This window comes from Kordiimonas pumila, from assembly GCF_015240255.1.
Taxonomy (GTDB): domain Bacteria; phylum Pseudomonadota; class Alphaproteobacteria; order Sphingomonadales; family Kordiimonadaceae; genus Kordiimonas; species Kordiimonas pumila.
This window is the reverse complement of record NZ_CP061205.1, coordinates 807,089-922,431: the sequence shown is the minus strand read 5'-3', so window position 1 is coordinate 922,431 and position 115,343 is coordinate 807,089. Positions and strand designations below refer to the sequence as shown.

At 49.6% G+C, this 115,343-nt stretch carries 116 protein-coding genes and 1 other RNA gene (2 of these 117 running past the window's edge); 57 read left to right on the top strand and 60 right to left on the bottom strand.

The annotated features are described in order from the left end of the window. A protein-coding gene (locus ICL80_RS18235; protein ID WP_316242969.1) for a flagellin crosses the window boundary here: on the top strand, window positions 1-565 show its 3' end. Its footprint begins 623 nt before the window's first position; only the last 565 of its 1,188 coding nucleotides appear in the window; its start codon lies off the left edge, out of view; its stop codon occupies window positions 563-565. An 89-nt stretch (window positions 566-654) separates the two neighbouring features. Here ICL80_RS18235 and rraA read toward each other — a convergent pair whose 3' ends face one another. The 9 genes from rraA to ICL80_RS03985 form a co-directional block, all read right to left on the bottom strand. Continuing rightward, a complete protein-coding gene (rraA, locus tag ICL80_RS04025) occupies window positions 655-1,167 on the bottom strand; it encodes a ribonuclease E activity regulator RraA (protein ID WP_194214832.1) in 513 nt (170 codons plus the stop codon). Window positions 1,168-1,183: 16 nt separating this feature from the next. Next, complete coding sequence (locus ICL80_RS04020) at window positions 1,184-1,393, bottom strand: SMc00767 family acetate metabolism repressor (protein ID WP_228073804.1); 210 nt, start codon at window positions 1,391-1,393, stop codon at window positions 1,184-1,186. Window positions 1,394-1,614: 221 nt separating this feature from the next. Further along, on the bottom strand, window positions 1,615-2,289 hold the full coding sequence (locus ICL80_RS04015) for a hypothetical protein (RefSeq protein ID WP_194214831.1): 675 nt from the start codon (window positions 2,287-2,289) through the stop codon (window positions 1,615-1,617). Window positions 2,290-2,374: 85 nt separating this feature from the next. After that, entirely contained in the window at window positions 2,375-3,757 is a 1,383-nt protein-coding gene (locus ICL80_RS04010) for a DEAD/DEAH box helicase (protein WP_194214830.1), read from the bottom strand. Window positions 3,758-4,022: 265 nt separating this feature from the next. After that, window positions 4,023-4,775, bottom strand: a complete 753-nt coding sequence (locus ICL80_RS04005; RefSeq protein WP_194214829.1) for a class I SAM-dependent methyltransferase — start codon at window positions 4,773-4,775, stop codon at window positions 4,023-4,025. 52 nt (window positions 4,776-4,827) lie between these two features. Beyond that, complete coding sequence (locus tag ICL80_RS04000; RefSeq protein ID WP_194214828.1) at window positions 4,828-5,472, bottom strand: ABC-type transport auxiliary lipoprotein family protein; 645 nt, start codon at window positions 5,470-5,472, stop codon at window positions 4,828-4,830. Continuing rightward, a complete protein-coding gene (locus tag ICL80_RS03995) occupies window positions 5,469-6,440 on the bottom strand; it encodes an MlaD family protein (RefSeq protein WP_194214827.1) in 972 nt (323 codons plus the stop codon). Before ICL80_RS03995 ends, ICL80_RS04000 begins: the two co-directional genes overlap by 4 nt. Before the next feature lie 25 nt (window positions 6,441-6,465). Further along, a complete protein-coding gene (locus ICL80_RS03990) occupies window positions 6,466-7,242 on the bottom strand; it encodes an ABC transporter ATP-binding protein (RefSeq protein ID WP_194214826.1) in 777 nt (258 codons plus the stop codon). 4 nt (window positions 7,243-7,246) lie between these two features. Continuing rightward, window positions 7,247-8,389 (bottom strand): ABC transporter permease, encoded by a 1,143-nt coding sequence (locus ICL80_RS03985; RefSeq protein WP_194214825.1) that lies wholly within the window; start codon window positions 8,387-8,389, stop codon window positions 7,247-7,249. A gap of 169 nt (window positions 8,390-8,558) precedes the next feature. Here ICL80_RS03985 and ICL80_RS03980 point away from each other — a divergent pair, with 169 nt between their 5' ends. Then, complete coding sequence (locus tag ICL80_RS03980) at window positions 8,559-9,956, top strand: MmgE/PrpD family protein (RefSeq protein ID WP_194214824.1); 1,398 nt, start codon at window positions 8,559-8,561, stop codon at window positions 9,954-9,956. A 1-nt stretch (window position 9,957) separates the two neighbouring features. Here ICL80_RS03980 and ICL80_RS03975 read toward each other — a convergent pair whose 3' ends face one another. Further along, window positions 9,958-11,016, bottom strand: coding sequence for an ATP-grasp domain-containing protein (locus ICL80_RS03975; RefSeq protein ID WP_194214823.1), 1,059 nt, complete (start codon window positions 11,014-11,016; stop codon window positions 9,958-9,960). Window positions 11,017-11,166: 150 nt separating this feature from the next. Here ICL80_RS03975 and ICL80_RS03970 point away from each other — a divergent pair, with 150 nt between their 5' ends. The 3 genes from ICL80_RS03970 (at window position 11,167) to ICL80_RS03960 (ending at window position 13,577) form a co-directional block, all read left to right on the top strand. After that, window positions 11,167-11,982, top strand: coding sequence for an NTP transferase domain-containing protein (locus ICL80_RS03970; RefSeq protein ID WP_194214822.1), 816 nt, complete (start codon window positions 11,167-11,169; stop codon window positions 11,980-11,982). Window positions 11,983-12,039: 57 nt separating this feature from the next. Further along, window positions 12,040-13,035: a prolyl aminopeptidase gene (gene pip / locus ICL80_RS03965; RefSeq protein WP_228073803.1), complete on the top strand. Its 996-nt coding sequence runs from the start codon at window positions 12,040-12,042 to the stop codon at window positions 13,033-13,035. Between the two features lie 92 nt (window positions 13,036-13,127). Continuing rightward, complete coding sequence (locus ICL80_RS03960; protein ID WP_194214821.1) at window positions 13,128-13,577, top strand: copper chaperone PCu(A)C; 450 nt, start codon at window positions 13,128-13,130, stop codon at window positions 13,575-13,577. A 10-nt stretch (window positions 13,578-13,587) separates the two neighbouring features. Here ICL80_RS03960 and hemH read toward each other — a convergent pair whose 3' ends face one another. Next, window positions 13,588-14,622 carry a ferrochelatase gene (gene hemH, locus ICL80_RS03955; RefSeq protein WP_194214820.1) on the bottom strand — a complete coding sequence of 345 codons (1,035 nt, stop codon included), beginning with the start codon at window positions 14,620-14,622 and terminating at the stop codon, window positions 13,588-13,590. 134 nt (window positions 14,623-14,756) lie between these two features. On the opposite strand from hemH, the gene ICL80_RS03950 reads away from it, so the two are divergent. After that, window positions 14,757-15,047: a hypothetical protein gene (locus ICL80_RS03950; protein ID WP_194214819.1), complete on the top strand. Its 291-nt coding sequence runs from the start codon at window positions 14,757-14,759 to the stop codon at window positions 15,045-15,047. A 23-nt stretch (window positions 15,048-15,070) separates the two neighbouring features. Here ICL80_RS03950 and ICL80_RS03945 read toward each other — a convergent pair whose 3' ends face one another. Then, window positions 15,071-16,174 (bottom strand): succinylglutamate desuccinylase/aspartoacylase family protein, encoded by a 1,104-nt coding sequence (locus ICL80_RS03945; protein ID WP_194214818.1) that lies wholly within the window; start codon window positions 16,172-16,174, stop codon window positions 15,071-15,073. Window positions 16,175-16,284: 110 nt separating this feature from the next. On the opposite strand from ICL80_RS03945, the gene ICL80_RS03940 reads away from it, so the two are divergent. Both ICL80_RS03940 and ICL80_RS03935 read left to right on the top strand, forming a co-directional pair. Next, the gene (locus ICL80_RS03940; protein WP_194214817.1) at window positions 16,285-16,911 is read left to right on the top strand and encodes a cation transporter; all 627 of its coding nucleotides are present in this window, start codon (window positions 16,285-16,287) and stop codon (window positions 16,909-16,911) included. 21 nt (window positions 16,912-16,932) lie between these two features. Continuing rightward, window positions 16,933-18,231, top strand: coding sequence for an MFS transporter (locus ICL80_RS03935; RefSeq protein WP_194214816.1), 1,299 nt, complete (start codon window positions 16,933-16,935; stop codon window positions 18,229-18,231). A 9-nt stretch (window positions 18,232-18,240) separates the two neighbouring features. Here ICL80_RS03935 and ICL80_RS03930 read toward each other — a convergent pair whose 3' ends face one another. Beyond that, window positions 18,241-18,534, bottom strand: a complete 294-nt coding sequence (locus ICL80_RS03930) for a putative quinol monooxygenase (protein WP_194214815.1) — start codon at window positions 18,532-18,534, stop codon at window positions 18,241-18,243. 245 nt (window positions 18,535-18,779) lie between these two features. Between ICL80_RS03930 and ICL80_RS03925 the strand changes: the two genes are divergently transcribed. Continuing rightward, window positions 18,780-19,502: a lysoplasmalogenase gene (locus tag ICL80_RS03925; protein ID WP_194214814.1), complete on the top strand. Its 723-nt coding sequence runs from the start codon at window positions 18,780-18,782 to the stop codon at window positions 19,500-19,502. Between the two features lie 62 nt (window positions 19,503-19,564). Beyond that, window positions 19,565-20,458 carry an acetylglutamate kinase gene (gene argB / locus ICL80_RS03920; RefSeq protein ID WP_194215756.1) on the top strand — a complete coding sequence of 298 codons (894 nt, stop codon included), beginning with the start codon at window positions 19,565-19,567 and terminating at the stop codon, window positions 20,456-20,458. 130 nt (window positions 20,459-20,588) lie between these two features. On the opposite strand, the gene ICL80_RS03915 is transcribed toward argB, so the two are convergent. Together ICL80_RS03915 and ICL80_RS03910 are read right to left on the bottom strand one after the other, a co-directional pair. Beyond that, on the bottom strand, window positions 20,589-21,854 hold the full coding sequence (locus ICL80_RS03915) for a DUF2336 domain-containing protein (RefSeq protein ID WP_194214813.1): 1,266 nt from the start codon (window positions 21,852-21,854) through the stop codon (window positions 20,589-20,591). A 6-nt stretch (window positions 21,855-21,860) separates the two neighbouring features. Further along, a complete protein-coding gene (locus ICL80_RS03910) occupies window positions 21,861-23,507 on the bottom strand; it encodes a sensor domain-containing diguanylate cyclase (RefSeq protein ID WP_194214812.1) in 1,647 nt (548 codons plus the stop codon). Between the two features lie 98 nt (window positions 23,508-23,605). Between ICL80_RS03910 and ICL80_RS03905 the strand changes: the two genes are divergently transcribed. The 8 genes from ICL80_RS03905 (at window position 23,606) to ICL80_RS03870 (ending at window position 30,097) form a co-directional block, all read left to right on the top strand. After that, complete coding sequence (locus ICL80_RS03905) at window positions 23,606-24,298, top strand: pyrimidine 5'-nucleotidase (RefSeq protein ID WP_194214811.1); 693 nt, start codon at window positions 23,606-23,608, stop codon at window positions 24,296-24,298. Between the two features lie 10 nt (window positions 24,299-24,308). Then, complete coding sequence (locus tag ICL80_RS03900; RefSeq protein ID WP_194214810.1) at window positions 24,309-24,680, top strand: winged helix-turn-helix domain-containing protein; 372 nt, start codon at window positions 24,309-24,311, stop codon at window positions 24,678-24,680. A gap of 132 nt (window positions 24,681-24,812) precedes the next feature. Then, window positions 24,813-25,520, top strand: a complete 708-nt coding sequence (modA, locus tag ICL80_RS03895; protein WP_228073801.1) for a molybdate ABC transporter substrate-binding protein — start codon at window positions 24,813-24,815, stop codon at window positions 25,518-25,520. A 12-nt stretch (window positions 25,521-25,532) separates the two neighbouring features. Beyond that, window positions 25,533-26,219, top strand: coding sequence for a molybdate ABC transporter permease subunit (gene modB / locus ICL80_RS03890; protein WP_194215754.1), 687 nt, complete (start codon window positions 25,533-25,535; stop codon window positions 26,217-26,219). Then, a complete protein-coding gene (gene modC / locus ICL80_RS03885; protein WP_194214809.1) occupies window positions 26,209-27,318 on the top strand; it encodes a molybdenum ABC transporter ATP-binding protein in 1,110 nt (369 codons plus the stop codon). Before modB ends, modC begins: the two co-directional genes overlap by 11 nt. A 237-nt stretch (window positions 27,319-27,555) precedes the next feature. Further along, window positions 27,556-28,401 carry a 2,3,4,5-tetrahydropyridine-2,6-dicarboxylate N-succinyltransferase gene (gene dapD, locus ICL80_RS03880; protein WP_194214808.1) on the top strand — a complete coding sequence of 282 codons (846 nt, stop codon included), beginning with the start codon at window positions 27,556-27,558 and terminating at the stop codon, window positions 28,399-28,401. Window positions 28,402-28,403: 2 nt separating this feature from the next. After that, the gene (dapE, locus tag ICL80_RS03875) at window positions 28,404-29,552 is read left to right on the top strand and encodes a succinyl-diaminopimelate desuccinylase (RefSeq protein WP_194214807.1); all 1,149 of its coding nucleotides are present in this window, start codon (window positions 28,404-28,406) and stop codon (window positions 29,550-29,552) included. A 158-nt stretch (window positions 29,553-29,710) separates the two neighbouring features. Next, window positions 29,711-30,097: a hypothetical protein gene (locus ICL80_RS03870; RefSeq protein WP_194214806.1), complete on the top strand. Its 387-nt coding sequence runs from the start codon at window positions 29,711-29,713 to the stop codon at window positions 30,095-30,097. Here ICL80_RS03870 and ICL80_RS03865 read toward each other — a convergent pair. From ICL80_RS03865 to ffs, 8 genes are all read right to left on the bottom strand, one after another. Then, window positions 30,090-30,479 (bottom strand): GFA family protein, encoded by a 390-nt coding sequence (locus ICL80_RS03865; RefSeq protein WP_194214805.1) that lies wholly within the window; start codon window positions 30,477-30,479, stop codon window positions 30,090-30,092. The genes ICL80_RS03870 and ICL80_RS03865 overlap by 8 nt on opposite strands. Window positions 30,480-30,505: 26 nt before the next feature. Then, the gene (locus tag ICL80_RS03860; RefSeq protein ID WP_194214804.1) at window positions 30,506-30,862 is read right to left on the bottom strand and encodes a DMT family protein; all 357 of its coding nucleotides are present in this window, start codon (window positions 30,860-30,862) and stop codon (window positions 30,506-30,508) included. 56 nt (window positions 30,863-30,918) lie between these two features. After that, window positions 30,919-31,524: a recombination mediator RecR gene (recR, locus tag ICL80_RS03855; RefSeq protein ID WP_194214803.1), complete on the bottom strand. Its 606-nt coding sequence runs from the start codon at window positions 31,522-31,524 to the stop codon at window positions 30,919-30,921. A 67-nt stretch (window positions 31,525-31,591) separates the two neighbouring features. Beyond that, window positions 31,592-31,894 (bottom strand): GIY-YIG nuclease family protein, encoded by a 303-nt coding sequence (locus tag ICL80_RS03850; RefSeq protein ID WP_194215753.1) that lies wholly within the window; start codon window positions 31,892-31,894, stop codon window positions 31,592-31,594. Then, window positions 31,875-32,372: an ABZJ_00895 family protein gene (locus ICL80_RS03845; protein ID WP_194214802.1), complete on the bottom strand. Its 498-nt coding sequence runs from the start codon at window positions 32,370-32,372 to the stop codon at window positions 31,875-31,877. Before ICL80_RS03845 ends, ICL80_RS03850 begins: the two co-directional genes overlap by 20 nt. Before the next feature lie 26 nt (window positions 32,373-32,398). After that, complete coding sequence (locus ICL80_RS03840) at window positions 32,399-32,722, bottom strand: YbaB/EbfC family nucleoid-associated protein (protein ID WP_194214801.1); 324 nt, start codon at window positions 32,720-32,722, stop codon at window positions 32,399-32,401. 26 nt (window positions 32,723-32,748) lie between these two features. After that, on the bottom strand, window positions 32,749-34,557 hold the full coding sequence (locus ICL80_RS03835) for a DNA polymerase III subunit gamma/tau (protein WP_194214800.1): 1,809 nt from the start codon (window positions 34,555-34,557) through the stop codon (window positions 32,749-32,751). 132 nt (window positions 34,558-34,689) lie between these two features. Further along, window positions 34,690-34,786: signal recognition particle sRNA small type (gene ffs, locus ICL80_RS03830), an RNA gene on the bottom strand. Between the two features lie 84 nt (window positions 34,787-34,870). Here ffs and nudC point away from each other — a divergent pair. Together nudC and ICL80_RS03820 are read left to right on the top strand one after the other, a co-directional pair. After that, entirely contained in the window at window positions 34,871-35,785 is a 915-nt protein-coding gene (nudC, locus tag ICL80_RS03825) for an NAD(+) diphosphatase (protein ID WP_194214799.1), read from the top strand. 164 nt (window positions 35,786-35,949) lie between these two features. Then, on the top strand, window positions 35,950-36,159 hold the full coding sequence (locus ICL80_RS03820) for a cold-shock protein (RefSeq protein WP_194214798.1): 210 nt from the start codon (window positions 35,950-35,952) through the stop codon (window positions 36,157-36,159). A gap of 49 nt (window positions 36,160-36,208) precedes the next feature. On the opposite strand, the gene ICL80_RS03815 is transcribed toward ICL80_RS03820, so the two are convergent. Together ICL80_RS03815 and ICL80_RS03810 are read right to left on the bottom strand one after the other, a co-directional pair. After that, entirely contained in the window at window positions 36,209-36,508 is a 300-nt protein-coding gene (locus tag ICL80_RS03815; RefSeq protein WP_228073799.1) for a 4a-hydroxytetrahydrobiopterin dehydratase, read from the bottom strand. Further along, window positions 36,508-37,263: an NAD-dependent deacylase gene (locus ICL80_RS03810; protein WP_228073798.1), complete on the bottom strand. Its 756-nt coding sequence runs from the start codon at window positions 37,261-37,263 to the stop codon at window positions 36,508-36,510. Before ICL80_RS03810 ends, ICL80_RS03815 begins: the two co-directional genes overlap by 1 nt. 45 nt (window positions 37,264-37,308) lie before the next feature. On the opposite strand from ICL80_RS03810, the gene ICL80_RS03805 reads away from it, so the two are divergent. Beyond that, entirely contained in the window at window positions 37,309-37,779 is a 471-nt protein-coding gene (locus ICL80_RS03805) for a low molecular weight protein-tyrosine-phosphatase (RefSeq protein WP_194214797.1), read from the top strand. A gap of 5 nt (window positions 37,780-37,784) precedes the next feature. Next, window positions 37,785-38,660, top strand: a complete 876-nt coding sequence (locus ICL80_RS03800) for a fructosamine kinase family protein (protein ID WP_194214796.1) — start codon at window positions 37,785-37,787, stop codon at window positions 38,658-38,660. Window positions 38,661-38,666: 6 nt separating this feature from the next. Here the strand turns inward: ICL80_RS03800 and thpR are convergent, their stop codons facing one another. Together thpR and ICL80_RS03790 are read right to left on the bottom strand one after the other, a co-directional pair. Continuing rightward, window positions 38,667-39,257: an RNA 2',3'-cyclic phosphodiesterase gene (gene thpR / locus ICL80_RS03795; RefSeq protein WP_194214795.1), complete on the bottom strand. Its 591-nt coding sequence runs from the start codon at window positions 39,255-39,257 to the stop codon at window positions 38,667-38,669. Window positions 39,258-39,302: 45 nt separating this feature from the next. Beyond that, complete coding sequence (locus tag ICL80_RS03790) at window positions 39,303-39,974, bottom strand: arylesterase (protein WP_194214794.1); 672 nt, start codon at window positions 39,972-39,974, stop codon at window positions 39,303-39,305. A 63-nt stretch (window positions 39,975-40,037) separates the two neighbouring features. On the opposite strand from ICL80_RS03790, the gene ICL80_RS03785 reads away from it, so the two are divergent. The 4 genes from ICL80_RS03785 to ICL80_RS03770 all read left to right on the top strand — a co-directional run bounded on the left by ICL80_RS03785 (window position 40,038) and on the right by ICL80_RS03770 (window position 45,540). Further along, window positions 40,038-40,778, top strand: a complete 741-nt coding sequence (locus ICL80_RS03785) for an ABC transporter ATP-binding protein (protein WP_194214793.1) — start codon at window positions 40,038-40,040, stop codon at window positions 40,776-40,778. Beyond that, window positions 40,775-43,309 carry an ABC transporter permease gene (locus tag ICL80_RS03780; RefSeq protein ID WP_194214792.1) on the top strand — a complete coding sequence of 845 codons (2,535 nt, stop codon included), beginning with the start codon at window positions 40,775-40,777 and terminating at the stop codon, window positions 43,307-43,309. Before ICL80_RS03785 ends, ICL80_RS03780 begins: the two co-directional genes overlap by 4 nt. A 107-nt stretch (window positions 43,310-43,416) precedes the next feature. Next, the gene (locus tag ICL80_RS03775) at window positions 43,417-44,130 is read left to right on the top strand and encodes a Bax inhibitor-1/YccA family protein (protein ID WP_194214791.1); all 714 of its coding nucleotides are present in this window, start codon (window positions 43,417-43,419) and stop codon (window positions 44,128-44,130) included. 252 nt (window positions 44,131-44,382) lie between these two features. Further along, window positions 44,383-45,540, top strand: a complete 1,158-nt coding sequence (locus ICL80_RS03770) for a DUF547 domain-containing protein (RefSeq protein WP_194214790.1) — start codon at window positions 44,383-44,385, stop codon at window positions 45,538-45,540. A gap of 76 nt (window positions 45,541-45,616) precedes the next feature. Here the strand turns inward: ICL80_RS03770 and ICL80_RS03765 are convergent, their stop codons facing one another. From ICL80_RS03765 to bioB, 3 genes are read right to left on the bottom strand one after another with little or no spacing between them, the layout of a single operon-like run. Continuing rightward, a complete protein-coding gene (locus ICL80_RS03765; RefSeq protein WP_228073797.1) occupies window positions 45,617-46,987 on the bottom strand; it encodes a M28 family metallopeptidase in 1,371 nt (456 codons plus the stop codon). Window positions 46,988-47,044: 57 nt separating this feature from the next. Then, window positions 47,045-48,307, bottom strand: a complete 1,263-nt coding sequence (locus ICL80_RS03760) for an adenosylmethionine--8-amino-7-oxononanoate transaminase (RefSeq protein WP_194214789.1) — start codon at window positions 48,305-48,307, stop codon at window positions 47,045-47,047. A 1-nt stretch (window position 48,308) separates the two neighbouring features. Next, on the bottom strand, window positions 48,309-49,328 hold the full coding sequence (gene bioB / locus ICL80_RS03755; RefSeq protein WP_194214788.1) for a biotin synthase BioB: 1,020 nt from the start codon (window positions 49,326-49,328) through the stop codon (window positions 48,309-48,311). Between the two features lie 126 nt (window positions 49,329-49,454). Between bioB and ICL80_RS03750 the strand changes: the two genes are divergently transcribed. From ICL80_RS03750 to ICL80_RS03735, 4 genes are all read left to right on the top strand, one after another. After that, complete coding sequence (locus ICL80_RS03750) at window positions 49,455-50,630, top strand: aminotransferase class I/II-fold pyridoxal phosphate-dependent enzyme (protein WP_194214787.1); 1,176 nt, start codon at window positions 49,455-49,457, stop codon at window positions 50,628-50,630. Beyond that, window positions 50,627-51,307 carry a dethiobiotin synthase gene (bioD, locus tag ICL80_RS03745; RefSeq protein WP_194214786.1) on the top strand — a complete coding sequence of 227 codons (681 nt, stop codon included), beginning with the start codon at window positions 50,627-50,629 and terminating at the stop codon, window positions 51,305-51,307. Before ICL80_RS03750 ends, bioD begins: the two co-directional genes overlap by 4 nt. A 184-nt stretch (window positions 51,308-51,491) precedes the next feature. Next, entirely contained in the window at window positions 51,492-51,716 is a 225-nt protein-coding gene (locus ICL80_RS03740; RefSeq protein ID WP_194214785.1) for a hypothetical protein, read from the top strand. A gap of 239 nt (window positions 51,717-51,955) precedes the next feature. Then, on the top strand, window positions 51,956-52,264 hold the full coding sequence (locus tag ICL80_RS03735; protein WP_194214784.1) for a sulfurtransferase TusA family protein: 309 nt from the start codon (window positions 51,956-51,958) through the stop codon (window positions 52,262-52,264). Between the two features lie 5 nt (window positions 52,265-52,269). Here the strand turns inward: ICL80_RS03735 and ICL80_RS03730 are convergent, their stop codons facing one another. From ICL80_RS03730 to ICL80_RS03720, 3 genes are all read right to left on the bottom strand, one after another. After that, on the bottom strand, window positions 52,270-53,022 hold the full coding sequence (locus ICL80_RS03730) for a TIGR02186 family protein (protein WP_194214783.1): 753 nt from the start codon (window positions 53,020-53,022) through the stop codon (window positions 52,270-52,272). Beyond that, complete coding sequence (locus ICL80_RS03725) at window positions 53,022-53,963, bottom strand: sulfite exporter TauE/SafE family protein (protein ID WP_194214782.1); 942 nt, start codon at window positions 53,961-53,963, stop codon at window positions 53,022-53,024. Before ICL80_RS03725 ends, ICL80_RS03730 begins: the two co-directional genes overlap by 1 nt. Window positions 53,964-54,076: 113 nt before the next feature. Further along, window positions 54,077-54,445, bottom strand: a complete 369-nt coding sequence (locus ICL80_RS03720; RefSeq protein ID WP_194214781.1) for a DUF962 domain-containing protein — start codon at window positions 54,443-54,445, stop codon at window positions 54,077-54,079. 190 nt (window positions 54,446-54,635) lie between these two features. Between ICL80_RS03720 and ICL80_RS03715 the strand changes: the two genes are divergently transcribed. The 13 genes from ICL80_RS03715 to ICL80_RS03655 all read left to right on the top strand — a co-directional run bounded on the left by ICL80_RS03715 (window position 54,636) and on the right by ICL80_RS03655 (window position 69,858). Then, window positions 54,636-55,079 (top strand): MerR family transcriptional regulator, encoded by a 444-nt coding sequence (locus tag ICL80_RS03715; protein ID WP_194214780.1) that lies wholly within the window; start codon window positions 54,636-54,638, stop codon window positions 55,077-55,079. Between the two features lie 53 nt (window positions 55,080-55,132). After that, complete coding sequence (locus tag ICL80_RS03710) at window positions 55,133-56,926, top strand: acyl-CoA dehydrogenase C-terminal domain-containing protein (RefSeq protein ID WP_194214779.1); 1,794 nt, start codon at window positions 55,133-55,135, stop codon at window positions 56,924-56,926. A 19-nt stretch (window positions 56,927-56,945) separates the two neighbouring features. Next, on the top strand, window positions 56,946-58,151 hold the full coding sequence (locus tag ICL80_RS03705; RefSeq protein WP_194214778.1) for an acetyl-CoA C-acetyltransferase: 1,206 nt from the start codon (window positions 56,946-56,948) through the stop codon (window positions 58,149-58,151). Window positions 58,152-58,164: 13 nt separating this feature from the next. Further along, window positions 58,165-60,381, top strand: a complete 2,217-nt coding sequence (locus ICL80_RS03700) for a 3-hydroxyacyl-CoA dehydrogenase NAD-binding domain-containing protein (protein ID WP_194214777.1) — start codon at window positions 58,165-58,167, stop codon at window positions 60,379-60,381. Between the two features lie 120 nt (window positions 60,382-60,501). After that, window positions 60,502-61,785 carry an O-acetylhomoserine aminocarboxypropyltransferase gene (locus tag ICL80_RS03695; RefSeq protein WP_194214776.1) on the top strand — a complete coding sequence of 428 codons (1,284 nt, stop codon included), beginning with the start codon at window positions 60,502-60,504 and terminating at the stop codon, window positions 61,783-61,785. A gap of 14 nt (window positions 61,786-61,799) precedes the next feature. After that, the gene (locus tag ICL80_RS03690) at window positions 61,800-62,438 is read left to right on the top strand and encodes a B3/B4 domain-containing protein (protein ID WP_194214775.1); all 639 of its coding nucleotides are present in this window, start codon (window positions 61,800-61,802) and stop codon (window positions 62,436-62,438) included. A gap of 99 nt (window positions 62,439-62,537) precedes the next feature. After that, complete coding sequence (locus tag ICL80_RS03685) at window positions 62,538-63,386, top strand: crotonase/enoyl-CoA hydratase family protein (protein WP_194214774.1); 849 nt, start codon at window positions 62,538-62,540, stop codon at window positions 63,384-63,386. 100 nt (window positions 63,387-63,486) lie between these two features. Further along, complete coding sequence (locus ICL80_RS03680; RefSeq protein ID WP_194214773.1) at window positions 63,487-64,884, top strand: hypothetical protein; 1,398 nt, start codon at window positions 63,487-63,489, stop codon at window positions 64,882-64,884. Next, entirely contained in the window at window positions 64,865-65,572 is a 708-nt protein-coding gene (locus tag ICL80_RS03675; RefSeq protein ID WP_194214772.1) for a phosphoribosylanthranilate isomerase, read from the top strand. Before ICL80_RS03680 ends, ICL80_RS03675 begins: the two co-directional genes overlap by 20 nt. Next, window positions 65,569-66,777, top strand: a complete 1,209-nt coding sequence (gene trpB, locus ICL80_RS03670) for a tryptophan synthase subunit beta (protein ID WP_194214771.1) — start codon at window positions 65,569-65,571, stop codon at window positions 66,775-66,777. Before ICL80_RS03675 ends, trpB begins: the two co-directional genes overlap by 4 nt. A 1-nt stretch (window position 66,778) precedes the next feature. Next, window positions 66,779-67,603, top strand: a complete 825-nt coding sequence (trpA, locus tag ICL80_RS03665; protein ID WP_194214770.1) for a tryptophan synthase subunit alpha — start codon at window positions 66,779-66,781, stop codon at window positions 67,601-67,603. A 16-nt stretch (window positions 67,604-67,619) separates the two neighbouring features. Beyond that, window positions 67,620-68,492 carry an acetyl-CoA carboxylase, carboxyltransferase subunit beta gene (gene accD, locus ICL80_RS03660; RefSeq protein ID WP_194214769.1) on the top strand — a complete coding sequence of 291 codons (873 nt, stop codon included), beginning with the start codon at window positions 67,620-67,622 and terminating at the stop codon, window positions 68,490-68,492. A gap of 19 nt (window positions 68,493-68,511) precedes the next feature. Continuing rightward, the gene (locus ICL80_RS03655) at window positions 68,512-69,858 is read left to right on the top strand and encodes a bifunctional folylpolyglutamate synthase/dihydrofolate synthase (RefSeq protein ID WP_228073796.1); all 1,347 of its coding nucleotides are present in this window, start codon (window positions 68,512-68,514) and stop codon (window positions 69,856-69,858) included. 79 nt (window positions 69,859-69,937) lie between these two features. Here ICL80_RS03655 and trxA read toward each other — a convergent pair whose 3' ends face one another. The 14 genes from trxA to ICL80_RS03585 form a co-directional block, all read right to left on the bottom strand. Next, window positions 69,938-70,255 (bottom strand): thioredoxin, encoded by a 318-nt coding sequence (trxA, locus tag ICL80_RS03650; protein WP_194215748.1) that lies wholly within the window; start codon window positions 70,253-70,255, stop codon window positions 69,938-69,940. Window positions 70,256-70,424: 169 nt separating this feature from the next. Then, window positions 70,425-73,862 carry a double-strand break repair helicase AddA gene (addA, locus tag ICL80_RS03645; RefSeq protein ID WP_194214768.1) on the bottom strand — a complete coding sequence of 1,146 codons (3,438 nt, stop codon included), beginning with the start codon at window positions 73,860-73,862 and terminating at the stop codon, window positions 70,425-70,427. Beyond that, entirely contained in the window at window positions 73,862-76,846 is a 2,985-nt protein-coding gene (addB, locus tag ICL80_RS03640) for a double-strand break repair protein AddB (protein ID WP_194214767.1), read from the bottom strand. Before addB ends, addA begins: the two co-directional genes overlap by 1 nt. A 2-nt stretch (window positions 76,847-76,848) precedes the next feature. Then, the gene (locus ICL80_RS03635) at window positions 76,849-77,580 is read right to left on the bottom strand and encodes a nucleotidyltransferase family protein (protein ID WP_194214766.1); all 732 of its coding nucleotides are present in this window, start codon (window positions 77,578-77,580) and stop codon (window positions 76,849-76,851) included. Then, complete coding sequence (tsaE, locus tag ICL80_RS03630; RefSeq protein ID WP_194214765.1) at window positions 77,577-78,053, bottom strand: tRNA (adenosine(37)-N6)-threonylcarbamoyltransferase complex ATPase subunit type 1 TsaE; 477 nt, start codon at window positions 78,051-78,053, stop codon at window positions 77,577-77,579. The genes ICL80_RS03635 and tsaE overlap by 4 nt, the downstream gene beginning before the upstream one ends. A 20-nt stretch (window positions 78,054-78,073) precedes the next feature. Further along, a complete protein-coding gene (locus ICL80_RS03625) occupies window positions 78,074-80,428 on the bottom strand; it encodes a PAS-domain containing protein (protein WP_194214764.1) in 2,355 nt (784 codons plus the stop codon). A gap of 93 nt (window positions 80,429-80,521) precedes the next feature. Beyond that, complete coding sequence (gene metK / locus ICL80_RS03620) at window positions 80,522-81,691, bottom strand: methionine adenosyltransferase (RefSeq protein ID WP_194214763.1); 1,170 nt, start codon at window positions 81,689-81,691, stop codon at window positions 80,522-80,524. Between the two features lie 43 nt (window positions 81,692-81,734). Continuing rightward, window positions 81,735-83,021, bottom strand: a complete 1,287-nt coding sequence (ahcY, locus tag ICL80_RS03615; RefSeq protein WP_194214762.1) for an adenosylhomocysteinase — start codon at window positions 83,019-83,021, stop codon at window positions 81,735-81,737. Window positions 83,022-83,139: 118 nt separating this feature from the next. Continuing rightward, on the bottom strand, window positions 83,140-83,409 hold the full coding sequence (locus tag ICL80_RS03610) for an HPr family phosphocarrier protein (RefSeq protein ID WP_194214761.1): 270 nt from the start codon (window positions 83,407-83,409) through the stop codon (window positions 83,140-83,142). Between the two features lie 22 nt (window positions 83,410-83,431). Further along, window positions 83,432-83,830, bottom strand: a complete 399-nt coding sequence (locus ICL80_RS03605) for a PTS sugar transporter subunit IIA (RefSeq protein WP_194215747.1) — start codon at window positions 83,828-83,830, stop codon at window positions 83,432-83,434. A 30-nt stretch (window positions 83,831-83,860) separates the two neighbouring features. Further along, a complete protein-coding gene (gene rapZ, locus ICL80_RS03600) occupies window positions 83,861-84,766 on the bottom strand; it encodes an RNase adapter RapZ (RefSeq protein WP_194214760.1) in 906 nt (301 codons plus the stop codon). A 1-nt stretch (window position 84,767) separates the two neighbouring features. Next, window positions 84,768-85,208, bottom strand: coding sequence for an HPr kinase/phosphorylase (locus tag ICL80_RS03595; RefSeq protein WP_194214759.1), 441 nt, complete (start codon window positions 85,206-85,208; stop codon window positions 84,768-84,770). A gap of 6 nt (window positions 85,209-85,214) precedes the next feature. Next, window positions 85,215-86,777 (bottom strand): stimulus-sensing domain-containing protein, encoded by a 1,563-nt coding sequence (locus ICL80_RS03590; protein ID WP_194214758.1) that lies wholly within the window; start codon window positions 86,775-86,777, stop codon window positions 85,215-85,217. A 116-nt stretch (window positions 86,778-86,893) separates the two neighbouring features. Next, window positions 86,894-87,601, bottom strand: a complete 708-nt coding sequence (locus ICL80_RS03585) for a response regulator transcription factor (RefSeq protein WP_194214757.1) — start codon at window positions 87,599-87,601, stop codon at window positions 86,894-86,896. A gap of 333 nt (window positions 87,602-87,934) precedes the next feature. Between ICL80_RS03585 and ICL80_RS03580 the strand changes: the two genes are divergently transcribed. Next, the gene (locus ICL80_RS03580) at window positions 87,935-89,503 is read left to right on the top strand and encodes a phosphoenolpyruvate carboxykinase (protein ID WP_380082068.1); all 1,569 of its coding nucleotides are present in this window, start codon (window positions 87,935-87,937) and stop codon (window positions 89,501-89,503) included. Between the two features lie 70 nt (window positions 89,504-89,573). Here the strand turns inward: ICL80_RS03580 and ICL80_RS03575 are convergent, their stop codons facing one another. The 3 genes from ICL80_RS03575 to ICL80_RS03565 all read right to left on the bottom strand — a co-directional run bounded on the left by ICL80_RS03575 (window position 89,574) and on the right by ICL80_RS03565 (window position 92,918). Continuing rightward, the gene (locus tag ICL80_RS03575; protein ID WP_194214755.1) at window positions 89,574-91,670 is read right to left on the bottom strand and encodes a sensor histidine kinase; all 2,097 of its coding nucleotides are present in this window, start codon (window positions 91,668-91,670) and stop codon (window positions 89,574-89,576) included. A gap of 96 nt (window positions 91,671-91,766) precedes the next feature. Beyond that, the gene (locus tag ICL80_RS03570) at window positions 91,767-92,216 is read right to left on the bottom strand and encodes a tellurite resistance TerB family protein (protein ID WP_194214754.1); all 450 of its coding nucleotides are present in this window, start codon (window positions 92,214-92,216) and stop codon (window positions 91,767-91,769) included. Between the two features lie 24 nt (window positions 92,217-92,240). Continuing rightward, window positions 92,241-92,918, bottom strand: a complete 678-nt coding sequence (locus ICL80_RS03565) for a DNA-3-methyladenine glycosylase I (RefSeq protein WP_194214753.1) — start codon at window positions 92,916-92,918, stop codon at window positions 92,241-92,243. Window positions 92,919-93,181: 263 nt separating this feature from the next. Between ICL80_RS03565 and ICL80_RS03560 the strand changes: the two genes are divergently transcribed. Both ICL80_RS03560 and ICL80_RS03555 read left to right on the top strand, forming a co-directional pair. Further along, complete coding sequence (locus ICL80_RS03560) at window positions 93,182-93,697, top strand: DnaJ domain-containing protein (RefSeq protein ID WP_194214752.1); 516 nt, start codon at window positions 93,182-93,184, stop codon at window positions 93,695-93,697. A gap of 115 nt (window positions 93,698-93,812) precedes the next feature. Continuing rightward, complete coding sequence (locus ICL80_RS03555) at window positions 93,813-94,739, top strand: DMT family transporter (RefSeq protein ID WP_194214751.1); 927 nt, start codon at window positions 93,813-93,815, stop codon at window positions 94,737-94,739. A 21-nt stretch (window positions 94,740-94,760) separates the two neighbouring features. Here the strand turns inward: ICL80_RS03555 and ICL80_RS03550 are convergent, their stop codons facing one another. Further along, complete coding sequence (locus ICL80_RS03550; protein WP_194214750.1) at window positions 94,761-95,432, bottom strand: pyridoxamine 5'-phosphate oxidase family protein; 672 nt, start codon at window positions 95,430-95,432, stop codon at window positions 94,761-94,763. Between the two features lie 97 nt (window positions 95,433-95,529). Here ICL80_RS03550 and pdxR point away from each other — a divergent pair, with 97 nt between their 5' ends. The 4 genes from pdxR (at window position 95,530) to ICL80_RS03530 (ending at window position 100,079) form a co-directional block, all read left to right on the top strand. Beyond that, entirely contained in the window at window positions 95,530-96,951 is a 1,422-nt protein-coding gene (gene pdxR / locus ICL80_RS03545; RefSeq protein ID WP_194214749.1) for a MocR-like pyridoxine biosynthesis transcription factor PdxR, read from the top strand. 105 nt (window positions 96,952-97,056) lie between these two features. After that, entirely contained in the window at window positions 97,057-97,830 is a 774-nt protein-coding gene (locus ICL80_RS03540; protein WP_194214748.1) for a carbonic anhydrase, read from the top strand. After that, complete coding sequence (locus tag ICL80_RS03535) at window positions 97,814-98,638, top strand: hypothetical protein (RefSeq protein ID WP_194214747.1); 825 nt, start codon at window positions 97,814-97,816, stop codon at window positions 98,636-98,638. Before ICL80_RS03540 ends, ICL80_RS03535 begins: the two co-directional genes overlap by 17 nt. Before the next feature lie 79 nt (window positions 98,639-98,717). After that, window positions 98,718-100,079 carry a sodium-dependent transporter gene (locus ICL80_RS03530; RefSeq protein ID WP_228073793.1) on the top strand — a complete coding sequence of 454 codons (1,362 nt, stop codon included), beginning with the start codon at window positions 98,718-98,720 and terminating at the stop codon, window positions 100,077-100,079. Window positions 100,080-100,106: 27 nt separating this feature from the next. On the opposite strand, the gene ICL80_RS03525 is transcribed toward ICL80_RS03530, so the two are convergent. Beyond that, window positions 100,107-100,526, bottom strand: a complete 420-nt coding sequence (locus ICL80_RS03525; RefSeq protein ID WP_194214746.1) for a SufE family protein — start codon at window positions 100,524-100,526, stop codon at window positions 100,107-100,109. A 98-nt stretch (window positions 100,527-100,624) separates the two neighbouring features. Between ICL80_RS03525 and ICL80_RS03520 the strand changes: the two genes are divergently transcribed. After that, complete coding sequence (locus ICL80_RS03520) at window positions 100,625-102,016, top strand: spinster family MFS transporter (protein ID WP_228073898.1); 1,392 nt, start codon at window positions 100,625-100,627, stop codon at window positions 102,014-102,016. Between the two features lie 325 nt (window positions 102,017-102,341). On the opposite strand, the gene pspC is transcribed toward ICL80_RS03520, so the two are convergent. The 4 genes from pspC to ICL80_RS03500 form a co-directional block, all read right to left on the bottom strand. Then, window positions 102,342-102,731, bottom strand: coding sequence for an envelope stress response membrane protein PspC (pspC, locus tag ICL80_RS03515; RefSeq protein WP_194214744.1), 390 nt, complete (start codon window positions 102,729-102,731; stop codon window positions 102,342-102,344). Then, on the bottom strand, window positions 102,721-102,945 hold the full coding sequence (gene pspB, locus ICL80_RS03510) for an envelope stress response membrane protein PspB (RefSeq protein WP_194214743.1): 225 nt from the start codon (window positions 102,943-102,945) through the stop codon (window positions 102,721-102,723). Before pspB ends, pspC begins: the two co-directional genes overlap by 11 nt. Window positions 102,946-102,977: 32 nt before the next feature. Beyond that, window positions 102,978-103,679, bottom strand: coding sequence for a phage shock protein PspA (gene pspA, locus ICL80_RS03505; protein WP_194214742.1), 702 nt, complete (start codon window positions 103,677-103,679; stop codon window positions 102,978-102,980). 161 nt (window positions 103,680-103,840) lie between these two features. Further along, complete coding sequence (locus tag ICL80_RS03500; RefSeq protein ID WP_194214741.1) at window positions 103,841-104,005, bottom strand: hypothetical protein; 165 nt, start codon at window positions 104,003-104,005, stop codon at window positions 103,841-103,843. A gap of 206 nt (window positions 104,006-104,211) precedes the next feature. Between ICL80_RS03500 and pspF the strand changes: the two genes are divergently transcribed. Both pspF and ICL80_RS03490 read left to right on the top strand, forming a co-directional pair. Beyond that, window positions 104,212-105,228, top strand: a complete 1,017-nt coding sequence (pspF, locus tag ICL80_RS03495; RefSeq protein ID WP_194214740.1) for a phage shock protein operon transcriptional activator — start codon at window positions 104,212-104,214, stop codon at window positions 105,226-105,228. 53 nt (window positions 105,229-105,281) lie between these two features. Next, a complete protein-coding gene (locus ICL80_RS03490; protein WP_194214739.1) occupies window positions 105,282-105,617 on the top strand; it encodes a hypothetical protein in 336 nt (111 codons plus the stop codon). Between the two features lie 11 nt (window positions 105,618-105,628). Here the strand turns inward: ICL80_RS03490 and ICL80_RS03485 are convergent, their stop codons facing one another. Then, window positions 105,629-106,972 carry a putative O-glycosylation ligase, exosortase A system-associated gene (locus ICL80_RS03485; protein WP_194214738.1) on the bottom strand — a complete coding sequence of 448 codons (1,344 nt, stop codon included), beginning with the start codon at window positions 106,970-106,972 and terminating at the stop codon, window positions 105,629-105,631. 204 nt (window positions 106,973-107,176) lie between these two features. On the opposite strand from ICL80_RS03485, the gene ICL80_RS03480 reads away from it, so the two are divergent. From ICL80_RS03480 to ICL80_RS03470, 3 genes are all read left to right on the top strand, one after another. After that, window positions 107,177-108,883, top strand: a complete 1,707-nt coding sequence (locus tag ICL80_RS03480; RefSeq protein ID WP_194214737.1) for an amidohydrolase — start codon at window positions 107,177-107,179, stop codon at window positions 108,881-108,883. A gap of 107 nt (window positions 108,884-108,990) precedes the next feature. After that, the gene (locus tag ICL80_RS03475; RefSeq protein WP_194214736.1) at window positions 108,991-110,604 is read left to right on the top strand and encodes an EAL domain-containing protein; all 1,614 of its coding nucleotides are present in this window, start codon (window positions 108,991-108,993) and stop codon (window positions 110,602-110,604) included. Between the two features lie 33 nt (window positions 110,605-110,637). Further along, window positions 110,638-110,850 carry a hypothetical protein gene (locus ICL80_RS03470; RefSeq protein ID WP_194214735.1) on the top strand — a complete coding sequence of 71 codons (213 nt, stop codon included), beginning with the start codon at window positions 110,638-110,640 and terminating at the stop codon, window positions 110,848-110,850. Here ICL80_RS03470 and ICL80_RS03465 read toward each other — a convergent pair. The 3 genes from ICL80_RS03465 to ICL80_RS03455 form a co-directional block, all read right to left on the bottom strand. Beyond that, window positions 110,847-111,695, bottom strand: a complete 849-nt coding sequence (locus ICL80_RS03465; RefSeq protein WP_194214734.1) for a hypothetical protein — start codon at window positions 111,693-111,695, stop codon at window positions 110,847-110,849. The genes ICL80_RS03470 and ICL80_RS03465 overlap by 4 nt on opposite strands. Before the next feature lie 304 nt (window positions 111,696-111,999). Then, window positions 112,000-113,802, bottom strand: a complete 1,803-nt coding sequence (lepA, locus tag ICL80_RS03460; RefSeq protein ID WP_194214733.1) for a translation elongation factor 4 — start codon at window positions 113,800-113,802, stop codon at window positions 112,000-112,002. A gap of 59 nt (window positions 113,803-113,861) precedes the next feature. Further along, complete coding sequence (locus tag ICL80_RS03455; RefSeq protein WP_194214732.1) at window positions 113,862-114,854, bottom strand: 2-hydroxyacid dehydrogenase; 993 nt, start codon at window positions 114,852-114,854, stop codon at window positions 113,862-113,864. A 110-nt stretch (window positions 114,855-114,964) separates the two neighbouring features. On the opposite strand from ICL80_RS03455, the gene ICL80_RS03450 reads away from it, so the two are divergent. Beyond that, on the top strand, window positions 114,965-115,343 hold the 5' portion of the coding sequence (locus ICL80_RS03450) for an SH3 domain-containing protein (RefSeq protein WP_194214731.1). 134 nt of this gene lie beyond the right edge of the window; the window shows 379 of its 513 coding nt (coding positions 1-379); it begins with the start codon at window positions 114,965-114,967; its stop codon lies beyond the right edge, outside the window.

Here is a 115,343-nt window from a genome sequence, read left to right as displayed (position 1 = left end):
CAATGCGCAAACCGACAACGGCGGTAACTTCGGCGGCGAGACCATCGACGGCAGCACTGGTGTCACCACAAACAATGTGGGCGGCACTCCTACCGTCGAATTCGAGGAGGGCCTTAAAACGTATCTGGGATTAACCGGAGCCGATTATTCTTCGGGAAGGGTCGACGGCTATGCTTACGACGTAACATTTAGTGGAAGCACCAGCCTGTACCTCGTTCGGGATGGCGCGTCTTCCTATCTGACCCTCGGAAACCCGGCTGGTGGCGGCTCTGCAGATTCCTCCGCCGCATCGGAGCAGGCCGTGACAGCAATTGACGCTGCCATTGATTCAGTGAACACCACTCTCTCAACCCTGGGTGCCACAGCAAACAGACTCGACATCCAGAAGCAGTTCGCTGGGCAACTTTCCGACGGCATTGAAGTTGGCATCGGCAACCTTGTAGACGCAGACCTAGCCAAAGAAAGCGCAACCCTGCAAGCTATACAGACCAAACAGCAGCTTGGCCTTCAGGCCCTGTCTATCGCCAATCAGGCACCATCAACAGTTCTATCGCTATTTAGATAAAGCTTTACTACGGGACTACGAAAACAACCCAACACCCACTTCGGGGCGCGTTTTTTCACTGAGGTTCTTAAAAGAGAATAGCTTATGGTCTATTGCCCATCGAGGGATGGCAACTCTTTTGTGACAACAACGCCGTCAGCGTCCGCCACAATCCAATTACCAGGGTGAACCGTAACCCCTGCGATCGCAATTTCGCAGTCAATTTCGCCCCGGTCTAACTTTTCGGTTTTGCGCGGGCATGTGCCAAGGGCTTTAATACCCACGTCTTCACGGCATAGTTCATGGCTATCGCGCACGCAGCCATAAATAACAGCCCCGGCCCAGCCATTCTGGGCCGCAAGCACCGCAAGGTTACCACCCATAAGAGCCGTACGTTCACTGCCATCACCGTCAACAACCAGCACCCTGCCTTCGCCTTTGGTGGCAAGCAAAGCTTTTACCTTGCTGTTATCGTCTAATGTCCGAACAGTAACAGCCGGACCTGCAAAATCAATATTGCCGCCAAAGTCCTGAAACTTGACAGGCAGCACTTTCACTGCCTTGCCCATGGCATCGCAGACATCCGCTGTTGCAAGTTTTGGTGTAGCAATTTTTCTAGGCATGGGTCCGGCTCTTAAATTAGTCCTGCTTGTGGATGATAGGCACCAGCATATCGCCCCAAGCACCTTCTTCATTGTGGTACCGTGAAGCGCGCATCAATTCTACTGTCACGCCTTTGCTGACCGCAGCAATAACAGCATCATTCAATCTGTGCAGGGCGTTTGCAACTTGACGAATGGCCATCTCTTGACCTTCTTCCATAGATGGTTTGTCTGCCGTATCGCTCATAATGATCATCTCCGTCTGATTTTGGTAATTTTATAACTGAAATTTTAATGTTTCAGCAATATTAATACAATAATTTTTCTGTGATCCCTACAACCCAGATCATCACACTGTGACTATCTTGGTCAGAATCATATACTTTTCTAGCACAGATACAGGCCTTGTCTTAAGAAAATACCGCTTAGAATAAAATTTTTGTAATTCAGAGACACAGCCTGTGCAGCTTACGGGTTTTCACAGCGCGCATTTGCCTTTTTATAAGGCCGGTTACATTCCCAATCGTGGCCAGAATAATCCAAATGTGCGTTTTGTGGAATTATCGTAACAACACATGTATCGTCGTTTTTCTGGTACCCGCGATCGCAGTCCCATCCAGGGCCATACTCAGAATCTACAAGATAGCCATTTGGCGGAACCGAGATCGCCGCACATTTTGTACTATCCGCCCTATAACCCCGGTTACATTCCCATCCAGAGCCATAAGACTTATCAGAAAGATAACCATTTTCAGGCACAATAACAGCGACACATGCCTCCCTAAACAGCCTGTATCCCCGGTTACACTGCCAGCTATCCCCTGTTGCTTTTATATGTGCATTTTCAGGGAGTTTAATAGCTTCACAGCTCTCGCGCACCAAAACATAACCCCAGCTACATTCCCATGCGCGACCATAAGACTGGTTCGTCGCATAAGCATTAGCAGGAATAGTAATTTTTAGACACTGCTTGCCGTTCTGCGTAAATCCACGGTCACATTCCCAGCCATCAGCATATTTTTTAGCGTGGGCATTTACCGGCACATCATCTGCAAAACCAACTGCCGCTGCAGGAATAAACGGTGTGCCCCAAAAACACACCGCTATAATCACTCGCAAAATACTAGTGAGCCATCTCTTCATTGTATCGCTTCCTTATAAAGGTTTGAATAATGCCATACAGATGAATTCGCTATGCAGCAGTTATCCTTCGTAGGGTGAAAGAAGGTTACCGTGACGTAGCAACAGCCTTTTTAGCGCCGTTTCTGCCTCTCTTGTCGCTATTCAACATACGAGACAATCCAGCTGTCGCTGTATCAGTGCCCCGCTCATGCCCTAAGCGTGCAGGCCCATTTGCTGAAGCTGCGGCACCTTTACGGCGTGGCCTGCGCTGTTTTGGTCGAGCACTCTGATTACCCGGTTGCTTTTGGCCACCACCACCGCCGCGGCGTCCTTGTGTATTTTGCTTTGGCTGAGCTTCTGGCGCAAGCGGTGTTCCTGACGCACTGATTTTATACCCAATCAGCTTTTCAATATCTTTCAAAAAGCCCTGCTCGCTACCATCACAAAAGGCAATCGCCACTCCTGTGGAGCCAGCACGTGCCGTGCGGCCAATACGGTGCACATAAACTTCTGGCACGTTTGGTAGCTCAAAATTAATAACATGGGTAACACCGTCCACATCAATGCCGCGTGCGGCAATGTCTGTCGCAACAAGGGTTTTAATGGCACCTGACCGAAAACCCGCAAGGGTGCGCTGGCGGTGTGCCTGACTTTTGTTACCGTGAATAGCCGCCGATGCAATACCTGACTTTTCAAGGTACTCTACCACCTTGTTAGCGCCGTGTTTGGTACGCGTAAACACAATAGCACATTTCACGTCTTTGTCAGAAAGCGTTTCAGCCAGCAAACGGCGTTTGTTCTCTTTTGCAACATGAATAAGCTTCTGCTCAATCCGGTCGATTGGTTTAGAGACTTGTGCCACAGAAATTTCTTGAGGGTTTCTAAGAAAATCCTGAGCAAGTGACCTTATCTGCTTTGGCATTGTTGCCGACAGTAAAACCGTTTGCCTGTCTTTAGGCGATTTTGCCATAACCCGCCGAATAGCAGGCACAAAACCCAGATCAAGCATTTGATCCGCTTCATCCAGAATGATGGTTTCTATCTTATCAAGCCGCAGATTACCGGAGCCCATATGGTCTTCAAGGCGACCAGGGGTGGCAACAAGAATATCAACACCGCGTGTGAGTGCCGCAACCTGAGGTCCCATTTTTACACCGCCAACAATAACCGCTGACGTATATTTCATAAACTTGCCATACGCCTTAATACTATCGCCTATCTGGGCCGCAAGTTCCCGTGTCGGCACCAAAATAAGCACACGGCAGGTTTTAGGAGCAACAGGCTTTTTATCCACCAGTATTTTATGCAGCGAAGGCAGCACAAAAGACGCAGTTTTCCCAGTCCCTGTTTGAGCAATGCCAATAACATCGCTGTTATCAAGCAATGCAGGAATGACGCTTGATTGTATCGGGGTTGGATCAGTGTAACCTTCAGCTGATACAGCACGAAGAATTGCCTCGGCAAGGCCAAGGTCATTAAAATTTTTCAATACTAAACTTTCTCAAGTCAACGCACACCGGTACTACCGATATTATACGTCGCTTTTTTTTGTAGGGAGCTTGCGCAGATCAGCTGCCGGGATCACGTGCCATTCGCACTCTTGTATGACAACAAGGAAAGACCTTGCCTGTAACAAGTGCCGCCAACGAACAATCGTTCTCTTCGCACGGCATTTCACGCTCAATAACCATATAACCGATAAGATAGCAACAAAATAACGTATTTTACCTTGCCGCATCTACGTATGACTGCCGCTATGTGTCTGTTTTAAAATATGATCCAGACGACTGCGTTAAAACTGGCACCCCTTGCGCCTTTGCTGAGCCTTTAGGGAGCGCCCCATAAACCTGCTTCTGGGCATGCACCACCAAAGCGCCACCAAGATTACGGCTTAGCATAGCCCCGACCTTGTCGCCAAAGCGCATAAGGCGCGGCATTTTGTGAATAAAAAATGGAGGCATGGCGAGGGCTGTGTCCCAGTTATCGGGCGCCAACATTTGATCAGACATAACAGAAAACAATTGGCCCTTACTATAGGGCCGACCATGGCCAAAAGGCGTTGCCTCAGCAGCAGACCAAGCCCTAAGCCTGTTAGGCACAACTATTACAACATGCCCGTTTGGTGCCAAAACACGCCAAATTTCCCGCAGTAATGCAGAGGGGCGGGCAGCATGCTCTAGGGCATGGACCAAAATCATGTGATCCACGCTTGAATCTGCCAGAGGCAAGTCTAGTGGCTCTACCAAACACGTTCGGTTATCTGTATGTCCCGGCCAATGACAAACCCCTTGGCGAGCTGGCATAAAAGCAACAAACCTGCCGCCGCTCGCAGCAAGAGTTCGCGCCGCAAGCCTATCAAGATACGGCAAACAATACCCAAGTCCGACAGTAACCGCATCAGGTCGAACAGGTAGAAATTGCAAAATTCTCCCAGCAATCAACTGCGCGACCTGCTGGCCAAACGCAGATTGATAAAACCGGTAAATTGTTAGTACATCCGGATGCATATATTTCCCTGCGACTGTTCACCCTTTTTGGTGCACAGCCAGCATATCTTTCCTACCGCTGGCTATTACAGGCCGGTAATTTTTCCTTGAACCAGACGCCGTAATCGTTTGAGATATCAAACATGGCATCATTGAAGGCCTCCATTACACTGGTATTACCATTGTTCTTTAGCTCTTTTGAGCTGTTGAAAAGCTTTTGCCCAATCAGGCGATTATCGGCGAGGCGCAGTAACAATAACTGTATGGAAACCTGCACATGGTCGTCCTGTGCAGTGGAGCCCGGAGCCAGTTCCATAGACCATACTTTAACACCTAAACGACAGTCTGCTTTTACATCAAGCGTGCTCTGCCCTAAAAGGGTTGCCGGTGCCTGAACGGCAAGCGATTGGGTAATATAGTCACGCAACAAATCTGACAAATGGTCAGACCACTTGGCGCCCTCAAGAGAGGTTATTTCCTTATCCGGCAAAACAACCACTATATTCTCGCTGTCTAGCCTGCCTGCCATTTCAGGCGAGGCCACATAAACGAGGGGGCCTTCCGTTTCTGTGATCGGCATAGCATGGGGGTATTGCAGTGTGTAAAGGCTAGCAATCGGGCCTTCATCCCCAAAAGAGATCAGCGGCCCACAACTGCTTATTGCAAGGCATGCCACTATGGCACTAAACCTAAGCCCCAAGGTTGCTTTAGTTATCATTTTTTATCTCCCTTGGTATCACGGCTTTTTAGGTCATAATGCGTTTCCTTACCGCCAAATAAGGCCTCTGACGGGTTTCTTTCAATCCGCGTCATCAAGCGTGACAGGCTCTGCGCCGTGGTTCTCAGGTCAATAATCATTCTGGAAACCTCTGGCAGGCTGTTGCCCACAAACTGGGTTACATTATCTTCATTTGCGGTAACAAAACCATCCAAATGGTTGATAAGTGCCTGCGCGCTTTGAAGCGTGGTTACCGCCTCTTTCAGCAGAACTGCACCGTCCCCCTCAAGCAGCGTATTACCCGTATCTGCAAGAGCAGATATTTTCTGTGTCGCCTCAGTCACCTCAACCAGCAAGGCCCGAACCTCGGCAACTATAGCGGTAATATCTTCACTGCCTTTTGCCAGATTTCCAGTAAACTTCTCTGTATTTTTAAGCGATGTGGAAACCGCAAGAATATTCTCATCACTGAGCAGTTTTTGCGCCTGCAAAATTGCATTAATCGCTTCGTTTATAAGGTTAGGCGCATTAGCATATACTGCTTGAAAAGCCGATTCCTCTGAAGCGATAGATGCCCGCTCACGACCCGGTTTAGGCTTCACCTGCTCGCCGCCATCAGGGCCACTTTTCAGTTCAATATAGGCAACACCCGTTAATCCCTGAAATTCAAGGCGGGCTCTTGTGCTTTGATTCACCGGCACCTCAGCCCTAAGGCGCACTATGACTCTAACTTTTTGCGGGTTTTTAGGGGCAAGTGTAATATCGCGCACATCCCCAACAGGGATGCCTGAATAATAAACAATGCTGCGTTTATAAAGGCCTGAAACAGACCCATCAAAAAAGATATCATATTCCGTATATTCTGCGTCCAGATCAACTTTGGCTATCCAGATAGCAAAAGCAATTAGCCCGGCTAGAAATGCCAGTACAAAGCTACCTACCAGAATATATGACGCCCGCGTTTCCATGCCTGTTTCCTTGTTCGCTTATAGTCTACTTTATTCCAGCAGCTCTTGCACGCGGCCCGTTAAAATATTCCTGAACCCACGGGTTATCATGTGCCCGGACTTCTTCTAATGGTGCGTTTATAAGTATTTTTTTATCACCGAGTACAGCAATGCGGTCGCATGAACGCACCAGTGTGTCTAGATCATGCGTTACCAGAAATACTGTTAAACCCAGAGATTCACGCAGTTGCAAGATAAGCGCGTCAAAAGCGCTGGCCCCAATTGGGTCAAGCCCCGCTGTAGGTTCATCCAGAAACAGTACCTTTGGATCAAGCGCAAGGGCCCGTGCGAGGGCCGCGCGTTTACGCATACCGCCAGATAAATCCGCTGGAAAAAGTTTTGCAGCTTCATACGGCAAACCCACCATCGCAACCTTGCTGCGTGCCAGATCATTCATCAAATCATGGGACAGGTGAAAATGCTCTCTAAGAGGTACCTTTATATTCTGAGCAACAGTAAGCGATGTAAACAGCGCACCGTCCTGAAACAGCACCCCCCAGTCCCTTCGGGCGGCTTCCGCCTCTGCACCAGAGAGGGTGCTTTGGTCCCGCCCATTGATGGTTACCGTGCCAGCCTGCGGTGCCCGCAGCCCCACAATCGACCGCAGCAAGACAGACTTACCAGAGCCTGACCCCCCAACAATACCCAGAATTTCGCCGCGCCGTACATCCAGATCAAGCCCTTCATGCACTACATGCTCGTCAAAGGCATTCACCAGGCCGCGTACCGAAATGATTATATTTTCCGGGTTTATATCTGCCATATTTTTAAATATCCACCGCTGTAAAAAACACCGCAAACATGGCATCAAGAACAATGACCAAAAAGATCGCCTGTACAACACTGCGTGTGGTTCGTTCCCCTAACGAATCGGCACTACCCTCTACTCGTAAGCCCTGATAACAGCCACACGATGCAATAACAGCCGCAAAGAAAGGCGCCTTTATAAGCCCAACAACATAATGATCCACCGATATCACGTCGCGGAAATATACCAAAAAATTTGCGGGTGATATATCAAGCTGCCACCATGCCATTGTCACGCCGCCCATAATACCGACAATATCGGCATAAAATGTAAGCAGCGGTAAACATACCATCAAGGCCATCAAACGCGGCAAAACCAGCACATCAATTGGGTTCATGCCAATTGTGCGCATAGCGTCCACTTCTTCATTCAGCTTCATCGAGCCAATCTGCGCGGTAAAGGCACTGCCTGAGCGCCCCGCAATAATAATAGCTGTCAGTAGCACACCCATTTCGCGTAAGTGCACAATACCAAGCATATCAATAACAAAAACATCCGCGCCAAATTTTGCCAGCTGAATAGCACCCTGATTAACAAGAACTGCGCCGATCAGAAAAGCAATAAGGCCAACAATACCCATGGCATTAAGGCCAACTACTTCCATCTGGTACATAAGCGGAACAAGACGAATCCGGCCCGGCGCCAGCAAGGTTCCAAACAACCGAACCAGTACCAAGCCGAGAAAACCTATAAGCCGCATCAAGGAAGCTGCGGCCTTTAAAAAGCCGCGCCCGGCTTCCTCCAGCATTTTAATATACCATACCAGTGTATCAGGCTCGGTTGCCACTTGCGGCGGCTTACAGTGAATAACATCTAACAGGTTTTTATGACTGGCTGATACACCCGTTAGGACAGCTGCACCTGCAGCCTCTATTTCAAAGGCCAAGTGGCGGATGAGCACTGCACCCGTGGTATCGAGCGCAGTAATCTGTGTACAGTCAATAACAGCGCCGCTTTTACCCGCAGCCTGCAGAACACGGTTCAATGACTTTTCTATTATTTCAGCATTTTCTATGGTCCAGACGCCAATGAGCCGGACAAGCGCACTTGGTGTGCCACTTTCGACACAAAAAAAATCGCTTTCATAGCCTATGCTAGCCATTTGTTGTCTGGCCCCTGAGTGTAATTATATATATAAACCTGTGAAAAGGACTATCTAACCAAAAGGGGTTTTGCCTGATCACCTTTGCGCTATGTAACCTTGCCCGTAACACACAGAAATACAAGCCATAATAATTTTGGCAAACAGTTATCCAACAGAAATGAATGCCATGACAGAGACCAAAAACCCGCTAACCGCCTTTGCACAGTGGTGTGCCGCAACGCCCAATAGCTGGAGTAAAGTTGCAACAGACCGCGCCCATGATGCTTTTATAGATACGCTGGCAGTTATGGTACCCGGCGCGCTTGAAGACGTGAGCAAAACTGTTGCAGGACTCGCTGCTAAATGGGGTCAAGGGGCATGCCATGCCGTTGGTTTTAAAGCTGGCTTTTCTGCACCTATGGCGGCACTTGTAAATGGCACAAGTGCCCATGCACTAGATTTCGATGATAATTTTGACCCGGCAAAAGCCCACGCATCTGCTGTTATAATTCCAGCCCTACTGGCTGTTGGGGAAGAGAATAACGCAACTTACGCACAAATGCTGGATGCCTATATTGTTGGCTTGCAAATCATGGGACTTACAGGGCAAGGCGTGAACCCTTTTCACCGCAGCCGTGGCTGGCACGCAACAGCCACCATAGGCACAGTCGGCGCAGCCGCCGGGTGTGCCAGACTTATGAAACTGAAGCCTGAGCAAGCAGCCCACGCCATTTCGCTTTCTACCAGCCTCGCTGGCGGCTTTATGAGCCAGTTTGGCACCATGACCAAGCCACTACACGCAGGCCTTGCGGCGGCAGGCGCTGTTCAGGCAACCCAGTTTGCTGAAGCTGGCATTACAGCCGGCAGCGAAACACTGCACGGACCACAAGGCATGGGCACACTAATGGTGGGGCCTGATGTTGCAGACCTCCGCGCCCTGATGGCCGATAAAGACGAATACGGCCAGAAGGTAACCTTCCGCACATCAGATATCGGTAGCCCCCTGCATATTGAGAAGTACGGCCTAAAGCCAAAGCGTTTTCCAAACTGTGGTAGTATCCACCGGGCGTTAGACGGCCTGCTGGAACTGCGCGAAAAATACGGCTTTGACAGCACGGTGGTTAAAAAGGTTTTCATTCGTGCACCGGCGGCCCACCTCAGGAACCTGATGTACGATAAACCCGCCTCCCCAACCGAGGCCCGTTTCTCGCTCGAATACAGTCTGGCTGTCGGGCTATATAGCGGTACCGTAGGTGTTGCTGACTATGAAATGGACGCAATTAAACGCCCTGAGATATGGGCGCTTATGCCCCTTATCCATAAAGAATATATTGATAAACTGGAATCTGATTTTCCAACCCAAATTCATGTAACACTTGCATCAGGCGAAACGATCAGCACAGAAGTCGACATGCCGGTTGGCTCCAGTGCACAGCCTTTTACTGCGAAACAGCTTTGGCAAAAGTTTGATACCTGCACCAAACCCTTTTTAAGCCAAACCCAACACAAGAAAGTAACCGCTCTCTTGAAAACAGAAAAACCCGAAAGTATTTCTGTCCAAGAGCTGATGACCCTGCTGATATAGCTTACATCTTATACCGTATTTGCTCGCCCCTACAGGTTGCTTCAAACATAACCCGCTGGCGTTCAAGGCTGTTTGCCAGCACGGTTTCAACAATATCCTGCTGGCTGTAGCCAAGAAGATTAGCTGATTGACAGATTGCCCTTGTCGAGCCCAGATTACAGCTAAGATTAAACTCAAGCGCCCATACTTTGCCGTTTGGCTCGACACGGTAATCAAACCGGCCATAATCATAAGGCCAGATATAATCATTAGTTTTTGATGTATACTCTACAAGCTCTGGAAAGTCAGGATACTCTGCAAACAGCTCGATACTAGACCCATTTTTAAAACCACGTTTTTGCTCGTATGTAACAATGTTAAGATCATCCGCAGCAGGGTTACGCATTGGGTATAAAATCCAAGGCTTCCCCGTACCGATAGACGGTACCGTTACATCAACACCCGGCACATATTCTTCCACAATAACATCATGGTTATCATGCAACAGCTCCCGCACAATTGGCTGTAATTCTTTCCAGTCTGTACCGTGATTAATACCCCACGATGCTGAACTATTATTGGGCTTTATCACATAACGCTCTGCTTCAAAGGCCGGTTTGAGCACAGACATGTCACAGGTGCGGTATATTTGCCACTTCGGTGTAGGAATACCGAGCTTTTCATACAGTATTTTTGTGAGGTGTTTATCGTCGGCAAAGCCGCGCATGGAAGGCGGCGCACCAAGATAAGGAATGGAGTGATATTCGCTAAGGCATGATGCCAAAATTTCACTATTTCTAAACCCGCCGCGATTAAAAAGTGTAAAAATAAAATTATGCGGAATACGGGAAAATAAGGTCTCATACGTATTTGAAACCGTCATATCCACATCTAATGCTTCCAAACACTGTCGAATTTCAGTATGATACAAAGCATGGGACCCATCATTTTTGTCAAAAGCACCCCCAGAAAGGGCGTGCTTCGCTAGAAAAAGAACATTCAGTCGTTCTTTGTCTTTTTCAGCGAGCTTAAGTGGTGCTCCATGCTCGAATACAGTGTAATCAATTGAAATACCGGACAAAAATAATTCCTCAAATTAAGACTTGAACACAAACGCTTTAACACCTACTTCACCCGTCATAGAAATGTCGGCGGGATAATGCTTGCACACTCGCCTGTCAAGCACTAGGAACTGTTGGCAGCTGACAATATCGCAAAATGTGGACATAATATGACTAACGGTCACTACACAGCTATAATCCTTGCCGCACAACGACCCGGCATTGTAAACCCACTTGCAAAAGCATACAGTAAAAGCCATAAATGCCTGATTGAAATCAATGGCATAGCTATGCTTCAGCGTATTGTCAAAAACACCATGGCGGCGAGTAATGTCTCCAAAATTGTGATCTCGATAGAAGACGCTAATATTGCGCTCAGCATTCCAGAAATTAAACGGCTTTTTGACGACGGGGCCATTGCGTTTGTCAAAAGCGAACTGACGCTGGCTGACAGTATTGTTGGAGCCATAGAGCAGGTTGGTATAGAGCATATGCCATTTTTTGTAACCACCGCCGACAACTGCTTGCACACGCCAGAAATTATAGATTATTTTCTTAATCAGGTACGGGAAACTGGCGCGGAAGCTGCCTTCGCCATGACACCCGATACACTGGTACAAGAAACATACCCAGGCACCGGCAAAATTACAGGGCAGCATAAGCTGATCGATGGTATTTACAGCAACTGTAACATGTATGCTATCACAAGCGCCGCAGCCCTAAAAACAGCAGAGCTATTCCGTCAGGGCGGCCAGTTTGGGCGCAAGGAAAAACGCAAAGCTTTGATCCCCGTTGTGGGCCTATGGTCCTTTTTCCTGTACCGCTATGGCCTTCTCACTTTTAAAGGCATGTCAAAGCAGGCTAGCAGGGCCCTTAAAATCAAGGCTCGCGGCATTAAAATGCCATTTGCGGACGCCCCAATTGATGCCGACGATCAAATATCGTTCGACTTTATTGAGGCACGCCTGAAAGAACGCGAAGTCTGAAACACTAAACGACTTAACTAACCGTTTTTCTTGTCAATCAATGGAAACACCCGTAACGTGACAAAAAACACAATACGGACGGAACCATTGCGCGCAGACAGCAAAGCCATATTCAGAACCCTGTATCCTTCGATTGAACCTTATATATCGGAGCGGATTCTGGTTGATGGCGGCCACCAAATATATGTTGAGCAGGCAGGAAACCCATCAGGCATTCCTATCCTTTTTGTACACGGCGGGCCAGGGGGTGGCAGTAGTGCCATTCAGCGACGCTTCTTTGATCCGGCAAAATTCCGTATTATTTTGTTTGACCAGCGCGGTTGCGGCCGTAGCAGGCCCCACGCTAGCCTTGATAACAACACGACATGGGATCTGGTCGCCGATATGGAAGCGATCAGAAAACATCTGAAAATTGATACATGGGCAGTTTTTGGTGGCTCATGGGGCAGTACACTGTCGCTTTTGTATGCAGAAAAATATCCCAGCCACGTCAGCAGCTTAATACTGCGCGGCATTTTCCTTATGCGCCAAGCAGAAGTTGACTGGTTTTATAAAGTTGGCACCCGTGCCATTTTCCCTGAATCATGGGCGCGGTTTTCAGGTGCTATCCCGGAAAGTGAGCAGGACAATTTAATCGATGCTTATTATAAAAGGCTTACCGACCCTGCCTTTGAGCGTGAGCGCCTGCATTTTGCCCGAGAGTGGAGCCTGTGGGAAGGCAGTACTGTAACGCTGGTACCCGACGACGAACAACGTGCCTATTCTGTCGACCCCATTTTTGCCACCGCTTTTGCACGCATTGAAGCTCATTATTTCAAGCATAAAGGCTTTCTGGAAGAAGATAACCAGATACTGCGTGATGCCTACAAGCTCGCTGACATCCCAACAACCATTATTCAGGGTCGTTACGATTCTATATGCCCTCCTGTATCAGCGTGGGATTTGGCACAGGCTATGCCGTGGGCCAAGCTTATTATTGTACCGGTTGCAGGCCATTCCGCTTTTGAGCCAGCTATACAGCACGAACTGATATGTGCGACAGACGCTGTATAATATATAATAACCCCCGCGACTTTATGTCCGCTGTGCGCCACGCCGTAAAGTCGCTACAAGGCACGCCTCGTATTCACTGAAGGATAATTGAGATGAAAAAATGGTGGCTTGCGCTTTTAATCACCGGTCTGTTTACCACGGCCCCATATGCCCATGATGATCATACCGCTACAGAGGTGACTGTGGAACAGGCATGGGCCAGAAAAACCAGCCGCACTGTATCCGCCGCCGTTTATTTGGAACTCCATAATGACGGCCATGTTATGGATACACTGACAGGCATTTCATCTCCCGTAGCAGAAACAGTCAGCTTGCATCGCTCCTATGAAAAAGATGGCATGATGCGCATGGACCATGTTGACGAGCTACCGGTTGCGCCAGGTGAAGTTTTTACACTTGCCCCCGGTGGCTACCACATCATGTTGATGAACCTTTCTCACCCACTGGAAGAAGGCAGCACTTTCCCAGTAACGCTTCATTTTAAAAAAGCGGGTAATATTGAAACTATTGTCACTGTAACCGGCATGGGTGGGCTGGAATAAGCCTCACCCTTTAAAGCCAGCCAGCGCCTTCTGTCCTCACAACGTCTTCCAAAACATCCATGCCGTCCGGTGTGTCGTTCAGACACGGGATATAATGGAAATGGGTGCCGCCCGCATGCAAGAAGGTTTCACGCAGTTCCATATTAATTTCTTCAAGTGTCTCCAAACAATCCGCACTAAAAGCCGGGGCAATGACAGCCAGCTTTTTCACGCCTTCTGCCGCCAGCTTTTCTACCGTTTTATCCGTATAGGGGCTAACCCACTCAGTTGGGCCAACACGTGACTGAAAGCTGGTTACAAATGTTTCTTCCGGCATGTTCAAATGGGTGCGCAGCAGTCTGCTGGTTTTCAGGCACTGGCATGGGTACGGATCCCCTGCATCATAATATGATTTTGGAATGGAATGGTAAGATGCCAGAAGCTTTTCAGGCTGCCAATCAATTGTAGAAAGTGACTCTTTGACAGAGTTTACCAGCTTTTCAATAAAAATAGGCTTATCATAATAGGGCGGTGCTGTACGCACTGCAGGCTGCCAGCGCATGGTTTTCAACACATCAAAAACCTTATCATATGCGGTTGCCATTGAGGTTGCGCTATACTGCGGGTAAAGCGCAAAAGCGACAATACGGTCACAGCCTTTTTCCCGTAATTCCGCCAAACCATCAGCTACAGACGGGCTGCCATATCGAAACGCCCATGCAACCGAGGCACTTTCACCAAGTCGGGTTTGCATTTTTTCTGCCTGCGCACGCGCAAAACCGCGAAGCGGCGATTCCCCATTCTCATAATCCCACACCTTTGCATACGCCTTTGCAGATTTAAGCGGCCGGAATGTTAATATAGGGCCATATAGAATAGGTAGCCACAATAAGCGCGGTGTTTCTATAACACGCTGGTCAGACAAAAACTCCGCCAGATACTTTCGTACAGACTTATAGGTAGGGGCTTCTGGTGTTCCAAGGCTGATAAGAAGAACACCGGTTTTGCCGTACTGTACAGAAGGGTGCCCATCCGGCTGAAACTCTGACAAATTCTTCTCGCGCATACTGGCTTCACCTCTATTCGTAATAGCCCCAGCGTGGTTAAGGGCGATTAACTATATTGTTTCATTATTTATAAAGCTTCACCAGCTAGACTTAGCACATTGGGTATGATTTTCGAGTAAATGGTGTACATATTATGAAAAACAGTGAAACGTTACAACGCGGTGACCTTCTAAAAGATATCAAACAATCAATTGAAAGAGCATTCGACGCAGATATGGTTGATCTTGCTGGCGCTCTTCTAAGACTACAAGCCAGCACACAAGGCTGGTGTGAACTGGCAGACTGCGGCCCCTGCCCCCTTGGCCCTATGATGTGCTTGCATGATAGAGATGAACGTGTTGGAGCCCTTATCCAGAGGCACCATAACAACAAATCAGAGGATAAACTTTTATCCATAGCGCGCAGTAACTATCCCGCAGCCTGAAATACTGTAAAGGAATTTTGAGCTTACCGTATAATGCGTACAAGCATTGAACCGGGTTCCATCAGCGGTGCTGTAGAGATCGCAAGCACACAGCCCGCATGCGGAGCAAAATATCTGCGCTTTTCATTGCCAAATGGGTCGTAAACAGTTGCGATATGGTCACCTTTATGAACTATATCCAAAAGACCTACCTTGATAATAGCAAAGCCGCCCTCTTCTACGATTACATCGCTATAATCTGAACCAACGTAAGGTTTGATCGGTTCGGTAACAGGCACAGCAGCTGCACTAATCATGTCTTCTTGGTTCATGAGATTCAAAATACCGGCAACAGCCCTTTCCACAATAGTGGCATCAATAGAATCTGACTGTCCAAGCTCAAAGGTAACAGCTGGGACCCCTTCCTGCATATAAGCAGTTTCTAGTGTACCTTCTTGTCCTGCATCGTTTTTAATAATATCTGGATTCAAGTCATACGCCATACGCATAGAACGAGCATTGCCAAAATCTGCAAAAACAAAAACCGGATACGATGCCCCTTGCGTCTGTGTATGCAAGTCCACCACAAGATCAGCGTTGTCTTCAAAAAGACTTTGCCATAGTTTGCCTGCAAACATGGCCGCCACACCACCACCTGTTTGCACCCCAGGAAACAGGCGATTTAAGTCACTATGCTCGCCAGCGCCGTTCAGGGAAAAATACCGGCTGCCAATATTCATGCCTGATTGGTTTACACCCGGGACACCAACAATGGTCCCGACAATTTCCTGCTTCTCAAGGACATCAAATAAGCGGTGAATAACCCTGATACCGTTTAGCTCGTCGCCGTGCACCGATGCCGTCAGCATAAGCTTTTTACCGGGCCGTGATCCTTTTAAAACCATAATCGGCACATATTCTGGCTGACCGGTTTTGGTCGTGCCCGCTAACAAATATCTATGGTGTCGACCAACTGGAAAGTCTTCCAGCGCTAGCTTCTCAATAACTGGAACACCCCCGTGGACTGGCACATTTTTCGCTGTCTCAGCAGCACCCTCAGCAGATACTGCAAACCAGAGAAAAAAGGCACTATAAACAATAAGGCGTAACACAGTAACTCTTTCCAGTACTTGATATTTATCCAGCATCTTATACTGTCACTCTACGGGATATGTTAGAATAATATATCCAGCATGTGGTAATTCTGTAAATGTATCACACACATATAGTTAAAACCAAGGCCACATGAGGAAGCCTAATGGGTGCACATTGCTGTAATGATGTTAAATTTGAAGGGATGGATCCTGCATACAAACGCGCCTTGATACTGGTGATAATCATTAATGCCGTAATGTTTTTGGTTGAAATGCCGATGGGTTTTGTGGGCGATTCTCAGGCCTTAAAGGCAGACGCGCTTGATTTTCTGGGGGATACTGCAACCTACGCCTTGTCTCTCGCCGTTATTGGCAAGAGCCATAGTTTGCGCGCTAAAGCTGCTATGATAAAAGGCATCAGCCTCCTCTTAATGGGGGGCTGGGTTTTGGCTTCTACACTCTACACTGTTTTTTACCTACATGCGCCCACAGCTTTTATTATGGGCTCAGTTGGGTTCGCGGCCTTATCTGCAAATATCATCAGCGTTCTGTTGCTGATGCGCTTCAAAGACGGTGATGCCAATGTAAGATCTGTCTGGATATGTAGCCGTAATGATGCCATTGGCAACATAATGGTGATGATTGCCGCCTCGGGTGTTTGGCTATCAGGTACAGGTTGGCCTGACATAGTTGTAGCAGGCCTTATGGCAAGCCTCTTTATTTCGGGGTCTCTCACTATCATAAAACAAGCACGCGGCGAACTGCTGGCACATCACGCACCAGCAGAATAACCTGTAAGAGAAAGAACACTGGTGAGCGAAAACCCTATAAGCATTTTAGTGAGCCGTCGTTTTTTACCGCTTTTTATTACTCAATTTTTTGGCGCCTTTAATGACAACCTTTTTCGGCAGGCCATTCTTATCCTGATTACGTTTGGCATGGCGGAAACATTCTCAACATCGGTTGGGGTTATGAACAACCTTGCTGTTGGCCTGTTCATTTTACCTTTTTTCCTTTTTTCGGCGCTTGCAGGTCAGCTGGCAGATAAATACGAAAAAACAGGTCAGATATTCTGGATCAAGGTTTGGGAAATTGGTCTGATGATAGCGGGTGCCATTGGTTTTTACCTCTCAAGTCTGCCGGTTCTTATTGTTGTCCTAACAGGGCTTGGGCTGCAATCCACCTTCTTTGGCCCTATTAAATATAGCATCCTGCCAGACCTCCTTGCTAAAAAGGATCTCTTGTTTGCCAATGCCATGATCGAGGCCGGTACATTTTTGGCCATTCTTCTTGGCACACTCGTTGGTGGCTTTGTCATGGCAACTGAGAACGGACATAGCGCTATCGCCGCTGTCACCATCAGTATTGCCGTACTGGGCACGCTCTCGGGCAGAATGGTGCCCAAAACCGGGCAAGCCGCGCCTGACATTAAAATTACAGCAAACATATTTGCCTCAACAAAAGCGCAAATGCAAAAAGCATGGGCCTGTAATATTAGCAGACGATCTATTATTGGTATAAGCTGGATCTGGATGTATGGATCGCTTTATATCAGCCAGATGCCCGTGATAATCAAATCTCACCTCGGCGGCGACGAATCTGTGGTGACCCTCTCTATGGCCTGTTTCGCACTTGGCATCGCTATTGGGTCATTCCTCTGCAACCGGCTCCTTAAAGGGCTTATATCATCACGCCTCGCAAGCCCAACATTCATTGTTATGCTCTGCCTTGGAGTTTTGCTTTATGTGCTCGTTCCCGCTGAAGCCTCAAACATTGGCGCCCTATCAGCGTTAGCTTTTATTCAATTACCCCTGAATGACTTGATTATGGCACTTCTGCTTACAACCGCGATTTGTGCCGGCATTGTGATTGTACCTCTCTATGCTGTTCTTCAAGATAAAACCGACAGGTCTGAAAGATCGCGGATCATAGCCGCAACCAACATCTGTAATAGTGGGTTTATGGCAGGCGGGGCTATTATTGCTGCCCTGCTTGTAAGCTTTGGTGCCAGCACATCTTTTATATTCCTGCTTATCGCAGTGGGCAATATCGCCATGATTACCATAACAAACCGCTTGTCCTCAGACCTAAAGACTGCCTCAAAACAGTAGGGCAGTGTTCTAGTATTTTGTATGGCTAATAAGCGGCGCTGTTGTCGCGACCCGCTCCATACCTGCAATAAGGGGGCGGCCCTTCATAATTGCCTGCTTTACAGATGCTATAAGCAATGAAGCTTTATGGCTGGTTTCACTATCCCATACCTCCGTAACCCAAATGATATCCTGATCGACAGCGTCAGCGGCCACAATATAGCTATAACAGCCAGGCAAGGCATCAGAACCTGCAACTAAAATGGCAATTAGCGCATCTCTTTGCCCACTGGTTGCGGTTATTTTTCCAATCAATCCATACATTTTTGTTGTCCTTTAGAAAATAATAGCCAAAGGTGATAAGAAGGAATTCAGACACAAACCACGTTGGGCAATACTCGTAATGGGAGAATATTGCAAGTATGTTACCTGGTTTTTAAACTAAGCGACATAAAAATGCCAATTTGATAAGTAACAGCTTGATAAATAAGAAATAGCTACATTTGAATCAAATACTTGAGTGCAAACCATAGCTCTGCCTATAGTGTCTTGGGTAGAGGGGAAACAAAGTGACAAGACTATTTGTTAAACGTCGAAAACCCGTTCTGGAAGCGTTGGGACAATTCTTGCTGTTATTGTCTTTTGTCGCCGCCATTATGTATGGTGGCAGTTGGTACCCTGCAAACATATCCCCTTTCATTCCGGTTCTTGTCAAAGCATGCGCAGTAGGTTTCCTCGCTCTTTTTGTGTTAATAAGCATGCAGTCTTTTAATCACTTCTTGCTGTTTTTAGCGCTTGTTGCGTCCGTTACCGGCGATGTTTTTTTATCGCTCTTTCATGAGCAGGCTTTTATGCATGGGCTACTTTCTTTTCTGGTGGCGCACGTCTTTTTTATCATTCTGTATCTGAAAAACCGCTTGCGTGTTGCAGATATAAGCATGATACGCATAAGAATAGCTGCCGTCTTGTGGGCACTTGCGGCTATTGCAGCATATTTTTTATATCCACACTTGGGCGACATGATGCTACCGGTTTATGTCTATTCTGCCGTCTTAACACTCATGGCTACGACAGCTATTTTCAGTAAATATCCCATACGCCTCGTGGCACTAGGAGCTATTTTATTTTTAGTATCCGACAGCTTGCTCGGTGCCCGTCAATTTATGTCATTACCTGACTATCTGGGGTATTTTGTATGGGGGACATACTATTTTGCCCAGCTGTTTATGACAGTTGGTGTAATGCTAACCGACGAGCGACGAACACATTTTGGCGGATATCGATTTGACTAAAGCCTACCTTCAGCCATAAAGAGGGTAGATTCTTCATTGAAAGTAACCAAGGCATGATTATCGTGGAACAAGATCATTCGGTATTGCAGAGAAAAGCTTCAACCCTTGTGGAAGCCCTGCCATACCTAAAAAAATACGCTGGTGAGATTTTTGTTGTTAAGTATGGTGGTCATGCAATGGGTGATGAGGCCCTTGCTCACCAGTTTGCAGAAGACATTACCCTGTTACAGCAAGTTGGCATTAACCCGGTTATCGTTCATGGTGGTGGCCCGCAAATTGGTGCCATGCTTAAACGCTTAAATATTGATTCTGAATTTATTGACGGGCTTCGTGTCACCTCTAAGGCAACGGTTGAAGTTGCGGAGATGGTGTTATGTGGCTCCATCAACAAATCCATTGTCGCAGACATTCAGGCGGCTGGTGGCCGGGCTATTGGCCTTTCCGGCAAAGATAGCGGCATGGTAAGCGCCCGCAAAGTTGAACGCACCAAAGCCGACCCGGATTCCAACATAGAACAGGTTATCGATTTAGGCTTTGTCGGCGAACCAGCCACTATCGATATAAAAATTATACAACAGTGCATCAAGTCTGGTGTTATTCCAGTTATTGCGCCTATTGCCCCCGGCATTGACGGCGGCACTTATAATATCAACGCCGATACAATGGCAGGGGCTATTGCGGGTGCCCTTCAGGCCCGTCGTTTTTTCCTGCTAACAGATGTGCCGGGTGTTATGAACAAAGACAAAGATCTGTTAACAGAGCTGGACGCAAATGAAATTGCCGCTCTTAAAGCAGATGGTACAATTTCAGGCGGCATGATCCCGAAGGTGGATACCTGCCTGATGGCGGCTGAAGAAGGCGTTAAAGGCGCAGTTATTCTTGATGGCCGTGTGACCCATGCCATTCTGCTGGAGATCTTCACCGAGCGCGGCGTAGGAACCCTGATCCGCGCCTAATTTCACATAAAACTACTCTTAAAGGCATGGCAATTGGTTTGCTACGCCTTTAAAATGCAAAGTTGTTATAATGTCCTTTTTACCAGTGCTTTATAGGCGAGCTAATACAGAAATATTATGAGGTCCCAAATTAACTTTGGTCCACAAAATAGCTGAGGTGCCATTCCAGTTCGTTATCACTGATCGGATATTTAGTGCCGTCTTTTGCACTCAGCAACTGTGCAGTCGGCACAAGGGCAAGCCGCGTTTGAATATCATAGGCCGTTCGCATTTTAAGGTTCGCTTTCCATGCAAGGGCCGTAACCGCTCGGCCACTTTTGGAATGAATAATCTGCCGCACTGTATCTGCGGTCAGGTCAGCCAGCACAGCAAGGCACTGTATTAAAAGCTCACGTCTGTTTTTATCAATCTGTTCCTTGATAAAAGCATCATCCAGCATCCCGCGCCTGAAATAATCCATCGCCGTCTGGGCGAGTTTGGCCTCTTCCTCATCGGCAACCTTCTCACCCTGCAAGCGCTCCCGCACTCGGTCTAAAAGTTCTTCTGCCTGATCTTCCTCAAGGTCTGCCTGGTCCATCATGGCATGAACAAGTGCAGAGGCCACAAAGCCTGCAATCCTTTTCATCGCCCTGATCGATAACTCTGGCCGTAAAGCGAGCGGTTTGTGAAGGCTTTCGACAGATTCGGCCTGTGTTATTATCTGGTCGAGTGTATCTTCCCGTATCTGGGCATTTTTATTTGTTAGTAGTGCCGCAATAGCAGGCACCTCAAGGCTGGCCGCAATATCATCAGAAACCTCAGCCGAAACCGCCTTTCTGCTAGCAATAGCAGCAAGAGCGCCGCTCGATACACCTGCAGCTATTATTTCGCGCAGATCATCATCGTTCAAAAGCGGGGAATATTCTAAAATTGGCCCACAAACAATGTCCTCAACATCACGGGCAAGTTTATCAATAATATGTTTTGGAACAGTCGCGGAGCTTTTAATCTCTTCTGCAATAATGGCCCTAATTTTAGGAAGTTGATCTTGTGCCAAGGCTTCCATAACGCTGATTGCTTTCTCGCGTAGGGCTTTCCGTTCATCTTCTGGCAGGCCCGGTACCAATCGCCCAATTTTACGAGCAAGTTCGGCGCGTACCTCGACATTATTATCATCCTTCAACAAGGCATCAGCCTGCGGCGGTGTGGAAGGGTTTTGAGCAATCGCTTTACGAACAGCATCTGATTTATCTTCAGCCAGAAAATAAAGTACCTCAGGCCTTGCATCGCGGCGCCCGGCCAGCTGTTCTTTCTGTTTTTCCGATCCTTTTTTAAGGATAAGTTGCTCGTCATCTTTGCTGAGCACCTCAGGAAGTGCCTTATTGCCCCCCATCATCGCTTTCAATTTTTCCAGCATCAAACCCTAATCCCCTGAAATACTGTTTGGCAAAGGCGCAAACGCAATATTATTCTTGCCTGCTTTCTTCACTTCGTAAAGGGCTTCATCAGCTCTTTTTGTCAGGTCTGTGAATTTTAAATCCACCCCCGGCATAGACTGGCATATGCCTATAGACGCAGCGAGCTGCAAATCAGCTTTTCCAAGTTTTTCCCGAATAGCAGGCATGGCCTCAAGAATAAGAGTTGCTTTCCTCTGCGCAATATCTGCATCTGCGCCTTCAAGCCAGACAACAAATTCGTCGCCTCCAAACCTGCCTGCCACATCACTAGACCGTATAATCTCCTCCAGCCGCTTCGCCACAAGCCTAATAGCTTCGTCCCCTGCGCTATGGCCCAATGTGTCGTTCACTTCTTTGAAATTATCAAGGTCAATGAACAAAAGGCAGCCACTGCTACCCATACGGGCATGGTGTGACAGTCGTCGTTCAACAACTTCAGCTAATGCCCTACGGTTTAAAATATCGGTTAACTCATCTTTGCCGGAAAGCCGGTATAGCCGCTCGATTAACTGCGCTTTGCCAAATGCGACAGCCAGAATATCGCCCACCGCTTCCAAAAGCTGGATTTCCAAGCCAGACCACGGGCTCACACCCGTATCGCGGCTAATTATAACCATACCAACACTATTGAGACCCTGATCAAGCCGCAGCGCTATATGTGTACGGTCCTCGGCCTCAATTTCATGGACGCCCGCACCTGCATCAGACAGATGTTTCCATATGCTATCTACATCAGGGATATACTCCCCCTCGCCGCAAATAGCGGCAGGCATGAGCCTGTCATTATACTGCATCACAAACCAAACAAGGTCAGCACGCAGGAAATCAACCAGTTCCTGTGATGCCCGATCAAGCAGTTCTTGTGCGTTTTCAGTCGCATTCAGGATATGCATTATTTTTTGCTGCACGGTTAATCGCAGATTATCCTGTCGGGTTTGGCGGGCTGCAATAACTGTCTCTGTTACATCTCGGCAGCTTCCGCGCACACCCATAAAATTGCCCTTACTATCCAGCACCGGGCTGACAGAAAATTGCAGGCTTTTCTTCTGGCCTGCAATGTCTACCGGGACAGATTCCAGAACTTGCGCTTTGTAACAAGCAAACGGGTTTCTTGCAGGCGGGTTACCATTTGGCCAGAAAATATCACCCGCATATTGCCCTGCCCATTTTTCTGCATCCTGACCAAATGCATCCTTTGGTGATACAAACCTAAACCGTTCGCGCCCATCAACCTCGAAAGAAAAATCCGCTGCTGAATCAAGCAGGCTTTTCAGCAAACTACGGCTTTCAATAAGCGCTTCGAGCATCTGGTCTGGCATCGTAGTGTCATGTGCAAGGACCAAGACTACGCCAGCTTCTACAACAGCGACCACCCATAACCGAACACCGCCGTTACCCTGAATACGGGCTTCTGCAGGCACACCGGAAAGGCGTACCTTTTTCACCAAACTTTTAAGATCCGAATTGCCTGCCTCCCAAAGCGCGGCAAGCTCTGTAGCTTTTCGGCTTTGATCCGTAACAGTATCTGATCCATCAACTGCAATAACGGGTGTATCCGCTTCCATCAGCGCCACCGGCTTACGTAGTATCTTTTTAAGCGGATTTAAGTTCATAATATACAGCACACCCCTAGTAAGCCCTGACCATAAGTCTACGTCATGGTTTATTAAAGTAGATTTAATAAAGGTTCGGCTTTATTAGTATGGCCATTATGCAGAAAAATATACAATCTCCCTATCACCCTGTCTTCGAATCACACCGTGCAACATGGGTATTCGACCTCGACAACACCTTGTATGCGGCAGAATGTGACCTATTCAGCCAAATCGACCGCAACATTGGCAGCTATGTAGAAAGCTTTCTAGGGCTAGACCCTGTGGCCGCCCGCAAGGTGCAAAAACAGTATCTGGTTGATCACGGCACCACGCTAAAGGGATTGATGGCAAACTATAAGGTTAACCCGGTAGATTATCTTGAGCGGGTTCATGATATAGATTTTTCGCCTATTCAGCCTAATCCAAAACTTAGGGCTGCGATTCAAAAACTGGACGGCAAAAAACTGATCTTTACCAATGCTGATAAACTTTACAGTGAAAAGGTAATAAAGCAGCTTGGCATTGAAGACCTGTTTGATGGTATTTTTGATATTATTGCCGCAGACCTGAACCCAAAGCCAATGCCCGAAGTGTATGAAAAGTTCATTCGCGATCACGGTGTAAAACCCGAAGAAGCCGTAATGTTTGAAGATATGGCAAGAAACCTGAAACCCGCGCATGAAATGGGCATGGCAACAGTATGGATTGATACGGGCAGTAAATGGGGTAAAATTGGTCATGACCCTGCTATTATTCACGCAGAAACCACAAGCCTTTCTGACTGGCTAACTGATTTTGTAATAAGATAAAGACCATGTCATGAGCACCGCCAACAAACACTATTCCCTCAAATTACGCATTATGGCGGGGGATGACATTGCCTTTGGCCCCGGCAAGGCTGAACTGCTCTCACAAATCCAGAAAACCGGTTCTATTGCTGCTGCTGGCCGCGCAATGGGCATGAGCTATAAACGTGCCTGGCTACTTGTGGAAACGATGAATAATTGCTTTACCTCACCGCTTGTAGAAAAACAAAAAGGCGGTGCAACCAAAGGCGGCGCAACCGTTACAGCGCTTGGTGAAACTGTTCTCAACTACTTTAGAGATATGCAACATTCAGCAGCACAGGCCGTGGCAGAAAAAGCCAATGCATTTCCCGGCCTTGCTAGCAAGCAACCCGCCCACAAATAGAATTGACAGCCTGCGTTATACATAATACCTATTTCGATATGTTTTATAAAATATATCGGATGTGCCGCGTTGACATTTCATAAGTTTCGCCAAATTTTTTACACGATGCTTACATGTACCGGCTTTTTTGCCATGGGTATAAACCCCGTACATGCCGCAGAAACACGGGTAGCCGTTGCTGCTAACTTTACAGCAGCAGCAAAAGAAATTGGGGCAGCTTTTGAAAGGGAGACCGGGCACAAGGTGCTCTTCAGTTTTGGTTCCACCGGGCAGCTTTATACCCAGATCACTCAGGAAGCTCCTTTTGATGTATTTTTAGCGGCCGACGCCGCCCGCCCACAAAAAGCCGTTGATGCCGGTTTGGCAGATAGTGCCAGCCTGTTCACATATGCCACTGGTAAAATTGCACTGTTCAGCATGAAGCCTGATCAAACCTTAACTGCAAACAGCTTAACCAATCCTGATATTCATAAAATTGCCATTGGTAACCCTCTGACAGCACCCTACGGTGCCGCAGCCGTGGAAACCATGAAAGCACTCGGCATTTTCGACAAGGTTGAAAGCAAGATCGTGCAAGGCACTAACATTGCCCAAACATACCAGTTTGTGCACACGGAAAATGCTGATATTGGCTTTGTTGCCCTCTCTCAAATTGCCGGGCACCGTAATGGCTCGCGCTGGATTGTACCAGAAAACCTCTATTCTGTTATTGTCCAAAACGCTGTTTTATTAAAGCGTGGCAAAAATAACGAGGCGGCCAAAGCCTTCCTTTCTTTTCTCAAAGGCCCAAGCGCCCTTGCTGTAAAAGAAAAGTATGGCTACGGTTCCGCTAGCAACTAGGGGGTTAGGCTTCTGGCTGATACTTTTGACATATGGTCGCCTATCCTGCTCACCCTTAAGCTGGCCTCGCTTACCACCCTTATCCTGCTTGTAGTTGGTACTCCAATCGCTTGGTGGCTGGCACGCTCAAACGCTAAGTGGAAAGAGGCTATCGCCGCCGTTGTGGCCCTGCCGCTTGTTCTGCCTCCAACCGTTCTGGGGTTTTATCTCCTAATGGCACTAGGCCCCAATGGCCCCGGTGGCTGGCTGGCTGGCCTTTATGGCAGCCGGTCCCTTGCCTTTACCTTTGAAGGGCTGGTGGTTGGATCCGTATTTTATTCAATGCCCTTTGTAGTACAGCCTATTAGAAACGCGTTTGAGGCCATAGGAAACAGGCCTTTTGAAGTAGCCGCCACACTGCGCGCCAGCCCCTGGGACACCTTCTGGACAGTTGCGGTACCGCTTGCACGGTCAGGCTTTTTAACAGGAGCAGTGCTTGGGTTCACGCATACAGTAGGCGAGTTCGGCGTCGTTCTAATGATTGGCGGCAACATTCTGGGGGAAACCAAGGTTCTATCCGTAGCTATATATGATTATGTAGAAACCTTGCAGTGGGCACCAGCCCATATGCTGGCTGGTGGCATGCTGGTGTTCTCATTCCTTGTTATTTTCGCCGTTATGACGCTGGAAAAGCGCCTTGGGTACAAACATGACAAATAAAGAAACCACCATCAAAGCTGCTTTCAATGGCACCATAGGTGGGTTTAGCATTGATATCGCCTTCGACATGCCCACCACTGGCATTACAGCCCTGTTTGGGGCCTCAGGTAGCGGTAAAACCACAATTCTGCGCGCGGTTGCTGGCCTGCATAAACTGGAAGGCAGCTTGTGCGTTGAAGGGGATTTTTGGCAGGATAGTGCCCAAAATATTTTTCTGCCTGCTCACAAACGCCCTATCGGCTATGTGTTTCAGGAAGCCAGCCTTTTCCCGCATTTGTCAGTAAGACAAAACCTTTTGTACGGTGCTAAGCGCACACACAAAACACATTCCAAAACCGCCTTAAAGCTCGAAGATATTACAGGCCTGCTCCGTATTGGCAAACTGCTTGATCGTTCCCCCCTCACCCTTTCGGGCGGCGAGCGCCAGCGCGTTGCCGTGGGGCGCGCACTGCTCAGCAACCCAAGCCTTCTGCTTATGGATGAACCACTTTCTGCGCTCGATCAAAAAAGTCGGGAAGAAGTGCTTTCCTATTTTGAAACCCTGCACAAAGAACTTTCCATTCCCATTCTATATGTTAGCCATGATTTTGCCGAGGTCAGCCGTTTGGCAGATCATATGGTGCTCATATCTGGTGGTCAAAAACAGGCAGAAGGTCCCGCCAGAGAGGTTTTTGAACGCCTTGATTTTGAACCCCCTGCTGGCAGATTTGAAACCAGCGTGATGGTAAAAGCCACTATCGTTAGCCACACTATACCATCAAAGCTTTCCCACATGAAAATGGGTAATCAGATGGTCTGTACTCCCCTAATTGATGCCCCGGTCGGCAGCGACGTTATGCTGCGTATTCGAGCGCGCGATGTTGCCGTAGCCACCCAAAAACCTGTGGGTATCAGTATCCGTAACATTCTTGCCGGCACAATCATCGACATTAACAGCGAGGCAAATTCTGCGCTGGTTGAATTGTTAATTGATATAGACGGCAGCCATATAAGATCACAGATAACAAACGACGCTTACCACGACCTTGCTCTTGAAACCGGCAAACAGATTTTTGCGCTGGTAAAAAGCATGTCTTTTGGCGGCGCAACTCTTGATTAAGCAGAATATTACAGGCCGCATTCTGCTTGGAGCTGGCCATACTGTATGCCATACTGCCGCCACATTCCATACATGATGATAATACAATTAGCAGATATTATCGGCGTTATGATAAATAGTATCCGTCATTTTGCGTGAAAAAAGTAATGGTTTTATACCCCACACGAATTGACTTGCACGTATGGGGCGCTATGGTGCACAAAATTTTGCTGAACCCTAATAAAGCAGAGATGTTCCATGAGTTATACAGACCTAGAAACCATTATCACCAAAGCCTTTGAAAACCGCGATACCATTAGTGCGGCAACAACAGGTGAAATACGTGAAGCGGTTAATGAAGCCCTTAACCTGCTCGACAGCGGTAAACTGCGCGTCGCCAGTAAGGAAAATGGCAACTGGACTGTACATCAGTGGCTTAAAATGGCTGTTCTGCTCTCGTTCAGATTAAACGACATGGAAATGATCGCGGGCGGACCGGGCGAAAACACAAGCTGGTGGGACAAAGTGCCAAGCAAATTTACCGGCTGGAGCGCAAGCGATTTTGCGACCGCCGGTTTCCGTGCCGTACCCGGCTCTATTGTTAGGAAATCAGCCCACATTGCAAAAGGCGCTGTCCTGATGCCCTCTTTTGTAAACTTAGGCGCTTATGTCGGCGAAGGCACAATGGTGGACACATGGACAACAGTGGGCAGCTGTGCCCAGATTGGTGCAAACGTACACCTTTCAGGCGGTGTTGGTATCGGCGGCGTACTCGAACCCCTTCAGGCCGGCCCGGTTATTATTGAAGATAACTGCTTTATCGGCGCCCGTGCCGAAGTAGCAGAAGGCGTTGTTGTCGAAGAAGGCTCCGTGCTTTCAATGGGGGTTTATCTCGGCGCTTCTACCAAAATTATTGACCGCGCCACTGGTGAAGTTTTTGTGGGCAGGGTACCAGCCTACAGCGTTGTGGTATCAGGCAACCTACCCGGCAAACCACTGCCTGACGGCACACCTGGCCCAAGCCTTTACTGCGCCGTTATTGTAAAACGTGTTGATGAACGCACCCGCTCTAAAACTTCCATCAACGAACTGCTGAGAGATTGATTTTGGCCGCACTGGACCCCGTTGAGCTGTCACAAGCTCTTATCCGCCACGAAAGCGTAACACCCGACAAGGGTGATGCGCTTGATCTGCTTGCAGAAACACTCACGGGGTTTGGCTTCACCTGCCATAAACTTATATTTGAAGAACCGGGCACAGCACCTGTCCCAAACCTGTATGCACGCCTTGGAAACACGGCACCCAATTTTTGTTTTGCTGGCCACACAGATGTAGTCCCGGTTGGGTCTACAAAAGGCTGGTCGGTCGACCCCTTCGCGGGCACCATAAAAGACGGTCAGTTATGGGGGCGCGGCGCCTCTGACATGAAATCAGCGATTGCAGCTTTTGTCTGTGCTGTTTCTGGCTTTTTAACTGAAAAAGGCATGCCTCAAAAAGGGTCGCTATCCTTCCTGATAACAGGTGACGAAGAAGGCCCGGCAATTAACGGTACGCGAAAAGTGCTGGAATGGATGCAGCAAAACGGCGAAAGCATCGACCACTGTCTGGTGGGCGAACCCACAAACCCTGCCGAGATTGGCCAGATGGTAAAAGTAGGCCGGCGCGGCAGCCTGCACGGCATGATTGCGGTTCAGGGCATACAGGGCCATGTTGCCTATCCTGACAGGGCCCATAACCCCATTCCCGATTTAGTTAAGATTCTAACCGAACTTAATAAAGAGCCGCTTGATGCCGGGAACGATCGCTTCCAGCCCTCAAACCTTGAAGTCGTAAACCTTCAGGTTGGTAATGAAAGTGACAATATAATTCCCGCCGAAGCCCACGCCCGCTTTAACGTGCGCTTTAATAATGAATACAGCCCGACAAGCCTGCAGGCCGAACTCATACGCCGCATGGACCGGGCTGGTGTGCCTTACGATATTAACTGGTGGGTATCTGGCGATAGTTTCCTCACTGAAAAAGGCCTACTGTCTGACGCTATTACAAAAGCGATCCACAAACACACAGGCCGTACGCCAGAACTGTCCACAACTGGTGGCACCTCTGATGCCCGCTTTATCAAGGATATGTGCCCTGTGGTTGAGTTTGGCCTTGTGGGAGCCACCATGCACAAAACAGACGAGCATGTCGCTGTTGAGGATATCACAACTTTAACTGCAATTTACCAGAGTGTGATTGAAACAATCCTAGCCTAAAGATATTATCTTACAGCGTTAACCAGAAAGTAAGATACTGCCCTTATAGTTGCATATGAAGCCGCACATGGCAGAACGTGCGCGTCATCACATATATCTTGTTCAGTATAGAGTTTAATGAAAGTACGCGTTGCTCTGCTTACGGGAGATTATGCATCATGACAAAAGTTGTTGATATTTATCTGCTAAAAGATGGGTCTGATAGACAATATATCGGGCGCATGAGTAAATCTGACGTTTCGTTTAACCGCTATAACGAAGGATTGCTGGTGGCGGCTGGTAAAATCTTCAATACCAATGTGCAGGAATCTGTCTTTCTGAAGTTTTCAGCCCAGTTTCAGGAAAAAGCTGAGCTTGAATTTAAAACCTTTGACACATCCTATACAGGTGATTTCAGCTTTATTAACTTTGATGAAGAGACCCAGATTGTTGTTTTTGGGTCGCTGGGTGCTATCACCGAAAGCACAGTAACCCCTGCCAGACCACGGCAGGAGCTTGATGCAAGGACAGTTCCAACCGGTTTTGCGCTTTCACACGCTATGTAATTTTGTGGATACTGGCTTCCCAGTTGGCACCGTCATAATCTGTGATTGTTGTTTTTTCCACCGTATCCATATCAAGGCAGCGCGCATTCACTGACCATCCGTCAGGGTGGCTGCGTGGTATATAAAAAGATTTTACCCCGCACACAGAACAAAACAGGTGCCGCGCTGTACCTGTGTTAAACCGGTATTCTGTCAGCTTATCCTCGCCTTTCGTGATCTTAAAATCATCCGCCGTTGCTATCAGATGCAAAAAGCCGACTTTATTACATATGCTGCAATTGCAGGCGAGCACCTCTATCTCTGCTGGTGCTGCCACCTCAAACCGCACAGCGCCGCAGTGGCACCCACCTTTATGGGTAACTTTTTTCTGTTCTTTCTGCATGGTCAGTCCTGTCACTCAATACAATTTCAGCTCTTCGGAGCATTGAAAATAAAATAGGCACCAAGGGCAATGAAGGCAAACCCAATAATATGGTGATAGGTTATTTTCTCGCCCAGATAAAAAACAGCAAACCCACTAAAGACAATCAGGGTTAGCACTTCTTGAATGGTTTTCAATTCCACCGCTGAATAAAGCCCGTACCCCATACGGTTCGCAGGCACCACAAAGCAGTATTCAATGAAGGCAATGCCCCATGATGCAAGGATGACAAGCGGCAAGGCCTTTTCAGGTGTTTTCAAATGCCCATACCATGCATAAGTCATGAAAATATTTGAGAGAAACAGTAAAATAACAGGCAGGCATAACTGAAGCGGTAACGGCATGAAAAACACTCCCGAAAACATCACCAAACGGTGGTACCCTTTTAAATATCAGAAACCTAGCTAACCGCACCCCGCGCCCTGAGGGCCGCTGCCAAAGTACCATCATCCAGATAATCCAGCTCGCCGCCTACAGGCAGGCCGTGAGCAAGCGCGGTTATTTTAACCCCCAGCACTGCCAGCCGTTCAGCGAGATAGTGGCTGGTTGTCTGGCCGTCAACGGTGGCATTAAGGGCAAGGATCACTTCCTCAACCCCGTCGCTTTCAACCCGCGTAAGCAAGGACGTGATGTTCAAATCATCAGGGCCGATACCGTCAAGCGCAGAAAGGGTGCCGCCCAGAATATGGTAAAGCCCCCGGTATGTCTCGCTGCGGTCAAGCGCCCATAGGTCTGCTACATCTTCCACCACACACACTGTTTTGCGGTCACGGCGCAAGTCTTCGCACACATGGCAAGGGTTATGGGTATCTATGTTGCTGCACACGTCGCATATCTGAATTTTATCCGCCACACCAATCAGCGCGTTTGCAAGCGGCACCATAACGCTGTCGCGTTTTTTCAGAAGCTGTAAGGCAGACCGCCTGGCAGAGCGCGGCCCAAGTCCCGGCAGTTTGGCGAGAAGCTGGATAAGTGTATCAATTTCACTGCCGTGCGAACGGGGCATACGCTACCTTTTCATTGTCATACCGGGACTTGACCCCTGTATCCATAGGTCAAGCGACAGAGTGACATCATAACAAACTGTTTTTTAGCCCTTGAGCTTTCAAATATGTTTCCAAAAGACTTTTGCGCAATTTTCGGTCGCGTTTCAAGTGCCATTCACGGCTCATGGCCTCGCACCGGGTTTTAAACGCTTCGCTGTGAATAATAGCCCACTGCCGCCCACGTGTTGATTTGGCACCTGTGCCGGCATTGTGTGCCAAAAGACGCTTGTTTAAATCCACCGTCCAGCCAACATACGTCGTCGGCTTTTCAGCCCCCACTGACGCCAGCACGTAAACAAAGCAGGGGTAATTATACGTCTGCTTTTTCAGAACTATTTCTTTTCTCAATATTCGCAAACTGCGCTTTAGCTCCTAAGGCAATTGCACGCGAAATGATTAAAAAATAAATTAAAAATAAAAATGATAAAACGGCCACTAGTAGCAATACAGGTAATGAACCAAGCATGCTAATGATATCCTTACCATCACCAACTATATGAAAATTCAATACAATATACGTGACTAATAATTGTAGTAAGCATGATAGGGACAAACATCCAATAATTAATTGTGTACGCTCTTCTTTTAGCAGCATTCTCTGAACACGTTTTACTGCAAAAGACCCTGACAAAAAGCCTGCAGTGTATAATGTGACAATTCCGTCCACATACTTCATATTGAAGTCAAAGATTATCTGTGCCGCTATGAATACTACCGTGGCAAGGGTATAAACACCTATATAGACTATCATAGAACGCTTAATAAACCCTACTTCTGGCCCATGAGCCTTTGTGAATTCCCCAATCATTCAATCCCCCAGTCTATTTGCTATATTTAAAACGGCATTTTAAAGCCGGGTGGCAATTCCATGCCGCCGGTCAGGCTTTTCATATGCTCAGCGGCGGCGTCTGCCACTTTGGCTTTTGCCTGCGCGTGGGCGGCCACAATCAGGTCTTCAACCACGTCTTTTTCTTCCGCACTGAAAAGGCTGGGGTCAATCGACACGCTTTTCAGGTCGCCCTGCCCGGTTAACACCACCTTCACAAGGCCCGCGCCTGCAACGCCTTCTATTTCAAAGCCTGCAAGTTCTGCCTGCATATCGCCCATTTTGGCCTGCATTTCCTGCGCTTTTTTCAGCATTTCGGTTAGGTTTTTCATGCCGCTTTACTCCGTATCCACATATTCTAAAAATCAAAATCGCCCATTTCGCTCGGTGCATCATCGCTGTAATCAAGGTCAGCATCTTCTGCACCCGCTGGAATCTCCACCATATCAGGGTCGTCACTGCGACTATCGCGTACTGCCAGCATTTCAGCATCGGGGAAATAGCTCAGAAATGCTTTCACAATCGGTTCCGCCAGTGCTTCATCCTTGCGCTTTTGATCTCGCGCCACTTCCTGACTGCGTATTGTTTCCTCACCCTCAGACCGGCTGATAGTGATTTGCCATTCGGCCCCGGTCCACAGTTTCAGGCAGTTTTTAACCTGCATGATAAAGTCTGGCCGCATCTGGCGCGTGGTGTTTATCTCCAGAAAGCCGGGGCGGTAGTTTACCAGCCGCACATGGTCTTTCAAGGCAACCGCAAGGGTTGGTTCTTTCATGGCATGAAACAGGTCTACCAGCTTTTCAAAGCTTACCGGCATGGGCTGCGCGGCGTGATCACTGATATTGCTATCCTGCCTTAATGCGATTACATCGGCAGAACGCTGCACGGCGGATGCGCCAGACGGCGCGCCCTGCATACCGGGTGCTGTACGGCCAATGGCTGTTACAGTGCCGCCGCCACCCGCACCACCACGCGGCGTACCACCGCCCGCCGGCGCACCAGCGCCGCCATTATCCTGCAGCTGTTTAACAAGGTCAGCAGGGGATGGCAGGTTTGCTGCATAGGCAAGCCGGATAAGCACCATTTCAGCAGCGGCGATCGGGCTTGGGGCGTTTTTAACCTCACCCAATCCTTTAAGAAGCATTTGCCATGCCCGCGTCAGATGCGCCATGGAAAGGGTTTCTGCCATCTTGCTGCCAAGGGTTTTCTCGGCCTCAGACACCAGTGTATCCGCACCGCTATCTGGCGTTACCTTCAAGCGTGTTAGCCAGTGCGACACCTCCAGCAGGTCACTCAATATAACAGCCGGGTCTGCGCCGCTATCATACTGTGCCCGAAGGGTATCAAGCGCCGGGGCAATATCACCCTTCATGAGCAGCTCGAACAGATCCAGCACTTGTGCGCGGTCGGCAAGGCCAAGCATATCTCGCACCTGAGCTTCGGTTACATCCCCCGCGCCGTGGGCAATCGCTTGGTCCAGAAGGGAAAGACTGTCACGAACAGACCCTTCCGCCGCACGAGCGATTAATTTCAGGGCGCCGTCTTCCGCCTTACTACCTTCTTTTTCAACCAGTGTTGCAAGGTGTGTCACAAGCACACTGGCATCCACCCGTTTCAGGTCAAACCGCTGACAGCGCGATAGCACCGTAACAGGCAATTTCCTGATCTCGGTAGTCGCAAAAATAAATTTCACATGCTCTGGTGGCTCTTCCAGCGTTTTGAGAAGCGCATTGAAGGCATTTTTCGAGAGCATGTGCACTTCATCGATAATATAAATCTTGTAGCGCGCAGAAACAGGCGCATACCTGACACTTTCGATAATCTCGCGGATATCATCCACCCCGGTGCGCGATGCCGCATCCATCTCCAGCACGTCAACATGGCGCGATTCGGCAATAGAACGGCAGTTATTGCACACACCGCACGGGTTGATGGTGGGACCGTCATGCGCCGTACAGTTCAACGCTTTGGCGATGATTCGCGCCGTGGTGGTTTTACCAACCCCCCTAACGCCGGTCATAATAAAAGCATGGGCAAGGCGGCCACTGTCAATCGCGTTCGACAAAGTGCGCACCATCGCTTCTTGTCCAATCAGGGTGTCAAAGTCTGCCGGGCGGTACTTGCGCGCCAGAACCCTGTATTCCTGATTTTCACCTGTGTTAGCCATGTGCTTTTATCTCCTTACAGCGCCCCATCATGACTAGCAGGAACAGCCGGGCGGGAAAAGGCCTTTACCACCCCAAGGGTGATTTTTTCACATACTGAATACCGGGAAAGAAATTACCTGACACAAGGTAAAGGGTGGGAGGGCCAAAACGACCCATGCACAACTCGTTACGGCTGCTTCCTTTCGGACCTGACCGGGTTGGCGAGCGGAATGTCCGCCGGCACTCCCGCCGCCTATATGGCTATTTTAGGCCGCACTTGCAAGACCTTTCCTTTCGCACTAGTTCATATGCTAGGTAAAAACGGAGAATTTCATGCCCCTTGCCGCAATAGAAACCGTATTTTCAGGCAACCCCCTAGACAGGGCAGACCATTTACGCAGTGATCCTGAAGTATTCGGCGAGCTTATGCGCCGCAGCGATGCCCGAGTCGCACTTATGGCGGATGACAAGATCCTATCTGACCATACGGGGGATATTTTATGGCAACCCACAAGCGGACTGCGGTTTTTACCCGTAAGCACAACCATTTTTCTAGGCTTTGACAACAATATACCCTGTTATGCAGCCCACTTAAGTGGTTCTGAAGCTGATTTCGCCGATCTTTTTCCAAGTGGTATATTTATAGATGGGCGCATGGCTGCAAGCAAACTGCACGGGCGGCACCCGTCGCTCGCCATTATTGCCCAAGCGAAAAGCATGCTCTTATGGCACGAAAGCCATCGTTACTGTGCAAAGTGCGGTGCCGAATCGGCGCTTGCACGCGCCGGATATGAACGAAAGTGCCCTAAATGCAACACTAGCCACTTCCCGCGCACAGACCCTGTTGTGATCATGATGGTCTACTACGGTGAAAAAGCGCTGCTCGGCAGGGGCCACGGTTGGCCCGAAGGCCGCTACTCAGCACTGGCTGGTTATGTCGAACCCGGGGAAAGCTTCGAAGAGGCGGTTGCCCGCGAAGTAAAAGAGGAAGTAAACCTAACAGTAACTAAGGTGCAATATGTCGCAAGCCAGCCGTGGCCGTGGCCTTCAAGCCTAATGATAGGGGCTGAAGCATGGGTGGACTGCGATGATATTACGGTCGATAAGACCGAGCTTGAAGATGCCATATGGGTTAGCAAACAGGATGTTATAAACAGTATGCAAGAAGGTTCAAGTGTGCGCCTGATGCCGCCACCCTTTGCCATAGCCTATAATCTGATCAGCAACTGGGTAGAACGGGACCAATAATCACAATTACATATTAATGTATTTATATTATATACTTATTCATAAAATAGGGGTAAAGAGAAAGCGAACGTGGCGATGCTGCGTTATTAACGATGCCTGATTAGATACCTTCTTACGCTAACTTCTCCGGCTTTTTTCAATACGCGTAAGAGGATATTAAGATAATGGCTAAAGGTACAGTTAAATGGTTTAACGCCACTAAAGGTTTTGGTTTTATTCAGCCTGAAGATGGTGGCAACGATGTGTTCGTTCACATTTCAGCAGTTGAAGCTGCTGGCCTCCGTGGCTTGAACGACGATCAAAAAGTTTCCTACGAAATGGTTTCTGACCGTAACGGTCGTAACTCTGCAGGGAACCTTAGCCTGATTGACTAATCGGCAAGTGATCTGATTTAGGAAGGCCAGTTTTTTTACTGGCCTTTTTTTATGGGAAAAACCCATCCATGGCTGCCGCCATATCAATATCAAGTTTGGTTACACCCCCGGCATCGTGTGTCGATAAAGTAACATCAACCCGGCTGTAAACATTAAACCATTCAGGGTGGTGGTCCATTTTCTCTGCCAACAGAGCCACACGGCTCATGAACGCCCACGCAGCAGAAAAATCGCGAAACTTGAAAGACCGCTTAATCGCCCCTGCATCAGAAGCGTAAGTCCAGCCCTCAAGCTTTTTAAGCTCAGCGGTAATTTCCGCCTCTTCAAGTTTTATGGGTCGCGGCATCATCAAGCTACCTTTACACTTAATATTTCATCGATCAAAGCTGGTAACAGGTCACCCGCACGGCCATGTCGGGCTTCAGCAAAATAGCTCACACCTTCGCTTGACTCCAAGTTAATCTCAATAGTATGAGCATGGCCCACTTGCTGGACATGGGTTACAAAACCTGCCGCCGGATACACATTACCACTGGTGCCAACAGATATAAACAGGTCACACACCTGTAGTTTCTGTGTGATTAGGTCCATATAAAAGGGCATTTCGCCAAACCAGACAATATGCGGCCTTAAAACGACCTGTCTGCCACACGTGGGGCATGCGGTTTCCTGAAAACAATCTTCCTGCCATTGGTGCACGGTCGCACAGGCCCTGCAGCGCACCTTTCTAAGCTCGCCGTGCATATGAATAATATCATGTGAGCCACTGCGTTCATGGAGATCATCCACATTCTGGGTGATAATTGTCACGTTACCATCCAGTTCCTGTTGCAGCCGCGTAAGGGCCCGATGCCCTGCATTGGGCTCAACTTCTTTAAGTTGTGCTCTGCGTTTATTATAAAAATCCTGCACCAGTACGGGGTTCATTGCAAAAGCATCAGGCGTTGCCACATCTTCAATTCTATGCTCGGCCCAAAGGCCGCCATTATCTCTGAAAGTTGCTACACCTGATTCCGCTGAAATACCCGCTCCTGTTAACACAACAACGTTTTTAAACGTAGTTTTCCACTCAAACACCAAACTACCTCTTTTGCTACCCCGCACGATAGGCTACCTGTAATTCATAAAAGTACAAGTGGGAGATAAAAAATGGTGGCAGTTCTTTTTGTCTGCATGGGGAATATTTGTCGCTCACCTATGGCTGAAGGCGCTTTTAGGGCCGCCGCGACCAAAGCTGGTATTATAGATACTCTGAAAATCGACAGTGCAGGTACTATTGGCTATCATGCCGGTTCAGCACCCGATAGCCGCGCACAGGCAACCGCCTTAAAAAACGGTGCCGACATCTCATCACAAAAAGCCCGGCAGGTAACACAAACAGACTTCGAAACCTTTGATTATATTTTGGCTATGGACAATGAAAACCATGAGGACCTGATGGCCCTGTGCCCAGCGCAGTATCAGCATAAAATAAAGATGTTTTTATCCTATGCGCCGCACTTGCCTATTACAGAAATGCCAGACCCCTATTACGGCCACACAAAAAACTTTGAGACATGTTACAGTGCTGCAGTAGATGCCGCAGACGGGCTGCTTGCGGCACTTCAAAAAGATTTGTAACCAACATGGGTAGCCCTATTCTCAATAAGCTTGAAAAAGCACTTGGCTCGCGCATAGTTAAATCACGCGCCTTGCCAGGCGGCGATATTGCAGATGTATCGCTATTAACCCTTGAAAATGGTACTGCTGTTGTTGCTAAACGACCAAGGGTAGACCAGCCCGACACAACCGCCGTTGAAGCGATGAGCCTAAAATACCTGGCAAAAAAATCTGCCTTTCCAGTACCTACTGTGCTCTATCAAACAGCGAACCTGTTAATACTGGATTATATTCCCTACAAAGGTGTGGAAAGCCGCATAGACGCTGCCAAAAGTGTGGCAGGGCATGTCGCTGCTCTGCATACGGTACGGCCAAAAGGCAACCGACCCTATTATGGCTTCACACAAGATACCTTTATTGGCCCTCTCCCGCAAATCAACACGCCGCAGCAAAACTGGTGCACGTTTTTTGCAGAAAACCGGTTGCTGGCCATGGCGCAGTCGTGTTTGAACACGCACCGGATTGATAGCAAGCTTATGAAACGGCTTGAAAAACTCGCGGCAAAACTGCCAGACTTTCTGCCAGCAACACCAGATAGCAGCCTGCTACACGGTGACTTGTGGGCCGGTAATATGCTGATAGACGGCGCACACGTTGCGGCCTTTATTGATCCCGCCGTATCGTACGGTCACCGCGAAATGGATATTGCTTTCATACAGCTTATGGGCGGGCTGGATACAGCCTTTATGGCTGCCTATAACACACTCTATCCGTTAGAAGCAGGGTACGAACAGCGCCTACCCCTCTATCAGTTATGGCCGCTACTGGTACATGTCAGGCTTTTTGGCGGCACGTATGCCGCCGATGTAAAAGCCATTCTGGATGCGGCGGGCATTCAGTGACCCTATTCAGGCAAAAGCTTCTAACGTGCCCCATTCGTCCGTGTAACACACTTCTTCCATAAAGCCAGAACCAAAATATTCCTCGGCTCTATAGGCGGAGCCTTCTGCCGTTTGGCTACTGGAGAAAAGCGTAAAATGCTCCACAAGCTGCGGCGGTGTTCTAAGGGCGCCGTTTACCGTAAGCCAGTCCCCTATGCGGGCATGTGACCAGCGCGGAAACCGGGCTAGTGTTACATGCGGCTTGTAGCGCCGCCTGTCTGTTTCCACCACAACCCGCTCAACCGCGGTTAAAACCTTTTCATGCAAATGCTTGAAGGGGGCTTCGTTATCCACACCTGCCCACAAAGCCTTTGGCTGTCCGGGTTTACCAAACACACCGACACCAGAGAGAGACATCTCAAAGGGATCAAAATGAATCCTCGACAATTCATAGCCAATGTCACGCATATCGCGTTTTGATACTTCACCAATAAAAGCAAGGGTTAAGTGCAATTGATCATCCCGCTGCCAGTAAGCACCTTCAACGCCGCCGCGCGCGAGAGTAAGGGATTCCTGTATTAAGGGGGAAAGTTCAATGCCAACAAAAAGACGCGTCATATTCGCCTCCTGAAAAGGTTGGTATAACGAATCGTACCTGAATTTTTATTTCTGTAAAAGTAATTCTGCCACTTGAGGGCCAATTTTTTCTATGATGATCGCTACACCCTCTTTTGTTGGGTGCATACCATCCGCCTGATTAAGGGCCGGATCGGCGGCAACGCCCTCGAGAAAAAACGGATACAGCGGCACGCCGTACTGCTGTGCAAGTTCTGGATAAATGCTATTAAAGGCCCTGCCGTATTCCTGTCCCCAACTGGGTGTTGCCATCATACCTGCTAGCAAAACCGGGATATTTTTATCCGTTAGCGTTTTAAGGATTGCCTCCATATTAGCGCGGGTAATAGCGGGTGACACACCGCGCAAGGCATCATTTGCACCCAGTTCAACAATCACCAGATCAGGCTGGCCGCCTTTAATCGGCGATAACACCCATTCAAGCCGTGATCGCCCACCCGATGATGTATCACCAGAAACGCCGCCATTTATAACTCGTACATGCACACCCATGTGCATCGTGAGCCATTTTTCTAACTGCTCGGTAAAGCCCTCGCCAGCAGGCAAACCGTAGCCTGCTGTTAGACTGTCACCAAACGCCAGTACAGCAAGCGGCTCTGGCTCATCCACAGCTTTCAAGGGTGCAATAGATAACAATCCGGTGAAAAGGATAGTAATTGCAGATAAAATACATATCTTAACCGTATAAATAAAGCGCAAGGCCTGCTCCCATGGGTCAGCGTACAAGTCTATAATACCTGACAGCGAGAAAGATAAAATTCAATGACTGATCACAAAAATATCATCAGCCTTACGGGCGCATGCCTCACACTTGATAGTAGCGCAGGCCCGGTAAATATCCTGAAAGACGTTAATCTTGCCATTACAGAAGGCGAAACAGTGGGCATTATCGGTCCTTCGGGTTCCGGTAAATCATCGCTGATGAGCCTCATGACAGGGCTGGAGCAGGTTACAAGCGGCACTGTAACGGTTGATGGCCTTTCTTTCACTGGCATGGATGAAGACAGCCTTGCCCGCCACCGCCTTGGCCGCATCGGCATAGTGATGCAGGCATTTCACCTGATACCCACTATGTCTGCGCTTGAAAATGTGGCAGTACCACTTGAGCTGCAAGGTGTTAATGACGCCTTTGAGCGCGCCGCAAAAGAACTGGAGCTGGTGGGCCTTGCCCACCGGATGGACCATTACCCGGCACAAATGTCAGGCGGCGAACAACAGCGCGTTGCCCTTGCTCGTGCCCTTGCACCGCGCCCTAAAATTCTGTTCGGCGACGAGCCAACCGGCAACCTTGACGGCAAAACCGGCCGCACTGTCATTGACCTGATCTTTGATCTGGCACAAAAACGGAAATCCACCCTTATTTTGGTAACCCACGACCCAGCGCTTGCTGATAAATGCGACCGCGTTATCTCGATGGCGGACGGCCATATTATCGATGACACCGGCAATACCCGCTCAGTAACAGGCGAAAAATCTTCTATACCGGCAGGGGCCAAAAAATGATCACGCGGCAAATGGCACTGCCTGTTGCCCTGCGAATTGCCCTGCGCGAACTGCGCGGCGGCTTGAACGGTTTTAAAATTTTCATCGCCTGCCTTGTGCTCGGCGTTACCGCAATTGCGGCGATTGGCTCACTCACCCGCGCCATTGAAGACGGCATGGACCGCGAGGGACAAACCATTTTAGGCGCTGATTTTGAGGTGAGCACCTTTCAAACCGAAGCCAGCCCTGAGGCAACAAACTGGCTTGCAGCACGCGGTACCGTGTCGCAGTCAGCCCGCTTTAGAACCATGGCTCACATTGAAAAATCAGGCGAAAGCAGCCTTGTTGAGCTGCGCGCGGTTGATGGGCTTTACCCTCTATACGGCCAATTTGAAACATCGCCGCAAAAAGACAGCGAAAGCCTGTTTGAAAAACGCGGCGACATATGGGGCACTGTTATTGCCCCCGACATGGCAGACAGATACGGCGTTAAGCTGGGTGATATTTTAAAATTTGGTGCCGTTAGCGCAGAGGTGCGCGCCTTTATTGTCAGCGAGCCAGACAAGGCAAACCTTGGCTTTCAGCTTGGGCCATCGGCCTTTCTAGCCTATACAGCCCTAAAAGACACCGGCCTTGTCACTACGGGATCGCTGATTAATTTTCATTATAAAACCAAACTGCCGGAAACCACAGACCTGAAGCAGATGGGTGAAACCCTAAAAGCTGATTTCCCTGATGCAACATGGCGTGTGCGTGACCGTACAAATGCTGCCCCCGGCCTTACCCGCTTCATTGACCAGATGGGCATGTTCCTGACCCTTGTTGGCATTTCTGCCCTTGTGGTGGGTGGTGTGGGTGTTGGTAATGCTGTGCGTGGCTATATGGACCGTAAAACCCGTACCATTGCTACCCTTAAAATACTGGGCGCTAACGGTAACACGGTTTTTGCCGTTTATTTCATTCAAATTCTGGCGATTGCTTTCCTTGCTATATTAGCAGGGCTAATCCTTGGAGCCTTCCTGCCCGGTACGCTTGCAGCTTTCCTGCCTAATAGTCTGCCCATAGAACCAGAAGAAAGCATCTATGCCCTGCCGCTTATACTGGCGGCACTCTACGGCCTACTGATAACCACGGCTTTTACGCTGTGGCCGCTTGGCAAAGCGCGTGACTTGCCCGCCGTGCATTTATTCCGGGCGCTGGTTGCCCCCTCTACCCGCTGGCCGCGGCGACAATATCTGTTTGCCATCGGCTTGTCTGCCCTTGCTGTTATTGCGCTTGCGGTTGGGCTTGCCGATGAGAAACTACTCGCGGCTGGCTTCCTTGGTGGCTCACTTGTTGTGCTTGCGCTACTGCGGCTTCTGAGCTGGTGTATTGAGCGCAGCGCCGCACACATGCCGCGCCCCAAAAGCCCACTACTGCGCATGGCCCTTGCCAACCTGCACCGACCAGGGGCAGCCACCGGCGCTGTGGTGCTGTCGCTGGGCCTTGGGCTAACGCTTTTTGCCAGCCTCGCCTTAATTCAAGGCAATATGGACAAACAGCTCCGCGACCAAGTACCCTCTGAAGCACCGGCGTTTTTTATTCTGGATATCCAGCCTTACGACCTTGAACCTTTTACAGAAACAGCACAGGCGATTAGCGGTGTGAGCGAGGTTATGACAATCCCTAATCTCAGAGGCCGTATTACCAAGGTAAAAGGTGTGCCCGCCGACGAGGTACAGGTGGCAGACAATGTACGCTGGGTTATGCGCGGCGACAGGGGCATAACCTACGCCGAAACCCTAAATAGCGGCAGCCGTGTAGTGGAAGGCACATGGTGGGAACCTGACTATACAGGCAGCCCTGAAATAAGCCTTGGCAAAGAAGCGGCAGACGGCATCGGCGTTACAATCGGCGACACAATAACCCTGTCTGTGTTGGGCCGCGAAATCACCGCCACCGTGCGCTCGCTGCGCGAAATAGACTGGGGCACGTTTGGCTTTAATTTCGTGATTATGTTTGACCCCTACACCTTAAAGGCCGCCCCACACACCTTTATGGCAACCCTGAAAGCAAACGGCGATGCAGAAGCCGAGGCGCAGCGTGTGCTCACCAGCCAGTTCCCAGGTATAACTGCTATCAGAATGAAAGAAGTACTAACCAGCATGAACGCTATTGTTGGACAAGTGGGCACCGCCGTTAAGGCAACCGCGCTTGTTGCTATCATTGCAGGTATTTTGGTGCTCGCGGGGGCCATAGCTGCCGGGTTCAGGCAGCGGGTTTATGAAAGCGTTATCCTGAAAGTTTTGGGGGCCGTCAGGGCGCAAGTGCTGAAAGCCTATCTTGTTGAATATGCTCTTATTGGCTTTGTGACAGCCCTTGTTGCGCTGCTGCTCGGCAGCATTACCGGTTATGTGGTGATAGAAACGGTTATGGAGCTTGATTTTAACTTCCTTGCAGCACCCATACTTCTAACCCTTATTGTAAGCCTTACAGTGACCATTCTGTTTGGGCTGGCATCAAGCTTTAGGGCGCTTGGAGCAAAGCCAAACAGCGTTTTGCGCGAAGAATAAAACCCTGATAACAAATATTTGATTAATTTTATCCGGTATCTGTTGCAAGAAACCACCAGAGTGCCCATATTAGCACTAACTCAAGTTTAACCCCATGGGGAGCAAAAATGGAACGCTACAATACTGCATACCGGGCTGGCACTACAGCCCAAACTGCCGAGTTTGACGCAGGCCTTCGCGCCTATATGCTGAAGGTCTATAACTATATGGCCTCTGGTGTCTTACTAACAGGCATTGTGGCTATGCTTGTTGCTCGCAGTGAAACACTGATGCAGGCGCTTTTCAGCGGCCCGCAAGCCTACATTGTGATGTTTGCACCACTTATTTTCGTGCTGGTCATGAGCTTTGGCATAAACAAGATGCGCGCTAGTACACTGCAAATGCTGTTTTGGGCATACGCGGCTGTTATGGGCCTTTCGCTTTCAGTTGTGCTAATTGCCTTCACGGGTGAAAGTGTTGCCCGCACATTCTTTATCACAGCGGCGGCTTTTGGTGCTCTTAGCCTTTATGGTTACACCACAAAGAAAAGCCTTAGTGGCATGGGTACATTCTTGATGATGGGTGTGTTTGGGCTGATCATCGCAACCGTGGTAAACAGGTTCCTTGGGTCGAGCATGATGCAGTTCCTGATTTCCTGTGCTGGCGTGCTGATTTTTGCGGGTCTTACGGCGTATGACACGCAGCGCATCAAGGAAAGCTACTATATGATGGCAACCGGCGAAGCCGTTGCCAAAGGCGCGATTATGGGTGCGCTAAGCCTGTACCTCGATTTCGTGAACCTCTTCATGTACATGCTTCAGTTCCTTGGTGACCGCAAGTAAGCCTTCGAAATAGCTATAAGTTTAAAGCCCGGCATAACCCGCCGGGCTTTTTTTATGGGTTTTGCCCTTGTAAACGGATGTATATGTTCACATTTCTATAAAATACCTGTATTAGTGTAACGATAATACCAATACAGGTATTAAAAGGCCCCTTAGGGGTCGTTAATAAAAAGTCTGAATAATCAGGCATAAAACGACAGCAAAAATAGAAGTACACGGTGAAAATACATCGGGCTTCGTATGGAGGATAGAATGCAATCACTGCGCAAGCTGTGCCTTGTTCTGGCACACTCATTTCTTGTCACTTTTACCTTTTCAGCAATGGCAGACACACTGCCGGTTGACTATAACCCTGAATCCAAAACAGCTATCAAATATGATGATCTGGATTTTCTGCTAAAACAAACTGTTCTAAAAACGGGCCGGTCTGACCATATAGCCGCACCCAAACCACCCAAAATTACCGGTTCAAGCATCCTGTTTGATAACCCTATGCCTTCGCGGCTTGAAGGCAACCGGGTACTGTTTCACCAAAACAAAGAAGATCTTATCAGCATTTCAGCGGAAATCCGCGATGTTATGCTGAACATTCCCAATCAGGTAAAAATCAGTCGGCTTAATAAAGATGAACAACTAGCCTACTGGCTAAACCTGCATAATATTATTGTTTACCATGAGATTGCCGCTCTTTACCCGATAACAGACCTAAGCAACCTTATGAAACCCTGCCCTTCGGCAAAATCGATCCGCTGTGAGGCACGCTATAACCTAGCAGGTCAACTGATATCGCTTGATGATATTGAACAGCATATCATTACAAACTGGGATAACCCACTGGTAATATACGGATTTTATATGGGTGCTGTTGGCACGCCGAACATTCAGGGCAAGGCCTTTTCAGGTGCCACTGTTTACAGCGAGCTGCGCAAAAACGCGGTTGATTTTATCCACAGCGTGCGCGGCACCCGTGTCTGGACATCAAAGCAGCTAAAGGTTTCTGAATATTACACCCGTATGGCCAAGTTTTTCCCAAATTTTGAAACGGATGTGCTGGCCCATATCAGGAACTATGCCGAGCCAGATTTTTACGCAGAACTACACCGTATCAGCAAAGTGAAAGCCAATATAGAAGACTGGCATATTGCAGACCTTTATAACGGCCACCTTAGTGACCCAGCAGGGGTGAACGGCCTTCAGCGTATTACATCGCGCATCGGCAGCGGGAACGACCCAGTGCCCGCCCATGTTTCGCGCCTGCTTGACGGTGTGGTAGCCCGCAACAGCGAGCGGCAAGCGAATGTATCGGTTGAGGAATATACCGAGAAACCAGCGCTAGAGACAGAAACACCAAAACCGATGCCAGAGGACGAAAAAACCGCTGACGCTGCAACCGAAGGCAACGCCGGCTAAACCACAGGGCCGCAGCAAAAATAAAAAAGGGCACAGAACTCTGTGCCCTTTTCTCTATTTTTCTTTACGCGGGGTATTATTTTTCAAACGCACCCATCGGCCCCGGAAACACAACCGGGCTTTCATAGCCATCTTCTGAGACAGCGGCGACACCAAAAAAATAATTATCAATCACCACATTGGTTAGTTCAAACGCTCGGGCATCTTTACCCACCAGACGGCTCCACTGCCACTGAGGGTCTGTTGTTAGCCGCCAGTATATACGGAAACCCGCCAGATTGGCCTGTGTGGTTTCATCCCCTTTTAAGCCCCAGCTTATAGTGGCGCTGGGTTCCACCGCACCCGCAAGCTTTACATCAACCGGGAACGACGGCGCACCTGCCATTGTTGCCAGCGTCACCACATTGAGGGATGTCAGCTTGGCAGCATAAGCAAAATCAACACCCGCCAGCACATCACCATAAGCAATACCGTTTTCGGTGCGTACATCCTGATGCTGGCGGTTATAATTTTCGTTGGTTTCCATAATGCGAACACCCGGATACCCAGCCTCGTTAAACGGCCGGTGGTGCCCACCCCTGCCAAACCGATCAAGCCGGTACACCATCATCACATCAAGGTTTGGGATAAAATCGTCGGCGAGCCGGTCAACCAGCCGCGCTATATTCCGGCTTGGGCTATCCACTTCGCCGCCCTGATAGCGGCGCTGGCGTGCTTCATCCACGCTTTCAACATAGCGTGTACCTTCAGAAAACACCCGTGCTGTAGTGTTATTCACCACGCCGTTGATCCCGGAAATATTACCGATCATGTCATTATTCAGCACACCCATAATGCGCCAGCCCTGCTTTACCGCGTGTGCTGCCAGAATTTTACCGCCGTATAGGCCCTGTTCTTCGCCAGACAAGCCCGCATAAACAATGGTGCCCGCAAATGTGTGCTGGCACAAAACCCTAAGCGCCTCAATGGTGCCTGCCATGCCTGAGGCATTATCATTTGCACCGGGGGAATCGCCCACCGCATTCATCGGGTCCGAGATCCGGCTATCAATATCACCTGACATAATAACAACCCGGCTTGGGTCCAGTGTGCCGCGCTGCACGGCAATCACATCCACCACCTCAGCTGTTGTCGGGATACGCTCACCCGACACAACATCCGCAACGGTATAAACCTCAACATCTGCGGCGCAACCTTTGGCAATATTCTTAAATTCAGCCTCAATCCACCGCCGGGCAGCGCCAATACCGCGTGTGTCTGATACTGTATCAGACAGGGTATGCCGGGTACCAAAACCTACGAGCTTGGTAATATCTGCCTCGATCCGCTGCTTTGAAACCGCCGCAACCATGCCGTGCCGGGCATCATCCGCCGGGGCGGCAAAACTGGTGGCTGAAAAACCTGCAGCAAACAGCATGCCTGCAAGGCGCATTATGTTTTTTTTCATAGTTTGTCCCCTCTTCTATCTCGTGAAAGAGGTTATACCATTCAACACGCCAGATACCTATACACCAGCCAAAACGCTGTTGATCGCCGCTGTCAGTACACTCAGGTCATCAGGCTCAATCACCATGGGCGGGGTAAGGTACACAATATCCCTGAACGGGCGTATCCACACACCCTTTTCCACAAACAGTGGCTTTAAGCGCTCAAGCCCTGAGGCATCCGCGAGCTGCACAACGCCGATTGCACCCTTAACGCGCACATCCTTCACATTTGGCAAAGTGCGACAGGGGGCAAGTTCGGCCTTTAACTGGGTTTCAATCGCCGCAACGCGCACGCCGTAATCTGCCTGCTCGTAAAGGTCAAGCGACGCATTCGCTGCCGCGCAGCCCAGTGCGTGCCCCATATAGGTAGGGCCGTGCATCAGGGCTTTCGTGGGCGAATCGTCATAAAATGCCTCAAACACTGTTTCGCGCGCAATACAGGCCGACAGCGGAGTAACACCGCCTGACAGGCCTTTTGAAAGCGTTACCATATCTGGGACAATGCCCGCCTGCTCAATAGCAAAGCGGGTGCCGGTGCGGTAAAAGCCGGTAAAAATCTCGTCAACAACCAACAGCACACCGGCTTCGTCGCACGCTGCACGCAGCCACCTTAGGGTTTCAGGCTCAAAAAACCGCATGCCGCCAGCGCCCTGAACAAGCGGTTCTGTTATAACCGCTGCTACATCGTGGGCGTTCTTTTTCAGGAACACAGTGAAAGCTTCTGCCTCAGCTACTGTCTTTGGTAAATCAGCCAAAATATTTTTTGCCAGCATACCGGCGAACATGCCGTGCATGCCCTCTTCCGGGTCACACACTGCCATGGTGCCCAGTGTGTCGCCGTGGTATGTGCCCCTGAAATGCACAAATTTACTGCGCTTTTCGCCCCGGTTCATAAAATACTGCGCCGCCATTTTCATGGCAACTTCCACAGAAACAGACCCTGATTCAGCAATAAAAACCCGGTTCAGGTCACCCGGCAGCAAGCCTGCCAGCCGTGTTGCAAGTGTGAGCGCAGGTTCGTTCACAAGGCCGCCAAACATAACGTGCGGCATCGTGTCGATCTGGGCTTTCATAGCCGCCGTGATATGCGGGTTATTATACCCGTGAGCTGCGGCCCACCAGCTGGAAATACCGTCAATCAGGCGGCGGCCATCTGCAAGTGTAAGGCGCACACCGTCAGCGCTGATAACAGGCAGCGGCGGCGTGGCCGTTTTCATTTGTGTGTAGGGGAGCCAGATATGCTCCAGCCCCTCAGTGTACCAGTGTGGAAAACCCGTCATGTTATGCTGGTGTCAAACCCAGTTTATTAAACAGCGCCATATCGCTATTATTTTCTGGGTTTGGAGTGGTCAGCAATTGCTCGCCGTAGAAAATACTGCTGGCACCCGCCATAAAGCACATGGCCTGCAATTCTTCGCTCATTTCCTGCCGACCCGCAGACAAGCGCACCTCTGATTTTGGCATCATGATGCGCGCAACAGCAAGGGTGCGCACAAATTCAAACGGGTCCATTTGCTTCACATTTTCAAGCGGCGTGCCGGGCACTGCCACCAGCATGTTGATAGGCACAGATTGTGGGTGCTCAGGCAGGTTAGCGAGTGTACGCAGCATACCGGCGCGGTCTTCGCGCTTTTCGCCCATGCCGACAATACCACCAGAACATACATTCATGCCAGCCGCACGCACACGCGCAAGTGTGTCCAGCCGGTCTTGGTACGTACGGGTTGTAATAATCTCACCGTAAAATTCTTCAGATGTATCAATGTTATGATTATAATAATCAAGGCCTGCGTCCGCGAGGCGCTTGGTCTGGTGATCATCGAGCATGCCAAGGGTCATACAGGTTTCCATGCCAACAGCCTTTACGCCCTCAACCATGGCAATAAGCGTGTCCATATCGCGGTCCTTGGGACTGGTCCATGCAGCACCCATGCAGTAGCGCGACGCACCACCCTCTTTTGCCTTTTGCGCAGCATCCACCACACGCTGCACTTCCATTAATTTGGTAGCATCCAGCCCCGTGCCATTTTTATATTTGGCAGACTGCGAGCAATAGCCGCAATCTTCGGCGCAGCCACCGGTTTTAATGGAAATAAGCTGCGAAAGCTGCACCTTGTTAGGGTCATGAAACATGCGGTGCACTGTTTGAGCTTCAAACAGCAGGTCCATAAGGGGCTTGTCAAACAGCGCCATAATCTCGGTTTTTGACCAGTCGTGGCGCACTGTGTCATCACTTACAGGCTGTACGCCCTCTGGCTTGGAAACAGAAACTGGCTGTTGGATTGCAGTTTGAGCATTCATGTTTGTAATCTCCTTACAGATACACGGCGCTTTGGCGCTTCTAGCGCGCACACTTGCGGGACACCGCTTAAGAGTCAAGTAAAAAGGCAGGTTGACGCCGCGTCATATTGGGCTTATTTCCGCCGCATGAGCAATTTTGAAAATAGCCTAAATGCCTTCGCCGAGCAAAAACTGGCGTCTCTGGAAGCCAAAAACCAGCGCCGCAGCCTTTTTGCCATGGAACGTCGTTACGGTATGGATATTGAAACGGCTGACGGCAGCCACCTGATTAGCTTTACAGATAATGACTATTTAGGCCTTTCAACCCATCCTGATGTGGTAAACGCCGCCATTGAAGCCACCCGTAAATATGGTGCTGGTTCTGGCGCAAGCCGTTTGGTAACCGGCAATCACCCCCTATATGATGCGCTGGAAGAAAAAATAGCGCAGATCAAAGGCACAGAATCAGCAGCTGTTTTTGGGTCTGGCTATCTCGCTAACGTTGGCATTATTCCCACATTCATTGGCAAAAAAGACCTCATCATTGCCGACGAACTGGTGCACACCTGCATTCATGCAGGTATGGCACTTTCAAACGCCAAAACTTTGTATTTTCGCCATAATGATGCTGACCATGCAGCGGAACTGATGGCCGAGCACCGGCATAATCACCCTCACGCTATGATCATTGTTGACGGTGTCTATTCAATGGACGGCGACATTGCCCCGCTTATTGCGCTCGGCGAACTGGCACAAAAATATGACGCCTGGCTGATGAACGACGATGCTCATGCCCTTGGTACTATTGGCAGCGGACGCGGCTCCGCCCACGCATGCGGCGCCGAGCATTTGGTGCCCCTGCAAATGGGTACTCTTTCAAAGGCAGTTGGCGCTTACGGTGGCTACCTTGCGGCCAGCAAACCAGTGATTGATTTTATTAAAACACGCGCGCGGTCATTTATATACACAACAGGCCTGCCGCCAGGCACGATTGGCGCGGCCTTAAAAGCACTTGAGATGATCGAGAGCAACCCGACATTAACAGCACGGCCCACACAGCTCGCGCAGCATTTTGCCAAAAGCCTGCAACTGCCAACACCAGAAACGCCCATTGTACCGCTGGTTATTGGCGCCGAAACAGATGCCCTTGCGGCATCAGCCAAGCTTGCCGAAAAAGGGTTCAAGGTAACAGCCTTCCGGCCACCAACAGTGCCAGAAGGCACATCTCGACTCAGGTTCACCTTTTCTGCAAGCCACAGAGACAGCGATATAGAGCGGCTGATAACAGCTTGCCGGAAGCTGTCACTGGGGGGGGCAGCATGAACGGGCTGTTCATTACATCAACCGGTACTGAAATTGGCAAAACATTCGTCACCGCATGCCTATGCCACCAATTAATAGAGGCTGGCAAACCTGTTGATGCCATCAAACCTATTATCAGCGGTATAAACGGTGCCGATATGACCGGCACAGATACCGCTGTTATTGCAGAAAGCCTCCGTCTGCCGCTTGATGCAGCCACAATCGACCAGCTTTCCCCTTTTCGCTATAAAGCACCACTTGCGCCTTCAATGGCGGCAGCGCTTGAAGGTAAAACACTAGACTACGACGCCCTTATCACCCTTTGTAAAGGCCGCCTTTCAGCGTCCCCCTTCACGCTTATTGAGGGTGTGGGCGGCAGTTTTGTACCGCTTACCCATAACCGGCTGGTGGCAGACTGGATAAGCGACATAAACCTTGCTTCTGTACTGGTTGCGGGCAGTTATCTTGGCACCATATCGCATATCATTGCCACCGCCGAGGCCATGAAAACCCGCAAGCTGCCAATCACTGCGATTGTTATTTCTGAAACAGCCGGTGCAGGCCACCCTGACCTCCTCAAAACACAAGAACAGATTGAAAATTGGACAGACATTCCGGTTGTAACCGTGCCGCGCATTAAGGGCACAGAGGGCTGGAAACAAGCCCCCGACCTTCTAGCAGCTTGTCTCCCACAGTAACGGCAAGCGTTACCTAGAGGGCAAGACTTACCCCGGCATCTTTCGCCGCCTCTATGCCTTTGTGCAGGCGCAAGTTTCATCAACCAATTAAAAACACAGCAAAAACACACGCTCCGTAAAACTGGCACACCTGTTGCTCTATAGAGTGGCAGTAACCCTGAACCTGATAAGACGGAGCAATGCCATGCAAGAACCCCTTTCTTTTGACCCAGACTATTATTTTGATCTGGTTGCAGGCAACCTGCTGAAAAACCTCGGCGAGGATGCACTACTCTATGCTGATCAGGCCCTAACTAAAATGAAAGCGCTTGGCGACGAGGAAGGCCTTTCCATGTGGCTTTCCATTCACGAGCACCTAGCCAACCGTACTGTTAAGGCTAACCGACCCAAAGGGGTGGTTTTACACTAATTTAGTTTTGGACGGAATCACTCAGCACCCGGCACCCATGTTCCGTCCAAATTTCCGGGAAATACCCATTCCCGGAAACCCGACCCGCCCCCACCCAGGGCGGGTCGTTTCTTTTTGCTGTTGGTGATAATTAGTATTTTTGTTAACCCAACATTGATGTTTTAGGTCTAGACTTGAAAACTGGTTACTATAAAACCCTACGTGAAAATGATGCCACCACGGTATAAGGTATTAGTGTGATGACCGCAGCACCTGAAGCAACACCTGAGCCTACAATAGCGACACTAGATGTAACAGGTTTGCTATGCCCCATTCCTGTACTTCGCACCCGCCGAATTCTGGACGGTATGAAACCGGGCGAAATGCTCGTTGTAAAAGCTTCTGACCCAGCATCTGTACAAGACATGCCTGCCTTCTGCAAAATCACAGGTCACACACTGCGCATGGCACGTATTGAAGAAAAAACGTACATTTTTGAAATTGAAAAGGCCGCTACATCACCCGCAGAAGACCTGCCTGTTGTACCGCTGCGCCTGTCGCGCCATTAAGCAGCTTACTTTCTGCTTATCATACCCACACCCCACCCTGCAGCAAGGGCAACAAGCACAGCCGTCAGGCCGTACCAAAAAGGGTATTCGTTAGCAAATGTATAAGCTGCTCGTTCAAAACCTTCTTTGTCGACATTCAGTTTAATACGGTTTCTGGCCTTCAGGCTACCGTGCTGAAATAGAAAAGTTTCAACAATAAATTCTCCAACAGGCACCTTGGCCGGTAAATGCACATCGGTTCGAAACAGGCCCTCAGCCACGTGGGTAACCGTATCTAGTTCCTGCCTGTACAGGTTTTCAGTTGCCCGCAGTCTAAAAAGTGCATTTCTAAATTCGGCTGGTGGCACCACAAGGCCGTGGTCAGTTTCTGCAACCAGTGGCAAATAATCAAACCCGATACCGTAGCTTTCAAAAGCAGCCCTGCTGGCTATTTCTTTAATTGGCCGGGTTGCCGCAACGGCATAATAGCCGGGGGCCGCCGGGAAAATGATATCTTCGTTATTAATCCAGATAATGCCAACTTTGTCTTTACGGCGCACCACCGCTTTTGATTCAGGACCGCGCACCACAACCACCACATCAAAGGGTTCTTTCATCGGGTTTACGCCAGAGGATCCAATAGCGCCAAATAGAATAAGGTCCGCGCCGTTAAAGCTATATCTAATTTCAATACGCTTGTTTGTCAGGTCAGTGACAAGGGCTGCAGCAGGCTTAAGGCCGATAAGAAGTAAAGCCAGTACTGCCAGAAACCGTACCATCAAGATGCCTCACCGTTTGCATCAACCGGCGATACACTATATAGCTCATCTGGTTCCACAATCAGGCCGTAGCCCATTTTAGCACAGACCACGAGAACAAGCAGCGCGAGCAAGGCGCGCAAATGCTCGCCTTTCATTTTCATGCCAACCTGCGCGCCCATCTGTGCCCCAAAAACACCACCTATCAACAGCAGGATCGCCAGAAAAATATCAACTGTCTGGCTACTGACCGAATGAAAAATAGTTGTTAGAGCTGTTACAAAAATAATCTGAAACAGCGAGGTACCAATCACCACATTGGTTGGCATTCCTAACAGATAGATCATGGCTGGCAGCATAATAAAGCCACCGCCAACGCCCATAATGGCCGACAAAAGCCCCACAAGAGTGCCAATTGCAAGTGGCAACAGAACAGATATATAAAGCCGAGATTTCCGGAATCGCATTTTAAAGGGTAGCGCATGGATCCACGCTTTATGGCGGTCCTCCCTCGGGCCTTTTGGCGCTACATAACCCCGATATTGCCGCAGGATTGCGCGCACACTTTCCCAGAACATAAGGCCGCCAACCAAGCCAAGGAACATTACATAAGCAAGGGCAATCATGAGATCGACCTGCCCAAGTCCCCTCAGATACGTAAAAACCTGCGCTCCAAAAAATGACCCAACAGCACCGCCAACAATTAAAACGGTGCCCATCTTAAAATCGATGCCTTGTCGCCTATAATGCGCAAGTGCACCCGTAACAGAAGCGGCGGTGATCTGGTTAGACTGGGTCGCCACAGCAACCGCAGGCGGAATCCCTACAAAAATTAAAAGCGGCGCCATCAAAAAGCCACCGCCCACCCCAAACATGCCCGATAAGAAGCCAACAATCGCGCCCATACCAATCACTAGAAATATATTCATAGAGAGTTCGGCGATCGGTAAATAAAGTGGCATTTATGACTGATCCAGACAAAAGGGGCCGATAAAGTCAGGGGCTGACATCCCCTCTCTTTCAGTGGTAACGAATGTTGAAACAAATTGCAATAATAGCGGCACGTTCCCTGTCATTATGCTGCGCCGGAAGCACCTTTGCTATTACGCCGGCCATATTTAGCAAGTGCATCTTCCATCGCAGGGCCAATCCGGCCTGTGACCCACAAGCTAAACATTTTGTAATCACCAAGCAGCGACCACCATGTGTAATCAAAAGTCGCAGGGCGGTTTTTCTCAAACACATAATGGCCAACCCATGCAAAACCATAGCCCACAACAGGGAATAAAAGCAGCAACCACCATTTTTGACTCAAAAGAGCATAAAGCATAATGACAGTTCCAAGGCTGGTGCCAATATAATGCAAAGCCCGACACACCGGTAGCGAATGTTCCGATAAATAATATGGGAAAAACTCGCTGAAACTGTCAAATTTTGGTGCCATGTTTTATCTCCCCATACGCCGAGTCGCGCGAAAAACCCCCGTTTTTTCTATTATAGCTTACCTGCTGCATAGATGCCATATTTGTAAAATATAGTGCAATTTCATGCAGGTAGCAACTTACGCCATAGCAAGTATTGACGTTTACGTTAACGTTAATTATGATTTCTCTCGAACTGGGGAAGCATTAACTATGCCTGATAAAGAGTTAATAACTTATTCTATTAATGAACTTTCGCGCGAATATAATGTTACGCCGCGTACCCTCAGACATTATGAAGACCAAGGCTTGTTGTCCCCTCTGCGTCAAGGCCAGACCCGAATTTACCACACAAAAGACCGCGCACGGCTTGCCTGGATTCTACGCGGTAAACGTGTAGGCTTTTCTCTGCAGGAAATTGGCGAGATGCTTGACCTGTACGGTCAGGGGGACGGCCGGGAAAAACAACGTGCCGTAACAATAAGCCGCTGCACGGACCGTATTAAAGCGCTTGAAAACCAGCGCGACGACATAAACGCCACAATCGACGAGTTGCAAGAATTCTGTGACACACTGATGAACTTGAAACGGTGTGAGAAAACCGGCCGCTGGATTCGGGAAGACACCGGCGAACCAATCAGAAATTACGCCCCGTAAAACAGTTTCACGCATAGCTTAATTCAGAAATACTTAAACGAAGGACATGAAATATGCCTACATACCGCGCCCCAACCAAGGATATGAACTTTATCATAAACGAGGTGCTGAATATTGGTAAATATTCCAATCTGCCAGTTTTCTCTGAAGCAACGCCAGACCTGATTGCTGCCATTCTCGAAGAAGGCGCAAAAATCTGTGAAAACGAACTTGCCCCGCTCAACCATTCTGGCGACCAGGAAGGCTGTACGCGCCATGATGATAGTTCAGTTACAACGCCAAAAGGCTTCAAGGAAGCGTATCAAAAATTTACTGAAGGCGGCTGGGGCAGCTTAACAGACGACCCCAAATACGGCGGACAAGGCCTGCCCCATGTGATTGGCTTTGCCATGGAAGAAATGATGGTGTCGGCCAATATGGCTTTTGCCATGTATCCAGGCCTATCAGCCGGTGCCCGCGCGGCCATCACCATTGACGGTACAGACGAGCAAAAACAAACATACTTGCCTAAAATGATATCGGGTGAATGGACAGGCACCATGAACCTGACCGAGGCACACTGTGGCACAGACCTTGGCATGCTGCGCACCAAAGCAGAACCAAACGATGATGGTTCATACGCGATAACAGGCAGTAAAATTTTTATCTCAGCGGGTGAGCACGACCTAGCCGACAATATTATTCACCTTGTGCTTGCACGCCTGCCGGATGCGCCAAAAGGTGTGAAAGGTATCTCACTGTTTATTGTGCCCAAGTTCCTTGTGAACGATGACGGCTCGCTCGGCGAGCGTAACGCTGTTCTTTGTGGCTCTATTGAAGAAAAAATGGGCATTCATGCCAACTCTACCTGTGTGCTGAATTATGACGGTGCCAAAGGCTTCCTGATCGGCGAACCTCACAAGGGCCTCAGGTCCATGTTTATTATGATGAACGCCGCCCGTCTCGGCGTGGCAGTGCAAGGCTACGGCCAGTCTGAAGTCGCATACCAAAACGCGGTTGATTATGCGAAAGACCGTATTCAGGGTCGCTCGCTTTCTGGCCCCAAAGCACCAGACAAAGCCGCAGACCCGATTATCGTGCACCCCGATGTGCGCCGGAACCTCCTGAACGCCAAATCCTTCAATGAAGGCGCACGCGCCGCCGCTTTCTGGTGCGCAATGCTGGTTGACCTGTCACACGGCAGTGAATCTGAAAAACAGCGCGAGTGGGCAGATGATATCGTTGGCCTTTTAACACCTGTGATGAAAGGTGTGTTCACGGACCGCGGCTTTGAATATGCCGCCAGTTCGCAGCAGGTTTACGGTGGCCACGGCTATATTCAGGAATGGGGCATGGAACAATTTGTCCGCGATGCCCGCATCACCCAAATTTACGAGGGTGCGAACGGTATTCAGGCGCTTGATCTTGTGGGCCGCAAGTTGCCTGCAAATGGTGGCCGGGCAGTTCAGCGCTTTTTCAAGCATGTCATGACCATTGTTGCTGACTGCAAGACAAACGAAAAACTGGCTGATTTCACTGGCCCGCTTGAGAAAGCCTCCGCCGATTTGCAAACCGCCACCATGTGGCTGATGCAGAACGCCATGCAAAACCCTGATAACGCTGGTGCTGCCTCCACACCGTACATGCACCTGTTTGGCCATGTGCTTATTGGGCTTCAGTGGCTTGAGATGGCAAAAACTTCTGTTGAAAAACTGGAAGAAGGGTCTGACGACGCTACATTCTATGAGAACAAGCTTGCAACCGGCCGGTATTACATGAAACGCCGCCTGCCAGAGACAAAAGCGCTGCTTGCAGAAATTGAAGCAGGTTCAGCCGATGTTATGGCGCTTGATGCAGCAAACTTTTAATTCTTGAGGGGATAACACGATGACCGAAGCTTACATTTATGATGCTGTTAGAACGCCGCGAGGCCGTGGTCGCAGTGACGGCTCGCTTCATGAAATAACGCCCATTCAGCTTGGCACCCAAGTGCTGGAAGCCGTGCGGGACCGTAACGACCTTGACACCAGCTATGTGGAAGACGTTGTTTTTGGCTGCGTATCACCAGTTGGTGAACAAGGCGCAGATATTGCCCGTGTTGCGGCCATTAACGCAGGCTACGCCGAGACCACCGCAGGCTTTCAGGTAAACCGTTTCTGCGCCTCTGGCCTTGAAGCTGTGAACATTGCAGCCGCCAAGGTTATGGCCGGTGAAACAGATATGGCGATCGGCGGCGGTGTTGAAAGCATGAGCCGGGTACCGATGGGCTCTGACGGCGGCGCGTGGCCGGTTGATCCCGCTGTTGCCTTCCACACCTACTTTGTACCGCAGGGTGTCTCGGCAGACCTGATCGCCACCAAATATGGCTATAGCCGCGACGATGTAGACGCCTACGCCGTTGAAAGCCAGAAACGCGCTAAAAAATCATGGGATGAAAAGCGCTTTTCAAAATCCATTGTGCCCGTGAAAGATGTTATCGGCATGACCGTGCTGGATCACGACGAGTATATCCGGCCAGAAACCACCATGCAGTCGCTTGGTGGCTTACGGCCTGCTTTTAGCCAGATGGGTGAAATTGGCTTCGATAATGTTGCGCTTCAGAAATACCCGGAATTTGAGGCGATCAACCATGTGCACCATGCTGGCAACTCGTCTGGTATTGTGGACGGCGCTGCCGCTGTTCTGGTTGGCACCAAGGAAATGGGCAAAAAGCTTGGCCTAAAGCCCCGCGCCCGCATTCGGTCAATGGCTTCTATCGGGTCAGAACCCACTATCATGCTAACCGGCCCCAGCTTTGCCGCAGAAAAGGCCCTGAAGCGCGCGGGCATGAGCACCTCTGACATTGACCTTTGGGAACTGAACGAAGCCTTCGCCGCTGTTGTGCTGCGCTTTATGGATGCCCTGAATGTTGACCACAGTGTGATGAACGTAAACGGCGGCTCGATCGCCCTTGGGCACCCGCTGGGTGCAACGGGCGCCATGATCCTTGGTACTGTGCTTGACGAGCTTGAGCGTAGCGGTAAATCCACCGCGCTTGCCACGCTCTGCATTGGTGCAGGCATGGGTACAGCCACCATCATTGAACGTGTGTAAGGGGAGACATATTATGACTGATACAATTCGCTATGAAACAGATGCTGACGGTATCGCCCTTCTGACCATTGACCTACCGGGCGCCAGCATGAATGTGTTCAACGAACAACTTATCAAAGACCTTGATACCTGCGTTGACAAAATTCTGGCCGATGATGCCGTGAAAGGCGCGGTCATTACCTCTGGTAAATCAACCTTCCTTGCAGGCGCTGACCTTAATATGCTCGGCAGCCAGTCTGGCAAGGGTGCGACTTTAGAAGAAAAGTTCGCAGGCGCCTTTGCCCTTAACAAACTATTTCGCAAAATGGAAACCGGCGGCAAGGCGCCAAAAGTGTTGGCAATAGAAGGCACCAAACCATTTGCAGCCGCCATTAATGGTCTTGCCCTTGGTGGCGGGCTTGAGCTTGTGCTGGCTTGCCATTACCGTGTGGTAGCCGATGACCCGCGCATTCAGCTTGGTCTACCAGAAAGCCAAGTGGGCTTATTGCCGGGCGGCGGCGGCACACAGCGCCTGCCACGCCTTATTGGCATTCAGGCAGCAGCGCAAGCCATTACAACCGGTAAACCCTTTAACCCAATGACAGCGGCTGGCCTTGGTATCGTGAACGAAGTGGCACCTCTTGCTGATGTGGTTACAAAAGCAAAAGAATGGGTAAAGAAAACATCTTCTGCCATCGCGCCGTGGGATAAAAAAGGCTTTAAATACCCCGGCGGCGCTGGCGCCATGAACCCCGCTGCTGTGCAAACCTTTATCGGCGCGAACGCGATGGCGCAAAAGCAAACCCAGCATAACTACCCGGCGATTGAAGCCGTACTTTCCTGCCTTTATGAGGGCGGCATTGTTGATTTTGACACCGCCATCCGAATCGAAAGCAAATATTTCCTCAAGCTGCTATCTGGCCCAGTGGCCGGCAACATGATCCGCAGCCTGTTTATTAACAAGCAGGCCGTTGAAAAAGGCTCGCTGCGGCCAAAAGGCTTTGAGCGCAAAACCGTGAAGCGCCTTGGCATGCTGGGCGCGGGCCTGATGGGCGCGGGCGTAGCTTATGTGTCTGCTAAAGCAGGGATGGATGTGGTGCTTCTAGACCGCGACGCGGCAGCAGCCGAAAAAGGCAAAGATTATTCCCGTAAGCTTGTAGAAACCGGCGTTAGCCGCAGCAAGGTAACAAAGGAAAAGGGCGAAGCGCTTCTGTCGCGCATTCACACCACATCGGATTATGCTGACCTTAAAGACTGCGACCTTATTATCGAAGCCGTGTTCGAGGCTGACGAAGTGAAGCGCGACGTAACGCAGAAAACCGAAGCCGTTATCGGCAAGGATGTGGTGTTCGCCAGTAACACCTCCACCCTGCCGATCACAGGCCTTGCCAAAAACTTCACCCGCCCGCACCAGTTTATCGGCATTCATTTCTTCTCGCCCGTTGATAAAATGCCGCTGGTTGAAATTATCATGGGTGAAAAAACAGACGACGAGACCCTTGCGCTTGCGCTTGATTATGTAAGCCAGATCAAGAAAACACCGATTGTGGTGAACGATAGTCGGGGCTTCTATACCAGCCGCTGTTTTGGCACTTATGTGTCAGAAGGGTACGCCATGGTGCAAGAAGGCGTCAAACCAGCGCTGATCGAAAATGTCGGCAAAATGAGCGGTATGCCGGTTGGCCCCTTGGCCGTGGGCGACGAAGTAGCGATCGACCTTGGCTACAAAATTGGTATCGCAACCAAAAAGGCGCTGGGCGACAAATATGTAGCCAGCCCCGCAGACGCTTTTGCTGAAAAAATGGTGGTGGAGCTGGAGCGTTTTGGCCGCAAAAACGGCAAGGGTGCCTATGTCTACCCCGAAGACGGCAGCAAAAAGCACCTGTGGCCAGAACTGTCTGACCATTTCCCCGTGGCCGCAAACCAACCCAGCGTGGATGAAGTACAGTCCCGCCTGCTGGTACGCCAAGCTGTTGAATGCGCCCGCTGCTTTGAAGAAGGCGTGTTGATTGATGCCTCCTCTGGCGATATCGGCGCTATCTTCGGCTGGGGTTTTGCACCGTGGACCGGCGGCCCGTTCAGCTTTATTGACACATACGGCGTTGCCAAATTTGTGGCGGAAGCAGACAGGCTGGCCCAAGCTTACGGACCGCGCTTTACCCCGCCCAAGTTGCTGCGCGATATGGCAGCCAAAGGCGAAACCTTTTACGGCAAAGGCGACACACGCGGGCGCCTCACCAAAGCCGCGTAGTAAAATTAAATACCTAGTAAAAGGCCGCACCTGTTCAGGCGCGGCCTTTTTCATGTTGCGAGTATGCTGACTCTGGCTTTATATGGGCTTTCATTTCCGGAACACTTTTAGGGGGATATCATGACAGACACACCAACATATGGTTTTGCAACACAGGCCGTGCACGCGGGCGCAGAACCAGACCCATCAACAGGTGCGCGCGTAACACCCATTTACCAAACCGCATCTTATGTTTTTGACAGTGTGGACCACGCGGCAAACCTGTTTGACCTAAAGGCGTTCGGCAACATTTATTCCCGCATTATGAACCCCACGGTTGATGCGCTTGAGAAACGTATTGCAGCCTTAGAGGGCGGCGTGGCGGCTGTTGGGGCATCATCCGGCCACGGGGCACAGTTACTTGCCATTCACCCCCTTATGGAGCCGGGCTGCAACATTGTGGCTGCCAACAAGCTATACGGCGGCACCATGAACCAGTTCGCGCACTCGTTTAAAAAAATGGGTTGGGGTGTCACCTTTGTTGACCCTGCTGACATTGAAGGTATTGCGGCTGCAATTGACGATAAAACCCGCGCTGTTTTCATTGAAAGTATTGCAAACCCCGGCGGCGTGGTGGTTGATATCGCCGCCATTGCAGATGCAGCGCACAAAGGCGGCGTACCGCTAATTGTGGATAACACGCTCGCAACCCCGTATCTGTGCCAGCCTATCAAGCACGGCGCCGATATTGTGGTACATTCCATGACCAAATTCCTCGGCGGGCACGGCACATCGCTGGGGGGTATTGTGGTAGATGCAGGCACGTTTAAATGGAAAGGCAACGCCAAATTCCCTGAGATCAGCGAGTCAAACCCCTGTTACCACGGCATGTGTTTTGCTGACACGTTTGACCCCTTTGCTTATGCGATCACCGTCAGGGTAATATCGCTGCGCGATCTTGGGCCGTGCCTTGCACCCATGAATGCGTTCCAGATTTTACAAGGAGTTGAAACCTTGCATCTGCGCATGCAGCGCCATGTGGAAAACACGCTGGCGGTTGCTAAATTTCTGCAAGGCCATGCAGCCGTTAGCTGGGTGAACTATGCGGGGTTGCCGGGCGATAAGGGCCATGCCCTCGCGCAGAAATATGCCCCCAAAGGAGCGGGCGCCGTGTTTACCTTTGGTTTAAAGGGCGGGTTCGAGGCTGGCGTAAAACTGGTGGAAAACACCAAACTGTTCTCGCATCTTGCAAACATCGGTGATGTCAGAAGCCTTATTATTCACCCGGCCTCTACCACCCACCGGCAGCTTTCTGACGAAGCAAAGGCAAAAGCGGGCGCTGGGCCAGATGTGGTGCGCCTCTCTGTGGGTATTGAGGATGCAGCCGACCTGATAGCAGACCTGAATAGTGCGCTTTCTCTCTAAGGCAGCAAACCGGTATGACCCTTAAAATAGATGAAAAATTTTCAAAACTGGGTCTGGAAACCCATATTGGCATACTGGACTTTGAAGTAGAAGTGGGGCCGTCTGGCCCCGCGCTCCTTGCCGCAATGGAAGACGGTGCCGAAACCCGCATGAACGAGCTATTGGGCGAAGCGGCCTCTACTGACCCGGTTATTGCTGGCGTCAGGGCGGCCTTCAAGTCGCTTGGTAAAGATCCGTCCCGCTACCGGCCATCGTCTGAGGCACTAACCCGCCGGGTGCTGTCTGGCAAAGCGCTGTATCATGTGAATAATGTGGTGGACAGCGGCAACCTTATTTCCCTTATGACCGGCCTTCCAATTGGCTGTTATGATGCTGCATGGATAAAAGGCCCCATTGAATTCAGGGTTGGTATGCCGGGCGAAACCTACGACGGTATTGGCCGCGGCGATGTAAACCTTGAAAACCTGCCTGTACTGGCAGACACCAGCGGCGCGTTTGGTAGCCCGTTTTCAGATAGTGGCCGCACGGCTGTAGGTGACCGCACCAAAAACCTGAAGTTTGTTATTTACGGGCTGAATGTTGATGTCGCGCATGTGGAGGCCGCCGCCGAAATGGCTGACATGATCATTAGCCGCTTCTGCGCACCAGACTAAAGCCCCTTCAGCCCTATTAGAACGCACCGAAGGTACGACCTACTGGTCAAGCCGGGTTTTTGACCAATATTAAGGTCAACCGTTTTGAAAGGATGCCCGATGCCACAATCAGCCCCCGTTTTGACGTTTGAAACCCTTGCTGTCAGCCTTGAGGGGAATATCGCCCATGTTGCGCTTAACCGCCCCGAACAATTGAATGCCATGAACGGCGATATGTTCCGGGAAATTGGCGAGGCTTTTAGGGCGCTGGATGCTATCCCCAGTGTTAGGGCCGTGGTGCTATCCGGCAACGGCAAGCTTTTTACCGCTGGCCTTGATTTGAAAGAAAGCGCCAGCCTGCTTGGCCAAGCCGAAGGAGACCCGGCACGGGTGCGCGAAAAATTACGGCGGCACATTCTTTTTTGGCAAGACTGCCTATCCACGCTTGAGGAATGCCGCGCCCCGGTGGTCGCTTGTGTGCACGGTGCCTGCCTTGGCGGCGGCATAGACCTTATTACCGCCGCTGATATGCGTATATGTACAGAAGACGCTTATTTCACCATTCAGGAAGTAAACGTTGGCATTGTCGCTGATGTTGGCACCCTGCAACGCATGCCGCATTTGCTGCCGCAAGGTATCCTGCGCGAACTGGCATACACCGGCCGCAAGTTCACCAGCGCTGAGGCGGATAAATATGGTTTTGTAAACAGTGTGCATGCTGACAAGGAAGCAGCACTTGCCGCCGCAACCGCGCTTGCCCACGCCATCGCTGCTAAAAGCCCGATGGCCGTAACCGGCACCAAGGCTATCATTAATCACTCACGCGATCATAGCTTGCGCGACGGGCTTGAGTATGTGGCCGCATGGAACAGCGGGCAACTACTTGGGGAAGATGTGGTAAAAGCTGCGACCGCCGCCCTCACCCGGCAGGAGGTAACCTTCGCTGACCTATTAGCCGCAGATGACTAAGGGTATTCCGGCGCATTTCTCTAAGGTCAGGATAATTTGACTTGCCCTAATGCCCTTTCATTGGCTAGCAAAGGAGGTTACTTTCGAACGGAGTAAGCCAATGCGCCTTTTAGCAGCCTTTTTAAGTTTGGCCTTTTTTACCTTTTCGCTACCCTTGCAGGCAGCAGAAAATAGCTTTTTGCCTGTCCTTAACAGCTATGTATCCATGAAGCTGCACCTTGATGACCGTAATGGACAAATGGTAGGCGCTGCATGGATACGGGTTAAAAACACCACGGACAGACCGCTTGTGGAAGTTCCCTTTATTTTAAACCCCGGTCTCCATGTAACCAAGGTTACAAATGGGGCTGGTGCTGCCCTAGGTTTTTCTGCAAACCTTAGCCCTGTTAGCGGCTATGCCGGGCTGCGTGCTACTGTTGGCACGGTCTCTTTAAGCGCCCCTGTTCCCGCAGGCAGCGAAGCAGAAATTGTTATTCAGTACCGCGGTATCCTAAGCCCGCTGGAAAGCGGCGGCATCCTTGGTGCAAAAGAAACCCTAAACCCTGACTTTACCATGATCCGCGCGGAAAGCTTCGGCTATCCAGTGATTGCTGCACCCACTAAAGCCAGCATTAATATGGCGATTAACCAGCCCCCTTATTACCAAACAGCGACACTTGAACTGCCATCCGGTTACAGTGTTGCAGGTAACCTAATAACCGACAGCCCCGCAGACGCTGCCAAAATAGATCTGAAAAGTGACACACCTGTCGCAGCTATGGTACTGCCTATAGGGCGCTTCACTAAAGAACAGCAAGGGGCCTTTCTCCTTGCCTCGCTTACCGGCAACACTGTAAACAGCACTGATGTGCTGGCAACAAACGCGCCGCTTGCTGCACAGCTTACCGACTGGTTAGGAACGCCCAAAACACCCTTGCAAATTAGTTTTGTGCCAGATGGCTACGGCACCTTTACAGAACCGGGCTTTATAATGCTGCCTGAAAACAGCGGCGGAAACACAGTAGTAGCCGCCGCCAGTGCAGACATGGTGAAAGCCGCCATTCCAGCCGCTTGGGGTATTTATCAAGGCGCGCCCGGCGCGTGGGATAACGGCCTCAACACAGTTCTTTTAATCCTGTTTGACGGCACCGAAGCGGTGGCCAGTGCAGAAGCGGCAGCCTTTAAAGCCGCACAGAACGCCGTGAACCTAAACACAACCCTTGGTAAAATGCCGGTCGGCGACTATCAAAACCCGGCAGATAAAGATGCCGTGGGCACGCTGTTTTTTTGGCTGCTGTATGACCGGCTGGGGCATGATGATTTTATGGCCTTTGCCCGCACACTGCGCACCGAACTGCCAAACAGCAATGCAGGCTATCTGATGCTGGCCGATGTAATCGCTGAAGTAAAAGCACCAAAGGCTGCACAAAAGCTTTCTGTAAACTGGCTTGAAAAAGGCAAGCTGGATAAAGATATAAAGAAAGCACAGAAGTTTGCAGATGTCAGCGAACGCTATTGAGGTGTCCTTAGTGTCAATTGATATTAAAATATGTGGCATACACGAGGCCGAACATGCCAAAGCCGCTGCTGCACACGGCGCTGCGTATGTAGGCTTTATCTTTTTTGCCAAATCACCCCGCAACCTGACATTAATGGAAGCCATGCGCCTTGCACCCAACCTACCCTCTGGCCCCAAGCGGGTTGGTGTGTTTGTGAATGCGGACATCCCTTTCATTAAAGCCCGGGTAGAAGCACTGACGCTTGACATGATACAGCTACACGGTAGTGAAAAACCAGCTGATGTAGCGCTGATTAAAGCTGAAACCGGTCTGCCGGTTATCAAAGCTCTGGCAGTTTCAGAGGAAAGTGACATCCAGAAAGCGGATACCTACAGCGGTATCGCCGACATGATCCTGTTTGACGCAAAGCCCCCAAAGGGCGCGGTACTGCCCGGCGGCAATGCTGTTTCGTTTCCGTGGGGCATTTTAAAAGGCAAAAACCTGCCTTATCCTTGGCTTATGGCAGGGGGCTTAACGCCTGAAAACGCAGCCGCAGCCATTGCAGCCAGCGGTGCCACGGCGCTTGATGTATCATCCGGTGTTGAAACTGAACCCGGAAAAAAATCATCAGAACTGATCAAAGCCTTTCTAACTGCCGTAAAAGGCGTTAAGGAAAGCACCAAATTAAAAACAGTGGAAATACCATGACGCTTAACAGCTATCGCACGGGGCCTGACGAAAAAGGCCATTTTGGCATTTACGGTGGCCGCTATGTATCAGAAACCCTGATGCCGCTGGTCCTTGACGTTGAGAAAGAATACCGCAAAGCAATTAAGGACCCCGCTTATATTGCAGAACTTGATTACCTGAACCGTGTTTATATTGGGCGGCCAAGCCCTCTGTATTATGCGGAGCGGCTAACCGAACACTTGGGCGGTGCCAAGGTATATTTCAAACGCGAAGAGCTGAACCACACCGGCGCGCACAAGATCAACCATGCAATCGGGCAGGTTCTCTTGGCAAAGCGCATGGGCAAAACCCGTGTGATTGCGGAAACAGGTGCAGGCCAGCACGGCGTTGCAACCGCGACAGTGGCAGCGCGCTTTGGCCTTAAATGCACAGTCTTTATGGGCGCTGTTGACATTGAACGCCAAAAACCCAACGTGTTCCGTATGAAGCTGCTTGGTGCCGAAGTGAAGCCTGTTACATCAGGTTCGGCCACGCTTAAAGATGCGATGAATGATGCGCTGCGCGACTGGGTTACTAACGTACACGACACGTTTTACATTATCGGCACCGTTGCAGGCCCCCACCCCTACCCCATGATGGTGCGCGATTTCCAAAGCATCATTGGCCGCGAGACCCGCGAACAGATACTGGAAGCAGAAGGCCGCCTGCCTGACAGCCTTATTGCCTGTGTTGGTGGTGGCTCTAACGCCATTGGTCTTTTCCACCCGTTCCTTGACGACCCCGATATTGATATTATCGCGGTTGAAGCAGCAGGCCACGGTGTAGATACAGACAAGCACGCAGCTTCTATTTCAGGCGGTACACCGGGGGTACTGCACGGTAACCGCACCTATTTGCTGCAAAATGCTGACGGCCAGATAACCGAAGCACATTCCATTTCCGCAGGACTTGATTACCCCGGCATTGGACCAGAGCATGTCTGGCTGCACGAAAATGGCCGCGTGAAATATGTATCAGCCACTGACAGTGAAGCGCTAGAAGCATTCCAGCTATGCTGTAAAACCGAGGGCATTATCCCGGCGCTTGAATCAAGCCATGCGCTCGCCGAGGTTATCAAGCGGGCACCGACTTTGCCAAAAGACCACCTGATGGTGATTAACCTCTCTGGGCGCGGCGACAAAGATATTTTCACGGTCGCCAGTGAACTGGGCGAGGAGCTGTAATATGAGCAGATTAAAAGCGTGTTTTGATGCCCTACGTGCTGAAAACCGGGCAGCTTTCATTGCCTACATTCAGGGCGGCGACCCAAACCACGATGTGTCGCTGGAAATTTTCAAAGGCCTTGCTGGTGCTGGCGCTGACATTATTGAGCTTGGCATGCCGTTTACAGACCCCGCCGCTGATGGCCCCGCGATCGACAAGGCGGCACAGCGCGCCCTGAAAGCTGGTGCTACCATGAAGCGAACGCTGCAAATGGTGCGGGATTTCAGAGCCGGTAATAACACCACACCCCTTGTGTTGATGGGCTATTTTAACCCGGTTTATGCCTACGGCATTGATACATTCTGTACCGATGCAGCAGCAGCCGGTGTTGATGGCCTGATTGTGGTTGACCTGCCACCAGAGGAAGACGAAGAACTGCGCCTGCCTGCAAATGCAGCAGGTATTGATATTATTCGCCTCGCCACGCCCACGTCTGACGACAAGCGCTTACCCGCCATTATAGATGGTGCCAGCGGCTTTGTTTATTATGTCGCTGTTGCGGGGGTCACTGGCGGCAAGTCTGCAACGGCAGATGATATCGGCGACGCTGTAAAACGTATTAAAGGCCACACAGACCTGCCGGTTGCGGTTGGTTTTGGTATTAGAACACCGGAGGCCGCAGCAGCTGTCGCAGCCCGCGCAGATGCGGCAGTTGTGGGTTCTGCAATCGTTGATTTGATTGCTGCCGCAACAGGTGAAGACGGATCAGTCAAGGCTAGTCTCGTACGTGAAGTGCTGGACTTTAGCCAAAAACTATCAGATGGTGTAAGACGCGGACGCGACTAAAAAAGGGACACAGTGCATGAGCTGGCTAACAAATTATGTCAAACCAAAACTGAGGAAAGTCCTTAACCCAAAGGACACACCGGATAATCTTTGGCACAAGTGTAAAAACTGTGGGCAAATGATTTTTCAAAAGGAGTTTGCCGCAAACCAGCATGTTTGTGCACACTGTGACCACCATGACCGCGTCGGGCCACTACAGCGTTTTGACAGCCTGTTTGATGATGCAGTTTATAGCCTACTGGACCTGCCAAAGGTTAAAATAGACCCACTCAAGTTTAAAGACACCAAGCGGTATACTGACCGGTTAAAGGCTGCGCGGTCTAGCACAGGCGATGACGATGCCATCAAGGTTGCCGTTGGCAAAATTGGCGGCCAGCAAACCGTGATCGCGGTGCAAAACTTCTTTTTCATGGGCGGCTCTATGGGCATGGCAGTGGGCGAAGGTATTATTACCGGTGCCCGTGAAGCCTTAAAGCTAAACGCCCCGTTTGTGATGTTCACAGCATCTGGCGGTGCACGCATGCAGGAAGGTATCCTGTCGCTTATGCAAATGCCGCGCACGACAGTGGCTATCCAGATGCTACGCGATGCTGGCCTGCCTTATGTCGTTGTGCTCACTGACCCCACAACGGGTGGTGTTTCTGCATCATACGCCATGCTCGGCGATGTACAAATTGCAGAGCCGGGTGCGATGATCGCTTTCTCTGGCCCACGCGTGATCGAGCAAACTATTCGTGAAAAGCTGCCTGAAGGGTTCCAGCAATCAGAATATCTTCTGGAGCACGGTATGGTAGATATGGTGACACACCGCCACGAACTGCCCGCAAAACTAGGTACTATTCTGCCTATCTTAATGGCGGGAAAAGCGCATAAAGCAGCGGCAGAATAAGCCCCTTTCGGATCACATTATGATGCCAGGTGCCAACAGCACGCCCATAAATACCAGCGCAAGCGACGCCGTTCTTGCGCGGTTGATGGATTTGCACCCAAAAAAGATCGACCTTTCACTCGACCGCATGCACAGCATTTTAAAGGCACTTGGTAACCCGGAGAAAAAACTACCCCCGGTTATCCATGTTGCTGGCACAAACGGCAAAGGCTCTGTTGTTGCAACACTTACCGCTATGGCCGAGGCCGCTGGCCACCGCGTGCATGTTTACACATCGCCCCATTTAGTACGCTTTGCCGAGCGTATTCGGGTTGCAGGCAAGCTTATAGATGAAGCCGACCTAACCGAGCTGATGGAACGCTGTGAAACCGCCGCCGCAGGCCAGCCCATTACCTTTTTTGAAATTACCACCGCTGCGGCTTTCCTTGCCTTTTCTGAAACGCCCGCCGACCTTTGTATTTTAGAAGTTGGCCTCGGTGGACGGCTAGACGCCACCAACGTGATAGACAAGCCTGCCGCCACCTGCATCACCCCTGTTAGCATGGACCACGAACAATTTCTGGGGAACACGCTTGAAGCAATTGCCGCTGAAAAAGCCGGTATTATTAAAAAAAATGTACCCCTGATTGTTGGCCCGCAGAAAAAAGCGGCCCATACCGTAATCGCTAAAATTGCGGCTGATCACGGCGTAATGCCACATTATTATAATGAGGCGTTTCACGCAGAAAAAAAGCCTGCGAGCGATGGCTTTCTCTATGAAGACTGGAAGTCTGTTCTTGAGCTACCGCACCCAAGCCTTGTGGGCGACCACCAGATCATGAATGCGGCAACAGCCATTGCGGTTGCCCACGCACAGAAAGCGGTGCAAATACCAGAAGCTGCCATCAAAGCCGGGCTTGGCTGGGTACGCTGGCCTGCACGTCTGCAAAACCTGGCGGGTAGTAACCTGCATGATATGCTGCCAGACGGGTCTGAACTATGGCTCGATGGTGGCCACAACCCGGCAGCAGGCCTTGTTATCCGCGAATTTCTGAAAAATTTTGACCCCGCAGAGCATTCTATTACGCTTATTCTTGGCATGCTGAATACCAAAGATGCCAGCGGATACCTGCAACCCCTTGCTGGCATTATAAACCGTGTGATTGCGGTGGGTATACCGGGCGAAGAAAATGCCGCAAACCCCGCAACGCTTGCGGGTTCAGCAACAGACATCGGCATCAGCGGCGTGATAGGGAAAGACTTCAAATCAGCCCTTGAAATGGTGGCCACCACAGCAAAAACCGGCCACAAACCACTGGTGCTTATTGGGGGGTCGCTTTATCTTGCTGGGCAGGTGTTGCGCGCAGCAGAATTATACCCAACCTAAACGTTCAAAACGCATCACACATAAAAAGAGCGCCTCCATCAGAAACGCTCCCTTACTATTCTAATATGCCATGCACCCCTTAAAGGGCGCCATCAATCCATGCTGCAAGCTGTGCTTTTGGTTTTGCACCCATGGCTGTTGCAACGGCTTCACCGTCTTTAAACATCAGCATTGTTGGGATAGACCGCACACCAAAGCTCATGGGCGTTTCAGGGTTTTCGTCGATATCCATTTTCACGATAATCACATCATCGCGTTCGTTTGAAATATCTTCAAGAACCGGGCCAATCATTTTACACGGGCCACACCACTGCGCCCAAAAATCAACCAGAACAGGCTTGTCGGATTTTAGAACAACACTTTCAAAGTCTGCGTCCGTTACACTAATTGTCGCCATTTTATACTCTCTTTCCTTCAATGCCGCCGGGTTACCCTTAACCAAGGGGCGCTTTATACTTTTACTGATACCGACTTCGGCTGGCATCATAGCCTTGTTACCTAAAGTAGGTAGCCGCCCCTCCGTGGTCAAGGCCTAGTGAAGCCTGCAGTAAAGGAATTTATCGATTTTACAGATAGCCTTTCTCAATGAGTGCTTGTTCCATTAGGTCTTTTGGCACTTCCATAAGCCGGGCCGCATCTGTCCACAGGAAAGCAGCCCGCACCCTGCGGCCGGGATACACACCCTCAAGCGCCCGCACATAAAGCCCGATTTGCCGCAAATATACTGGCGCGGTACCCGCTACAGCAAGTGGTGGGGGGCGATTGGTTTTATAATCTACAATCAGCACTTCCTTGTCTGTTACCACCAGCCTATCTACCTGCCCGGCAATAGCAGTACCAGAGACAATACCCGCAATAGGTACCTCAGCCCTGCTGCCCACACCAAAGAGCGGGCTAAAGGCCGGGTCGTTCAGCAGCTTTTCAACCTCTAGCCACAAAGCGGTGCGGGCCTCATCCACAAGTTCCGGGGCACGGCGCGCTAGATAGCGCATAGCAGCCGCCTGCCGCATCTCTACCGCAAGATCCGGTAAATGCTCCAGAAGTGCATGAATATAAATACCACGGGCAAAACGGCGCTTGTCATTCCTCACAAGCGGGCTGGTTACAGCGGGTTCTTCCTCAGGGCGCGATGGCGCGACCGGGCGCGGGGGCAAGGGTTCTTCTGGCATAATTTTAAAAAGCCAGTCAGGTGCCGCTTCTTCTGGCGCGGTAACTGCATCCGTTTTATCAACAACCGCTGCCTCAGTTTGCGGCACTTCAAACCGTATGCCTTCACGGCCTGCACCCAAAATAACCGGGTTTGAGGCCAGCTTTTCAAACCCTGCTTTCAAGGCACTATACCAGCAATCTTCCGAAGGATCTGTTTTACCGCGCCAACCAGCAATATAAAGCCTGTCTTCGGCCCGTGTCAGCGCAACATACAACAGCCGTCTATATTCAGCCAGTTGCCGCTCTTTAACCTCGGCCTTCATGGTTTCCACCACATCAAGGCCTGCGGCGGGCGATGTCCAGAAAGGCAGCGGCGGCATGCCAGCCACAGCACTTGCAAGCGACAATATACGGTTTTCCCGCTTGGAATCCGGCAAGGCAACCAGATCAGACGACAGGAACACTATAGGGGCCTGCAAGCCCTTGGCGCTGTGCACGGTCATAATGCGTATCTGGTTACCAGCTGCCTCTAGGTCGCGCTTTATCTGCAAGCCGCCGCTTTCCACACTATGCAAAAAGCCCTGCATAGTCGCGGCACCTTTCAGTTCAAACCGCAGTGCCTCTTCCAGCAGTTCATCAACCGGGTCATGAATTTCTGCCCCAAGGCGCGCCACCAGCTTTTTGCGGCCGCCAAGGTCCGTTAGCACTTTGGTAAAAAACTCAAACGGGGTTTTCAAATCAACACTGCTTGCCATCTGCGACAGGAACGCCGCCGGGCCAGAAAACTGTGGTTCATGTTTGCGGCGCAGTAACGCCTGCCACAAGTTACCTTTCCGCCCGTGCGCAAGCGTGAACAATGCTTCATCGCCCAGCCCGACAAAAGGCCCCTTCAGCACCGTTGCAAGGGTTAGGTCATCTGACGGTAGCAAGGCAAAATGCGCAAGCGCGATCAGGTCCATCACTGCCAGCTCTTCTGTCAGCTTCATTCGGTCACGGCCAGCAACAGGAATGCCAAGCACTTTAAAAGCCCGTACCAGATGGTCAACAAAACCGGTTCTGTGCCGCACCAGCACCAGAATATCACCCGCTTTCACGCCTCGGCCTTTAGACGGCAAGGGTTCGCCGTCCCTGATCATGGCCTCAATACGGCGGGCAATGCGCCATGCGGCGCGTTCTTCTGCATCATCCGCACTTTCCTGCACCAGCGGCAAGGCCCATTCAGGGGTATCTTCTGTTGATCTGTCAATCGGCACTTCAAGCGGCCACAATTCTACAAGCCCCGCTTGCCCTTGCCGGATAAAATCATGCTGCACCGTTTCGCCAGATGCCGTTAGGCCAATGGCCGCACGCGCATCAGGCGTAAACACAGCATCCACAAGCCCGAGAACCGCTGCCCCAGACCGAAACGACAGATTAAGGGGCACTGCCTCTGCTGGGGCGCCAGCTTCTGTCGCACGTTTGAATATTTTTTTCTGAGCGCGGATAAACTCTTTTGGGTCTGCGCGCTGGAACGAGAAAATAGACTGTTTTGCATCACCGACCGCAAACACAGTACGCTGGGTATCGCGGGCACTTTCACCAGCATAAAATTCTGATGACAGGCTTTCCACCACCTGCCACTGGTCACTGTTGGTATCCTGCGCTTCATCCACCAAAATATGGTCAATTGCGGCGTCCAGTTTAAACAGGATCCATGCCGCATTTTCCTCAGCATGAAACAATTGCCGTGTTTTCTGGATCATATCTTCGAAATCAACAAGGCCGCGCTCATGCTTCATCGCCTTGTACCGGTTTATCAGCGTTAGGCCCAACTGTAGCAGGCATGCAGTAGCATGAGCCGCCCTTATGCGCAGCATACGATCAGCAAGCCACACCAACCGGCTTTGCTCTTTTTCAATGATGTCAGCAAGGGCCGGGTCTGCCTCCAGCACTTTTTTAGTGGCAACCACTTTGCGCGGGGTGTTTTCCTGTGTCAGGAAAACTGCCATATAGCCATCAAGCGCCGCAAGCCGCTGTTGGTCATCCCCCGCTGTAAAGTGGTTAAGTATATCTGCCCGTCCACTGTCGGCGGCAGACCCTTTAGGCAAGGTAGCTGCCAGACTGCGAATACCGGCAACATCAAAAGCACTATCCGCTATAGCTGCTGTGCGAAGCTGTTCTTCTGTCTGGCCGGGTGTTACACCAAGTGCCTGATAGAGCGCCGCCGCAATCCCAAGTTCGCCGTATGCTTTTTGGGCACGGTTAATGGACGGTGCCTCAAACAGCAACCGGTCGATCAATTCATCAAATGTGGATTCCGTTACCAGCCGGGCAACAACTGCAAGCGCTTCGGCAAGCCCCTTCATACCTTGTTTGCGGGTTGAGGCTAAAATCTGGTCGCGGGCGCTTGCAAGCAGATCGCGGGCTTCGCTTTCATCCACGCCTTCAAAACCCGGTGTCATGTTTGCCTCAAGCGGAAAACGCCCCAAAAGCGCCTGACAGAAGCTGTGAAAAGTCTGAATTTGCAGGCCGGGGGAGAGGTCAATAATTTCTGCAAACAATGACCTAGCGCGGTCCAGCATTACCTCGTCCGGCATTTCATCCGTTCGACGGCTTATCTCGGCGGCGAGCATGTCATCCGGCATCAAGGCCCAGCGGCCAAGCTCGGCAAAAATGCGGTTTTTCATTTCAGCCGCTGCGGCCTTCGTGAAGGTTAGGCATACAATGTTTGATGGCTTGGTGCCTGTTAGCATCAGCCGCAGTACCCGCGCCGTTAGAACGTGGGTTTTACCGGTACCTGCCGACGCGCCCACCCATGCTGTAAGCGCCGGGTGAGTGGCATGGGCCTGCGCCGGGGTCATACGGGGTTTTGCCATTAGCTTTCGCCCCCTTCAAACGGGTCTTTACCGCCGCGCCATTCCTTAACCCGCGCCAGATGGTCATAGGTGCCGTATCCAGCCTCACTCGGTAGCGGGTTCGAAAGATAGGGCGTTGTTTCACGTGAAAACGCGTCTATCAAGCGCGCCAAACCCTCTGCCGCTGCCTGTACAGAATGGTCGATATCCTTAATAGGGCGTTTCTGCTCCTGCACCGGGGTGCCACCAGAAAGCTTCCAGAACACAAGATCAGACACTGCTTTTGCGGGCACACCCTTAAAGCCACCGCTTTCTGCGATCCATGCCTCTAGGGGGAGCTGCGGCGCATAACCCGCTGCAATGGTTTTAGCACTGGGAACGCCGCCCGTTTTATAATCAATAACCGCAAGTGTATCCGCCCGCGTATCAACATCAATACGGTCAGCTATAGCAAAAACGGTAAAATCTGTCCCCGGTACCGACCGTTCGCCGTAAACCTCAATCGCGGCAACGGCATACGCCTGCATGCGTTCTTCTTCATGGGCGACAAACCATTCTGCAATTTGCATAAAACGCGGCCACCAAAAAGCATAAACCGCTGGCTGATTAAGAACAGGCTCAAATACACGGTGGCCAATAGCAATAAGACGCTGTAGCCCTTCCTGCTGAAAACGCGGCCCCGGTTCTTTGAGGAAACATTCCAACGCCTCGTGCAACAGCACGCCTTTTTTGGCAGCATTGGGCCTGTCGTCAACCGGGTCCAGCTCGTAAAGGTTCAGTATTTTTTTGGCATACAGGCCGTATGGGTCCCGCATCCAGTTTTCAACCTGTGTCACGGAAAGCCGCTTTGGTCGGGCATCCAGCGGCGGCTTTGGTGCGGGCGGCGCAGATGGCACAGTGTGCGGCACATGTGCCAGCTGTTCAGCCCACCTGTGGTAGCGTGCAGCAAGCGGTACAGAACGGCCGGAAAGCGCCTCAATCCGGTACCACCAGCGGCTTGGTACTGTCGGCGAACCATCGACTTTTTCGGCACGTGTCAAATACACTGTGCCACCAGAGGCTGCCTGCACAAAATCGTGAGCAGATTGGCCAATCCGGCGGGTGAGCGGCGGCAGGCCAAAGGCTTGTCTCATGCTCTGGTTCATCCACGGGTCAGGCTGCATTTCTGTAGGCCACACCCCTTCATTAAGGCCGCCAAGGATCATCACATCAGCGCGCTGCAAACGGGCCTCGAGCGGCCCCCAAATGCTGAGGCGCGGGTGCCGCCGCCATACTGGGCGCACCATAACACCCGCCAGCATTTCGGCAAACAGCGGCGCATAGCCTTCTGCACTGGCCGCAGGAACAGAGCCTGTTTCCGCTACAAGCGCGGAAATAGCATCCGCAAGCGCCTGCCCGGCTTCGCCTTGCCACAAAACGTGTTCGCCGCTTGCCTCTATGGTTTTTGCTAACTCTTCTGCCACCAGAATATGCTGGTTCAATAACTCGGCAAGGCTGGTTTCCAGCGATAGTGACCCCGCAAACGGAGCAAAAACTTTTTCCAGCTCCGTAAGGATAGCAAGATCAGCACCTGTAAAGGGGGCATTGCTATCAGCAGCCACTTCTGCAGCTCGGTCAAGAAGGCCGCCAAGGCCACCCGCTGGCCTCACACCCCGCAGTACATATTTGTCAAGCCGCCTGAGCATTTCCAGAAACTCTGCCCGCGTACTACCAAACGACACCAGGGGGTGCTGCAACAGGGCAAGCAAGGCAACTGGTGCAAAATCAGCAACAGCCGCATCAGCAATAAGCGCAAATAGTCGCCCCGGCACTGTGTTTAAAACCCTGTCACCGCCGGAATCGTCAATCTCAATCTGCCACCGACCAAGGCTAGCCCGCACATGCCGCGCAAGCTGCCTGTCAGGTGTTACAAGCGCCGCTGTTTTGCCCGGTGTTTCCAGTACCTCGCGCATCAGAACAGCAATAGCGTCAGCCTCTTCCCGGCGCGTAGGTGTTACGATGGACCGCACACCCGCAAACAGTTCACTGTCTGGTATATCCACATACGGCATAGTACGCCATGCTGGTGTTAAAGCGGCGGGCAACAGGGCATCTCTGAAAAACATGGTTCTGGAGCCTGTATTGCCGCCCACAGGCCACGGGGCTACTTCGTGCCGACTTGCCCCCATTTCAAGCAGCAGGTTTTTCATTGCCGTTTGCGGATGCGATGATTTCAGCGGATGCGCAGGGTCTATTGCATCCCAGATATCATCTGTCATGCCGCAGTCAAAGCCCGGTAAAACAACCATGCCCTCGGGCAACCGCGCCACCACAGACAGCAGCCTTGCTGTTGCTGGAATGGAGCCTGTTGACCCCGCCGCAATGATTGGCCCTTTCGGGGGGGTATTTTGCCATGCATCCGCAAGCACCGCGAGCATTTGATCGCGGTATTGCACCGGATTAGACGCGCCTTCTGCGGCCAGCACAGCAGGCCATGTTTCTGTTACAATCTTGAGAAACTCAAGGGTAATTTCCCAGTGCTGCGCCAAGTTTTCCGGTACTAGGTCAGCAAGTTTTTCATATGGCAGGCCTTCGGTATCGACCTGATCCATAAGCTTTGCAAGGTCTGCCGCCAAACGCCATGACTGTGCCGGGGACGGAGTTTCATGCCCGCCGCCCGCACCTTGCCACTTCATCACAAGTTGCATCAATAATGCCTGCCGTCGCTCGGCCGCAATCGGCGGTAAAAATGTTGAAGGATCAAGACCCAAGCCCACACCCAAAAAGCTAATGTCATCATCTTCGACATCCCCTATGGGCCGCATAACCGGCAGTAGGGTTGTTTTATGTTCCAGTATCCTTAAAAAGGCTTCCTGCAAGGATCGCTGCGCACGCCTGTTTGGTAGTAACACTGTCATGCCAGCGAGTGCCAATGCATCGCCTTTTGCCATTTCAAGCAACCCTGCTGCCAAGCTGTCTACAAAAGAGTGGTTTGGGTCAATGGTATATATACGGGGGCCAACCATGCTTACTGTACCCCCAAGGCTGTTAGTTTTGCCTCAGCTTCATGAATGGCTGCCACAGTACCCACATGCATCCAGTGCCCCTCAATAACAGTGCCAAAAAGACGGCCTGCAGCGGCGGCTTTTCTAAAGAGCTCAACATTAGACCATGCGCCCTCTGGGCTACCGTCATACTGGGCTGGTTTGATAACCTGTACACCCGCAAAAACATAAGGGGCGCTTAGAGCTTCCCCCCTAAAGGACAAAGGAAATGCATCCTTTGTGAAAGCACCCGTAAAATCACCTGCACCGTCATAACCAAGCGCTTCTGAAACAGGGGCAAGCAATAAAAGAATATCCATTTTTTCAGGGTCAAATAGCGCAGCCATACGGTCTAGACTGGAGGTGCTGTTATCCACCCAAAGCGCATCGCCGTTAATGACAAAAAACGGCAAGGTGCCAAGTAACGGCAAGGCTTTTTTCACCCCGCCCCCGGTTTCCAGCAAGGCTGCACGCTCATCAGACACTTGCACATACCGGGTTTCTATTTCCGGCTGTAAGTGCGCTTCCATCATATCCGGCAAATGATGTATGTTAACGACAACGGACATAACCTTCGCTTCTTTCAAGCGGTCTAAAATACGGTCGAGCAGCGCCCGCCCAGCAACCGGCACAAGCGGTTTTGGCATCTGGCTTGAAAGCGCCCCCATACGGGTGCCTTTGCCTGCCGCCAATATTATAGCCTTACGCGCTTTCATAAAAACCCGCCTTTAAGGATTTGGTGCCAGCGCTCTTCATTGCCGCTGAAGGTAACAAGTCGTGCTTCATCTATACCAACTGGGGCGCCCTCAGGCTGCTTCAAGGACAGCACCAAAGCGTTATCCCACCACTCAGCAGGCATTCTATCAGGCCATTCAACCAGCAAAATGCTATCACCTCGCTCATCATCAAGGCCCAGATCATAAACCTCGTCAGGGTCTTTAATCCGGTACAGATCTGTATGAAAAACACTGCATAACGGCACATCATACAGTTGCACCAGCGTGAATGTTGGGCTTGGCACCTCTGCTTCTGGATTATCAAGCAAAGCCCGAATAAAAGCACGCGCAAAGGTGCTTTTCCCCGCACCTAAATCACCGTTAAGGGCAAACAAATCCCCAGCCTTGGCGGCAGATGCGATGGCAGCAGCAAGCTTTTCAGTTTCTGCCTGATTAGAGCATTTTTTTTCCAACAGAATATACCTGATACATACTATACTTTTTGAACCCGGGGTAGAACACAGCTTAAAACAAGACCTTCTGCGTCCAGCGGTTCAAGCCTGATCTCCCCTTGATGCATTTTAATAATGCTGCGCGCAAGCGAAAGGTCAAGACCGGTGGCCCGCCTTCCACCCGGCGAGGCACCCATTTCAAACGTTTCAATCAAACGGTCTCGCTCAACCGCAACCATGCCTGAAAACTGGTTCCCAACAGACACTGACACACTGTCGTTTGTTGACGATAGTTTGACAAACACTTCACCCCCGTATCTGGCAAAATTCAGCATGGAAGAAACCATATTATAAAAAGTCTGCTTCAAACGCAGTTCATCTGCCATAATATGGCCCACCGTATCAGGACAATCGAGTGTTAGGGCAATGTTTACTTTACGAGCCAGTTCCTGCACCAGATCAGCAGCCTCTTTCATAGCATCTCTTACATCAACCTCTATGAAATCGAGGGAAACTTCACCGGCTTCAATAACCGCCAGATCCAGCACATCGGAGATCAGCTTTTTAAGCTGGTCGGCGGCACTGAGAATATTTTTAATATAGCTTTGTTGCTGGTCCGTCATATCCCCAAAAATACGCTGATCAAGCATCTCTGCAAAACCCATAATAGAATTGAGCGGCGTTCTAAGTTCGTATGACATGCTCATAATAAATTCACTTTTAAGCCTGTCCGCCGCCTCAAGCGCACTGGAACGCTCGCGCAGTGCCTGCTCAACCTTGAAGGTATCTGTAATATCAGTTTGCGTTAACATTATGCCGCCGTCCGGCATTGGCACCAGTGCACAATCAAGTACCGGCCCCAAACGCTGTTTTATACGGCCCGTTGCATGCTTTCGTTCTGCCACAAGGCTTGAAAGCTCTGCCAAAAAACCAGTCTGGCTATGCTCAACAATCTGTTTTTCAATAACCCGCTCAACAAAAGAAGAGAGGTGCATGTCCCCTTTGAGATCTGCTTCTGCAAGCCCCCACATTTCACTGAAGGCCGGATTTGAAAACTGTAAAAGGCCATTCGAGCCAAACACCGCAATGCCTTCACGCATGCTATCGAGCGTTTCCTGCTGCACGGCAATAAGCGTGTTATAAGAGCGCTCCAGTGCTAAACTATCTGTCACATCTTCAAACAGGATCAAGAGACCACCCAGCGGATGGGGCTGGGTAACAACTCGGTGTGCACTGCCATCCGGCAAATGCCACATTTCCTCAAATGGTTCCAAAAGCGTAGTATACTGCCGTAGAATATTCACTTTCCATTGCAGAAAATTAACCTGCTCTGGCAGGCGTCTTTTATCCCGCATGGCATCTAATAACTCACTATGCGAAATTTCAGAGGACAGTATATCTTCGCTAACATGGCTGAGGCGTGCAAAGGCGCTATTGTAGAACCTGAGCGTTTGGCCGGGCCCAAAAATAGCAACCGGACTTCTCAGCCTGTTCAATGTTTCAGACTGCGATTCCAACACGCGTGAAAGCTCAGATAGCGCCTCTTCTTCCCCCGTTACATCTACCGCAATAGAGAGGACATGCCCTTCTGCATCAAGTGGTGTTTTTGTAACCGCAAAAGCCCTTCTTTGCCCCGCAATCACACCAAAGCGGCGTTCGCGAACAGAGTGGCCAGTTTCCCGCGCCTTCTGCAAGGATGCATATTTACCCCTGTCAAACAGCTCCAGCCCTTTATCTAACACATCCTCAGCCGATATACCGTCAACAGCCTCAACATAAGATTCATTCACTTCTACAAGGCTATTATCTGCCCCCCTGACCCACACAGGATAAGGCAAGCTGTTAAAAGCCCGTGTTAAATCTTTCAAGCGCAGCTCAAGCGCCCTTACCCCCCGACGTTTTTTAATGCCTGGGTTTTCCAGTGCTTCTTCAAGCCACATAATAGCATACGGCCACCGCATCTCCTTTGAGGGAAGCCACTGTATATCGATAATTAAACGCGCCTTGTTACGGCCCCGGTCAATCACCAGAGGGCTGGGCACATAACAGCCTGTTTCCAAACCATCCCGAATAACCTGTATCGTTTCTTCAGGCAAACCTTTGCCCGATGTGGAAGATGCCAGGTCATCAAGATTGGTTATTTTTTCAGGGACACCCAAAAGTGAAAAGGCCCCAGCATCTGCCTGCACCCGGCCATCTGGCCACAACCATATGGGATAGCGATGATCGGTTTTGATCATGCTGTCCAGAAAATCTGCCAGATCCTGAAGCGACTGTGCCCGATCATTCATGCGCCCTGCACGCCAAAAAGCGTATAGACTGACGCCGAACCATGTCAGCAGCACTGCAAAAAGAACAGCCATTGCTGTCACAGTTAAGCCGCTTGCAAATTCCATGGTGATATATCTCTCCCTCAAGCTGCACAGATAGCCTGAAGGAGAGTAGCCTTCTTAATGCGCCAGAACAAGCCGGTGATTAAGAGCTTTTTACTAAAGGCCGAATTCAGCCTTTAATGCAGCAACCAGATCTGTACGTTCCCACGAGAAACCACCATCGGCAGTCGATGTGCGACCAAAGTGCCCATAAGCTGCCGTACGGGCATAAATAGGCCTGTTCAGGCTTAGATGTTCCCGAATACCGCGTGGGCTAAGATTTACCAGTTCCTGCAAAACTTTGGAAAGCTTGTGAGGGTCAATGCCCATTTCATTTTTCCAAAGATCAACATACACAGCAAGCGGCTTTGAAACACCGATCGCATAAGCAAGCTGAATGGTGCAATTGCTGGAAAGGCCTGCCGCCACAACATTTTTAGCAAGATAGCGGGATGCATAGGCCGCTGACCGGTCAACCTTGGTTGGGTCTTTACCAGAAAAAGCACCCCCCCCGTGCGGGGCTGCACCGCCGTATGTATCAACAATGATTTTACGACCTGTGAGGCCTGCGTCACCGTCCGGGCCGCCAATCACAAAATTGCCCGTTGGGTTTACATAAAAATCGTCTTCCGGGCACATCCAGCCTTCTGGCAACACTTTCTCAACATGCGCACGCACCTGTTCGCGCAGGTCTGATTGCAGTACATTTGCTTTATGCTGTGTAGACACCACAATGGTGGTAGCACCCACAGGCTTACCATCAACATATTTCAATGTTACCTGGCTTTTGCTATCAGGCTCAAACGGCGAATTCGCATCAGCATGCCGCGCTGCCGAAATTGACCGCAGAATACGGTGTGACAGATCAATAGGGGCAGGCATCAGGCTTTCCGTTTCGCTTGTGGCATACCCAAACATAATGCCTTGGTCACCCGCGCCTTCATCTTTATTACCAGATGCATCCACGCCCATCGCAATATCGGCTGATTGCTCGTGCAGATAATTTGAAAGTTCCGCTGTTTTCCAGTGAAAACCTTCTTGCTCGTAGCCAATTTCCTTAACCGCGTCGCGCACCACTGCTTCAATATCATCAGGCTTGATGCTTTCTGGCCCACGTACTTCACCGGCCAAAACAATGCGGTTAGTGGTAACCAGCGTCTCTGCAGCAACCCGCGCATCAGGCTGGGCACCAAGATATAGATCAACAATACCGTCTGAAATACGGTCTGCTACCTTGTCTGGGTGGCCTTCTGAAACAGATTCACTTGTAAAAACATAGTCGCTCATGGAGTCTCTCCCCCTTTAAATCTTTCGCCTGATGAAACCTGCCCTAGTAACGGTAATGATCCGGCTTGAAGGGGCCTGTTTGTTTAAGGCCAAGGTACTTTGCTTGGTCTGCTGTCAGGGTTGTAAGTTTTGCGCCCAGTTTACCAAGGTGCAGAGCCGCAACTTTTTCATCAAGGTGCTTTGGCAGAACATAAACATCAAGCCCGTATTTATCCGCGTTGTTCCATAGCTCCATTTGAGCCAAAACCTGATTGGTAAAGCTTGCTGACATCACAAAACTTGGGTGGCCTGTTGCACAGCCAAGGTTCACAAGGCGGCCTTTGGCGAGCACAATAAGGCGTTTGCCATCAGGGAACACAACTTCATCTACCTGTGGCTTTACTTCTTCCCATGTATAGTTCTTGAGGCTTGCAATCTGGATTTCACTGTCAAAGTGACCAATGTTACAAACAATGGCACGGTCTTTCATCGCCCGCATGTGATCAAGGGTAATGACATCCTTGTTGCCGGTCGCCGTGACGAAAATATCACCAATAGCAGCCGCATCATCCAAAGTGGTAACCTCGTAGCCTTCCATTGCCGCCTGCAAAGCACAGATCGGATCAATTTCCGTAACCAACACACGAGCACCCTGACTTCTGAGAGACTCAGCCGAGCCTTTACCCACATCACCGTAGCCTGCAACAACGCAAATTTTACCAGCGATCATAACATCTGTAGCGCGCTTCACACCGTCCACAAGGCTTTCACGACAACCATAAAGGTTATCAAATTTCGATTTGGTCACGCTGTCATTCACATTGATGGCAGGTACCAGAAGGCGGCCTTCTTTTGCCATTTCATAAAGACGCATAACGCCCGTTGTGGTTTCTTCAGAAATCCCTTTAACGTCTTTCATCAGCTCGGGGTAATCATCGTGCATAATCTGGGTCAGATCACCGCCGTCATCGAGAATAATGTTAGGGGTCCAGCCATCAGGGCCCTTAACCGTTTGGTGAATACACCATTCTGCTTCTTCTTCTGTTTCACCCTTCCAGGCAAAAACAGGAACGCCTGTTTCGGCAATAGCAGCAGCAGCCTGATCCTGAGTCGAAAAGATATTACAGCTGGACCAGCGCACCGTTGCACCAAGCGCAGTCAGCGTTTCAATCAGAACGGCAGTCTGGATTGTCATATGAAGACAGCCAGCAATACGTGCGCCTTTTAGTGGCTGTGCGGCGCCAAACTCTTCCCGCAGAGCCATAAGACCCGGCATTTCTGTTTCAGCAATGTTGATTTCCTTACGGCCCCAAGCAGCAAGGGAAATGTCGGCTACTTTATAGTCTGTCATGACAGCTCCTGCATCGTCCTAAATTACTTTTGACGTTATATAGCAGGAAACTTAATAAAAGATAAAGAATTCTTTATATAAATTTAACCTAATATTCAATTGCGCTTAGAGGGTGCATTTACTCATCTTCCCCGAACAGGGTCTCTACAAGATTTTCCAAGGCTTTTACTGCTACATCAGCATCAGACCCACTCGCCGATATCATGATGGTATCGCCTTTTGCGGCCCCTAGCATCATTAAACCCATAATAGAGGTGCCAACCACGGACATACCATCTTTAGCAACCTCCACGGTCGAATCGTACGTACTAGCTTCCCGTGCAAACCGGGCAGAAGCGCGTGCATGCAGCCCGCGCCTGTTTGCTATTGTAACTTCACGTGATGTCATATCGCTAGCCATAGCCCCGTGCCTATGCGCCCAAAACCTGGCTGGCCACATTGATATATTTAATACCAGCCTCTTTTGCGGCTTCTACAGCAGTTGCCAGATCAGAGCCACGACGCACACTGGAAAGTTTTATCAGCATGGGCAAGTTAATACCCGCGATCACTTCTACTCTCCCTTTTTCAAGCAGAGATATAGCAAGATTAGATGGTGTCCCGCCAAACATGTCTGTCAGCAAAACAACGCCGTGACCACTGTCCACTTCTTTCACTGCATCCATAATATCCTTGCGGCGGCGCTCCATATCATCATCGGGGCCAATACAAATAGCACGCAGTTGTTCTTGCGCACCCACCACATGCTCGGTTGCAGAAACAAATTCATCTGCCAGCCTGCCATGCGTCACCACAACCATGCCTATCACCTGAGTATCATCAGCCATGTAAACTCCGTATTACCTTAATTCATCACCGGAAAGTTCCCGGTGATAGAGATTAACCGTCAAATCGTCCATACTGTTGCGCGCTGCCAGTTCTTCGGCCACAGCAACCGAACGATGCCTGCCCCCCGTGCATCCAAAAGCAATTGTCAAATAAGACTTACCCTCGTCGCGGTACCGCGGCAACAAAAACAAGAGCAAGTCATCAACCTTCTTAATAAAATCGCCAAACCCTTCATCAGCTCTTACAAAATTTGCAATCTGTTTTTCACGCCCTGTCATGGGGCGAAGATCATCATCATAATGTGGGTTTCTAAGAAATCGTACATCAAAAACCATATCTGCGTCACGGGGCACACCGTGCGCAAAACCAAACGACATAAATGTAACAATCAGTTTAGACGGCGCATAACTGGTAAACCGTCGCCGCACTATTCGCCGGGTTTCTGCGGCTGTTCTGGTTGTTGTGTCCAGAATACCATCTATATGCTCGCGAACAGGAATCATAATATCGCGTTCCTGTTTGATCGCAGCACGCAGTAACTGTGTATCCCCAAGTGGGTGGGGGCGTCTGGTCTCGGAGAACCGCTTCATCAACACATCATCTGACGCATCCATAAACAGAACATGCAACTTGACGTCAGACCGTTTTCTCAGCCGCCCTATGGTTTCTGCAAAGGTATCAGGGGAAAAATGCAATGTCCGCGAATCGATGCCCACCGCCACCGCGCCTGTTTCACCCTTATCAAGGCTATCGGCAAGCAAAGGCTCCACAAGAGTAAGCGGCAGGTTATCTACTGCCTGATACCCAAGGTCTTCAAAAGAATGTAAAACAGCAGATTTACCAGCCCCGGAAAGGCCGGTCACAATAACAAGCTGCTGTTTACCACCAGCCGTTTTATCCACATCTTCAGACGTCATTTCATGCACTAGGGCCTACTCCGCCTATTCTGGAAACATCACTTACCGCCAGTTCTATTTTGAGAGGCGCGGATGCTTCAAAAGCATTAAGGTGCAAGCGTGGGACCTTAACACCACACAAGTCAATCATTTCCGTATCAGGCAAGCGCGGCACATTACCCAAGTCAACCAGATCGACAACAAGGTGAATGTAACTTCCCCCCGTTACAGGCATGGAAACAATACCAATACCCCTTACCTCAAGATACCCCCGTATTGATTGTGGCGCTGTCGCCAGCAAGCCCCGTTTGCGGGATTCCAGCAATATTTGATCATCAGCCACAAAAGAGGCGCCCCGATCTATTAGGCGCAAGGCAATATCAGACTTGCCGCAACCAGAAGGCCCGCGCAAAAACACACCTTTACCGGCAATATCCACCACAGTTCCGTGATACGTTTTCATATAGTCCTATCCCTGCTGATACAGAGGTAGTCTAACTGTGAAAACCGCACCTTCAACCGTTTCATCATCATTTTTTCTATTATGTGCCGTAATACGCCCGCCGTGGGCCTCGATCACCTGTCGGCAAATAGAAAGCCCAAGGCCAGAATGACCGCCAAAAGCTTCGCTATCCGGGCGTTCTGAATAAAACCGTTTAAACACCTTGTTTTCAGCGCCGTCTGGCAGGCCAGGGCCTTCATCCTCAACCTTCACCACCACAAACCGTTCACGGACCGAAAGGTCTACCCATATTGTGCCGTTTTCTGGGCTGAAGCTCAGCGCATTATCAAGCAGGTTGCGCCAAACCTGCCCCAAGCGACCTTCAATGCCCCGCACCAGATAAACACCCGCCTCAGGGTCAGAAAAGGAAAGAGAAAGCCCTTCAGGCAGCCTTGTTGTACGGTAGCCGTCCACCAACATACGCATCATCAGGCCCAAATCGACTGATTCCATTTTACCACGAGTCAGTTCTGCATCCAGCCGTGACGCATCAGAAATATCTGTCACCAACCGGTCAATCCGCTTTACATCATCTTCAAGAATAGCAAAAAGCTTAGCCCTGATCTCGGGCTTTTCTGTTGCATTAAGGGTCTCAAGGGCACTGCGCATGCTGGACAAAGGGTTTTTAATTTCGTGGGCAACATCAGCCGCAAAGCGCTCAACAGCATCAATCTGGTTATACAAAGCCCGTGTCATATCAGACAGTGACCGCGAAAGATCACCAATTTCATCAAGCCGTTCGGCAAATTCAGGAATATTTTCTTCACGCCCCAGCCCGCGCCGCACACGTTCTGCCGACCGTGCCAAAACCCTGATAGGACGCACCAATGTGCGGCTCAGGAAAAACGACAATAAAATTGTAAGTGCCAAAGCACCTGCAAATACCTTCACTGTCAACATCTGCTCGGCCCGCACGATCCGGTCAATATCATCGGTTTGTGCGGTGAGCAACATGACCCCAAGAACACGCCTGAAACGCTGCACTGGCACTGCAATATTAATAACAAGGCTACCATCAGCGCGGGCCCGTAGCTGCGATGCTATTTCCCCCTCAAGAGCAATTTGCACTTCCAGAAAATCATCCGCCCGCATCCCGGGCCTATCTACTACAGGGGGTGCAACAATATGTTGACCAAAGCTGTCCAAGAACCCATGCACGGCATTTACAAAACGTTCCCGTAAAGTAGGTTTATAATTTATGCTAAGCAGCGGTTCTTCAATAAGCCGTTTATCCCCCGCGACAAACCGGCTGTCTGCTATCATCGCACCGTCAGGAGAAAACACCCGCGCCCTGTTATCTGTTGGACCAACAAGACGGGTTATAATTTGCCGGGCGGGAGCCAGATCAATCGTTGTGGCTTCTGGCCCGGTTGCCGCAGATTCCCCAAGTGCGCCAGCAATAATTTCAGATTGAACCGTTAAACTTTCAATCCGTGCATTGATCAGGTTTTCATGAAACTGGTTAAGATAAAGAACACTTACAACAAGCGTAATAAGCGCAATAACATTCACCGCCATAATGCGCAGCATCAACGGCGAAAGGCCTCGTGTATAATGCCGAGGCCGGTTATTGCGAAAATCCGCATCGCTTTCGGGTGTTTGGGGCTGCGTAGCATCCTCCTAATCGGTCAGTTAAGGCCGTATGTTTACATGTCCTTGTACCGATACCCCACACCGTAGAGAGTTTCAATGGACGTAAAGTCATCAGCAACAGCACGAAACTTTCTACGCAGACGTTTTATATGGCTATCAATAGTTCTGTCATCCACATACACATCATCAGAATAGGCAGCATCCATTAGCTGATCACGGCTTTTCACATGCCCCGGATGTTGGGCCAGCGTTTGCAAGATCAAAAACTCGGTGACAGTCAGGGTTACATCTTTACCGTCCCATGAAACACTATGTCGCAGCGAATCAAGCACAAGCCTGCCGCGTTGCATAACCGTTTCTTCCGTGTCTTCATGTTCTTCGGGGGCAGCCCGCCGAACTTCTGCCCGGCGCAACAGTGCCCTGATACGCTCGATCAATAGCCGCTGCGAAAAGGGCTTCCCTATATAGTCGTCAGCGCCCATCCTTAGGCCCAAAACCTGATCAATCTCTTCATCCTTTGATGTCAGAAATATAACAGGAATATCAGATACTTCACGCAAACGCTTCAAAAGCTCCATACCATCCATACGCGGCATTTTTATATCAACAACCGCAAGATCAGCCGGTTTTTTGGAAAGTGCATCCCATGCTTTTTGGCCGTCTGGATATGTGCGAACCAGAAAACCCTCTGCCTCAAGCGCAATCGTGACAGATGTCAAAATGTTGCGGTCATCATCTACAAGTGCAATCGAAGCTGACATTCAGTTCCCCTTTGTTCATCGGCAGCAATAATACAGCCATTTCAATCCAGTAACACTCAACGGAGTAAGTCGGATTTAAGACAAAATCATGGCACTGGCTAGGCCGCATTAAGACAGCATGACCAGATTGTGCACAGAAAACAAGAATCCACTTGATTCTAGCATGTATTTCCGCATGCTATCCACCCCGTCCCGGGGAAGATATTACATACAATGATCAGGGCATATATAAAAAGCTCTGACATCCATAATGACAAGGCTGCGTCAACGCACCAATGGTTACTGGAAGGAAGGACATTGCAAGTTTTTGGAACCTACTCCAAGCGAGTCGGCCTGGATGCTCATGGCATTACTGGCACCGGCAATCAATACTGGAATCTGGGTACAGCCCAGCTTTATGAAGAAGCAATCCGTCGCGGCGAAGGTAAAATTGCCAAAGATGGGCCTCTTGTGGTTAAAACCGGCAAGCATACGGGCCGCTCTGCCAACGACAAATTCACTGTGCGCGATGAAGGTACAGAAAATGCGGTTGCATGGGGCGATGTAAACCGCCCCATGTCGCAAGCCCACTTCGAAACAATTCACAAGGCATTTCTTGACCATATCAAAGGCAAGGATGTTTTTGTACAAGACTTATGGGGTGGTTCTGACCCTGAGCACCGTGTTGCCGTTCGCACAATTGGCGAATTTGCATGGCACAGTCTGTTTTGCCGTACCTTACTTGTGCGCCCAACAGATGCAGAAACGCCAAATATGGCGCCGCAGTTTACCATCATAAACCTGCCAAGTTTCAAAGCTGACCCAGCCACTATGGGCTGTCGCTCTGAGACAGTTATCGCTGTGAACTTCACCAAAGGCATTGTTCTGATCGGTGGTACACAGTATGCCGGAGAAAATAAAAAATCTGTTTTCTCTATTCTTAATTACCTGCTGCCTGAAAAAGGCATCATGCCCATGCACTGCTCTGCCAATATTGGCCCAGAAGGCGATGTTGCCATATTCTTTGGCCTTTCAGGGACCGGTAAAACAACCCTCTCTGCTGACAGTAGCCGTACCCTTATCGGCGATGATGAGCATGGCTGGTCAGACGACAGTGTCTTCAATTTTGAAGGCGGCTGTTATGCCAAAATGATCAACCTCTCCGAAGAAGCCGAGCCGGAAATCTACGCCACATCAAAGCGCTTTGGTACAGTGCTTGAAAATGTGGTGATGGACGAGGAAACCCGCGAGCTGGATTTCAACGACAACACACTTGCTGAAAACACACGTGCGGCGTATCCGATTCACTTTATTCCTAATACATCTGCTGAAAACCGAGGTGGCAAACCCAAAAATATCATCATGCTAACGGCTGATGCTTTTGGCGTACTGCCGCCTATTTCACGGTTAACACCAGAACAAGCCATGTATCACTTCCTAAGCGGTTATACTGCAAAAGTTGCCGGCACGGAAATTGGCGTTAAAGAGCCACAGGCAACTTTCTCTACCTGCTTTGGTGCACCGTTCATGCCGCGCCACCCAAGTGTTTATGGCAACCTGCTGCGTAAAAAGATTGCTGAAACAGGGGTGACATGCTGGCTGGTAAACACCGGCTGGACTGGCGGCGTTTACGGTGTTGGTAACCGGATGCCTATTAAGGCGACACGGGCACTACTGCACGCGGCCCTTGATGGCAGCCTGAACAGTGCCCCCATGCGCATAGATGAAAACTTCGGCTTTGAAGTACCAACCGAGGTAAACGGCGTTGACAGTAAAATTCTTAACCCCCGTGAAACGTGGGCCGATAAAGATGCTTACGATGCCAAAGCCAAACATCTGGTTACTCTGTTTATCAATAACTTTGCCGCCTTTACCGATTATGTAGACGATGAAGTAAAAGCAGCCGCACCAACCGCTGCTTAATCTATTGATAGTATAAATGCAAAAACACGGCTTCATCGCCGTGTTTTTTATTACCTAGCTGCAAAAGAACTTAATATATGCAGCGATGGGGCGGAAATTGTATAATAACCGAGGTGCCTTCACCTACCTTGCTTTTAATAGACAGTTCACCGCCGTGCTGCCTTACCAAAGCCTGTGTAAGAGGCAGGCCAATACCAACACCAGCATATTTCTTGTTCAGTTTGCTGTCCACTTGCCCGAAACGAGTCAACACAAGCGGTATATCCTTTTCAGCAATACCAATACCTGTGTCTTTCACCTCAATTGTCATACCTTTTTTGGTCGCTGAAATTTTAATGGTTATCAGGCCGTCCGGCACATTGAACTTAATCGCGTTATTGACCAGGTTAATAAAAATTTGCTTCAGCTTGCGCTCATCCGCATACAATTCCGGCAAAGGATCTTTTGTATCCAGCAGGAAAGTAACATTGCTTTTCTGGGCATGTGGCTTCAGTATTTTAAGAATAGAGTTCGCCGCATTGGGAACATTGATCAATTCTTCGTTCAAATGATCTGTGCCAGCCTCAATACGTGACAGGTCCAGAATATCATTCACAAGGGATAATAAATGCACACCTGAATCGTGAATATCCCCCGCATAACTTTTATAGCGCTTGTTACCTATAGACCCAAAAACTTCACGCATCATAAGCTCTGAAAACCCGATAATCGCATTCAGCGGCGTGCGCAGTTCATGGCTAACACTGGCCAGAAATTCACTTTTTGCTTGCGATGCCTCCTCAGCGCGCATCAAGGCAAAATCAAGATATACAGCGCGCTGCTTTAAGTCCTCATTCACCGTTTGTAACCGGTTTGTTAAATCATCCCGTTCCCGCTCAACCCGGCGGGATTTAATAACAAATGCCCGCGCATGCATCAGCAAAACCAGAATGACAATAAACTGTGACCATTCAAGCGATAAGGAAATAACTCCCGTGACCGACAAGAGTTCATATGCGATCGTCACAACAGCAGCAGTAATAACAAACAGCGCTTCTTTATACTGTTCGGGATTTACAAAGAAGGAGCGCGCCACCACAAGCGCCACTGAAAGCCCAATGAATACCCATAAAATCTGAATAAATTCACGCAGTAGCGTAATAGAACCCGGGGGCAGCAGAGGCCCAATAAAGAGGGCATAAAGAGCGAGTAAAAAAGCAGCCCCATAGAGCGCAATGTCAGGCTTCAGCAGCTTTCTGCCCCGGAAAAGATACATGATAAAAGCATAGTAAGCGGGGCCAATTAAAAACAGCGAGAGATATTCAAGGTCATACTTGCGCTCAAGCGGAAAGGCCGGGAAATAGTCCCACACCACATCGCTCACAAAAAGCGCCCTGAGAGCAGACGCAAATGTTAGAAAGGCAAAAATATTATGCCCAAGCGAGTCCACATACCGGCGCCCAACCACATATGCCGCTACCGAGAAAATGAGTAGCAAAATCACCAAAGCGCTTGGCAAGGCTGCTTCCCGGTTTTGCCCGGCTTCCAGTTGCCATTTAAGGCCAATAATGGGCACTTCGACCATACCGCCCTGCTTATGGATATTGTTGCTTACCTGCACAACAAGGGTGAGTGCCTGCACACCGTAAGGCAGGGTAATAAGGGGCGGTGCCGGATTCCCCACAAACTGGTATCCTTCAAGTTTAGGGTCGCCGTTCTTATGCAAAAGCGAAACCATTTGCCTGCCGTCAGACGTTGTGTAAACGGCATAAATCGCAGAAACAGATCGCAGAGTACCCATTCTAACCGCATGAAAAGCACCGTCATCCGGTAGAGCTAAATTGAGGCAGTATGTTGCTTTTCCGTGGCCTGTTTTCAGGGACGTGGTAAACACAGAACCCCATAAATCTGGCGGAACAACCTGTTCGCTATTTAAAGTTTGTCCACCGCCAATAATGGCACACCCTTTTTCCGCAATAAGGTGAGGCGATAAAATATGGCCGCGATACACCGACCAGCCATATTTTAGAAGTTCTTTACCATCATCTTCAAAGGACCATGCTGACAGGTCGACTTGATCCAGCGGACGCGCATTCTCCGCAGAGGCAGACAGGCATATAATACTATTCAGAAAAACAGCCCAAAAGACGTGAAACAGAGTTGGGCAAACCTGCCTGTAGTACATCATTAAGGCCGCATCTCCTGTTCCTAGCACAACTCTTTACAAAGCAGTTCAACTATGAGTGTACGACAAAATATCTTTACGGAAAGTAAAAAGCCGCTTTCAGGCTATTGTACTGGACGTTTTCACCTCGTCACGCAAGCGAACACGGTCGGCTGTACTCACCCCCAAAAGCCCGGCAATTTTAGCAATGACATTAGCCTCAACGTTATCAAGGCTGTCATCCACAAGCGCTACCTGCCACAATAAACGCACAATATCCTGTCTGCCTTGCTGGTCCAGCTCATGAGCAATCGTGCGGGTAAAGGCATAAAGGCATGTCGCATCTGCCTGATCCCGCGCTGCGCGCTCAACAAGTCCTGCCACCGTAGTAGCGTCCAGATGAAAATGTGCCATCAGGCATTCTTCCAAGCGACTATGCTCCTCAGCGCTGAAATCTCCATCTGCAACAGATACCTGAACAAGTAACGCTGCAGTGGCAAGCGCCAGATCGTTTGGAGCACCTGCCTCTTTTTCAGCAAACCCTAATAACTGTGAAACACGGCGTAACATTTTATTCCCTTCAAGAGTAAATCTTTAAATTGTTTTTGGACCAACACTAAAAGCCAGCATGCGTGAGATATGCGCAAATGGCCGACCACTTTCTGTTGCCCATTCATTAAAAGCGGCCTGCACAGCCTTCATGGCAGATTTCGAGGTCGGGTTTTTATCTACCACACCCTCGCGGATCAGTGCCATTACCACATCTTGCGATAAAACCCATCCGTCTTTACCAAGTTGGCGCAAGAAATACTGCCCTGTTGCACCACCCAGCCGGCTGCCACGCTTCTTCAGAAGTTCAAGCAGGCCAAAATGGTCTTCCCGGGGCCAAGTGGCAAAAAAGGCCGCTGCAGAACCATGCTCATCTTCAAGATCACAGAGCATAATAGCATTATCGCGCACAGACAGAATTTTCTGCCCGTTCCTGACAATGCGTGTATCTTTCAGCAAGCTATCCAGATCATCGTCTGACATAAATTTCCAGCGTACAGGCACAAACCCTTCAAACGCTTCCTCAAAACCTGGCCATTTAGCCTCTATAACTTTCCAGCTAAATCCAGCCTGAAATACACCGCGGGTCATAAGTGCTAAAATACGGTCCTCAGAGACCCCCATTATTTCATCAGCCGTTTTAACGGCTGGCATCATGGCAGCCAGTTCCTCTGGTGCCCGGTACTGTTCCGCAAGCTCTTGAAGCTCCTGAAATGACCGCATCGCTATGCCTTTCTTCGGTTAGAATTTATATGTAATGCCTAAACTAGCCTATACAACATAAAGGTATGAAATAAGGATGTGCTAATTCCCACAAGGATATTATCATCTTATAGTATGGAGTTCGAAGGGTGATTCCATAGAAAACAGTAAAACGATATACCTGCATGCTGGACCTTCGAGGTCTATTGAGGTAAACAGCCTGCTTCCATGTTTTGCTGCTGTGCAAAAACAGATGTTGAACCCTTGCAAACGTAACTGGTGATATGGCAAGCGACTATATTAAAAATTTTGGTTTCCCTCGCTGGGGGGAGTATGGGCGCGACAAAGACACCCAAGCCTTAAGGATGTGCGACTATGTTGGTTGCTCTGAAACCGGCAATCACCCCGCACCAAAGTCACCCGGGTCCAAAGAACGGTGGTATTTTTGCCAGTCCCACGCTGCGGAATATAACCGTAACTGGAACTTTTTTGAGGGTATGAGCGACGAAGAAGCCCGCCGCCATATGCAGGATAATAGCGAATCGTCAGATGCTTTTGCAGGCGCACGCACATTCGAATGGGGTGGGGCTGTTGACGAAGATGGGTACACATCAACCGAACAAGCGGCCTTTGACACACTGGAACTGGAAGCGACAAGTGATCAGGACGCGATCAAGCGCCAATTCAGAAAGCTGGCCAAAACCTACCACCCTGACGCAAACAGGGGTGATCCTGACGCCGCGGAGCGTTTCCACAAAATACAATCTGCCTACGAATTGCTGCGCGATAAAAGCTTATAGCCATGCAGATGCCGACTGACAGACACGCTTTTTTGTATTAACAAAATGCTGGCATAGTGCGCTAATCTGTAAAAAAAATATAGGCGTATGCCATAAAAAGATAGCGAGATATTCTGTGCAGCAAACAAGCGAAATCCGCAAAGGTGTTCTATTTGGCCTTATATCTATTATGATATGGGGCAGTTGGCCTGTCGTAACAGCCCTTGGCATGAAACAAGGCATGACACCTTATGAACTGCTGTTACTGCGCTTTAGTGTAGCTAGTGTTATTTTGTTACCTTTCGCGTTTCGGGGCAACAATTCTTTGAAAGAATGGGTTACATCCCTGCTCTTTGCCTGTACGGCCGGTGTTACATACAGCGTGGCATCTATCAATGGCTTTACCTATGCCCCAGCGAACCACGGCGGGGTTATCATTCCCGGCACGGTAATGCTGTTCACCCTGACTGTTAGCCACTTCTGGCTTAAAGAACGGCTAACAAAACAGCGCGTTTTAGGCGCTGCCATTATTGCAGCAGGTTTATTATGCCTCTCTATTGGGGCCAGCACAGGGGCTGCACACAAGGCCAACAGCTGGATTGGCGACTGCCTGTTTGTGCTCGCAGGGCTCTTGTGGGGTACCTATACCACCCTCATTAAAAGGTGGCCAATGCCGCCCCTTACCGTGGCGGCCCGGATAGCATTTGTTTCCTGCGCCCTGATGGGCACGTACCATGTGTTTTGGGGGCCAGAAACTCATTTTCTTGCCATGCCGGTGGAAACCATTGCCCTACAGGTTTTGTGGCAAGGTGTGTTCAGCGCCGTTGTTGCTATTATCTTTTTTAACAAGGCAGTTGCCATATTAGGTTCTGGTCGCACCTCTGTTCTAAATGCGTCAGTACCGGCCATCGTTGTAGTGCTGGCTGTTATAATTTTGGGTGAAATACCCAACCAGATTGAGCAGCTTGGCCTTCTAGCCATTATAAGCGGTATTGTCATTGCCATAATGGCCAAAACGGCCCCCCTTGCACCACCGGTCAAGGAATGCCCAAAGCCGCTTTAACGGGCTTTGGGCGAGCCGTCACTACGATTTTTTCCAGTCATATGCCGGCATAATACCGTGTAATAATGGCGCACCCCCTTTTTCCGGCGCTTTAATTGGCGCACGCTCCACAATATCAAGCGGTATAACGCCTGCCCAAATAGGCCAGTCTGCTTCTTCCCCGTCGCCTGGTGGGTCAGCCCGTACTTTGGCCGCTGCATCTTCAATATCCATCTCCAACAAGCCTGTTGCTTTATATTCCTGATCCGTCATGGGGCGCAGTTGTTCCCAACGTTCTGGTGCCAATTTGTCAAAAAAAAGCTTCATCACACGCACCCACTCATCCTTGTCGGTCACAAGTGTCGGCGTGCCATAACAAATAGCCGAGCGATAATTAACGCTAGTTGAAAAAGCGGAACGTGCCAGCACCAGCCCATCAATATGGGTAACACTCACCGTTGCAGAATTACCTTTGGCCAAGTGCCTAATCATCTGGCTTTTGATAGAACCATGCCAGTAAAGCTTGTTCCCTTCACGCCAATGCGATGTTGGCACAATAAAAGGCTGACCATCCACTTCATAGGCCACATGACATAAAAAATGGCTGTCGATAATGTCATAAACTGTCTTTTGGTCATAGTGCCCGCGTTTATGGCCACGTTTTATGCGGTTACGGTCATTTCGTTTAAACGCCGATGTTTTTTGCTGGTCCACAATGTATTTCCTAGGTCATTCATGCACTGGAAACATAGGGTGCCTTAATATTGATACTATAAAAAGATCCAATTTAAGTATATCCATGGTACCAATTATGGACCGTATATTTGAAACAACTCTCATGGTACCCCTAACTGCAAAGACCAGTATATCTTTGCAGCAACAGCTATACACCCAATTACGTGACATTGTTTTAGAAGGAAAAACCCCCACAGGCACAAGAATGCCGTCTAGTCGGGCTTTGGCACAGCATTTAGGCATCTCGCGCAATACTGTTCTGGCCGTATACGACCAGCTTGTGGCGGAAGGCTATTTTACCAGCAAAACCGGTGCAGGTACTTTTGTAAATGCTGAGATACCAGACACGTTCAATACAGCCGCGCCCCTAAGCGAGCCAACAGTCAGCAAGAATGGCACAGGCCCCGCCGTCCACAACCACGGTGCCGTATGGCCCGGCATGCCAGCGTTTGATGCGTTTCCGCGCGACCTGTGGGCACGCCTCATTAGCCGCGTCTGGCGCAAGGCTGATGAGGCCGTCTATACCCATAATGACCCACTGGGATACGCGCCGCTTAGAAAAGCCATATCCATCTATTTAGGTGCATCGCGCGGCGTTGTGGCACAGCCAGACCAAGTTATTATTGTATCTGGCCTTATACAAGGGTTTCGACTGATAACAGATTGCCTGCTTTCTGCACATGCGCCTGTTTATCTTGAAAATCCCGGCTACAGCGGCTTTCAGAAAGCCTCTCAAAACATACGGCAACCGGTTGACTATATCCCCCTTGACGGGCAAGGCGCTTTGCCGCCCTCAAACACACTTTCCGGTTTGCTGGTTACGTGCCCTTCACGTCAATATCCACTTGGCATTACAATGCCGCTTGCCCGCAGACTGGAATTGCTGAACTGGGCCAGCAAAAGCAATTCCCTGATCCTTGAGGATGATTATGATAGCGAGTTTCGCTATGCAGGCAAACCGCTTGGCTCCATGCAGGGGCTTGATGGTGGCCAGCGTGTTATTTATGGGGGCAGCTTTTCAAAGTCAGTTTTCCCGGCCCTTAGGCTTGGATATCTTGTAATGCCAGAAGGCCTTGTTAAAAAACTTGCTCTGCACAGGTCCACTGTTGATAGTTTCCCCTCTATATTACCGCAAATAGCACTCGCCAGCTTTATAAATGAAGGTCATTTTGCCCGACATATAAGACGTCTCAGAAAAGTGCATGCCCACAGAAAACAACTTTTTCAGGCATCTTTTGTAAAACATCTGTCTCGCCATTTTACCTTAAACCCTACAGATACGGGCCTTCACCTCGTTGTATACCCCAAAAGGAACCGCGATTTTAACGGAAGCAAGCTTGCCGAAAAAGCGCGTCTTTGCGGTATTGGTGCTGTCAATCTATCCTCCACATACACGGATGGACCCGTAAAAGAAGGCCTCCTTATAGGATTTGCCAACCTTGAAGATCGTCATATAGATCATGCCCTAAAGGCATTTTCATCTTATATAATTGAATAAACAGACTTTTAATAAAATGAACTGCATAGTAGCTTATCTAAATAACAAACATAAAAGCGCACATAATTAGGGCAGCTGTTCATGACTTTCAGGAGGCAACAGACGATGGGGGCATTTAAAAAAGGGAAAGTAGCTGCAACGCTGCTGGCATCTTTAGTGCTAACGGCCAGTATCGCCGCATATGACGGCGGGCCAAGCAACTGGAGCTACTCTGGGTCAAACGGACCTGCAAACTGGCACGACCTGTCGCCCGCAAATGGCCTTTGCCTGTACGGCAAACAACAATCCCCCATTGATATTGAAGGCACAGACCCGGCGATCATGCACAGGCTGGAAACAGACTATCAGGTTACCCCCGTGCACCTCAGTAATAACCGTGTTTCCATTATGCAGGATTATGATAAAGGCAGCTATCTTCTGGTTGGCGCAAAACGGTTTGAGCTACAGCAATTTCATTTTCATACCCCCGCAGAACACACTGTGATGGGAGAGCAATACCCCATGGCGATACACTTTGTGCATAAAGCAGTTGATGGCAGTCTGGCTGTTATTGCTGTTTTTGTAAAAGAGGGTAAAGCAAACATAGCGGCCCAAGAACTTTATGAAAACATACCGCTCGAATCTGACCAGATTATTCACAAAGACAAAGTGCTGATCAATGCGCGCGACCTGATGCCAAATGATAAATCCTACTATCGCTATATGGGGTCCCTTACCACACCGCCCTGTACCGAGGATGTAAACTGGTATGTTTTAAAAACGCCGGTAGAGTTTTCAGGCGAACAGATTAATTTGATGCGTGGCTTACTGGGCGGCAACACAGCAAGACCAACCCAGAACCGCAATAACAGGATTATTCTCGATGCGCGGCCTCAATAAAAAGATGAAACAGCTTAGCACATTGTGCCCTGCTGGCACAGCACTGGTGGTTCTCCTGACAGGGCTTATCACCGCATGTTCACCTAGCCCGTATGCACCCACAACCCGCAGCCAAGACAGCGAAAATTATAGCAGCTATATGCAACAAACTATTGAAGCTGCCATGTGCGAAGGCCGCGCTGATGATGTGGTAAAACAGCTCACCAGTGAGCCACTCGCCTCACCGATTGACCGCTTTTATTTGGCTCTGGCCTTGGAAGAAAGCGGCCACCCGAGCCGGGCACAAGGCCTGTACGCCCAGCTTATGCAAGCTGGTTATGACGGCTATGTTCGCATTAAGTGTGGGCGCGAAGCCATGGTAGATGGCAGCCTTTCTGAGGAAGCAGCCCGCAGGCTGGCGACCGTTGCCCGCAACCTTGCTGTACTTGATGCAAACCTGCGCCCAGAACCGCGTTTACCTGAAGGCCTGCCCGAACGTGAACCTAAAAAAGAAACATCTGGTACCACCACTACCTATAACGGGCCACCGATCGACGTAACACGGCCAGATAGCCAATCTCCTTTTGGGCAATGGTTTTCCCATCTGGCATCATACAGTTCGTTCGAAAGTGCTGTGAGCCATAAAAGTACGCTTGAAGCCAAATATCCGGCCCTTCAAGGCATTCTTGACCAGTGGGAAACTGTGGTGAAAGGCAAGACAGCTATACGGCTTGGCATACGGTCCCGCGATAAAGCCGATGCACAGGCTTTTTGCACAGCGGTTAAGAGTCAGGGTGAATACTGCGCTGTCATAGATACCGCCCTATAAACGCTATAGAGAGTTCCTTATAGACATTGGCAAATAGTTTCATTATGCAACAATCTTGAAATTATCAGGGGGATAAAACGTGGCGGCAGCTAAAGAACATTCAAATTGGTCATCCAAGTGGACATTCATTATGGCCGCTGTGGGCAGCGCAGTAGGCTTGGGAAACATTTGGCGGTTCCCGTATGAAGCAGGGCAAGGCGGCGGCGGGGCTTTTGTCCTTATGTACCTAGGTTTTGTGTTTCTTATTGGTACCCCGGTTCTTGTTGCTGAACTTTCGCTTGGACGGCGCGGTCAATTATCCCCCATCGGCTCCATGCTGAAAATTGCAAAAGAAGAAGGCAGAAGCAGCGCCTGGCAGCTTGTTGGCTGGTCTGGCGTTTTGGGGTCATTCATTGTTCTAAGCTTCTATTCTGTTATTGGTGGCTGGACACTTTCTTACATCATTCAATCTATTATCGGCGCTTTTGACGGCATTACGGCTGAAGCGGCTGGCGCGCTGTTCGGTACGATGCTAGCTAGCCCGGTAACGATGATACTATGGCATGCCGGCTTTATATCTCTCACTATGTTTATTGTGGCAAAAGGCGTGGAAGGCGGCCTTGAAAAAGCTGTAACTATATTGATGCCTGCGCTTTTTATTCTGCTTATTGCGCTTGTTATTTATGCGGCCGTTGCCGGAGATTTTGCCCAAGCAGTTTCGTTTTTATTCAAACCTGACTTTAGCAAGGTTACTTTCAGCGTCGCTCTGGAAGCTCTCGGCCAGTCCTTTTTCTCGCTCTCGCTAGGGCTTGGTTCCATGATGACATATGGATCGTACCTTAAAAAAGATACAAGTGTTGGCAAATCTGCGGTAATTATCGCAAGCGCTGACACGGCTGTTGCCTTGCTTGCTGGTCTTGCGATTTTCCCACTGGTTTTTGCCTACAACCTTGACTTAAGCAGCGGCCCCGGCCTTATTTTCGTAACACTGCCTATCGCCTTTGGTCAGATGCATTTTGGCGTTATTTTTGGTGCGCTCTTCTTCGCTCTTCTTGTCATTGCAGCCATCACCAGCTCCATATCCCTTCTGGAGCCTTCTGTTTCGTACCTTCAGGAAAAAACAGGGTACACCCGTAAAAAAGCCGCTCTATCTATCGGCTTTGGTACATTTATGCTAGGCATTCTGACTGTCTTCAGCTTTAACCTGCTTGCCGACTTTACATTCGCTGGCATGACACTGTTTGATCTGTTCGATTTCCTGACAAATAACCTGATGATGCCCCTTGCTGGCATGTTTATGGCGCTGTTTATGGGCTGGTTTATACTGCGTAAAAACCTGCTGGAAGAACTGGCCATGACAGAAAAATGGTTCAAGCTATGGTATTTTCTGGTGCGGTTTGTATGCCCCCTCGCCATCGGAGCAGTGTTCGTGTTCCTGCTCTATGAGAAATTCGTAGCCTAAAGCGCTATACCTTTACCGCTGAAGGCCTTACAGGTTTTCAGCGGCAATGGATTGGATACGCTCAACCATTGAAAACAGGCCGTTAGCCCTAAGCGGCGAAAGGTGTGCCGCAAGTCCCAAATCGTCGAGAAGGGCGCGGGCGTTTATATCTCTGATTTCCACTGCTGTTTTGCCTGAAAAGATGATCAGCATCAAAGCCACAAGACCCTTTACAATAAAAGCGTCACTATCCCCCCGCAGGTGTATATGCCCAGCCGCATCTATTTCAGGGATAAGCCACACCTGACTTTGGCACCCCCGCACTTTATAGGTATCTGTCATTTCCTCGTCCGCAAGGGCCGGTAGCTTTTTACCCAAGTCTATGATGTATTTATAGCGTTCTTCCCAGTCTTCCAAAAACTCGAAAGTATCCTGAATTTCAACAAGTGTTGTATTTTCAAGTGACATAAACTATTCCAGATATAACCTTTACCGAAACCGGCTTCGATTCAATTTACTTGACCTCTAGCGGAATCGGCCAATCTTTTAAAGGCTAAAAGGGGTTCATCGGGGGATTTATGACACAAGCAACCAAAACGGCAGCACCACAAGCAACAGGTGTGAAAGAGTCTGAGGCATACCCAAAACCAGCATATGCTTGGTATATGGTTATCTTATTACTAGTAGTTTACACCTTTTCTTTTATCGACAGGCAAATTCTAGGGCTACTTGGCCACGCCATTAAAGAAGATTTTGGCATTAGTGATACCCAGTTTGGCCTTTTAACCGGCTTTGCCTTTGCTATATTTTATACGCTATTTGGCCTTGTGTGTGCCCGCATTGCTGATAGCCGCAGCCGCAGAGGGCTAATCGCCGTTGGCTTGCTCGTCTGGAGCATCATGACAGCTGCCTCCGCCCTTGCCCGCAGCTTTAGCCACCTGTTTCTGATGCGGATCGGTGTGGGTATAGGCGAAGCCACCCTTGCGCCCGCCGCAAACTCCATACTGGCTGACAGTTTCCCGAAAGAACGGCTGGCAACAGCACTTTCTGTATATTCTATGGGCATCCCTGTTGGGTCTGCCCTTGCCTTTATAGTGGGTGGTAAAGTCATCGAAATTGCTGAGAGCCTGCCGGATATTGAAATCCCCGGATACGGCCTTATGGGTGGCTGGCAGAAAACATTCCTCATGGTAGGCTTGCCCGGTATTCTGTTAACCTTGCTGCTCTTCACCATAAAAGAACCTGTTAGAAAAGGCCTTTCCGGCCCAGCCTCCAGCATCCCGGTCAAGGAAGTTGTCCACCATGTTAAGAAACAGTTCAAAGCTTACGCTGGCATTTGCATCGGCGTTTCCCTAAACGCTGCTCTGGGCTTTGGCACCATCATCTTTCTGGCTTTATATTTTCATAGGTACCACAGCCTTAGCCCCGCTGAAGTAGGGATGAAATTTGGTACCATATCGCTTATTGCAGGCCCCGCAGGGTTACTTTTAGGCGGGTGGCTTGCTGATAAGCTTTACCGAATGGGCAGAAAAGACGGCCATATTATTGCTTTAATGGTAGCCCCTCTGGGTTTTGCCATACCCTCGCTCACATACCCTTTTATCGATGATATAAATACGGTCTGGGTTTTAATTTCTATCAACACAGTCTTCCTGAATTTGCCTTCCGGTGTTGCGTTTGCCTGCCTGCAGCTTATCACCCCCAATAGAATGCGCGGGCAAATAATTTCCATGTATGTACTGTGTACAAGCATTATTGGCTACGGCGCAGGGCCTTACCTTTTGGGGTTTTTCACGGATTCTGTTTTTGGTGATGAGATGCTGCTGAACTATTCTTTGGTGCTGCTTGCAGCCATTACAGTGCCACTATGTCTTGGCTTTTATATATGGGGCCGTAAAGCTTATGCTGGTGCCCTGATTGAAGAAGAAGCGCGCCTTGCAGCTCTTGACGTGAAATAACAATAAAAAGGGGCAAGGATTGGCACATCCTTGCCCCATGCTTTCAAATCCCTTGGGAGGACATTAAAAGCAAACTTGGTACGCTTTCAGTAGCAAAATCCATTCTATGCTGCCCGAAATATACTACATTCATGACAGCCTCTTTGCACTGAAGAGCTTATTTCGAGGCGGACCATAACATCGCCCTACAATCATTACCACCAAAAATAGCAAAAAATAACACGCACAAAAAACGCTTAATACTAAGGTTTATGCGGGTTTCGGAAGATTATTCCTGACTTTTTAGTCAAGAATAATCTTCCATAAACACCCTAAAGTTGTATTATTATTCTTCCAAGGCTTTCAATTCGCGTTCAAGCCGAAACTTCTTGCTCGTGACATAGGCTTCCATGTCGGCTGTTCTGCGTTCTATATCCCGAAACCTTTTCCGCAGTTCTGCCGCGGTATAGTCTGGGGCGTTACGTGTTTGCTTCCAAAACTGCTCGTCTTGCTCATCTGCATATAAATCAAGCGGCTTGCTCTCTAACACCATCCCCAAAATTATATATCCAATGATAAACATGAAGATACCGGTCATAAAAGCGCCGATCACTACCAAAACCCTCACAAGGGTGACATTCATATCCAGATAGTCGGCTAAACCAGCACAAACACCCATAATTTTAGCGCGTTCAGGGTTTTTATACAGACGTGTTGGGCTTTTTTTAAAGGTCATGATGACGGCTCCTCCAATCAGGCACTTCGCTATCAAGAATGCGCTCCACCGTACGAAGGCGATCTTCTAGCCGTTCAGCCGACTTTCTTAGATCCGTAAGGGTTGCTTCATCCTCTGGTGTGAAGCCCTTCATCTCTTTCCACTTTGTAATATAGTGAAACAGGATCCAGGGCAGGATCACAAAGAGTATGCCCATAGGCACTAGTGCTTCCATTTTAGTATTCCTTTTATTTAATCTGCCCTGACTTACTTAGACCCGGCTTTTTTCTTTACAGCCTCTGGCTTGCCTGCACCTGAATTTTTTGCTTTCAAAGCCGCCAGTTCTTTTTCTATTTCTTCGCCAGCTTCAAGACCAACAATTTCCTCGGCAAGCGTTTGGCCTCTGCCAAGGTCGTAAACCTCTGCTTCTGCTTCCATACGGTCAAGGCGCGAGTCTACTTTATCAAACCTGTCGAAAGCATCCTGAATGCGGTTGTCATACAGGTTTCTTTTAACTCTAACCTGCGCAGAGGCGGTTTTGTGGCGTGCTTGCATGACTACCTTTTTGGCACGAGCCTCGCGAAGCTTAGCATCAAGCTTGATGACATCTTCTTCACTCCGTTTCAGAGCTTCAGCCAGTAGATAGAGTTCTTCCTGCAACTGAGCCGCCATTTCGGCAACTTTTGATTTCTCTATAAGCGCGCCTTTTGCAAGATCATCGCGGCCTTTAGAAATAGCCAGCTCTGCTTTTGCTTCCCAGTCAGACTGGGCTTTAACGATCTTTGACAGGCGGCGCTCCAAGTCTTTTTGGTCCGCAATGGATTTAGCCGCAGTTGAGCGCACCTCAACAAGAGTGTCTTCCATTTCCTGAATAACCATTCGAATGATTTTTTCAGGGTCTTCAGCCCTATCCAAGATAGCATTGATGTTTGAATTTATAATGTCTGTTAGACGGGAGAAAACACCCATTTTGTATTCCTTTCTTAATTATCCTCGCTTCGTCCTCGGGCTTATGCCACTTTTTAAGGACTATACTTATCGTACCTGACGCCATCTTCACTTCTTGTGGTGACACTGATGAGCGTCAGATGAGGCCCGGTCACATAGGTGAACCGGGCCGTCAGTTGAACCTAAAGGGCCCGACGACGACGTGACTGGCGGCGTAAGCGGCGCAGACTGTCACTGACTGGCCTTTTAACAAGCGCATCAGGGACCCCACCAAAGATCAGGCTTTCCACTGAGCGGGTATTGGTACCTCTTATTTCAAAAGCTGATTGCTGTAACTGGATCGTCATTTTCGTATTCCTTCGGTTCTTATTTTTGCTGTCGTTTTGTCAGTCGTTTTGTGCTGACCCACATATAATTGCATGTGCCGTGCCAGTTTTAAGAAAAAAATAACCTATTGATTTTAAAAGATTTTATTTTTTGCCCCTTGATAACATTTAAATTTCTTGTAAATAATTTCATTAAATCGAATATATTTCTATTTATCGGAAATTTTATGGACCAAATTATAGGATCATCACCAACGTTTCTAGACATGATTGACCAAGTAAGCCGCGCTGCGCCTTTGGACCGCCCGATGCTTGTGATTGGTGAGCGTGGCACTGGCAAGGAAATGATCGCAGCACGCCTACACTTTCTGTCTAATCGCTGGGAAAACACCTATCAAAAGTTAAACTGTGCTGCTCTTACTACCACCCTACTGGAAAGCGAATTGTTTGGGTATGAACAGGGCGCCTTTACTGGCGCGCGAGGGCAGAGGGCGGGCCGTTTTGAAGCCGCAGATCAGGGCACGCTATTTCTCGATGAAATTGGCACAATGAGTATGGCAGCACAGGAAAAGCTTTTACGTGTTATTGAATATGGTGAATTTGAAAGGGTTGGCGGCACAGAAACTATCCAGGTGAATGTCCGCGTTGTTGCTGCAACCAATATTGACCTACCCTCCGCGGCCGACAGCGGCGAATTTCGGCACGACCTGCTTGACCGGCTTGCCTTTGATGTCATCACCGTTCCACCCCTCAGGGAACGCCCTGAAGATATCCCTGTGCTCGCAAACCACTTTGGTGCGGCAATGGCCAGTGAACTGGAGTGGTTACACTTCCCGGGTTTTACAAATACCGCAATGGAGGCCATGGAAAATTATGCTTGGCCCGGCAACATTCGGGAACTAAAAAATGTTGTGGAACGGGCAATCTATCAAGCCTGGGACGGCGAAGAGCCCATTAATAATATTATCTTTGACCCCTTTGACAGCCCCTTTCGCCCTGCAGCCAAAAACAGTGCACCCACAAACCTTTCCGCCACCGTTTCTACTGATCAGGCTTCACACACCGAAGCTTTACTGCCAACGGTGCCTTTTGATTACCGCGCAGAAGTGGAAGCTCTGGAGCGCCGCCTTTTAGACCATGCGCTCAAAACCACCCGGTATAACAAACGGCTCGCAGCAAAAAACATGGGCCTTGGATATGACCAGTTAAGGCATCTCATAAAAAAATATCAATTATCATGCTAATAGGATAACCAGACCGCCTTGATTGTTACAGGTGAACAGACCATAGTGCAGCCATGTCAGAAAATATTTTTATTCAAAAACGCAAGCGCGCCCGTGGCAGGTCTTTTTTAACGATCCGCTTTATCTTTAGCCTGATTTTTTTAAGCTTTATTCTTTTAGTAGGCTTTTATCTTGAGTTTGGCTCTATCGGCGATAGTGCCTGCACCGGCGCCTGCGAAAGCCAGTATAGTATATATACATGGCTTTTAGGGGCTGGACTTCTTCTTGGCAGCATAATAACCCTTGCAGCTATCGTTGGCATTATTGTTGCAGCCCTGCGTCGTGTACGAAAAAAGCATGATGGTCTGGAAGCCTTCATTTCCAGTGAAAAAGACCACCGCCCCCACTAGCATGCCTAAATTTAAAAGCGTGTCCTTTGCGGTGCAGCAGCGGCACTTGGTTGCCATTTTTCGCTGGCGCTCTTCGCTGATAGTTTCAGGCCTGTTTTAGCGTCCGTTAAATCACCCGCCAATATCTGCATACCCACGACATTGCACATTACAATGATGGCCAGCACATGGTAAAAGACATCAAAAGTGGCGATATTTACAGTTAGCCCCCCAACAGCAAAACCAACAATGCAGATCTGCATGGCATTGCACAAATCACCGAGCCACACTGTTTCCTGGTACTGCCTAAACTTCTTGGCTTGTGTCCCCCCCGAGTACCACCCGGTAAACAGCATTGTCAAAAACAGCACCAATCCTACATAGCCATGTTCACCGAGGACCTCAAAATAGATGGAATGCGGAGCACGGGGTTTAAAGCCGGGTGGCATATAAAGCTCCTGTGCACGCCTCACATAAAAGATATTAAACCCACCGCCCTGCACCGGAATATCGTCAACAAGATTGGAGGAAAATTTCCACATAGAAACGCGCCCCCTGAAACTATTATCCTCCGTCGCGGCTCCCTCGGTCGATTCCATGCGGTTTTTCCAGCTATCCGGCATAAAGGCGACACCCGCATACCCCAAGACAGATATCAGTATAAGCAATTTAAACTTATGCTTGGTTTTCATAATAAGCATAGCGGTAACAGCTGCGAGCGCGACAAAGCCACCCCTGGACTGGGTACCAAGAACCGATAACGGCACCATAACCGCCCCCCCAATCAAAGGCCACTTTAACTGCTTCATAGGGGGGTGTTGTACTAAATATATAGCAATAGGCACCATCATCGACATAGCCATAGCAAGTTGGTTGTTATCCTTCATCATGCCACCCGCGCCCTCCACTCGGGATGAACCACCTGTAAGCAATGTGAACAAACCACCTTTCACCGCGATAAAGCCAAGGGAAAGCGCCATAACCCATACAAAACCTTTTAGCCTGTTTGGCGACTGCATAATGGCAACAGACACCAATGCAAACACCAAAACTTTTGATAAGTGAATAAGCTTTTCCACCGAAACACTAGGCTCGAAAGCCAGAATGGTCGTGACACAAATCCATATCCAATAAAGGAAAATCGCAAATATTATAGGGTGTCCCGGCAGCCCCTTTTTATCCCGGCTCAAAAACATGCCCAGTGTTGTTAGGCCCCCAACCACCACCAGAAACGGAAACGTGCTTGCAAAATTATAGGTGTAGCTTTGCGGGACCATATGCGACACCCAGCTCCAGACAAGAACCCCTATAAACGGCTTGAAAAAGATAACCGGCAGCCAAGCAAAAATTAGCAAGGCAACAATAAGTCCGCGCATGTAAAAGCTGTATCCTGTGTTGGCCTGTTACAAATTATTTCTGTTATTATGCAGCATTCATACCCACAGAAACAAACTTATTCTCGACAATAGCACAAAACCAGATCGCATAGCGCCTGAATTCCTACCCAAATAAAGCTAAAAGCGCTTGAACAAAGCCCGCCTGAGCAATAGCATGAACCCTACTTGAAAAAGGAAACCTTTATGCGTCGTACCCTAATCGCGCCCCTTTGTGCGCTGCTGAGCTTTCATGCTGTTGCGCAAGAGGTCGCCCCGGATAGTTTTGGTGACTCTCAAGCCAGCACACCTCAGGCTGACATCATCATTTGGGGCGGACCAATTTATACTGCAAACGACCAAAACCCTCAGGTAGAAGCTATCGCCATCAAAGGGAATACTATCCTGTATGCGGGGACACGCGCTAAAACGGCAACCATGTTAAGCCCAGAAACAAATGTTATTGAACTAAGGGGCAAAAGTGCCTTTCCAGGTTTTACAGATTCGCATGTTCACTTAAGTGGTGTAGGCAAACGAGCGCTCACCCTGAACCTAGATCAAGCCCAATCCCTAACCGCTTTTTTAGAAAGCCTTTCTGACTGGATACGCACGCATCCAGAAGAAACTGTTATCACCGGTAGTGGCTGGATTGAAACCCATTGGCCAGAAAAGCGCTTTCCAACCCGCTGGGACCTAGACGCCATTTCCAGTGACAAGCCTATTATTTTAACAAGAGCAGATCATCATGCATTGGTCGCCAATAGTGCTGCCATAGAACAAGCTGGCATTACAGATACGACCTCCATTCCAGACGGCGGTGCTATCCATAAAAATGCTCTGGGCGAAATAACCGGTGTTTTTGTCGATACGGCCCAAGCGCTTCTCGACACCCTTATTCCAACAGAAACAAAAGAAACCTTGCAGGAACAGTTACAAACGGGCGCCGACATCTCCGTTAAGCAAGGCTGGACCACTGTTCATAATATGTCGGTATCCCTGCAAGAGATGACCCTGCTGGAACAATTAGCTGAAACAGATGCTATAAGCCTGCAAGTTTATAACAGCCTCAGCCCTGACTACGCACAGGACCTATTAAGCCATGGCCCTTTCAGTGCGGCAGACGGACAAATTCAGACCAATGCCATAAAATTGATGGTAGACGGAGCATTAGGTTCACGGGGGGCTGCACTGCTTGAGCCGTATTCTGATGCAAACACATCAGGTCTCCTGATGCGGGATAAAGCAACAACCCTGCCCTTACTGCTCAAGGCGCTTGCAAACGGTATCCAAATTAATACTCATGCTATTGGCGACAAAGCTAACCGGATGGTCCTAGATTGGTATCAGGAAGCATTCAATACCATTCCAGAAATTGAACGCAATCGCCCAGACCCAAGATGGCGCATTGAGCATGCCCAAATACTAAACCCTGCCGACATAAACCGGTTTGCCGAACTGGGTGTTATTGCATCCATGCAGCCAAGCCATGCCATCGGGGATCTATTCTTTGCACCCTCCCGCCTTGGGGAAGAACGCCTCAAAGGGGCCTATAGCTGGGAAAGCCTGATTGAGAGCGGCGCCCTTATTGCGGGCGGCTCTGACGCACCCGTCGAGCAAGGGAATCCTTTCATCGAGTTTTATGCAGCAACTGCCCGACGTGCCTTAAATGGCTATCAGGATGCAGACTGGCACCCGGAAGAGGCTGTATCCCGGGCAAATGCGCTTAAAATGTTCACTCTGTGGCCTGCTATTGCTTCTTTTCAAGAAACTAAAACGGGTAGCCTTGAAGCAGGAAAACACGCGGATATATCAATTTTTACGATTGACCTGATGACCGTGCCAGAAACAGAAATTTTATCCGGGAAAACAGCCATGACCATTATCGCTGGTAAAATTGCTTATACAGCACCGTAAAATAAGGACTACAACGCGTTTTTTTACAGATATGTAAAGTTTATTTACTATTAACGACTAATGATTAACGTTGCCGAGCATGGCAGGTATTTCATAAGCGGGGATTTATGACTGGAACGCTGGAGGAAATCAAAAAAGAGCGCGAACGCTTTGTCGCATTTGCCTTTGCTGCTGCGGAAATATTTATGGAGCTGGATAGCGCTGGCAACATCCTTTTTGAAGGAGGAGCCGTTGAGCGCATTGGTGCGGAGAAAACCAGTTCTCTTGTAGGTAACAATATTGAAAACATAATAGATCCTGACGACGTGGAAGTGTATAAAGCGCTCATCTTGCACTTACAGTACAAAGGCAGAATAGGCCCCATCCCCATCAGGTTCTTGACGGAAAACAATCGCTCTCTCGCGCTGCGTGTGTTTGCACTTGGCATGCCCGGCAGCGACGCCCGCACTTTTCTTTCTCTCAGATCAGCGCCTCTTGGGGGCCGCGGCACCAGCGATTCCAGTGATAACGAGGAAACCGGGCTTTTAGGGCAAAATGCTTTTATTGAACTTGCTTCCAAAACAATGGCTGCCAGCCCCTCAGAGAACAATGTCTATATGACAGCTATCGAGGTCGAAGGCCTTGAGGATGCGCGCAAGAACTTTGGTCCCAAATTCACTCAGTCTCTTTTGCATAAAATTTCAGCGCACCTTACAACTTTGTCACTGGACGGAGAACTGGCCGGGCAATTAAGCGACAAGCATTTTGCTTTCCTCCACCGCGCCAAAAATGATGGTAGCCACCTGAGCGAAAGCCTAAAGACAGTAGATGCCAATGTAACATTGAAATCTACCTATTCTACAGTGGCTGCAAACGGTACAGGCGTACCAGAAGACCAAGTTATTCGCACCTTGTCGTATATCCTGTCAAAATTTTGTGAAAACCCAAAATCTGTAAACTTTGAAAGCCTGTCAAATGCCTTTAACGTAATGGCATCTGAGGCACAGCTACGTGTAACCAATATGCGCAGCATGATCGAAACGGGGAATTTCAAAATTGCGTTCCAGCCCGTTGTGTCCCTTCAAAACGGTACTATTCTACATAATGAAGTGCTTAGCCGCTTTAATGATAGCACCAGCGACTATACACCGTTGGAAGTGATTCAATTTGCCGAAGATATAGGCGTGATTGAAGAATTTGATCTGGCCCTGTGCAGAAAAGCGATTGATTATATTCGCAAAATGAAAAAGCTTGGGACACCCGTACGTTTGTCAGTTAATTTATCCGGACGCACATTTGACAACTCACGCGGCATTGAGCCATTGCTCAAAACACTATTAGCTGCAAAGGACATTTCGCACTCTTTGTTGCTAGAGCTCACCGACACGGCAACCATCAAAAACCTGGTAAAGGTTGAGGCAGTTTTAAATGACCTGAAAGCCGCTGGCTTTAAACTATGCCTTGATGACTTTGGCGCAGGTGCCTCTGGCTATCAATATTTGCGGGCCTTTAATGTAGATTATGTCAAAATTGATGGGTCATACGTGAAGGATATTGTGCGCAAAGACTATAAACCAACATTCCTACTATCCATTATTCGTCTGTGCGATGACCTTGGCATTAAAACTATTGGCGAGCATGTTGAAACCAACTTTCAAGCAGATTTCCTACGATCCATCGGTGTTCATTATGGGCAAGGCTTTCATTACGGAAAGCCAGATTATGCGCCGCGCACAAACTAACCAGCTTCCTCTTTACCATCACGGAAATACTGAATGTCCACCACACAAACACTAGCCGGAATAGGGGCCTGCCTGTTTTTATGGTTATTTTTCTGGTGGCGTGAAAAACGGCGGCAATTTGGGACAGTGTCGCTCATTCCCTATTACTATCTGCAGTTTTCTTTACTGATTTTTATTCTGGTTCTGTGTGCCCATCTGTTTGCCTTGGTAACCGGCATTGAATGGCAACCACCCTTTATGCGTTAATTGACCGATTGATCAGTATGGTGATCTGTAAACTCGTCCGGTGCAGAGGTTTCAAAAAACCGTACACCCATTACCGCATAAACCTTTGCCCACAAAAACCCATTAAAAAGCCTTCTTTTCCCGCGCTTACCAACGGCAATATAAACCCCGCTCGGGTGCTTCCTAACAAATTTTGACACCTCTGTCGCTTCCTGAAACATCTGGTCTTTCATGCTACTTGAAAGGCTGACGCGGTGTTTTTGCATGGGCCTCATACGCTGACGGGGTTTGCGCCCGGTTTTCCTGCGCCATGCCCTAAAGAAGACAACACTTCCCATCAGCATAATAGCCAAAATCATCATGAACATGCCGAAGAGATAAATATAGTTATACTCATCGCCCAATTCGACCCGCGCCATGGTCTCTTCAAGGGCATCGCCAACCGTTAAACTTGAATCAAAAGCCAGTTCACCTTCAGAACCAAAACTATATATAATAGCGTCTCGTCTATCGAGGCCGGACAGAATTCCGTTACCGCCAAAAACAGATACATAGCCGTTTGAAGCAACCGTAACCCCGTATAAGGGGTCGCCGCTGCACTTCACCTTCAGATCAGTGAGGTTAGGCCGTAGGGTATAAACTTGGTAATCTGTTACCCGGTTACAGCGATAGCGAAAAATTTCGATCACTTGTTGCAGCTTAATAGCGATAGAGTCTACCGGCATTTCACGGTTAATGCCTGTATATATATCAAGCGCCAACTGCCGGGGGTCACTGGTCTCTACCTGAGAATGCGCAGGGCCTGCTATAAAGGCTACTAAAAACAACTGTGTGGTAAACAGAAGCTTCATTGTCGAACGGCGCATATACTGTAATCCCCAGCGATTCAGGTTAGTCTCTATTCAAAAGCAAAGCGCCACCATATGCAACATGGTAATGCCTGTGTTCCTTTTAACATGAAAGCAGCTGAATAAAAAAGCGGAACCGCACTCGGGGGAGGATATGCGGTTCCGCGCGACACAGTCAGATCAAGGGAGCTGTTAGGCTGTATCAGCACAACCTTTATACGGGAATGGCTGTTAACATCCGGTAAACAAAATACAGAAAAGAGACTATTTTATCTGTTTTTGCCTAAATTCAGCTCTTTAAGGGCTCATAAAGCCCTTTTCACTATGTTTCGCGCATCTTAAGGGCTGCAATGAAGGCGCTATGCGGGATTTCAACCTTCCCGTACATTCGCATTTTTGCCTTACCCTTCTTTTGCTTCTCCAAAAGCTTTTTCTTACGGGTCACGTCGCCGCCGTAACATTTAGCTGTCACATCTTTGCGCATAGCAGAGATAGTTTCACGCGCAATAACACGGCCACCAATAGCGGCCTGAATTGGAATTTTAAACAGCTGGCGGGGAATCAGGTCTTTCAACCTTTCACAGAGCGCACGCCCACGGCTTTCAGCCTGTGACCTGTGCACCAGCATCGAAAGCGCATCAACCGGTTCAGCGTTCACAAGAATAGACATTTTCACAAGGTCCGACGGCTCGTAGCCCGCTATTTCATAGTCAAAACTTGCATAGCCACGGCTAACAGACTTTAGCCTGTCGTAAAAATCATACACCACTTCGTTAAGCGGCAGACGGTATTTAAGCATAGCCCGCGAACCCACATAGGTCAGGTCAGATTGAATACCGCGTTTGTCTTCGCAAAGCTTGAGAACCGTACCCAAATATTCATCCGGCACAAGAATTGTTGCATCAATCCATGGCTCTTCAATAGTTTCAATCCGCACAACATCAGGCATATCAGCCGGGTTATGCAGCTCGATCATGCTGCCGTCAGTCATATGGATTTTATAAATAACACTTGGGCTTGTTGTAATAAGCTCAAGATCATATTCACGGTTCAAGCGTTCCTGAATAATTTCAAGGTGCAGCATACCAAGGAAACCACAGCGGAAACCAAAACCAAGTGCAGCAGAGCTTTCAACTTCATATTCAAAGCTGGCATCATTCAAGCGCAGCTTGCCAAGCGCATCTTTCAGGTTTTCATATTCTGCCGTATCAGCTGGGAACAGGCCGCAAAACACAACAGACCGACTAGGCTTAAAGCCCGGTAAAGCTTTTGCGCACGGGCGTTTCGCCTCGGTAATCGTATCACCCACATTCGTGTCAGCAACTTCTTTGATCGAGGCGGTAATGAAACCAACCTCGCCAGGCCCAAGCTCTGGTACAATCACACCCTTGGGGGTGAATACACCAACTCGTTCAACATGGTGCTCGCTGCCCGCTGCCATCATTTTAATGGTTTGGCCCTTTTTCAGCACACCATCAATGATACGCACCAAAACCATCACGCCGAGATAAGTGTCATACCAGCTATCCACCAGCATGGCCTTCAACGGAGCATTTCTGTCACCTTCCGGGGCGGGCAGCTTGGTAACAATTGCCTCCAGCACTTCGGCAATACCAATGCCTGACTTTGCAGAACAGAGAACAGCCTCAGAAGCATCAAGGCCTATCACATCTTCAATCTGTTGCCGTACCCGCTCGGGTTCTGCGGCCGGGAGATCAATTTTATTCAGAACCGGCACAATCTCATGCTCGTTATCAATCGCCTGATAAACGTTTGCAAGCGTCTGCGCCTCAACACCCTGACTGGCATCCACCACCAGAAGCGACCCTTCGCAGGCAGCAAGACAGCGGCTTACCTCGTAAGCAAAGTCAACGTGGCCTGGGGTATCCATCAGGTTCAGCACATAATTTTCACCGTCCTGCGCCTTATATTCAAGGCGAACGGTTTGCGCTTTAATTGTGATACCACGTTCCCGCTCGATATCCATCGAATCGAGCACCTGCGCCTTCATCTCGCGGTCGGTCAGGGCGCCTGTATTCTGAATAAGGCGGTCAGCAAGGGTGGATTTGCCGTGGTCAATGTGCGCAACAATTGAAAAGTTGCGAATAAATTTTGTTTCGGTCATGGCCGGTACTTGTTACTTTTCTTTTATAGGGCTCTGGGCAATATTTTGCAGTGGCAAAACTAAAACGGCAGAACTCGGTCTGGTGGACGGTGCTTGTCCACAAATGTACGGATATTGATGAGAACTTTTTCACCCATGGCAACGCGGCCCTCAATAGTGGCTGATCCCATATGCGGTAACAAAACCACATTATCCAGTTCAAGCAGCTTGGGGTTGATTGTAGGCTCTTCCTCAAACACATCAAGCCCAGCCCCTGCAATGCGCCCTACTTCAATGAGGTCTGCAAGGGCTTCTTCATCAACAATGCCGCCGCGCGCCGTATTAATAATAACAGCATGAGGTTGCAGTTTTTTCAGGCGGTTTCTATCAAGCAACTTATAGGTTTCATCTGTTAGCGGGCAGTTAACAGAAACAAAGTCCATCCGGGCCAGCATCTGATCCAGATCTTCCCAGTAAGTTGCTTCCATCTCGTCCTCTACCTGCTCGGGCAACCGGGTACGTTTATGATAATGAATCGACATATTAAAGGCTTTAGCGCGGCGCGCAACAGCGCGGCCAATGCGACCCATCCCAATAATACCAAGGCGCTTGCCCTGAATTCTGTGGCCCATAAGGAAAGTGGGGGTCCAGCCTGTCCAGTCACCGGAACGCAGTATTTTCTCACCTTCGAACAAACGGCGCGGTACAGAAAGAATAAGCGCCATTGCAAGGTCAGCCGTATCTTCTGTTAAAACACCGGGCGTGTTTGTAACGGTAATACCTTTTTCGTGGGCAGCCGCTAAATCAATATGATCAACACCCGCGCCAAAGTTAGCAATCAGCTTCAGTTTTTTACCGGCGGCAGCGAGAACATCCGAATCAATAGTATCCGTTACAGTAGGCACCAGCACATCGGCTTCAGCAACGGCCGCTTTTAGCTCATCCTGCGTTAAAGGTGTGTCTGCAAGGTTTAGGGTAACGTTGAAAAGCTCGGCCATACGGGTTTCAATACTGTCTGGCAATTTACGTGTGACAACAACCTTTGGACGATTTTTGTTTCTTGTTTGACTCATGGAGCAAAATAACCTTTTCTGGCAGGCGCAATAATACCTGTATAAAGACTTCTGCGTTCTGTACCAGAAGGTGAGAGGTTATTCAAACGCCAAGCGACAGGGAAGTGGCTGTGATTAAGTATATTGTTATCTTTTTTACGATAATATCACTATTTGCTGGCAAGGTCGCGGCCTTTGAGCAGCCACAGGGGCCCGTCACAATTGGCCCAAGTGGTAACCCGATTCCTCGTTTTGTCGCCCTTAGTGCCAAAAAAGCATACCTGCGCACCGGCCCCGGTCGTCAATATCCTGTTGACTGGGTCTATAACAGGCAAGGGTTGCCTTTCGAAATTATTGACGAACATGGCCCGTGGCGCAAAGTACGTGATCATGAAGGCATTGAAGGCTGGATGCTGGTTTCCCTGCTATACGGTAACCGAACTGCTATGGTTATAGGCAAGCAGCAAAAGCTTTATGATGATAATACTAGCAATTCACCCGTTGTTATCA

Coding starts and splice junctions, on each gene's coding strand:
- rraA (WP_194214832.1), bottom strand. CDS start 1,167: ATGCCTAGAAAAATTGCTACACCAAAACTTGCAACAGCGGATGTCTGC.
- ICL80_RS04020 (WP_228073804.1), bottom strand. CDS start 1,393: ATGAGCGATACGGCAGACAAACCATCTATGGAAGAAGGTCAAGAGATG.
- ICL80_RS04015 (WP_194214831.1), bottom strand. CDS start 2,289: ATGAAGAGATGGCTCACTAGTATTTTGCGAGTGATTATAGCGGTGTGT.
- ICL80_RS04005 (WP_194214829.1), bottom strand. CDS start 4,775: ATGCATCCGGATGTACTAACAATTTACCGGTTTTATCAATCTGCGTTT.
- ICL80_RS04000 (WP_194214828.1), bottom strand. CDS start 5,472: ATGATAACTAAAGCAACCTTGGGGCTTAGGTTTAGTGCCATAGTGGCA.
- ICL80_RS03995 (WP_194214827.1), bottom strand. CDS start 6,440: ATGGAAACGCGGGCGTCATATATTCTGGTAGGTAGCTTTGTACTGGCA.
- ICL80_RS03990 (WP_194214826.1), bottom strand. CDS start 7,242: ATGGCAGATATAAACCCGGAAAATATAATCATTTCGGTACGCGGCCTG.
- ICL80_RS03985 (WP_194214825.1), bottom strand. CDS start 8,389: ATGGCTAGCATAGGCTATGAAAGCGATTTTTTTTGTGTCGAAAGTGGC.
- ICL80_RS03980 (WP_194214824.1), top strand. CDS start 8,559: ATGACAGAGACCAAAAACCCGCTAACCGCCTTTGCACAGTGGTGTGCC.
- ICL80_RS03970 (WP_194214822.1), top strand. CDS start 11,167: ATGACTAACGGTCACTACACAGCTATAATCCTTGCCGCACAACGACCC.
- ICL80_RS03960 (WP_194214821.1), top strand. CDS start 13,128: ATGAAAAAATGGTGGCTTGCGCTTTTAATCACCGGTCTGTTTACCACG.
- hemH (WP_194214820.1), bottom strand. CDS start 14,622: ATGCGCGAGAAGAATTTGTCAGAGTTTCAGCCGGATGGGCACCCTTCT.
- ICL80_RS03950 (WP_194214819.1), top strand. CDS start 14,757: ATGAAAAACAGTGAAACGTTACAACGCGGTGACCTTCTAAAAGATATC.
- ICL80_RS03945 (WP_194214818.1), bottom strand. CDS start 16,174: ATGCTGGATAAATATCAAGTACTGGAAAGAGTTACTGTGTTACGCCTT.
- ICL80_RS03940 (WP_194214817.1), top strand. CDS start 16,285: ATGGGTGCACATTGCTGTAATGATGTTAAATTTGAAGGGATGGATCCT.
- ICL80_RS03930 (WP_194214815.1), bottom strand. CDS start 18,534: ATGTATGGATTGATTGGAAAAATAACCGCAACCAGTGGGCAAAGAGAT.
- ICL80_RS03915 (WP_194214813.1), bottom strand. CDS start 21,854: ATGCTGGAAAAATTGAAAGCGATGATGGGGGGCAATAAGGCACTTCCT.
- ICL80_RS03910 (WP_194214812.1), bottom strand. CDS start 23,507: ATGAACTTAAATCCGCTTAAAAAGATACTACGTAAGCCGGTGGCGCTG.
- ICL80_RS03905 (WP_194214811.1), top strand. CDS start 23,606: ATGCAGAAAAATATACAATCTCCCTATCACCCTGTCTTCGAATCACAC.
- ICL80_RS03900 (WP_194214810.1), top strand. CDS start 24,309: ATGAGCACCGCCAACAAACACTATTCCCTCAAATTACGCATTATGGCG.
- modA (WP_228073801.1), top strand. CDS start 24,813: ATGGGTATAAACCCCGTACATGCCGCAGAAACACGGGTAGCCGTTGCT.
- modC (WP_194214809.1), top strand. CDS start 26,209: ATGACAAATAAAGAAACCACCATCAAAGCTGCTTTCAATGGCACCATA.
- dapD (WP_194214808.1), top strand. CDS start 27,556: ATGAGTTATACAGACCTAGAAACCATTATCACCAAAGCCTTTGAAAAC.
- ICL80_RS03870 (WP_194214806.1), top strand. CDS start 29,711: ATGACAAAAGTTGTTGATATTTATCTGCTAAAAGATGGGTCTGATAGA.
- ICL80_RS03865 (WP_194214805.1), bottom strand. CDS start 30,479: ATGCAGAAAGAACAGAAAAAAGTTACCCATAAAGGTGGGTGCCACTGC.
- ICL80_RS03860 (WP_194214804.1), bottom strand. CDS start 30,862: ATGCCGTTACCGCTTCAGTTATGCCTGCCTGTTATTTTACTGTTTCTC.
- recR (WP_194214803.1), bottom strand. CDS start 31,524: ATGCCCCGTTCGCACGGCAGTGAAATTGATACACTTATCCAGCTTCTC.
- ICL80_RS03845 (WP_194214802.1), bottom strand. CDS start 32,372: ATGATTGGGGAATTCACAAAGGCTCATGGGCCAGAAGTAGGGTTTATT.
- ICL80_RS03840 (WP_194214801.1), bottom strand. CDS start 32,722: ATGAAAAACCTAACCGAAATGCTGAAAAAAGCGCAGGAAATGCAGGCC.
- ICL80_RS03835 (WP_194214800.1), bottom strand. CDS start 34,557: ATGGCTAACACAGGTGAAAATCAGGAATACAGGGTTCTGGCGCGCAAG.
- nudC (WP_194214799.1), top strand. CDS start 34,871: ATGCCCCTTGCCGCAATAGAAACCGTATTTTCAGGCAACCCCCTAGAC.
- ICL80_RS03820 (WP_194214798.1), top strand. CDS start 35,950: ATGGCTAAAGGTACAGTTAAATGGTTTAACGCCACTAAAGGTTTTGGT.
- ICL80_RS03815 (WP_228073799.1), bottom strand. CDS start 36,508: ATGATGCCGCGACCCATAAAACTTGAAGAGGCGGAAATTACCGCTGAG.
- ICL80_RS03805 (WP_194214797.1), top strand. CDS start 37,309: ATGGTGGCAGTTCTTTTTGTCTGCATGGGGAATATTTGTCGCTCACCT.
- ICL80_RS03800 (WP_194214796.1), top strand. CDS start 37,785: ATGGGTAGCCCTATTCTCAATAAGCTTGAAAAAGCACTTGGCTCGCGC.
- thpR (WP_194214795.1), bottom strand. CDS start 39,257: ATGACGCGTCTTTTTGTTGGCATTGAACTTTCCCCCTTAATACAGGAA.
- ICL80_RS03785 (WP_194214793.1), top strand. CDS start 40,038: ATGACTGATCACAAAAATATCATCAGCCTTACGGGCGCATGCCTCACA.
- ICL80_RS03780 (WP_194214792.1), top strand. CDS start 40,775: ATGATCACGCGGCAAATGGCACTGCCTGTTGCCCTGCGAATTGCCCTG.
- ICL80_RS03775 (WP_194214791.1), top strand. CDS start 43,417: ATGGAACGCTACAATACTGCATACCGGGCTGGCACTACAGCCCAAACT.
- ICL80_RS03770 (WP_194214790.1), top strand. CDS start 44,383: ATGCAATCACTGCGCAAGCTGTGCCTTGTTCTGGCACACTCATTTCTT.
- ICL80_RS03765 (WP_228073797.1), bottom strand. CDS start 46,987: ATGAAAAAAAACATAATGCGCCTTGCAGGCATGCTGTTTGCTGCAGGT.
- ICL80_RS03760 (WP_194214789.1), bottom strand. CDS start 48,307: ATGACGGGTTTTCCACACTGGTACACTGAGGGGCTGGAGCATATCTGG.
- bioB (WP_194214788.1), bottom strand. CDS start 49,328: ATGAATGCTCAAACTGCAATCCAACAGCCAGTTTCTGTTTCCAAGCCA.
- ICL80_RS03750 (WP_194214787.1), top strand. CDS start 49,455: ATGAGCAATTTTGAAAATAGCCTAAATGCCTTCGCCGAGCAAAAACTG.
- bioD (WP_194214786.1), top strand. CDS start 50,627: ATGAACGGGCTGTTCATTACATCAACCGGTACTGAAATTGGCAAAACA.
- ICL80_RS03740 (WP_194214785.1), top strand. CDS start 51,492: ATGCAAGAACCCCTTTCTTTTGACCCAGACTATTATTTTGATCTGGTT.
- ICL80_RS03735 (WP_194214784.1), top strand. CDS start 51,956: ATGACCGCAGCACCTGAAGCAACACCTGAGCCTACAATAGCGACACTA.
- ICL80_RS03730 (WP_194214783.1), bottom strand. CDS start 53,022: ATGGTACGGTTTCTGGCAGTACTGGCTTTACTTCTTATCGGCCTTAAG.
- ICL80_RS03725 (WP_194214782.1), bottom strand. CDS start 53,963: ATGCCACTTTATTTACCGATCGCCGAACTCTCTATGAATATATTTCTA.
- ICL80_RS03720 (WP_194214781.1), bottom strand. CDS start 54,445: ATGGCACCAAAATTTGACAGTTTCAGCGAGTTTTTCCCATATTATTTA.
- ICL80_RS03715 (WP_194214780.1), top strand. CDS start 54,636: ATGCCTGATAAAGAGTTAATAACTTATTCTATTAATGAACTTTCGCGC.
- ICL80_RS03710 (WP_194214779.1), top strand. CDS start 55,133: ATGCCTACATACCGCGCCCCAACCAAGGATATGAACTTTATCATAAAC.
- ICL80_RS03705 (WP_194214778.1), top strand. CDS start 56,946: ATGACCGAAGCTTACATTTATGATGCTGTTAGAACGCCGCGAGGCCGT.
- ICL80_RS03700 (WP_194214777.1), top strand. CDS start 58,165: ATGACTGATACAATTCGCTATGAAACAGATGCTGACGGTATCGCCCTT.
- ICL80_RS03695 (WP_194214776.1), top strand. CDS start 60,502: ATGACAGACACACCAACATATGGTTTTGCAACACAGGCCGTGCACGCG.
- ICL80_RS03690 (WP_194214775.1), top strand. CDS start 61,800: ATGACCCTTAAAATAGATGAAAAATTTTCAAAACTGGGTCTGGAAACC.
- ICL80_RS03685 (WP_194214774.1), top strand. CDS start 62,538: ATGCCACAATCAGCCCCCGTTTTGACGTTTGAAACCCTTGCTGTCAGC.
- ICL80_RS03680 (WP_194214773.1), top strand. CDS start 63,487: ATGCGCCTTTTAGCAGCCTTTTTAAGTTTGGCCTTTTTTACCTTTTCG.
- ICL80_RS03675 (WP_194214772.1), top strand. CDS start 64,865: ATGTCAGCGAACGCTATTGAGGTGTCCTTAGTGTCAATTGATATTAAA.
- trpB (WP_194214771.1), top strand. CDS start 65,569: ATGACGCTTAACAGCTATCGCACGGGGCCTGACGAAAAAGGCCATTTT.
- trpA (WP_194214770.1), top strand. CDS start 66,779: ATGAGCAGATTAAAAGCGTGTTTTGATGCCCTACGTGCTGAAAACCGG.
- accD (WP_194214769.1), top strand. CDS start 67,620: ATGAGCTGGCTAACAAATTATGTCAAACCAAAACTGAGGAAAGTCCTT.
- ICL80_RS03655 (WP_228073796.1), top strand. CDS start 68,512: ATGATGCCAGGTGCCAACAGCACGCCCATAAATACCAGCGCAAGCGAC.
- trxA (WP_194215748.1), bottom strand. CDS start 70,255: ATGGCGACAATTAGTGTAACGGACGCAGACTTTGAAAGTGTTGTTCTA.
- addA (WP_194214768.1), bottom strand. CDS start 73,862: ATGGCAAAACCCCGTATGACCCCGGCGCAGGCCCATGCCACTCACCCG.
- addB (WP_194214767.1), bottom strand. CDS start 76,846: ATGGTTGGCCCCCGTATATATACCATTGACCCAAACCACTCTTTTGTA.
- ICL80_RS03635 (WP_194214766.1), bottom strand. CDS start 77,580: ATGAAAGCGCGTAAGGCTATAATATTGGCGGCAGGCAAAGGCACCCGT.
- ICL80_RS03625 (WP_194214764.1), bottom strand. CDS start 80,428: ATGGAATTTGCAAGCGGCTTAACTGTGACAGCAATGGCTGTTCTTTTT.
- metK (WP_194214763.1), bottom strand. CDS start 81,691: ATGAGCGACTATGTTTTTACAAGTGAATCTGTTTCAGAAGGCCACCCA.
- ahcY (WP_194214762.1), bottom strand. CDS start 83,021: ATGACAGACTATAAAGTAGCCGACATTTCCCTTGCTGCTTGGGGCCGT.
- ICL80_RS03610 (WP_194214761.1), bottom strand. CDS start 83,409: ATGACATCACGTGAAGTTACAATAGCAAACAGGCGCGGGCTGCATGCA.
- rapZ (WP_194214760.1), bottom strand. CDS start 84,766: ATGACGTCTGAAGATGTGGATAAAACGGCTGGTGGTAAACAGCAGCTT.
- ICL80_RS03595 (WP_194214759.1), bottom strand. CDS start 85,208: ATGAAAACGTATCACGGAACTGTGGTGGATATTGCCGGTAAAGGTGTG.
- ICL80_RS03590 (WP_194214758.1), bottom strand. CDS start 86,777: ATGCTGCGCATTATGGCGGTGAATGTTATTGCGCTTATTACGCTTGTT.
- ICL80_RS03585 (WP_194214757.1), bottom strand. CDS start 87,601: ATGTCAGCTTCGATTGCACTTGTAGATGATGACCGCAACATTTTGACA.
- ICL80_RS03575 (WP_194214755.1), bottom strand. CDS start 91,670: ATGATGTACTACAGGCAGGTTTGCCCAACTCTGTTTCACGTCTTTTGG.
- ICL80_RS03570 (WP_194214754.1), bottom strand. CDS start 92,216: ATGTTACGCCGTGTTTCACAGTTATTAGGGTTTGCTGAAAAAGAGGCA.
- ICL80_RS03565 (WP_194214753.1), bottom strand. CDS start 92,918: ATGCGGTCATTTCAGGAGCTTCAAGAGCTTGCGGAACAGTACCGGGCA.
- ICL80_RS03560 (WP_194214752.1), top strand. CDS start 93,182: ATGGCAAGCGACTATATTAAAAATTTTGGTTTCCCTCGCTGGGGGGAG.
- pdxR (WP_194214749.1), top strand. CDS start 95,530: ATGGACCGTATATTTGAAACAACTCTCATGGTACCCCTAACTGCAAAG.
- ICL80_RS03540 (WP_194214748.1), top strand. CDS start 97,057: ATGGGGGCATTTAAAAAAGGGAAAGTAGCTGCAACGCTGCTGGCATCT.
- ICL80_RS03535 (WP_194214747.1), top strand. CDS start 97,814: ATGCGCGGCCTCAATAAAAAGATGAAACAGCTTAGCACATTGTGCCCT.
- ICL80_RS03525 (WP_194214746.1), bottom strand. CDS start 100,526: ATGTCACTTGAAAATACAACACTTGTTGAAATTCAGGATACTTTCGAG.
- pspC (WP_194214744.1), bottom strand. CDS start 102,731: ATGACCTTTAAAAAAAGCCCAACACGTCTGTATAAAAACCCTGAACGC.
- pspB (WP_194214743.1), bottom strand. CDS start 102,945: ATGGAAGCACTAGTGCCTATGGGCATACTCTTTGTGATCCTGCCCTGG.
- pspA (WP_194214742.1), bottom strand. CDS start 103,679: ATGGGTGTTTTCTCCCGTCTAACAGACATTATAAATTCAAACATCAAT.
- ICL80_RS03500 (WP_194214741.1), bottom strand. CDS start 104,005: ATGACGATCCAGTTACAGCAATCAGCTTTTGAAATAAGAGGTACCAAT.
- pspF (WP_194214740.1), top strand. CDS start 104,212: ATGGACCAAATTATAGGATCATCACCAACGTTTCTAGACATGATTGAC.
- ICL80_RS03490 (WP_194214739.1), top strand. CDS start 105,282: ATGTCAGAAAATATTTTTATTCAAAAACGCAAGCGCGCCCGTGGCAGG.
- ICL80_RS03485 (WP_194214738.1), bottom strand. CDS start 106,972: ATGCGCGGACTTATTGTTGCCTTGCTAATTTTTGCTTGGCTGCCGGTT.
- ICL80_RS03480 (WP_194214737.1), top strand. CDS start 107,177: ATGCGTCGTACCCTAATCGCGCCCCTTTGTGCGCTGCTGAGCTTTCAT.
- ICL80_RS03475 (WP_194214736.1), top strand. CDS start 108,991: ATGACTGGAACGCTGGAGGAAATCAAAAAAGAGCGCGAACGCTTTGTC.
- ICL80_RS03470 (WP_194214735.1), top strand. CDS start 110,638: ATGTCCACCACACAAACACTAGCCGGAATAGGGGCCTGCCTGTTTTTA.
- ICL80_RS03465 (WP_194214734.1), bottom strand. CDS start 111,695: ATGCGCCGTTCGACAATGAAGCTTCTGTTTACCACACAGTTGTTTTTA.
- lepA (WP_194214733.1), bottom strand. CDS start 113,802: ATGACCGAAACAAAATTTATTCGCAACTTTTCAATTGTTGCGCACATT.
- ICL80_RS03455 (WP_194214732.1), bottom strand. CDS start 114,854: ATGAGTCAAACAAGAAACAAAAATCGTCCAAAGGTTGTTGTCACACGT.